Below are 109328 nucleotides of genomic sequence, written 5' to 3'. Positions count from 1 at the left end.
GGTGATCAAGCACGATGTGCGAGCCTTTGGTGCCGCCCATAAACGCGGTCTCAGTGCCGAGAGACTCGTTGGTGATGTCTGTCCAGGGGCCGGAGGCGTTTACGACGACGTCGGCTGCGACATGGAACGCGGTGCCGGTCTCGCGGTCGCGAAGGCGGACGCCCGTGTCGTCCATGCCGATCGCTTCGACATAGTTGAGCGCATGAGCACCGGCGTGAGCCGCTTCGCCATCGCGCAGCACGTCGAGCGCGAGTCGTTCGGGGTCGTGCACCGATGCGTCGTAGTACGTCGCGGTGTACTTGATGTTGGGGTCGAGCGCCGGCAGCTGCGCCAGCGACTTCTTACGCCCGACGAAACGGTGTCGCGGCACAGTTCCGCCATCGCGAGAGAAGGTGTCGTAGAGGGTGAGGCCGATCTTGATCAGGAAGGCTCCGCGCTCCTGGGGCTTGCCAGACTTGTGAGTGAGGAAGCGCAGGGGAGCGGTGAGGATGCCAGAGAACGTCGAGTAGATCGGAATCGTGGTCTCGAGTGGCTTCACATAGTGCGGAGCGATCTTCAGCAGCCCGTTGCGCTCCTGCACCGACTCCTTCACGAGACGGAACTCGCCGTTCTCGAGGTAGCGGATACCACCGTGGATCATGTGGCTGGATGCCGCGGTGGCGCCGGAGGCGAAGTCGTTGCGCTCGACGAGCAGCACGTCCACACCCTGCATCGCGAGATCGCGGAACGTGGAGATGCCGTTGATGCCGGCACCGATGACGACGACGGTGGTGCGGGCGCTTTCGCGCGCCTCGCGGACGTTACTTCGTTCGATCGGGTGGGTGCTGATAGCGGTCATCGTCTCTCCTTGCTGGGCGTACAGGTATATCCTGAGCCGAACGGCACAACTGCGCAAGCGGGATGCACGAATGTGCAAGGAGGAGTCATGGTCGACAGGGCACTGAGCGATCCGAAGGTGGCCACAGCATTGCGCGCCGCGCAGATGTACTACCTGCAGGACATGACAATGGATGCGATTTCGCGTGAGTTGGCAACCTCGCGTTCCTCGGTTTCGCGGTTGCTGAGCCAAGCCAGGGACAGTGGCTTGGTCGAGATCCGAATCCACCCGCCACAGGGTCAGGAACTGCGCCTGGAAGAGAGTATTCGCGCGCGTTTCGGTATCGCCGCACACGTCGTGCCTACACCGCAGGGCCTGTCGGATGTCGAGCGCTTCGAACGAGTAGCAATGAGTGCCGCACGCCAGCTACCGCTCTACTTCGATTCGAACATGACGCTCGGCATCGCCTGGGGATCGACGTTGGATGCGATCAGCAGGCACCTGCCGAAGAAGGAGACGCACAACTCCACCGTCGTGCAGCTCAACGGAGCAGGAAACACGTTCACCACGGGTGTGGACTACGCCAGTGAGATCCTGCACCGTTTCGGACAGGCGTTCGGTGCCGGAATCCAACAGTTTCCGGTACCCGCGTTCTTCGATGACGCGCGCACGAAAGAGGCGATGTGGCGCGAGCGAAGCACGCGTCGCGTCCTCGATTTACAGGCACGCGCTGACGTCATCCTGTTCGGACTCGGTTCGCCGTTCGCCGAGATTCCCAGCCGCGTGTACATCGGCGGATACCTCGACAAGGCGGATTACCGCAGTCTCCGTGAAGAGCAGATCGTGGGTGATATCGCTACGGTCTTCTATCGGCAAGACGGCAGCTCACAGGACATCGAACTGAACAACCGCGCCACTGGACCGGCGTTCCCCGTGCTCGCGCGCGCCTCGCGACGAATCTGCGTTGTCTCCGGCGTACAAAAGCTGCCGAGTCTGCGCGGTGCCATAGCCACCCGTTTGATCACCGACCTCATCCTGGACGAACATCTCGCAGAGCAACTCGTCGGATCTTGACCCGTCGGCGCGCTGCACGTTCGTGCAGTCGTGCTGAAGCATCCACCCAACGTCTTCTAGGCTGTTCAGCAGTGCGGACAACGCCGTCACCGGCTGGAGAGAACAACTATGCATATCGTCGCCATCGATCAGGGCACCACGAGCACACGCGCCATCGTCTTTGACGAGAAGGGCGCCATTGTCGCCTCCGGTCAGCGTGAGCATGAGCAGATTTTCCCGCAGGCGGGCTGGGTCGAGCACGATGCTGCCGAAATCTGGACGAATGTCCAGGCCGTTATCGACGTCGCTGTCGAACGTGCGCGCGTCTCGGCGTCCGACGTGGCAGCGATCGGCATCACCAACCAGCGTGAGACGGCGATCGTGTGGGATCGCACAACAGGTGAACCGATCTGCAACGCGATCGTCTGGCAGGACACCCGCACACAGCCGCTCATCGATGAGCTCGCCGCAGACGGTGGTGTGCGCCGGTTCGCAGACCTCACTGGGCTCCCGCTTGCCACCTACTTCTCCGCGTCCAAGATCGCCTGGATTCTCGACAATGTCGAGGGCGCACGCGAGCGGGCAGAACGCGGAGACCTGCTCTTCGGCACGGCGGACACCTGGGTGCTGTGGAACCTCACCGGTGGCACCGACGGCGGGGTCCACACCACGGATGTCACCAACGCCAGCCGCACGCTGCTGATGGACCTGCGCACGCTGGACTGGGACGATGATCTGCTGAAGGCCTTCGGTGTGCCGCGCGAAATGCTCCCCGTGATCCGCTCATCGTCGGAGGTGTACGGCACAGCCGTCGGCACCGCGCTGGATGGTGTGCCCATCGCTGGGATTCTCGGAGACCAGCAGGCGGCCACCTTCGGTCAAGTCGCGTTCGGGGTCGGAGAGTCGAAGAACACCTATGGGACGGGCAACTTCCTCATCGTGAACACGGGTGAGGAGATCGTCGAGAGCGAGAATGGGCTGATCACCACCGTCGCGTACCAGATCGGCGAGGACGCGCCTCGATACGCCCTGGAAGGATCGATCGCCGTCACCGGCTCGCTCGTCCAATGGCTGCGCGACAACCTCGGCATCATCTCCCAGGCACCCGAGATTGAAGAACTTGCCCTCACTGTGGAAGACAACGGCGGTGTGTACGTCGTCCCGGCATTCTCCGGGCTGTTCGCGCCCTACTGGAGGCCGGATGCGCGGGGCGCCATCCTCGGGCTCACACGATTCGCGAACAAGGGCCATATTGCACGTGCGGCGCTGGAAGCTGTCGCATTCCAGACCCGTGAGGTGCTGGATGCTGTCGTCGCCGATACCGGCGTGCCGCTGAAGGAATTGCGGGTGGACGGCGGCATGGTGGGCAATGCCACACTGATGCAGTTTCAAGCCGATGTGCTCGGCGTTCCCGTCATTCGTCCCGCTGTGATTGAGACGACTGCTCTGGGGGCCGCTTACGCTGCGGGGCTCGCAGTCGGCGTCTGGGCTGATCTCGATGAGCTTCGCGCCATGTGGCGTGAGGATGCACGTTGGGAGCCTGCCATCGACGAGGAAGAACGCGAGCGCCGTCTGGCGCGCTGGCGCAAGGCAGTCACTCGCACCTTCGACTGGGTTGACGAGGACTGAGCGAACCATCCCGCCCGGTCAGATCACCGGCACTCCCGGCCCGGAACGGAACTCGCGAATGAGGTGCTGCACCACTTCTCGGAGGTCGCCATCGGTGGCATCCGCGACAGCCAACTGGCGCTCATAGCTTGCGCCCTCATCGAGGATCGTTGCGATCGAGGCGAGCTCGTCGGCGCAGCCCAGATCCCGCGCGACGGGCGAAAGGGCAGAGATAGTCTCGGTCAGATGCTCTCGCACGCTGTGCTGTGTGCCGTCAGCATCCACAATCAGGCGAGCATCCAGACCGTAACGGGCGGCGCGCCATTTATTCTCACGGTGGAACCAGGCTGGCATCAGCGGCAGCGGCTCGCCTGCGTCGAGCATGCGCGAGAAATGCTCGACGAGCACCTGTACGAGTGCGGCGACCGATGCGAGTTCGGTCAGCGTTGACAGCCCGTCGCATGCTCGCACCTCGATCGTGCCCCAGCGCGGCGCAGGGCGGATGTCCCACCGCACCTCGGTTGCATCGGCCATGACGCCGGTGCGGACCATGTCATCGAGATAGCGCTCGAACTCGCCCCAGTTGTGCAACGCCCAGGGTAATCCGGCAGTGGGGAGCTGTTGGAAGACCAGGGCACGATTGGACGCGTAGCCCGTGCGCTCACCCGCCCAGAACGGACTCGACGCCGACAATGACTGCAAGTGCGGGAGATAGCAGGTCAGAGCGTTGATGATCGGGAAGACCTTGTCACGGTCTTCGACGCCGATATGCACGTGGATGCCCCAGATCATCATGTTGCGTCCCCACCACTGCGTGCGTTCGATCAGTTGGTGGTACCGAGTCTTGTCAGTGACGCGCTGATCGAACCACCTGGCGAACGGATGGCTGCCTGCGGAGAGCAGTTCGATCCCGGCGGGATCGGTTGCGGCGCGGACAGCGGTGATCGCTTCGCCGATATCGCTGACCGCATGTGCCACGCAATCGCCGATTCCGCTCGTCACTTCGATCGTGTTGGTGAGGAGTTCTCCGGTGACGGTATGCCGCTCCGATTCGCTCTCACCTTCCAACGCGTGCAGCAACTCTGGCGCGCGGTTGACGAGATCTCCGGTGTCCGGATCGGCCAGCATGATTTCCCACTCCAGGCCGACGGTGGACCGGGGTGAGACGGCGAATTCTTGCTTCACGAGCACAGTTTGACACGCAGCGAGCGCGACACGAATATCGAATCGGCCTCTCGTTTCGCTACTCGCTCTCGAATCTGGCAGAATGGAGGGTCGAACGATGTTCTCGACCCTCTATCCAGAACTCGTTCACTCATTTGAGCTTCCGCCGGGTGTGCACCCCACTCTCCAGGCGATCAGTTCGTTTCCTTCCACACAATTCAGGAGAATCGTGGCTGTAAAGATTCGTCTCAAGCGCATGGGCAAGATCCGCGCGCCTTTCTACCGCATCGTCGTCGCCGACTCGCGCACCAAGCGCGACGGTCGAGTGATCGAAGAGATCGGCAAGTACCACCCCACCGAGCAGCCCTCGTTCATCGAGGTCAACTCTGAGCGTGCACAGTACTGGCTCTCCGTCGGCGCACAGCCGTCTGAGCAGGTCACCGTACTGCTTAAGCTCACGGGCGACTGGGGCAAGTTCAAGGGCGACAAGGACGCAGTCTCGACCGTTCAGGTCAAGGCTCCCAAGGTGCCTTTCGAGATCGATGGCGCGAAGAAGTCTGTCGTGAAGCCGAAGGCAGAGAAGAAGGAGGCCCCCGCTGAGGAGGCGCCCGCCGCTGCCGACGCGGAGGCCGCTGCGGCTCCCGCCACCGACGCCGAGTAATCGCCGTGCTCGCTGCCGCGCTCGAACACATCGTCAAGGGGATCGTCGATCACCCTGAAGATGTTCGTATCACCGCTTCCTCTTCGCCGCGAGGCGACCTGCTCGAGGTGCGCGTGCACCCCGACGACCGGGGGCGCGTGATCGGGCGCGGCGGCCGCACAGCAAAGGCTCTGCGTACGCTCATCACCGCTCTGGCTGATGGGCAGCGTATTCGCGTTGACGTCGCGGACGACTGACGTGGAGTCGACAGAACGAAACCAGGGCAAGAACCAGCTGCGCGTCGGGCGCCTCGTCAAGGCCCACGGCCTTAAGGGTGCGCTCAAGCTGGAGTTGTACACCGACAATCCGGAGCGACGCTTCGTGGTCGGTGCGGAGTTCACGTTGCAGGTGCCTGAGGCATCTCCGTGGCATCGCAAAACAGTCATCGTCCGCGAGTACCGGGTCATGAACGGAAGTCCCGTTGTCTTCTTCGAGGGCATCGACGACCGTGAGGGCGCGGATGGACTCGTGCGCGCCATTCTCTGGATCGATCAGGATCTTGACGAAGTAGAAGAGAACGCCTGGTATGATCACCAGCTCGTCGGCCTCGATGTCGTCCGCGACGAGAAGGTCGTCGGCAAGGTCGTCCGTGTCGAGCACATGTCGGCGCAGGATCTACTCATCATTCGGCCTTCGACCGGCACGGGCAACGACGCGGATATCATGGTTCCCTTCGTGGAAGCCATTGTGCCCTTCGTCGATGTCGCAGGTGGTCGCGTCATTGTGACTCCGCCTGCAGGGCTCTTCGAAGAGCTCCCTGACACCGAGGCCGAGTGAGTGATCGTTACGATCAACGCATGCGCATAGACGTCGTCTCCATCTTTCCGTCGTACTTCGACGGCCTGACACTGTCGTTGCTCGGCAAAGCGCGTGCGACGGGCATTCTCGACCTTCGGATTCACGATCTGCGCGACTGGACCAGTGACCGTCATCGCACTGTGGACGACACCCCGTACGGCGGGGGAGCGGGAATGGTCATGAAACCGGAGCCCTGGGCTCTGGCGCTCGAGGACCTGGCCAAGGATTCATTGCAGCCCACCATCATCTTCCCTTCGCCGGCGGGCGAGGTTCTGCGACAGAAGACTGCTCGAGATTTCGCTCAGCGGGAGCACATCATTATCGGTTGTGGCCGCTACGAAGGCATCGACGAGCGGGTGTTTGAGTATGCAGCCGCGCTCGGCGAGGTGCGTCTGGTAAGCCTGGGCGACTACGTGCTCAACGGCGGCGAAGTGGCTGCGATGGCGATGATCGAAGCAGTCGGGCGACTGATTCCAGGAGTTGTTGGCAACCCGGAAAGCCTCGTCGAGGAATCGCACGAGGACGGCCTGCTCGAATACCCGTCGTACACGAAGCCCTCAACCTGGCGCGAGCGCGCCGTCCCGGATGTGCTACTCAGCGGCAACCACGGGGCGATCGCCACCTGGCGTCATGAGCAGCAGCTCGAGCGCACCCGACAGCGTCGCCCGGATCTGTTGGCCGACTGACCGACTGACAGCCTGAGTGGTTGGCCGACTGAGCGAGCTGCTCAGACGCGTGCTTCGACGTCGTTGAGCATCTCATCTTCGGCATCGGAGTCGCGATCGCGTCGTCGTGACTTCTTGACCACGGCGGGACGTCCCTCCGCTTCTTCACGGTGCTTCTGGACCTCAGTGCGAATCATGTAGCCGACGAAGATCAACCCCATCAGTGCGAACAGGATCCATTGGATCGCGTACGAGAGGTGGGGGCCTGGATCTTCCGTGGGGGAGTCGAATCCTCCGAGCGCGGTCTCGGCGGCCGGGTCTTCGCTCACCAGCAGTCCGTAGGCGCTCGTGATGACCTCGGCGTCGCTCGGCGCATCGATACTCGGCAGATGTATCGTGGGCAGCTGACCTTCGGGGGCGCTGCGACCAGAAGTGGGGAGCGGCTCACCCGGGCGCAACCTGACGATAACCTCGACCGTCCCGGTCGGTGGGGCCGGCACCGCATCGGGGAGGGCTCCCTCTCCCGGAGCGACCCACCCACGATTGACAATGAAGATGCGCCCATCGACGTCGCGGAACGGCACCAGTACCTCGAATGCGCTCGTGCCGCCGTGCGGGCGATTGCGCACGAGGATCTGCCTGTCGGTGAGGTACTCACCCTGCAGCAGCACGGGGTGCCATTCATCCGCAGGGTCGAATTCGCCATCAGCGCCGATCGCGTCGGCAAGAGGCGTTGGCACGGCGTCGTAGTTCTGCTCGACGAGTGCAATCTGTCCGGCGCGGCTTTCATTGCGATCGAACTGCCAGTTGGACAGGTACACGCACCCGGCAGCGAGGGCTGCGGACACAAGGAGATAAATACCCCACCGGACAAAGCGATTGTTCATTCAGGCAGTCCTTCGCGCACCGTCACCGGGAAATCCCGGGCCGCCAGGTAATCGTGTAGATAGTCGACATGCTCGTCACAGGCGAGCCAGATCTTTTCGCGATCTGCCGCGTGAATTCGGGGATTTCGCCAGACGATGTGTTGCGTTGCAGCATTTCGGCATGCCGCTCGCGAGCACTCCGGCGTCATTGTTCGCCATCCTTAGGATGCTCCTGGATGGTGATAATCGTCGGATCGGTGGGCTCCGCAGAGGCATCAGGATCGACCGACGGAGCAGACAGTTGCTGCGTCGGGGACTCTGGCGCTGTTTTGGCTGTCGGACTGACGGCGTTGGCGAAGACGACGGCAATATAAGGGAGAAAAGCGGCAGCGCACGCGAACACCCAGGTGTACCACCCGTATGGAGTGACCAGCACGGTGAGGGCGAAACACACGACGCGGATCAGCATCGTGAAGGCATACCGGCGCACACGAGCGCTCGCCTCATCCTGCGGGGCCTGTGGCAGGGAGGTGACTGCGGGTGCATGGCGAGAGTGCTTCACGATGCTTCCAGCCTACGCCGCGCAGAGTGCTGTGGATGGCGCTGCATGAGGCGAAAAGGTGGTTCTAGGAGAGGAAGAACGGCAGGAATCCTACGCTCCCGATCAAGAAGAGCGAGAAGACGCCGATAAGCACGGTGATCGCCAGGATCACGGCGCCGATGTAGCCGAGGATGAGACCCGTGATTGCGAGACCTCGCCCACCGAGCGCCGGGTTCTGTCGGAGCTGTTTGAGCGCCATATGCCCGGTGATCACCGCGACGATCGACGCCAACAGCGTGACGAACGCAAAGCTGAGGAGGATGCCGGCGATTCCGGTGACCAGCGAGGCCACTGCGAGACCACTGGTCGGGCGAGCCGTGGCGTATGGCTGACCAGCGGCGTAAGGCTGGGCGCCAGCGTATGGCTGCTGCTGCTGCTGCTGCGGTGGGTAGTAGTTCGGCGCAGCAGGCTGGGCAGGCGCAGCCGGATAGTTCGGCGCGCTTGGCTGGACGGCAGCGCCGGGATAGGGCTGCGGAGGAGCGTAGGGATTCGCCAGCGGGACGGGTGCAACTGTGGGCTCTACCCCGGGGAATCCATTGTTCTCGCTCATACCGCTGCCTTTCGTTGCACTCAGGCTCCCAGTTGCCCTGGGCAGTGTCAATTTTGCCTCGGTGATCCGGTGCCCGCACCCCGATATGATGGCTCCGGCCTGACTGAGCGCCATTGGGAGTGGAAACATGAATTCAGAACGCGTCGTCCTCATCACCGGAGGTAACCGCGGCATCGGTCGTGCGATTGCAGAGCGCTTCGTGCGCGATGGCTACCGCGTCGCTGTCACAGCTCGCAGCGGTGAGGGGCCAGAGGGCACGTTGACAGTTCGTGCGGATGTGACGGATGCTGCCGCCATCGACGCGGCATTCACCGAGGTGGAAGCGCAACTCGGCCCGGTCGAGATCGTCGTCGCGAACGCCGGAATCACCAAGGACACGCTTCTCATGCGCATGAGCGAGGATGATTTCGACAGTGTGGTCGCAACGAATCTCGGCGGAACGTTCAGGGTCGTAAAACGTGCATCCAAGGGGATGCTTCGGGCGCGCTTCGGACGAGTGATCCTGATCTCGAGTGTCGTCGGTCTGTATGGCTCGGCCGGGCAGGTCAACTACTCCGCTTCCAAGAGCGCGCTGGTCGGCTTCGCACGCTCGCTCACGCGTGAACTCGGCGCACGTGGCATCACCACGAACGTTGTTGCGCCCGGCTTCATTGAGACGGACATGACTGCCGAGCTGTCGGAGGAGACACAGAAGCAGTACAAGGCGAGCATCCCCGCCGGGCGCTTCGCGACGCCGGATGAGGTTGCCGGCGTCGTCACGTGGCTCGCCGGTGACGATGCCGGTTACATCTCAGGTGCGGTGATTCCGGTCGACGGTGGATTGGGAATGGGCCACTAACGTCCAGACTCGCCGAGTCATGGTAGCAGCGGGATCACTGCGCGGAGGTCCTGTGGGCCGATCACGAGGCTCGCAGCCTCGCGCACAGCCGGCTTCGCGTTGAATGCGAGTCCGAGCCCCGCGACCGCCATCATCTGCAGATCGTTTGCGCCGTCGCCGATCGCGATCGTCGCCTTCAACGGCACACCGAGCTCGGCAGCCCAGGTCTTCAGCGAATGCGCCTTGGCGGCAGCATCCACGATCTCGCCCTCGACAAACCCGGTCAGCGCGCCGTCGGCTACGGCCAGCCGATTCGCGCGCCAGCGATCAACGCCGAGATCCGGCGCGATGTGATCGAGAATCTCGTGAAATCCGCCGGATACGACGCCGACGACACCGCCACGCTCATGGACGGCGGCGGTCAGCGCACGAACGCCCGGTGTCGGCTTGACACGGGCACGTACGCGTGCGAAGGCATCGGTGGAGACGCCGGTCAGTGCGGACACTCGCGAGCGCAGGCTGGTTGCGAAGTCGACCTCGCCGCGCATGGCGGCCTCTGTAGCGGCCTGAACCTCTTCACGGCGGCCGGCTTCATCGGCAAGAAGTTCGATCACCTCATTGCGGATCAGAGTGGAATCGGCATCGAGGACGACGAGGAAGCGCGCAGCAGTCACGCGATCGAGCGTAGCGCGCCGATCAGCGCTCGACCTGCACGCCCTTGCCCACCACGGTGATTCCGGACTCGGTCACGGTGAATCCGCGCTCGAGATCGCGCTCGCGATCGACCCCGACTGTGGCGCCGTCGAACAGCACCACGTTCTTGTCGAGGACCGCCCGATGAACGCGGGCACCCTGGCCTACGCTCACCTGGTCGAACAGCACCGAGTCGGTGATCGTCGAGCCACCGGCCGCGAGTGTGCCGGGACCTACCACGCTGCGCTCCAGATGCGTGCCGGAGAGCACAGATCCCAGAGACACGATTGAGTCGATCGCGTTCCCGATGCGCCCCACAGCGTCGCGCACGAACTTTGCGGGCGGCGCGTTCACACTCTGGGTGCGGATCGGCCACAACGTGTTGTACAGGTTGAACACCGGAAGTGTCGAGATGAGATCCATGTGCGCGTCGAAGAACGAATCGATCGTCCCGACATCACGCCAGTACGCGCGATCGCGTACCGACGACCCCGGCACATCGTTCTCTTTCATGTCGTAGTACCCGGCCTCACCGCGCTCGACGAAATACGGCACGATGTCACCGCCCATGTCATGGCTCGAGTTGGGCAGTTCGCCGTCGGTCTGCACCGCTTCGATCAGCGCATCGGTGTCGAAGATGTAGTTACCCATGGACGCGAGTACCTCGTGCGGTGAATCGGCGAGGCCCTCGGCATCCACCGGCTTCTCCAAGAACGCGCGGATCCGCCCGCTGCCATCCGGTTCGGCATCGATGACGCCGAACTGATCTGCCATCGAAAGCGGCTGGCGGATGCCGGCCACGGTCGCTTTCGCGCCGGAAGCGATGTGCGCCTTGAGCATCTGTCGGAAATCCATCCGATAGACGTGGTCGGCGCCGATCACGATGACGATGTCCGGCTTCTCATCGTTGATGAGGTTCAGGCTCTGCAGAATGGCATCGGCCGAACCGGAAAACCAGCGCTTGCCGAGCCGCTGCTGTGCGGGCACAGAGGTCACGTACGAGTCGAGTAGCGAAGACATTCGCCACGTCTGCGAGATGTGGCGGTCGAGGCTGTGTGACTTGTACTGAGTCAAGACGACGACCTGCCGCAGCCCCGAGTTGATCAGATTGGATATCGCGAAATCGATCAGTCGATACTGTCCACCGAAAGGTACGGCCGGTTTCGCTCGATCCGCTGTCAGGGGCATAAGCCGCTTGCCCTCGCCGCCGGCGAGGATGATGCCGAAAATCTTCTTTGGGACCGCCATGGCTCAACCATAGATCCCGAAGGTCTCGCTGTACTAGCGTTCAGGCATGCGAGTTGACATGATCACCAAGGAGTACCCGCCGGAGATCTATGGCGGTGCTGGTGTGCACGTGGCCGAGCTCGTCACGGCGCTGAGGAAAACCATCGAGGTCCAGGTGCGCGCCTTCGGTGCGGACCGCGACGAACTGCAGGCCCAGTCGTATCGAACTCCGGCAGAGCTGGCAGGTGCAAACGCCGCAGTGCAGACGCTCGGCACAGACCTTGCGATGGTGGGGGATGTCGCCGGCGCCGACCTCGTGCACAGTCACACCTGGTACGCGAACTTTGCCGGTCACATCGCCTCGCAGCTGCACGGCATCCCGCACGTGTTGACCGCCCACAGCCTGGAGCCGCTGCGGCCCTGGAAAGCGGAGCAGCTCGGCGGCGGATACGCGGTGTCCAGCGGCATCGAAAAACTCGCCTATGAGAACGCGTCGGCGATCATCGCCGTCTCCGCGGGAATGCGCGCGGACATTCTGCGCAGCTACCCGCAGGTGAATCCAGACAGAGTTCGGGTAATCCACAACGGGATAGACGTCGAACGGTGGCGTCCAGTTCAGGATGCCGCTTTCCTGCAGAGCATGGGCATGGATCCGTCGCGGCCCTCGGTGGTCTTCGTCGGGCGAATCACCAGGCAGAAGGGGCTGCCGTATCTGCTGCGGGCCGCTGCGCAGCTGCCACCAGAGGTACAACTTGTGCTCTGTGCCGGGGCCCCGGACACTCCCGAGATTATGGCCGAGGTACAGGAGGGCGTGCGGCTGCTGCAGCAGAGCAGACGGGGCGTGATCTGGATCGAGCGGATGCTGCCGCGTGATGAGCTATCCGCGATTCTCACGGCGGCGACGACGTTTGTGTGCCCGTCCGTGTACGAGCCGCTCGGAATCGTGAATCTCGAAGCCATGGCATGCGGTGCGGCCGTCGTCGGCACAGCGACCGGTGGCATCCCTGAGGTCGTCGCCGATGGCGTCACTGGCCGGCTGGTGCCGATCGAGCAGGTACAGGATGGCACTGGCACGCCCGTAGACCCTGATCGATATGTCGCGGATCTCACGCGTGTGCTGACGGAAGTCGCGATGGATGCTGAGCGCGCAGCCGAGTACGGAGCCGCCGGACGCCAGCGCGCGGCCGCAGAGTTCAGCTGGGCGGCGATTGCCGACACCACGCGCGCGCTCTACGCAGACCTGACCCGGTGAGCCGATAGGCTGGAAACATGCCGAGCGCTCTTGAATTCACCGATGCCGTCGTGCGCCGTGACGGGCGCAACATCATCGATCATGTGACCTGGCAGGTCGCCCACGATCAGCGATGGGTGGTGCTCGGCCCGAACGGTGCCGGCAAGACCACCCTGCTGCAGTTGGCTGACACGCTGATGCACCCCACCGAGGGAACTGTCACCGTGCTCGGGGAGATGCTCGGGCGTACCGATGTCTTCGAGCTTCGGCCGCGGATCGGGTTCGCGTCCTCGGCGATGGCCAAGCGCATCCCGGGTGATGAGACCGTGCTCAATGTCGTGCTCACCGCCGCGTACTCGGTGATGGGGCGCTGGAACGAGCAGTACGAGAACATCGACGAACGACGTGCGCTGCGCGTACTCGGCGAGTGGAAGCTCGATCACCTCGCTGACCGCACCTTTGGAACGCTCAGCGATGGCGAGCAGAAGCGCGTCCAGATTGCCCGCGCGGTGATGACCGATCCCGAGCTGCTGCTGCTCGACGAGCCAACCGCCTCGCTTGACCTGGGGGCACGCGAAGAGCTGCTGAGTCTTCTCAGCGGCTACGCTTCTTCACCCACGACGCCGGCCATGGTCATGGTGACTCACCACGTCGAGGAGATTCCGGTCGGGTTCACGCACGTGCTTCTGATTCGCGACGGCAGCATCGTCGCGGCGGGGCCGATTGCGGAGACCTTGACGGCGGATGCTCTCACCGAGGCATTCGGCATGCCGATCCTGCTCACATCAGACGAGGGCCGGTACGCCGCGCGCGCCACTTCGTGAGCGCAGATCTGCTAAACTCAACCCCTGGTGCACCTGCACCCTCTGACTTTCATTTTGTACGCACCCCGCAAGCCAAGGAATCCGCATGAAGACTGACATTCACCCCACTTACAAGGACATCGTGTTCCGCGACCTCGGCTCGGGCGAGACGTTCCTCACCCGCTCCACCGTGGGCAGCAGCAAGACCATCGAGCTGGATGGCGTGGAGTACCCCGTCATCGACGTCGAGATCTCCTCTGCTTCGCACCCGTTCTACACGGGCAAGCAGCGCATCATGGACTCGGCCGGTCGCGTCGAGAAGTTCAACCAGCGCTTCAAGGGCTTCGGCGGCAGCAAGTAAGCAGCCTCCTGCAGTACGAAGGCCCCGCACTCCCTCTCGGAGTTCGGGGCCTTTGTCGTCTCGAGGGTATTCCCGGCTCAGGCACGTCCTAGCGTTGGCACTCAGCCAGCTGGCTGCCGCACCGGCCACGTGCCGTCGAGCGCGTCTTCAGCATCGAGGCGGCCGATACGGATGAAGTACTCGGTGAGGCTCTCCGCCTGGGTGCGAGCCCAGCTGATCTGCTGGGTGTGAAGTTCGTGCGCCGACGGCGCAAGATCGAAAGTGCGCCCGATCGCCTGGGCGACGCGGCCGGCCGCGATGGCATCTGCCGACGCTTCATGCGCGCCATCCAGCGTCACACCGTAGTGCTCGGCGACGACCTCGAGCGTGCGCTTTCCTTTGCGATAACGGTCGACCGCCTTGTCGATGACCAGCGGATCGATGATGGGGCCCGGCGCTTCGAGCGGCGGAATGCCGTGCCGCACGCACTCGTTGGTCAGCAGGGAGAAGTCGTAGGAGGCGTTATATGCCACAACAGGCATGCCCTGGGCGAAGAGCGCCCGCAACGACTCGGTGATCTCGGCGACGACCTCGCGTGCGATTCGCCCTTCACGCTGTGCCCGTTCCGTGCTGATTCCATGTACGGCCGCCGCACCATCCGGAATGGGGATGCCGGGGTCGGCAAGCCAGGACCGCGCCGCGATCTCTCGCCCTTTGGCATCGAGCACACCCACGTGAGCGCTGACGATGCGGTCGGTCATGACTTCGACGCCGGTGGTCTCCAGATCGAAGACGCCGATACGGCCGAGCCAGACGGGGAGTTCGAGATCGATTGCCATGACACCACGGTAGGGAGGGCCTCGGACATTACGGCGCAGGCTCGCCCGTAGACTGGATTCATGCCCGTTTTCTCGCCCTATGCCGAACGGCTCAGCCGCCTTCCCATTGAGCGTCATGAGGTTCTCGTGCGAGGCGGGACGACGGCGTACTGGGTGTACGGACCCTCACTCGATGTCGAGGGTGTCCCCACAGTAATCGCGGTGCACGGCTTCCGAGGCGAGCACCATGGGCTTGAGCCTGTGCTCGCGTATCTCCCAGAGCTCCGCGTAATTGCGCCTGATCTCCCTGGTTTCGGTGAGACTGCGCCGATTCCTGGCCGCACACATGACCTCGACGAGTACGCAGGCTGGCTGCAGGAGTTCGCCGCCGCTGTCGCACCCGGCGCCGTCATCCTCGGCCACTCCTTCGGATCCATAGTGGCTTCGGCTGCAGTCGCTGGCGGTTTGGAGACGCCCCGCCTCGTCCTCATTAACCCGATCGGCGCACCCGCACTGGAGGGGCCGAAGGGCGTGATGACACGGCTCGCGGTCTTCTACTACGACCTGGGCGCGAAGCTGCCAGCGAAGCTCGGAACCGCGCTGCTGCGCAGCAAGCTGATCGTACGAGTCATGAGCCTCACGATGGCCAAGACCAAGGACCCTGTGCTTCGCCGTTTCATCCACGATCAGCACGACACCTACTTCTCCGACTTCGCTGATCGAGACGTGCTGCGAGACGCCTTCGTCGCAAGTGTCTCCAACGACGTTCGCGCCTATGCCCCTCAGATCGACGTTCCGACACTGTTGGTCGCGGCGCAGCAGGATGACATCACCCCGATCGACGCAGAGCGGTACCTCGCGACGCTGTTCCCGAACGCGGAGCTCGTGGAGATCGCCGGCGTGGGACACCTGATCCACTACGAAACTCCGGCAGAAGCGGCCGGGGCGATCCGTCGTTTCCTTAGGGTTCCCGTCGCGCGAGGCCAATAAGCCCGGCAACGCGGAACGGAATCACTTCGCCCATCGCGAGTGATGTCTCGGTGCGCTCGACGCCGTCGATGGAAAGTATTCGGGCGTCCGTGTCGAACAGGTGCCGCGCATCTCTGCAGGCGACGCGTGCGAGGAGATCGATGGATCCGCTGAGCCCATGCACCTGGAGAATCTCGGGGATGCGGGCGAGCTCCGCAGTGATGCGTGGGAGATCTGTCTGTCGCAAGCCAATGCTCACGAATGCCTGGAGCGGGAAGCCGAGAACTTCGGGAGAGAAGGAGCGCTCGTAGGACAGGAAGACGCCGGTACTCTCCAGCCTTGCCATCCTGGCCTGAATCGTATTGCGTGACAGACCGAGTGCCTCAGCAAGCGCGACGACGGTTGTTCGGGGATCCTCAGCGAGCACGGCGAGCAGTTCGAGGTCAACGCGATCGAGAGCAGACATAGTGCCAAACGTTAGCAGGATGCCCGGGCAATAACTGGGCAACATGCTCAAGGTAGGGGGAGATGCTTGAGCGTGCTGATCAATGGACGTACGCTCGAAGCATCCGATGAAGACGTCGGAGCAGGCGTGCAACTCCTCACGAGGGAGACACACGACAGGAGGACGATGATGTCACCGCAGATCACCCCAATCGCAGACACCACGCAGGATCTCGAACTCACCGAGCGGCTTATCGCGCCGGACGGAACTCGACTCAGCAACCCTGAGCTCGAGCGATACGTCGCAGACGTCGATGCCGTGCAGTTGCGCGCACTTCATCGTGACATGGTCATCCTCCGTCGTATCGACGCCGAGGGATTCGCGCTCCAGCGACAGGGCCAGCTGGGTCTCTGGGCGCCCTGCCAGGGTCAGGAAGCAGCGCAGATCGGCACCGCCCGTGCCCTTGATCCGATCGACTTCGTCTTCCCGAGCTACCGGGAGACCGGTGTGATCTACGCCCGCGGCGCACAGCCGGGCGACTTCGTGCGCGTATGGCGTGGCGAAGAAGGCGCACCATTTGACCCAGCCCAGATACGTATGGCGCCATTGCAGATCATCATCGGCGCGCAGACGCTGCACGCGGTCGGCTACGCCATGGGCATCAAGTTTGAGAAGGCTCCGGAAGTTGCCGTCACCTATTTCGGTGACGGTGCAACCAGCCAGGGCGACGTCAACGAAGCGATGGTCTTTGCAGCCTCGTACCAGGCGCCGGTGGTGTTCGTCTGCCAGAACAATCACTGGGCGATCTCTGAGCCTGTCGCGCTGCAGTCGCAGTACCCGATCGCGGGCCGTGCGCCTGGGTTCGGCATCCCGAGCATGCGCGTCGACGGGAACGATGTGCTGGCCTGCATGGCCGCCATGCGGTGGGCACTGGCCCATGCCCGCGCAGGCAAGGGACCCGCATTTATCGAAGCGGTGACGTATCGGATGGGACCGCACACCACCTCTGACGACCCCACGCGCTACCGCGACCCGGCGGAACTGGAGGCATGGCGCACACGCGACCCGATCTCCCGGCTTGAGGCATACTTGCGCGCCACGGGCGAGATCGACGACGAGCAGATCGCCGCAGCGCACGCTGACGCTGACGTGATGGCACGCGAGATGCGCGCGGCATGTCTGAGCATGGTCACGCGCGAGCCGCTGGCCGTTTTCGACGGCGTATACGCTGAGCCGCACACAGGAATCTCGCGCCAGCGGGACGAGTACGCGGCGTACCTCGCATCGTTCGAGGAGGCCTGAGATGACTGAGATCACTCTGGGTAAGGCGCTCAACGCTGGGTTGCGTCAGGCAATGCGAGACAACGACAAAGTCGTGCTGCTCGGCGAGGACATCGGCAAGCTCGGCGGAGTGTTCCGCATCACCGATGGGCTGCTGGACGAGTTCGGCGCCTCTCGCGTCATCGACACACCACTCGCAGAATCAGGCATCGTTGGGACTGCTGTCGGTCTCGCCTATCGCGGATACCGCCCGGTCGTCGAGATCCAGTTCGATGGATTCGTCTACCCGGCGTTCGATCAGATCGTCTCGCAGGTCGCGAAGTTGCACTACCGCACGCAGGGTCGGGTGAAGATGCCCATCACCATCCGGATTCCCTGGGCGGGTGGCATCGGCGCGGCCGAGCATCATTCAGAATCGCCGGAAGCATACTTCGTGCACACCGCGGGGCTCCGCGTCATCGCGGTCTCCAACCCGCAGGACGCTTACCGCTGTCTGCAGCAGGCGATCGCCTCGGATGACCCGGTCATCTTCTTCGAACCCAAGCGCCTCTACCACCACAAGGGTGAGGTCGATCTGGATTCTTCGCTGGCGGATGCCCCGCCTATGGGCCTTGCTCGCGTGGTGCGCGCCGGATCGGATGCCACGGTCATCACCTACGGCGCCATGCTGTCAACCGCGCTGGATGCCGCAGCCGCAGCCGAGGACGAGGGTCTGTCGCTCGAGGTCATCGACCTGCGCTCGATCTCCCCGGTGGATTACGACACCGTCACCGCGTCAGTGCGTCGCACTGGACGCGTCGTCGTCGCCCATGAGGCGTCGCGTGAAGCCGGAGTCGCCGCCGAGGTGATCGCCAGCATCACCGAGCGATGCTTCGAGTATCTCGAGTCGGCACCGCTGCGTGTCACCGGGCACGATGTGCCGTACCCGCCCTCGAAACTCGAGAAGTTCCATCTGCCGGATTTGGATCGGATCCTTGACGCGGTCGACCGCGTGATGGACCGCCCGAACAGCCTGACGGGAGCCGACTCATGAACGAGGAATTCCATCTCCCTGACCTCGGCGAGGGTCTCACCGAGGCCGAAGTAGTGCAGTGGCTCGTCGCGCCAGGTGACACGGTCACACTGAACCAGACCCTCGCCGAGGTGGAGACAGCCAAGGCCATCGTCGAGCTGCCGTCGCCCTATGAGGGCACGGTGACGGCTCTGCACGCCCAAGCGGGGGAGACAGTCGCTGTCGGTTCGCTGTTGATCGCCTTCGAGGTTGAGAGCGCAGAGCCGGTCGAACGCGCAGAGCCGGTCGAAGGTGCGGAGCCCGCCGAAGAGAAGAGCGAGCCTGCCGAAGAGAAGACGCCGCCGAATCTCGTCGGCTACGGGGCAGCACCCTCGAGCAAGGCCCGACCGATGCGGCGTACGCGCCGTGCCAATGGCAATCCTGTGTCCGTCGACACCGCGGTATTGGAGGCCGCACCGCACGATGTGCTGCCCGAGATGCCGACTCCCGCCCGTGTGGGTGAGCGCCCCCGTTCGACGCCGCCGGTGCGCGCCTACGCCAAGAGGCTGGGTATCGACATCGTGCTGATCGCCGCGGAAATCGGCGACCGTGTCATCACCCGCGAGGATGTCGAGGCCTACGCAGAGCGCGTCGGTGGACGATCGGACGCGGTCCCGGCTGAGGCGCCGCTCACTGTGCCGCCGCTCATGACCGGGGAGCGTGAGACACGGATCCCTATCCGCGGGGTGCGCAAGCACACCGCTGCGGCCATGGTGCAGAGCGCCTTCACTGCGCCGCATGTCACAACGTTCCACACGGTCGACGTCACCGCGACGATGGACCTGATCGCAAGCCTGCGCCAGGATCGTTCGCTTGCCGAGCATCGCATCGGTCCGCTCGTCATCGTCGCCAAAGCGGTATGCCTTGCGCTCACCCGCACACCAGGGCTGAACTCCCGGTGGGATGGGGACGCAGGCGAGATCGTTCAGCCGCACTATGTGGATCTGGGGATCGCCGCAGCCACCGAGCGCGGCCTCATCGTGCCCAACATCCGGGGTGCCGACCAGATGACGGTGCCCGAGCTTGCTGACGCTCTGAGTGCGCTCACCGAAACGGCGCGCTCCGGCAAGACATCTCCGGCAGAGCTTGCCGGCGGCACGTTCTCGATCACCAACATCGGCGTCTTCGGCATCGATGCGGGTACTCCCATCCTGCCGCCAGGACAGTCGGGCATCCTTGCTGTCGGTGCGGTTCGCCGACGGCCTTGGGAGTTCCGGGGAGAGATCGCACTGCGACAGATCATGACGCTGAGTCTCTCCTTCGACCACCGGATTGTTGATGGTGCCGAGGGAGCACGGTTCGTCAAGGATGTCGCGGACATACTGGAAGAGCCAGGGCGAGCAATGCTGCTGCGCTGATCAGGCGAGCAGAGCTGCGTGGGCCATGGCGATCAGCGTTCTGGCTGTGACCTTCTTCGAACGCGAGGCGCTACGCGTGCTGTGCGGAGTGGAGTTGATGAGCCCGAAGCACGCCTGCACGCGGAGCCGCAGATCGTCCGCTGACGTCTCGTGTAGTGGTTCGAGCGCCGAGATCCACAGATCGATGTACGCGCGCTGCAGGCGACGCACCTCGGCACGGTCGGCATCCGAAAGGTGGGCAAGATCACGGTCCTGCACGCGGATGACATCAGCGTTGGAAAGCGCGAAATCGACGTGGAAGCTGACGAGAGCCAGCATCCGATCGTCGGCGCGCGATGCGGCGTCCGCAACTGTCGTTCCACCGCGCACGAGTTCTTCACTGACCTTGACCAGCACCGCACCAAGTAGCGCTTGCTTGCCGGCGAAGTGGCGATACACCGCGGGGCCGGAGACACCGACGGCGGAGCCGATGTCCTCCAAGCTGACCCCCGAATATCCGCGCGCAGCAAATAGGCGCGCAGCCTCCTGTAGGAGGGCGTCTGCGCGTTCAGCTTTGGCGCGATCACGCGCCGTGAGGGGGGTTGTCATCTCAGTTAATGCTCGCTAACCTAAATGCACTGGTTAGTGAACACTAACCGAAAGGCATGTTGTGTGCCACCACGTGAGTCGAGGAGGACATCACGATGCCCCCCACCCAGGAGATGTTGGCGGACGAATTGCGCGCGCGTTTGGCGACCGCCGCAGCGGGCGGTTCGGAGCGTTCAAGACAGCGCCATGTGGCGCGCGGCAAGCTGCTGCCCCGCGAGCGCATCACGCGACTGCTCGATGAGGGGAGTCCCTTTCTCGAGGTTGCGCCACTCGCGGCTGACGGCATGTACGACGGGGATGCACCAGGCGCCGGCGTGATCGCCGGAGTCGGACTCGTGCATGGTCGCCACGTGATGGTGCTCTGCAATGACGCGACTGTGAAGGGCGGCAGCTACCTGCCGATGACGGTCAAGAAGCATCTTCGAGCCCAGGAGATCGCACTGGAGAATCGGCTGCCCTGCCTGTACCTCGTGGATTCTGGCGGTGCTTTCCTGCCGAAGCAGGATGAGGTGTTCCCTGACCGTGATCACTTCGGACGCATCTTCTTCAATCAGGCACGGATGAGCGCAGCGCGCATCCCGCAGCTCGCGGCGGTGCTCGGTTCCTGTACGGCGGGTGGTGCCTACGTGCCGGCGATGAGCGATGAAACAGTGATCGTGCGCAACCAAGGAACGATCTTCCTCGGCGGGCCGCCACTTGTGAAGGCAGCGATCGGCGAGATTGTCAGCGCCGAAGATCTCGGTGGGGGTGAGCTGCATGCCCGACGCTCTGGCGTCGTCGACCACCTGGCGGAGGACGATGAGCACGCGCTGGAGATTCTGCGCGACATCGTCTCGACGCTGCCGCCACCGGCAGCCCCAGCGTGGGAAGTCGAGGCATCCCGTGCTCCCGCTGACTTGTCCAGCCTGTATGAGGTCGTCCCCGTTGATGTGAACGCGGCATATGACGTCCGAGAGGTGATCACCAGACTCATCGACGGAGATTCCTTCCGTGAGTTCAAGGCCGAGTACGGCACCACGTTGGTGACCGGCTTCGCCCGGCTGCATGGTCATCCCATCGGCATCGTTGCCAACAACGGGGTGCTGTTCAGTGAATCGGCACTCAAAGGTGCGCACTTCATCGAGCTGTGCGATCAGCGCGGTATTCCGCTGCTGTTTCTGCAGAACATCACCGGGTTCATGGTCGGCTCTGACGCAGAGGCCGGCGGCATCGCGAAGGACGGCGCCAAGATGGTGACAGCGGTGGCCACGACCCGGGTACCGAAGCTGACCGTCATCATTGGCGGCTCCTTCGGCGCGGGTAACTACTCGATGTGTGGGCGGGCATATTCGCCACGCTTCCTGTGGACGTGGCCAGCCAGTCGTATCTCGGTGATGGGTGGTACACAGGCAGCATCCGTGCTCGCCACGGTGAAGGAAGACCAGCTCACCGCACGCGGCGAGCGCTGGAGCGCCGAGGAACGCACGGCGTTCGAAGCACCGATCCGCGATCAGTACGAGACCCAGGGTGAGCCGTATTACGCGACCGCCCGGCTCTGGGACGACGGCATCGTCGATCCAGTCCAGACACGCGATCTGCTCGGACTCGCGCTGGATGTCGTCGCCCGCAGCCCGCTGCCAGAGTCGCGCTTCGGCGTTTTCAGGATGTGAATGCCATGGTCGAAGGATTCAATACTGTGCTCGTCGCCAACCGAGGTGAGATCGCGCGTCGCATCATCCGCACGCTGCGTGAGCGCGGAGTGCGTAGCGTCGCCGTCTACAGCGAGGCGGATGCCACGGCGCCACATGTGCGCGAAGCGGACGTCGCGGTCTTGATCGGTCCCGCGGAGTCCGCCGACTCGTACCTCAGCGTGGACGCCATCCTGCGTGCGGCGCATCAGACCGGCGCGCAGGCGATCCACCCTGGGTACGGCTTCCTCTCTGAGAGCGTTGCGCTGGCTGAGGCCTGCGCAGAGGCCGGAATCACCTTCATCGGCCCGTCGATCAGGGCTATTGAGATCATGGGCGATAAAGTCGCCGCTCGCGAGCAGGTCTCCGAACATGGCGTACCGGTCGTCCCTGGAATCGACGCCGCCGGTCTCACCGATGAACAAATATCCGAGCGCGCGGCCGAGATCGGATATCCGCTGCTCGTGAAGCCGAGCGCCGGAGGCGGCGGAAAGGGTATGGAGGTCGTCACCGAGGCTGCCGGTCTCCGCACTGCGCTGGCCTCGGCAAGGCGCATCGCCGCGGCGGCCTTCAACGACGACTCGCTCCTGCTGGAACGACTGATCTCCCGGCCGCGGCATATCGAGGTCCAGGTCTTCGGCGACAGTCATGGCACGGTGATCGCGCTCGGTGAGCGCGAGTGCACACTGCAGCGGCGGCATCAGAAAGTGGTCGAGGAAGCGCCGTCTGCAGGGTTGCCGGTTGGCGTGCGAGAACGTCTGTTCGACGCCGCCGTGCGCGCGGCATCCAGCGTCGACTACGTCGGGGCAGGGACAGTGGAGTTCCTCGTCGACGCCGACTCGCCGGAAGAGTTCTTCTTCATCGAGATGAATACGCGCCTGCAGGTGGAGCACCCGGTTACTGAGGCCGTCACTGGCCTGGATCTGGTGGCGCTTCAGCTGGCGGTCGCCGCCGGTGAGGCATTGCCCGCGCAGCCGGCGCTATCTGGCCACGCCGTCGAGGCACGCATCTACGCAGAATCTCCCGAGCGCGGCTTCCTGCCATCGACCGGCCGCATTCTGCGCTTCGATGCGCCGCGTGGTGTACGAGTGGATGCCGCGATCGAGACCGGCAGCGAAGTCACCGGATTCTACGATCCGATGATCGCGAAGGTCATCGCGCACGGTCCCGACCGTGAGACCGCGCTCCTGCGTCTCGACGAGGCTCTGGCGCGCACGATTATTCTCGGCGTCGACACGAACGTCGCATTTTTGCGGCAACTGGTCACGCACTCACGTGTGCTCAGCGGCGATCTGGATACCGGCCTCATCGAGACGATGCTGCCGCTGCCGGTCGAGCATCCGTCCTACGCCATGCTCACTGCGGCGAGACAGGAGTTCCTGCATGAGACAGGCCGTCCGGAGCCCGGTCTCATGCAGCAACACGTTTCTCGTCGAGCTGGCTCCACGTGGGCGCAGATGATGGACACATCCGCGCGTCAGGTCGGATTCCTCACGGACGATGGTGATGTGCTGGACGCAGACGATGGGGATGCCACGGCAGCGACAGCAGCGACAGACGCCGAAGGTGCGGTGTGGGTCACTGAGTCCGGGCACACAGCACGCCTGCGCCCGCTCGACCGCCGCGAGCGGATGCGGCACCGGCTGGCATCGCAGCATCCGGTTGCCTCGGAGACGAGTCCCGAAGCCCGCGCGCCCATGCCGGGCAGCGTCGTCGCCGTGCATGTCGAGGACGGATCCATCGTCGCAGCCGGCCAGCCCCTCCTGTCCATTGAGGCGATGAAAATGGAGCATCCGGTGCTCGCGCCGCACGATGGCACGGTGCACGTCCTGGTCGCGGCCGGCGACCAGGTGCGACGCGACCAGTCGGTCGCGACAGTGACATCCGACAACACCCTGACGGAGGAACAGCATGACTCATGATCTGACGGAAGAAGAGACCCAGCTCAGCGCCATGGTGCGCGACTTCGCCGATACGGTCGTCGCACCACAGGCGTACGAGGCTGACCGCACACACACCCTGTCGATGGACGTCGTGGCCCAGATGGGGGAGTTGGGGCTGTTCGGGCTCCCTTTCCCCGAAGAGCTCGGCGGGCAAGGTGGCGACTACTTTGCGCTGGGCCTCGCAATCGAGGCTCTTGGCCGCGTGGATCAGTCCATCGCCATCACGCTGGAAGCGGGCGTCAGTCTGGGCGCCATGCCAGTGTTCCGCTTCGGCACGGATGCCCAACGCGCCGAGTACCTGCCCGACCTTCTTGCCGGGCGCGCGCTGGCCGGGTTCGGACTCACCGAGCCGGAAGCAGGAAGTGACGCAGGGGCCACGCGCACGACCGCACGCCGCGAGGGCGACGAGTGGGTCATCAACGGTGCAAAGCAGTTCATCACGAACTCGGGCACACCCATCACCCGCTTCGTGACGGTCACCGCAGTCACCGGGGTGAGCGGAGACCGCAAACAGATTTCCACCATCATCGTGCCGAACGGCACGCCTGGGTTCACCGTCGAACCGCCCTACGACAAGGTCGGTTGGCACGCCTCCGACACTCACCCGCTCACGTTCGACGGCGCACGAGTGCCGGCGGAAAATCTTCTCGGCGAAGAGGGACGTGGATTCGCGAACTTCCTCAGCATCCTCGACGAAGGACGCATCGCTATCGCTGCGTTGTCCACTGGCGCCGCCGAGGGATGCCTGGAGGCCGCGGTCGAGTATGCGAAGAGCCGCACGATCTTCGGCAGTGCGTTGAGCACGCGGCAGAATGCGCAGTTCACCCTTGCACGCATGCGGGCACGGGTGCACACCGCTCGCTTGGCATGGCGCCACGCTGCGCGATTGAGGGACGCCGGAAAGCCGTTCGCCGAACCCGCCGCGATCGCGAAGCTGGTGGCGGGGGACGCCGCGATGGACAATGCACGCGACGCGACACAGATCTTCGGCGGCAACGGATTCATGAACGAGTTCTCGGTCGCGCGGCACTATCGTGACTCGAAGATCCTCGAGATCGGCGAAGGCACGACCGAGGTGCAACTGCTGGTGATCGCTCGTGGATTGGGGCTGACGTGATGGCTGACATCGTCCAGCGCGGGCTCTACTTCGAGGAGTTCGAAGTGGGGGCACGCTACCTTCATCGTCCGGGGCGCACCGCCACCGAGGCAGACAACGTGGTGTTTACGACGTTGACGATGAACACGCAGGCACTGCACCTGGACGCGGCATTCGCTGAAGCGCAGGAGTTCGGCCAGCGGCTGATGAACTCGATGTGGACGCTGTCGACGATGGTCGGAGCATCGGTCGCGCAACTCACCCAGGGCACGTTGGTCGCGCAGTTGGGGCTCGGCGACATCACATTCCCGCATCCGCTCTTCGCCGGTGACACGTTGTACACCGAAAGCGTCATCACAGAGAAGCGCCTGTCGTCGTCACGTCCGGGGCAGGGCATCTGCACGATCGCGCACACGGGGCGGAATCAGGACGCCATCGTGGTCGCCACCGCGACCAGAGTCGCGCTTGTGCATTGCCTGCCGAGTGCGACGGCGAAGGAGTGAGATGACGTTCGAATCGGGTCCTGCGCTGCTGTTCTGTCCGGCGGATCGGCCGGAACGCTTCGCGAAGGCGTACGAACGCGCCGACGCAGTAATCCTCGATCTGGAGGATGCTGTCGCGCCAGATGCAAAGGCGATCGCGCGCACTCATGTGCTCGCCTCAACACTGGATCCGGCCCGGGTGATCGTGCGCGTCAACGCCCCTGACACCGCCGAGTTCGCGCCCGACCTCGCCATGATCGAGCAGTCACCGTTTCGCACGGTGATGGTCGCGAAGACAGAGGATGCCGCGTCCCTCGACCTGTTCGACGACGCGTTCTCGCTGGTCGCCCTGTGCGAGACAGCCCGGGGGATCAGCCGTGCGGCGGAGATCGCGGCGCATCCACGTGTCATCGCGATGATGTGGGGTGCGGAGGATTTGGTTGCCTCGTTGGGCGGCACATCGAGTCGTGGAGCGGTCGGTACCTACCGTGACGTGGCGCGTTACGCGCGATCTCGAGTGTTGATCGAGGCGCGCGCACAGGGCAAGGCCGCGATAGATGCGGTTCATATCGATATCGAAGACATCGCTGGCCTCGCCGATGAAGCAACGGATGCGGCGGCCTCCGGCTTCGCGGCGACGGCGTGCATCCATCCGAGTCAGGTGTCGGTCATCCGTGAGGCTTATGCCCCGGATGCGGCCACGCGTGAGTGGGCGCACGATGTGCTGGCAGCAGCCGAGGGGGAGCGGGGTGTCTTCCGCTTTCGTGGGCAGATGATCGATGAGCCGTTGCTTCGGCAAGCGCGCGTTGCGGTGGCGCGGGCCGGTAATCGGTCAAACTAATTGCTCAGACGGCGATCGACTCCAATAGCCGCAGCACGCCGGGCGAAGCCTCAAATCGGTGCACGGAGCCGTTGCGGAGGATGTCGCCCTCCCGCGGGAGCGTTCCGCTGGAGACGTGATTCAGGAGCGATCGGATCACGCCACCGTGCGTGACGACGATCACCGACTCTGCGACAGGCGCCGAGCGAAGACGGGCATGACGTGCGATCGAATCCAGCGCGCTGAGCGCCCTCTCACACACGCCTGCGAGCGTCTCCGAGCCAGGCGGGGTCGCATGCCAATCGCCGTACTGCTCGAGATAATCGGCGACGAGGATGCCCTCACCTTCGCCGAAGGAACGCTCGCGCATGTCGGGCACGAGCCCGGGGCTGGCAAGGCCCAGTTCATCCGCAATGATCCGCGCTGTCTCATGCGCGCGCACCAACGGGCTCGCGTAGATCGCATGATGCGTACCATCTGCGAGAAGCGCTGCCGCTGCACGGGCATCGTCCTGGCCAGTGGCGTTCAGGGGGATGTCGGTCGAACCCTGGATTCGACGAGCGAGATTCCAATCGGTCTGGCCATGGCGCACGAGAGTCAATAGCGTCACTTCAGCAACTCCTGGAGAGCAGGGAGCACGTCGCCGGTGCCGCCGGGGAGCGTGACATGCGCCCAGGAGTCAGCCCGCGTCGGCTCGTGATTGATGATGATCAGGGGGATGCCGCGGCGGCGAGCGCGTTCGACGATGCGCACACCGGAGTTCACCACGAGGGATGAACCTGCGACGATCAGGGCATCGCTCGCGCGCAGCAGCGATTCAGCGGCGCGGAATCGGTCGGTGGGCACGAATTCGCCGAAGAAGACGACATCGGGTTTCAGCATCCCCGCACAGACCGTGCACGTCGGCACGATGAAGTTCTCGGTCGTCTCCGGCGCGACGTCCCCGTCAGGGTTGAGCTCGATGTTCTCCGGCAACATGATCCACGGATTCGACTGCTCGATCTGCATGGCGATGTCTCTGCGGTCGAACACCTGACCGCAGCGCAGACACGTCACACGCCGCATGGTGCCGTGCACTTCGATCACACGCGCGCTGCCCGCTCGCAGATGAAGACCGTCGACGTTCTGCGTGATCACACCTGAGACGAGGCCGTCACGCTCCATATCGGCGAGGGCGATGTGTCCGGCGTTCGGCTCTGCCGAGGCGAATGCGCGCCATCCGAGATGGCCACCCACCCAGTACCGGCGCCTGGCCGCTTCATCGGCGAGGTAGCGCTGTCCGGTCATGGGATCGGCCCGGACGCGGGCACCTTCTCCGCGATATGCGGGGATGCCGGAGTCTGTGGAAATTCCGGCGCCGGTGAGGAGTGCGATGCTGCGTCCGCGCAGCAGCTCGGCGGCTTTGGCGATGTCGGCAGCTAGGTCGACATGTGTCGTCACGGTCACGGAACCTCCCCGAACGAGTCTACGGCGTGCACACTTGCCGAGGGCGTGCGGCGGTTGGCGCGTGCAATGGCTCCGGTGTGAAATGGCAGAGTGGAACGCATGCACCTGGAGCACGTCACCGACGCAGCCGATCCTCGCCTCGCCGACTATCGAAATCTCACCGACACCGCGCTGCGCCGTGTGCAGGAGCCGCAGGGCGGCCTCTACATCGCAGAGTCCGCGAAGGTCATCGAACGGGCGATCGCTGCGGGCCATGTGCCGCGTTCTGTACTCGTCCAGCGCCGCTGGGTTACCGGCATCCAGGAGCTCCTCGCCGGAACTGACACCCCGGTGTTCGTCGTGCCTGACGACGTTGCCGAAGCTGTCACCGGCTACGCCGTGCATCGCGGTGCTCTCGCTTCGATGCATCGCCCAGAACTGCCGAGCCTCGCCGACGTCCTGGATGGTGCGCGGCTGGTGCTCATCCTGGAAGATCTGATCGAGCATACGAATGTCGGAGCCGCATTTCGTGCTGCGGCAGGGCTCGGCGCTGATGCGGTGCTCGTCTCGCCACGCTGCGCGGACCCGCTCTATCGCCGCAGCGTGAAGGTGAGCACTGGCACCGTATTCCAGGTGCCGTGGACCAGGTTCGGCGATTGGGCGGACGCCGTCACAGAACTGCATGCCGCGGGCTTCGAGATCGCAGCGCTGGCCTTGAGTGACGATGCTGTGTCGCTCGACACTTATGCGGCGTCACGACCGGACAAGATCGCGCTGGTGATGGGGACGGAAGGCGATGGGCTCTCCCGCACGGCACTCGATGCGGCAGACACGGTCGTCACGATTCCTATGCGCGGGGGAGTGGACTCGCTGAACGTCTCCTCTGCCGCAGCGGTCGCACTGTGGGCCCTCTCGAACTGACTACTGCGTGTCTGGCAGTTGCATCGGCGAGGCATCCGGCCGCTTCGCGGTGATCAAGTCGCCCGAGGACTGGTGGTGGATTCGCCGCAGCACCCATGGGACGAGGTGCTCGCGTGCCCAGCCAAGGTCTTCAGCGCGGGCCTCGCGCCACGTGCGCACGGGCGCGGGGTCCGGCTGCATCGGCTGTAGCACGTTCGACACGTTGAGCGCTCTGAGCGCCATGCGTGCGACTTCGTGGTGGCCGAGCGGATTAAAGTGCAGACGGTCATCGGCGAAGAACCGCGAGTCCTGCACAGATTTCAAGGCCCACTGATCGGCGACGACGCAGTCGTAGCGGTCAGCGATCGCGCGTACATTTTCGTTGTAAATCGCGACCTTGCCTCGGAAAGGGCGCAGCACTGGTGTGAACCCGGTGTCGATACCGGTGAAGATCAGGACAGCGGCCCCTGTCGAAGATAACCGCGACACCGCATCGTCGAGCTGGTCTGCGATCAGGTCGGGGTCTGATCCGGGACGGATCACATCGTTGCCGCCGGCGCAGATCGAGATGAGGTCAGGGCGAAGGGCCACAGCCGGCTCGATCTGGGTAGCAAGAATCTGCGCGATGAGCTTGCCGCGCACGGCGAGATTCGCATAGGCGAAGTCGGCCACCTGTTGAGACAGCACCTCTGCGACACGGTCTGCCCAGCCTCGGTGGCCGCCCGGAGATGCCGGATCCGGATCGCCGATGCCCTCGGTGAACGAATCGCCGATCGCGACGAAGCGGCGCCACGGGTGCGCGCCGCCGATCGGGACATACGGGGTGCGGGACGATTCCGGATCAGTCATCGTGCTCTCCTTCGCAGTATGTGCGTTTCGCAGCATGCGCGGCCATGGATCGCGGCCACGCAGAGAATGAGCCTACCCGCAGAGCCGGACGCCGCGTCAGGTGGGCATCCGATGTCACAGGTACCGATTACCCTTGATCTGATGCTCTCTCCGTCCTTCCCCCAGCGCGCCCCTTGGGGAACGGCTGACAAGCTCCGTGCTTGGCAGCGAGAGGCCCTCGAGGTCTACTTCGCCCGTGATCAGCGAGACTTCCTCGTCTCCGCCACCCCTGGCGCAGGAAAGACGACCTTCGCACTTACTCTCGCCGTCGAGCTGCTCCGCATCGGAGAGATCAACCGCGTGATCGTGGTCGCACCCACAGAGCACCTGAAGACGCAGTGGGCCGATGCGGCGGCGCGCGTGCACATCCGCCTAGATCCACGATTCCTCAACAGCCACTGGGCGCCGTCCCGGCAGTATCACGGCGTTGTGGTCACTTACGCCCAGGTGGCTGCGAAGTCGTCTCTTCACCGCCATCTGACCGAAGACGCCAAGACCCTCGTCATCCTCGACGAAGTGCACCACGGCGGTGACGCCCTCAGCTGGGGTGACGCGATCCGCGACGCCTACGGCCCGGCAAAGCGGCGGCTGTTGATGTCAGGAACGCCATTTCGCAGCGACACCGCTCCGATCCCATTCGTCACGTATGCGCCGGATGAGTCTGGTGCGCGCGTCTCCACCACTGACTTTGCCTACGGCTACGGACGTGCCCTCGCTGACGGCGTCGTGCGACCGGTCCTCTTCCACATGTACTCCGGCAAGATGCGTTGGCAAACGAGCGCGGGAGACGAGCTCGAAGCCCATCTCGGGCAAGACAACACCAAGGACGTCAACTCACAGGCCTGGCGCACAGCGCTGGATCCGGAGGGCGCGTGGATGCCTGCCGTGCTCTCTGCGGCAGATCGGCGCCTCACCGAGATCCGCAACCACATTCCGGATGCTGGTGGGCTGGTCCTCGCCACTGATCAGACGGTCGCTCGTGCCTACGCGAAGATCCTGCACAGCATCACCCGGGAACAACCCACCATCGTGCTGTCTGACGATGCGTCGGCATCCGAAGGCATTGAGAAGTTCGGCGCGAACACCAGCCGGTGGATGGTCGCGGTGCGCATGGTGTCCGAGGGCGTCGATGTTCCCCGACTCGCTGTCGGCGTGTACGCCACATCCTCCTCAACGCCGCTCTTCTTCGCCCAGGCAATCGGCCGATTCGTGCGGGCGCGGCGCCGCGGTGAGGCCGCGAGCATATTCTTGCCCAACGTTCCCGTGCTGATGACTCTCGCGAACGAACTCGAGAAACAGCGCGATCACGCACTCGATCGTCAGAGCAAAGACGATGATGGCCTCGATGACTCGCTGCTGGATAGTGCGAACCGCGAGGAGAAAACCTCTGACGCGCTGACCGAGGAATTCAGCTATAAAGCGATCTCGTCCCTCGCGCACTTCGACCGTGTTGTCTTCGAAGGACAGGACTTCGGCCAACTCGCGGAGCCGGGAACGGCTGAGGAAGAAGAATTCATCGGGATTCCTGGCCTGTTGGAGCCCGAGCACGTCCACGAACTTCTCATGCAGCGCCAATCGCGTCAGTCGAAGATTCGTGAGGCGCGCGAAGCTGCGGAAGGTCCGGAGACGGTCACGACGCTTCCTCAGCCGCTGCACCGCACACTTCGTGAGCAACGACAGTTGCTGAACAGTCTGGTGGGCATGTACGCCCGCCAGGCCGGCGAACCACATGGTGCCGTACACGCCGAACTGCGCCGAATCTGCGGGGGGCCCGCCGTCGCCCAAGCGACAGTGACTCAGCTTCAATCACGCATCGAGATACTGCGCAAACGCGTGCGCACCTGACGCCATTAGGAACCCCGAAATGCTGACAATCAGGGCATTCCGGCGTGTTCGGCTCCGCGGCCTCGATAGCGTTGAAGGTGCCCTCATCGAGGCATCTCACCCCCAGCATGGAGGATTCATGACCGCGCCTGCATCCGCAGAGCCGACCGCTGCCGACCGTCGACGCTGGGCACGATATCTCGTGGAGGAGCGCGCGGAGGCCTACGTCTATCAGGAGCTTGCGGCACGCAAGACTGGTGAGGAACGCGAGATTCTCCAGAGCCTCGCCGAGGCTGAGCATCGTCACGAGCAGCACTGGCTCGATCTGCTCGGTGGTGAGCCTGCCCGGCTTCCCCGTGCAGGTCTGCGCTCACGACTGCTGGGATGGATGGCCGGACGCTTCGGGTCGATCTTCGTGCTCGTGCTCGCGCAGAGCGCCGAGGCGCGCTCTCCCTACGACACCGAGAAGTACGCGACGCCGGCGATGCGCGCGGACGAGAAGATTCACTACGAGGTCGTTCGCGGCCTCGCCGCACGTGGCCGTCGTCGGCTGTCCGGCTCATTCCGCGCCGCGGTCTTCGGCGCCAACGACGGCCTGGTCAGCAACCTCGCGCTTGTGCTCGGCATCGGAGCAACCGGTGTGAGCTCCAGTCTCGTGCTCTTCAGCGGCATAGCGGGACTTCTCGCCGGGGCCCTCTCGATGGGTGCGGGGGAGTTCGTCTCAGTCAGATCGCAACGTGAGCTTCTCGCATCCACCGAGGCAAACGAGGATGCTGCGCTGTCGGCCGGCGATCTCGACATCGACGAGAACGAGCTGGCGCTTGTGTACCGAGCACGAGGGATCGACCAGGAGGATGCGTTGGCCCGCTCCCGTCGCATCATCACTGCGGCTCAAGAGGGTGTGCGCCGCACCGTCACTGGCCCGATTCGCGCGCACGACGCGACGAGTGATCACGAACTCATCGGAAGCGATTGGACGGCAGCGCTGTCGAGCTTCCTCCTGTTCGCCTCCGGGGCGATAATCCCGGTGCTGCCGTGGATCTTCGGACTTGAGGGATTGACGGCGGTTGTGGTGGCGCTGGTACTGGTCGGCGTCGCGCTGCTGGGTACCGGAGCGATGGTGGGGATTCTTTCGGGCGGCCCACCATTGCGCCGAGCGCTCCGCCAACTCGCCATCGGGTTCGGTGCGGCGGCGATCACCTATGCGCTGGGGCTGCTCTTCGGCGTCAGCGCCGTCTGACCAATGGCCACAGGCATCGCGAGCGCTCCGCAGATCGACTTCCGAGCTATGGTGGGCGCAAGCAGGCCGTCTGCTGGTGTGGGGGGAGTCGGTATGTATCGGGATGCTGCGCGGGCCAAAGCGAGACGGATCGCCGTGCTCTGCGGTGCTTTGGGAGTCATCGCCGTGATCGTCTGGATCGACATCGCGACGGGACTCTGGCAAGAGCTCGTGATCCTGTCGGGTCTGGCCGCAGGTCTAGTGACTTTTCTGCTCACAGCGCTTGTGCTCGGTCGGCTCATGGAGAAATCGACGTCACGTCGCTGGGCACCAGTTAATCGACTGGCGCTCTCCGAGTTCCTTCATGCGCTCGCTGATGAAGAACACAGCGAGTTATCACGTGGACACGTGATTCCGCGGAGCCTTTCTGCGCCGCGGGCATCGGCCGACAGTGCGGATCAGCTCGCTCAGCTACACGCCCTGCGTGGGCTCGTGGTCAAGGAACGGAAGCGATTGTCGGACGCGTTGAGCCGCTGGGCGCATTTCCTCGCTTCCAGCGGCGACAACGAGTTGATCATGCGGCATGTGGCGGATATCGCACTTCAGCTGGATCGGGTGCGGGACTCCGCATTGGAAGTCGAGATGTCACCTCAAACGCAGAAGTTCACTGTTCTCATCGGAGAGATCGATCGCTGCAACGCTCTGTTTATCGCGCTCGTGGCTGAGCTGGAGTTGCGGCTCCGTGTGCAGGAGCGACTGACGGACGTGTGAGCAGCATCCGTGTGAACAGCATGTGGGGAAACGAAGAAGGCCCCCTTTCGGGAGCCTTCTTCGATTTGTGCGCGGAGGGGGACTTGAACCCCCACGCCCTTACGGGCACTACGACCTCAACGTAGCGCGTCTACCATTCCGCCACCCGCGCAGGTGATGAAAAGTCGTTGCCGACCGAAGAGAAACATTACCAGATCTGATCAGGCGCTACGAACCGAGGTGCACCTCGGGCGTGCCGCGGGACTTCGGTAGCCTGAAGGCATGTCTCAGCAGCAGCATCCGGAGGTCGTGCGCATCGCGCGTGACCTCATCCGCTTCGATACGTCTAACTTCGGGGGAGGGAAAGCCGAGGGCGAAAGAGAAGCTGCCGAGTACGTCGGCGCCTATCTGGAGGGCCTCGGACTCGCACCCGAGTACTACGAGCCCATTCCACGGCGCACCAACGTTATGGCGCGCGTTCCCGGGCGTGATTCGAGTAAGCCGGCACTTGTCGTGCACGGACACCTTGACGTCGTGCCGGCAATGGCCGAGGACTGGAGCGTCGATCCGTTCGCCGGAGAGGTGCGCGATGGGATGCTGTGGGGCCGCGGCGCCGTCGACATGAAGAACATGGACGCCATGATCTTGACGTCCGTGGCTGACATTCTGCGCGCGGGAGAACAGCCTGAGCGCGATCTGGTGCTGGCATTCTTCGCTGACGAAGAAAACGGCGGTGTCGAAGGCTCGGCGCTGGTCGTCAAGGATCGACCTGATTGGTTCGCCGGTGCGACCGAAGCGATCAGCGAGGTGGGTGGATATTCGATCACGGTCGATGAACGTCGTGCGTACCTGCTGCAGGTGGGGGAGAAGGCCCTCATTTGGATCCGGCTCGTCGCAAAGGGGCGGGCCGGTCACGGCAGCCGCCTGCATGAGGACAATGCCGTCGTGAAACTCGCCGAGGCAGTCACTGCGATCGGGCGCACCCGGTGGCCGATCCGGCTCACTTCGACCACCAGGGCGCTACTGCAGGGGCTCAGCGACCTCACCGGACGTTCTATGGACGACCCGGATGCTCTTGCCGCGGCATCCGGCCCCGCAGAGGCGTTCCTGCGCTCCACTTTTCGCACGACCACCAACCCGACCGCGCTCACCGCCGGGTACAAGCACAACGTGATTCCCGAGCGCGCAGAAGCTCTCATCGATGTGCGCGTGCTGCCGGGTACCGAAGACGACGTGCTCGCGGAACTGCAGCAGATCGTCGGTGATGACATCATCATCGAAACCGTCGTCCGCGACATCGGCATGGAGACACCTTTCGAGGGAGACCTCGTTGACAGCATGGTGCAGGCGCTGGGGCGTCACGACCCCGGCGTTCCCGTCATTCCCTACCTGCTCGGTGCCGGAACCGACAACAAAGCGCTCTTGACCCTCGGCATCACCGGATATGGCTTCGCCCCGCTCCGACTCCCGGCAGATCTCGACTTCACGGGGATGTTTCACGGGGTTGACGAGCGGGTACCCGTAGAATCGCTTGTCTTCGGTCAACGGGTTTTGACCGACCTCTTGCGCACATACTGATCCAGCCTCGCACCATCCAGAAAGCCTCTCCATGCACCTGCTCGAAGCGCTGTTCCTCGGCATTATCCAGGGACTGACCGAGTTCCTCCCCATCTCCTCGAGCGCGCATCTGCGCATCGTTGGGACCTTCACCGGCTCAGGCGAGGATCCGGGAGCGGCATTCACCGCGATCACCCAGATCGGCACTGAGGCGGCTGTCGTGGTGTTCTTCTGGAAGGACATCACCCGCATCATCGGGCACTGGTTCCGATCGCTCGTCGGCAAACTACCGCGTAACGATCCTGATGCGCGGATGGGGTGGCTGATCATCATCGGCAGCATCCCGATCGTGGTGCTCGGCCTGCTCTTCCAAGATCAGATCGAGACGGTGCTGCGTTCGATGTGGATCGTGGCGATCATGCTGATCGCATTCGGAATTCTGCTGGGTGTCGCAGACTACGTCGGTGCGAAGCGACGAAAGCTCGACCAGATCACCTACCCGCACGGCGTTCTGTTCGGCGTCGCACAGGCGCTCGCCCTGGTTCCCGGCGTCTCCCGTTCCGGCGGAACGATCACGATGGGACTGTTCCTCGGCTACGAACGCGCGGCCGCCGCCCGCTACGCATTCCTGCTCGCAATCCCCGCGGTCTTCGGCAGCGGCTTCTACCAACTGTTCAAGAGCTGGGACGCGCCGGATCAGTACTTCACGATGGGGGAGACCGTCGCTGCGACCGGAATCGCCTTTGTCGTAGCACTCGGCGTGATCGCGTTCTTCATGAGTTGGATCTCGAAGCACAGCTTCCTGCCGTTCGTGATCTACCGCATCCTGCTCGGCGCCACGCTGCTGATCCTGCTGTCGACCGGAGTGATCGCCGGCTAACGCTTGTGGTCGCCCGGCGCGTCGCCGCGGCGACGCAGGTAGCGCTCGAACGCCTGCGCGATTGCGTCACCAGATGCCTCGGGGGAGTCCCAGGTGTCTCTCGTGCGCTCGAGTTGGTGAATGTACTCGGTCATGTCCTCATCATCGGCAGCAGCGGCGTCGATGGATGCTTCCCAGGTGGCCGCATCGGTGCGCAGGCGATCGCGGGGCATGTCGACACCGGTGAGTTCCTCCAGGCGGTCCAGCAATGCCAGCGTCGCCTTGGGCGACGGAGTCGCACTGGCCACGTAGTGCGGCACGCTCGCCCAGAGGCTGGCGGTGGGGATTCCGGCGCGCTCGGCGAAGTGCTCGATAACGCTGAGAATGCCGACGGGCCCTTCGTACAGCGAACGCTCGACCCCGAGCGTCTCGCGCACCTGTTCGTTCGAGCTGGAAGCGAAAATCGAGATGGGCCTCGTGTGCGGCACGTCCGACAACATCGCGCCGAGCGTGATGAAGCCGGTGACATCGTCGCGCAGCGCGACATCGATGAACTCGTTTGCGAACGCCTGCCAGGTGCGGGCGGGTTCGACGCCGGTGAGTAGCCAGAACTCAGGAGATCCGTCCGTCGAGCGCTCTGCCGGACGCCACAGGGCCGCTTCGGGCCAGCGGAGCTCGCGTCGTCCGGTGGCATCCATCTTCGACGACGGGCGCGTGTACTGATAGTCGAAGTACAGCTCTGGATCCACCGAGTGCACGAGTTCGTACTCAACGCTCTCGCGGAGCACTTCGATCGCGGCGCTCGCTGATTCACCGGCATCGTTCCAGCCGTCGAAGGCGACGACGACGACGCGGTCTCCCAGCGCATTCATCGATTTCTCCATCCAAGTTTGTAAATGAGTATCTTTCCAGGCTAGCTGGCGCTCGGCCAGTGTGGGACATGTGCCGGGCTAGCATGGTGAGGTGAGTCAAAAGCCCCGCGCGGTCCTCTGGGACATGGATGGAACACTGGTCGACACTGAGCCGTATTGGATGGCCGCAGAGACGACGCTGGTCGAATCGTTCGGTGGCACGTGGTCACACGAGCAGGCCCTGCAGCTGGTCGGAAACGGTCTGATGGATAGCGCAGCGGTGCTGCGTGCTGTAGGCGTAGACATGCCACCTGAGGCAATCGTCGAGAAGCTCACCGATGATGTGCGCCACTCTCTCGTCACTCAGGGTGTTCCTTTCCGCCCCGGAGCAAAGGAACTGCTGCGGGACCTCCACGCCGCCGGAATCCGGACTGCGCTGGTGACCATGTCGCTGCGGCGCATGGCGCTCAGCGTCGTCGATCTGATCGAGTTCGACGCTTTCGAGCACATCGTCGCAGGTGACGACGTCGAACATCCCAAACCTCACCCGGCCCCGTATCTGCAGGCAGCCGAACTTCTCAAAATCGACATCACGGATGCTCTGGTCATCGAAGACTCCATCACCGGTCTGCGTGCCGGAACCGCCTCGGGTGCGGTCACTCTCGGCGTGCCGCACATGATTCCACTCGATGGCTATGGCGCACACGCGCTGTGGCCAACGCTGGAAGGCCGTACGGCCGCCGACGTCATCGATCTGTACACCACGACAAAGGCTGCACAGGCCGAAGGAGCCCTTCGATGAGCGTCGCATCTGCACGGCCAAGCGGCCCATTCCGCGAGGGTGACCGCGTCCAGCTGACCGGCCCGAAGAATCGTCTGCACACGGTCACGCTGACCGAAGACGGTGAACTGCACACGCATCACGGGGTCCTCAAGCACCGTGACCTGATCGGCCTGCCCGATGGGTCTGTAGTGACGAACAGCTCCGAACACGAGTACCTCGCACTGCGCCCGCTGCTACGAGACTTCGCGATGTCGATGCCGCGCGGCGCGGCGATCATCTATCCGAAAGATGCCGCGCAGATCGTCATGCAGGCCGATATCTTCCCCGGTGCAACCGTGGTGGAAGCTGGCGTCGGCTCCGGCGCGCTTTCTCTGGCGCTGCTGCGTGCCATCGGGCATGACGGCACACTGGTGTCCTTTGAGCGACGTGACGACTTCGCTGAGGTTGCCAAGGCGAATGTCGACACCTTCTTCGGGGAGACGCCAGACACCTGGCGCGTCGTCGTCGGTGATCTGCTCGATGCACTCCCGGCAGAGTTGCCCGAAGGCACTGTGGATCGTGTCGTGCTGGACATGCTTGCGCCATGGGAAGTCATGGATGTCGTTGCGGACGCGCTCACACCGGGTGGTGTGGTGCTCTGCTACGTCGCGACCGCTACTCAGCTCTCGCGCGTTGCGGAATACATCCGCGGCACCGGCCAGTTCACCGATCCGGATGCATCCGAGACCATGGTGCGCGGCTGGCATGTGGAAGGCCTCGCTGTGCGGCCTGATCACCGTATGGTCGCGCACACCGGGTTCTTGCTGACCGCTCGACGACTCGCACCGGGAACGATTGCACCGGAAGTGAAGCGGCGTGCCTCGAAGTCGAGCTATGGCGATGAGGACGTCGAGGCCTGGACGCCAGGAGCGGTAGGAGATCGTGAGATCACCGACAAGAACCTGCGAAAGCGTGTCCGCGAGGCCACCAAGGCCGCAGACGGTGCACGCCAGGCCGCTGCGTCGCGCGATTCCGAGCAGCGTTCGCAATAGACTGGAACGCGTGCGTAAAACGTCTGCCGCTCTGGCCTCACTCAGTCTCGCTCTCGTTGCCCTGACCGGGTGCAGTGCAGCGCCCACTTTCAGCGGAGCCGCGTGCGATCGCGCCGCGTCCACGAGTGGGATCGAAGACATCGCGACGATCACCGGCGATGTCGGCACAGCGCCCGACGTTGAGGTGTTCACACCAATCGGAGCGGGCAAGAGCGCGTTCAACGATCTCGTCGTCGGCGATGGACCCGCGTTGACCAGCCCTACTCAGAGTGCGGTCATCGAGTTTTCGCTCTTTTCGGGAAACACCGGCGAACTGATCGCGGGTACTGCGTACGAGGATGACCAGGCGCAGCTTGTCAGCATCGACTACTGGGCCCAGCGCGTCCCCGCATTCGGTGCGGCGCTTGAGTGCGCCACGGGTGGCAGCCGCGTGCTTGCGGTCATCACCCCCGAAGATTTCGGTGCTGAGAACCTGGCTGGCTTCGAACTGGAAGAGGACGAGTCCGTCATCGCCGTGTTTGACGTGACCAAGACTTTCCCCTCGAGGGCCGATGGTGCGCCGCAGTACAACGACGCAGCCGGCATGCCGACCGTTGTGCGTGCGCCGGACGGACGCCCCGGCATCATCGTGCCCGCCAGCGCAGCGCCCACTGGACTCGAGGTCCAGACCCTTCTCAAGGGCGACGGCGCGAAGATCGCGGAGGACGACCAGGTTCTCGTCAACTACACCGGCGTCACCTGGGACGAGAAGACGGTCTTCGACTCTTCCTGGGATCGCTCGGCGGCCACGTTCGATCTTGCCGGGCTGATTCCCGGCTTCTCACAGGGCCTCGTCGGGCAGACGGTCGGCTCACAGGTGCTCCTCGTGATCCCGCCGGAGCTCGGTTACGGTGAAGCCGGCTCAGGCGCCGTTCCTGCCAATGCGACCCTCGTCTTCGTCGTCGACATCCTCGGCATCAATCCTCCCGCTTCGCCCCAGCAGTGATGGCCGCCCGGATCCCCCCTGAAGAGCGTCAGACGAACCTCGTCGTGGCGCTGATGGCGACGGAGATCGGGCTCACGAAACAGCAGATCCTCGACAACATCTCCGGGTATCGTCAGCGCGCCGAAGCAGGCACGCGTGCGGATGCCTTGGAGAAGATGTTCGAACGCGACAAGGACGAACTGCGCACGCTCGGCGTCCCGATCGAGACGATTGGCGATCCGGGCGACCCAAACGATCTTCGTGAGGCGAGGTATCGGATCCCGAAGGCTGAGTACGACTTGCCGGAGGACATCGAGTTCAGCGCGGCCGAACTCGCCGTGTTGCAGCTGGCAGGCAGCGTGTGGAGCGCGGGGTCTTCCTCCGCTGATGCGCAAGCGGGCGTTCGTAAAATCCGTGCGCTCGGCATCGACGGCGATGAGCCGATCATCGGTTTCGCGCCGCGCATCACAACGCGAGAAGCGAGTTTCAGCCCGCTGCAGGCCGCGATCGAGGACTGCAGAGTCGTCAGCTTCGACTACCTGAAGCCGGGCGAGCAGTCGCCCAGGCACAGGCGTGTGGAGCCGCTCGCTCTGCTTGACTATGAGGCTCGCTGGCATGTCTATGGCATCGACCTTGATGCAGATGATGAGCGCACGTTCCTGCTCAGCCGCATCGTCGGCGATGTTGTTGTGACGAAGAAGGCGTTTGACCCAGGGCTGCGTGATGGTGCCGGTGAACGCGCTTTGGCCGGACTCGACGCGGTGGCGGCGCGCAATTCCGCTCTGCTCGAGATCACCCCTGGCACCGAGGCTGCTCTTCGCCTCGGACGCCGCGCAACGCCGCAGGTGCAGGGCTTCAGCGTGCCGTTCGTCGACCTCCACATCTTTGCCGACGAGCTTGCCTCTTACGGGCCTGAGGTCCGCGTGGTGGAGCCTTCTTCTCTTAAAGACGCGGTGATCGCCCGCCTGACAGCGACGGTCGCCGCTCACCTCGACAGCGTGGGGTCATGATGGCGGAAAAGTCGAGGCTCCCACTGGCCGCGGATCGCGTGCGCGCCTACCTCACACTTGTGCCTTACCTGCTGGAACGTGGACAGGTCTCGCTTGACGAGGCAGCGCGCGAGTTTGACGTCACTGTTGCGGAGATGCGCGGCATGGTCGAAAAGCTTACGGTGATTGGCCTCCCCGGCGAGGGCGGCTACTGGCAGCAGCCCCAGGAGATGTTCGATATCAACTGGGATCTTCTCGATGAGGAAGGCGTCATCGAGATCACAAACGAAGTCGGCCTGCGTCGTGTGCCCCGATTCACCGCACGTGAGGCGGCCGCGCTGCTGGCCGGCCTGCAGATGGTAGCGGCCGTTCCGGCGGTGGCGGGTTCCGGACTTGTGGCTGGACTGCTCGCGAAACTCTCCAGCGCAGCGGCGGATGCACCGGCGGATGTCGTGATCGCGCCGAGCGCGGTCGATCATGTGCGTGACATCGTCTCTGCCGCAGTGAACAGTGGCGTCGCCGTCTCGTTCAGTTACCAGGCACCGGATGCGGCCACCACCACGCGTACGGTCGACCCGGTGCAGGTGCTGATCACGAACGGTCAGTGGTATCTGCAGGGCTGGTGCCATCTGCGCGAGGCGATGCGCACGTTCCATCTCGATCGTGTGAGCGAGCCGGAACTGACGGATATTCCGATCACTCATGCCGATGACCATCTCCCTGATCCTTTCCGCAGCATCGGTGATGACGACGAAGTGAACGTGCGACTTCCGGAGCGGCTCGTGCCGCTCTTGGGTGACTTCGTGCACGCAGACAACTCGGATTCGCATGATGGATATGTCACTGTGCGCATTCGCATGGCGGATCCGCGCGGGATCAAGCGCGTCGCCGGTCGCTTCGGCGGCCAGTTGGAAGTGCGTGATCCGCAGGTCGCGCGTGCGGCCACGCGCGATTGGGCAGCGGCCGGACTCGCGCTCTACGCACACGCTTAGGCAATGTTGCGCAGGTAGACTGCACGAAGACTTCAACCCCTGGAGGGAATCATGGCTGGATTGACCGGTTGGCACCTGCTCGTACTTGTCCTTGTCATCCTGCTGTTGTTCGGCGCTGCGAAGCTTCCGGCGCTTGCCAAGAGCATGGGACAGTCAGCCCGCGTCTTCAAAGGCGAGATGAAGGCCATGAAGGAAGACGACGGCGTAGCCGATCAGGTTGTTGCTGACCCGACGAGCGCCTCGACAACTTCAGACAAGAGCGCAGCGCCAAGCTCTGACGGCAACAAGACGACTTCCTGACGGCCGTGACCGCGATCGACAAGAAGTCGGACGCGAGTGACAAGCCACGCAAAGAACGCCGGATGTCGCTCGGCGCCCATCTCGTGGAGTTGCGTCGGCGGCTGATGATCTCCGCGGCGGCGCTTGTCGTCGCGATGATTCTGGCGTTCTTCATCACTGATCCCGTCATCGATTTCATCACCGCACCGATCGACCGGATAGCAGAGGCGCATCCCGAAGTGAACGTGGGGCTGACGTTCACCACGGTGACGGCGCCGTTCGACCTCCGAATGCGGATGGCCTTCTCGATCGGCATCTTCCTCGCTGCCCCCGTCTGGCTGTGGCAGATCTGGGCATTCATCATGCCGGGGCTGACCCGCAAGGAGATCAAGTACACAATCGGGTTCGTCGTCGCAGCAATCCCGCTCTTTTTCGCCGGATGCTACGTCGGTTCGATCGTTGTCCCGCACGTGATCGAGTTGATGGCGACCTTCACTCCTGAGGGAGCAAACAACCTTTACGAAGGCAAGCAGTATTATGACTTCGCCCTGAAACTGATGCTCGTCGTCGGTGTCTCCTTCGTGCTTCCGGTCTTCCTGGTGGCGCTCAACCTCGCCGGCGTCATGTCCGGGCGAGAGATCCTCAAGGGCTGGCGTGTTGCGATCCTGATCGCGACCGTGTTCGCGGCGATGGCGACGCCTGCTGCGGACGTCGTGAGCATGCTCCTTCTGGCCGGAATCCTCACGGTTCTTTTCTTCGCGGCTGCGGGACTCTCGATGCTGTTCGACCGGCGCAAGAACAAGCGGCTCAAATCCGAAGGCCTCCTCCCGGACGCCGACGTATGACCTCGCCGGCAGAGCGCTATGCCGCTGCGCGTGACAAGGCATCCCATCCCGAGACGGAAGCTTTTGCGGCACGGCAGAAGTTTGATCTCGACCCCTTCCAGATTGAAGGCTGCCACGCTCTGGAACGTGGGCACAGCGTTCTCGTGGCTGCCCCCACCGGCGCGGGCAAGACGATCGTTGGCGAGTTCTCGATCCACCTCGCCATGCAGACGCCGAGAGACAAGGCGTTCTACACCACGCCAATGAAGGCGCTGTCGAATCAGAAGTTCCGCGAGCTCGTGGAGGTGTATGGCGCCGATCAGGTGGGACTGCTCACCGGCGACACGAACATCAACGGCAACGCCAGAATCGTCGTGATGACGACCGAGGTGCTGCGGAACATGATTTACGCCGACTCCGCAGGTCTCGCCGATCTACGGTACGTGATCATGGACGAGGTGCACTACCTGGCCGACCGCTTCCGCGGCGCGGTGTGGGAAGAAGTGATCATCCACCTGCCCTCGGCCGTGCGCTTAGTCTCGCTGAGCGCAACCGTGTCTAATGCCGAGGAGTTCGGCGACTGGCTCGACACCGTGCGTGGCAACACTGAGGTCATCGTCTCGGAGATACGCCCCGTCCCGCTTGAACAGCATGTGCTTGTCCGCAACGACCTGCTGCCGCTGTTCGATGACCGTGCCGGTATCGCCACCGCGACCGTGAACCAGGAACTGATGCGCATCCGCTCGTCGACCGGTTCGCGCTACGACAGCAACAAGCGTGCGCAGTCCTACAACAGCAACCGGCATGCGGGCCGTCAGGGACCACGGCCGAAGCGCGGCGATGGCCGTCCGGCTCGCTCCGCCAACATCCAGCGCATCGAGCGGATGGACCGCCCAGATGTCATCCAGCTTCTCGAGCGCACCAACCTCCTGCCTGCGATCTTCTTCATCTTCAGTCGAGTCGGGTGCGATGCCGCCGTGCAGCAGGTTCGTCGGTCCGGCCTCCGACTGACGAACGCGGAGGAGCGCGCCGAGATCCGCGAGATCGTCGAAGAGCGCACTCGCAGTCTGCAGGATGAAGATCTCGGCGTCCTCGGATACTTCGACTGGCTCGAGAACCTCGAACGCGGCGTGGCCTCGCATCACGCGGGCCTGCTTCCAGCGTTCAAAGAGGTCGTGGAAGAGCTCTATCGTCGGAAGCTCGTCAAGGTCGTCTTCGCCACCGAGACGCTCGCGCTCGGCATCAACATGCCGGCACGCACCGTCGTGCTGGAGAAGATGGAGAAGTTCAACGGCGAGGCACGTGTTGCGATCACATCGGGGGAGTACACCCAGCTCACCGGGCGCGCCGGTCGTCGAGGCATCGACGTCGAGGGCCACGCGGTGGTGCAGTGGACCGAGGGGATGGATCCTCAGGCAGTTGCGGCACTGGCATCCCGGCGCACATACCCGCTGAATTCGAGTTTCCGGCCGACATACAACATGGCGGTCAATCTGATCGATATGTTCGGTCGCCCCAGAGCCCGTCAGGTGCTGGAGTCGTCGTTTGCCCAGTTCCAGGCGGACCGTGCAGTCGTCGGCCTTGCGCGTCAGGTACGCGAGGCCGAGGAGTCGCTGTCCGGATATGTCAAGGCGATGGAATGCGAACACGGGGACTTCCTCGACTACGCCGGCATCCGCCGCGAGCTCAGCGACCTAGAGAAGAAGAACAAACAGGATTCTCATGCGCCGCGCGTCGCACGAGATAAGCGTCTCAAACGGATGCAATCGCTGCGCACGCGGATGCAGCGCCACGGATGCCATGGCTGCCCAGACCGCGAATCTCACGCACGCTGGGCTGAGCGCTACTGGAAGCTCAAGCGCCAGACCGACCGCACTCGCAAGGAAATCGATACCCGCACTGGCACTGTCGCGCGGGTATTCGACCGCGTCGTCGAGGTGCTGGCAACTTTGGACTACGTCACTGGAACCGGAGACGAGATCGCACTGACAGACGCCGGCCGGACGATGCGTCGCATCTACGGAGAACGTGACCTGCTGGTGGCGGAATCGCTGCGACAGGGCCTCTGGAAGGGGCTGGATGCACCGTCGCTTGCCGCGATGGCCTGCTGTCTCGTGTACGAGCCGCGTCGTGATGAAGCCAACTCGGGAGAGCGCGGTCTGCCGCGTGGCGCCTTCCGAAGTGCGTACGAGAAGACCACTGACCTGTGGGCTGAACTGGATGATCTCGAGCAGCATTATCACCTGCCCGGTTCGGAGCCCCTCGCGGCCGGTCTTGCCGGTGCTATGCACGCCTGGGCGCGCGGTGCGCTCCTGGATCGCGTGCTGATCGACGCAGACATGGCGGCCGGCGACTTCGTACGCTGGGCAAAGCAGACGATCGACCTCCTTGACCAACTGTCGATCGTCGCCGAGGACATCACGATCGCCCGCACGGCACGTCAGGCATTGGATGGCGTGCGGCGCGGCATCGTCGCCTATTCGACGATGTGAGAATGAGACGGATGCCAATTCCCGCTGCCGACCCTGTCCATCGACTCCGACCGCGACCGCGACCGTTACTGCCGCTGTGGCTGGCTGTACTGGTGGCCGCGCTTGCGGGATTCCTGATGGATCTTGCCTATCCGGCGGCGAGCGTCTGGTGGCTGGCCTTCCCGGCCATCGCGCTGCTGCTGCTCACGCTGATCGGTCGAAGAGCAGGGGGCGCGCTCCTGGTCGGTCTCGTCTACGGCGGGGTGTTCTTCTTGCTTCTGGTCTCGTGGACGAGTCGCTACCTCGGCGTCATACCCTGGGCTGCACTCGCATCGGTCGAGGCAGGGCTGACCGCCGTGGCAGTGATTCCGATCGCGTTGGCGTATCGCTGGCTGCCTCGCGCCTTCCCTGGGGTCACAGGACGCCTTGTGGTGCTTCCTGCGGTCGTCGCAGCGCTGTGGGTGGGCAGAGAGCTGTTCCTCGGTTCCTGGCCCTACACAGGCTTCCCCTGGGCCAGGCTCGGAATGACGCAGTCGGAGAGCCCCTTGGCCGCGCTCTCCTCATGGGTAGGCGTGAGCGGGCTCAGTTTCCTGATGGTATTCGCCACGGCGATGCTGATCGAGAGTGTGCGTCTGCGGCTCTGGCAGCGACCGCTGCGTCTCATCGTGCCGGCCGCCCTGGTGCTCGTGCTGCTCGTGACGCCGGCTTTCCCGACGGCTACCGCGGGCACGATGCGCATCGGCGCGGTACAGGGAAATGGTCCCACCGGATATTTCGACGAGCGGGAACCGTACTCGGTGATCCAGGCGCAAGTGGATGCCACTGAGCCTCTGATCGGCCAGGACGTGGATCTGCTGGTGTGGCCAGAGGGCGGACTGGATTACGATCCGTTCCAGGATGCGTCGCTCGCGCGCAGGATGACGATGCTCACCACGCGTATCGACGCGCCTCTGCTGGCGAATGCGGCGACAGCGCGCGGGGATGAGTACTTCAACACCTCGATGCTGTGGACGCAGGACGGTACTGCCGAGCAGACGCACGACAAGCGATACCCGGTGCCGTTCGGTGAGTACGTGCCGGACCGCGAGTTCTACAACGCGATTGTGCCCGACCTGATCGGCCTGATCGGGCGGGAGTATTCCCACGGTACGAACCCGCCGTTGATCGATGTCGATGGGGTCCTGGTGGGGCTGGCGATCTGCTTCGACGTCATCTATGACGACGTCATCGCGGAAGGCGTGCACGGGGGCGCTCAAGTGCTGGTGTTCCAGACGAACAACGCCGACTTCCGCGGAACCGACGAGAATCTTCAACAGCTTGCATTCGCTCGCATGCGGGCGATCGAAACGGGCCGAAGCGTCGTCAACATCTCCACCGTCGGCACGAGTCAGATCATCCAACCGGATGGGACGACGGTTGCGTCCCTGAACGCCGATGAGGCCGGAGCCATGCTCGAGGATGTCGAGCTTCGCTCCGGCCTCACGGCGGGGGTTGTCCTTGGTCCCTGGCTGCAGCAACTGCTGCTGTGGGGAGGACTGGGCGCGCTCCTTTTCGGGTGGTGGCGCGCCCGTCGTCGACGCTAGACGCCGACCTTCGCTCCACCGGCTCCGCGACGCGCGCGGATAAACGCCAGGCGCTCTTCGAGGAGCTCCTCCAGTTCATCGCGGCTGCGACGCTCGAGGAGCATGTCCCAGTGGGTGCGTGGAATCTTCACGTCAGTGGCATCCGGAGTGATGGTCTTGCCATCGACAACGAGTACTGCCTCAGCGTTGCAAGTGCGGCATTCCCATTTCTGCGGCGGCTCAGCGTCGGCTGCGAACATCAGCGTGGTCACTTGACCACACTCGTCGCACTTATATGTGGTCTCGCGGCGTTCCATGAAAACGACGCCCTCTTCGCTCTGTAGGCTTTGGGCGCCGAGTCGGATGCCGCGCAGGCTGCGATCTGCCATTTTGTGGTCCTCTCGTCGCTGTCAGGTATACCGGTCTCGTCTGTGCGCCCGCTCAACGTGCGCGGATTCCCGGCGGTATTCACAGGCGAATCCCAGTCCTGCATGCTTTCGCGTCATAACAGTGCTTTCACGGCGATGTCCGCGCGGTCTGTGACGATGCCATCAACGCCCAACGCGATGAGTCTGCGCATGTCGTCGGACTCGTTGACTGTCCAGACATGAACCTCGACTTTGTGGTGGTGCGCAGCCTGCAGCAAACGAGGTGTCAGAACCTTCAGCCGCCCATACTGCTCGGGAATCTGCAGCGCGTCAATGCCTCGCAGCGCCCGAGCGGGGGAGAGGCGCAGGGCGGTAAGCATGCGTACCCAGGCGGTGCTCGATTGCCCCGCCGAGGTCGCCGGTCGAAGTACGGCGCCGGCGGCCATCACGGCCTCGACAGTGCGCGCACGACGGGCATCCGAGAAGCTGGTCAGAAGCACCCGATGCGAATGCGGGGCGATGATCGCGCCCAGAGGAGATACCGCGTCATCCGTCTTGACGTCGATGTTGAAGCGCGTCTCCGGGAACATGTCGAGCATTTCGGCGACGGTCAGTAGGCCGCCATGAGGGGCGAGGAGTTCGGCAAGCTCGGCGGAGCGCACACTGGAGACTGCGCGGTCATCATCGAGCAGACGGCTCAAGGTCTCGTCGTGAAACAGCACGACGTCGCCATCGGCCGTTACCCGGCAATCCGTCTCGACGTACTCGACGCCGCACGCATGCGCGGCAGCGAAGGCGCCTGCGGTGTTCTCCCACACGGTGGAGTCCCCGCCCACAGCGGGTGTTAGACCGCGATGAGCGAGGACTCGGGGATGCCGTGATCTGGAGAAATACGGGTGCGTCACGCGCCCGTATTGCCTGTGGGCGGCTGGCCTGCGCCGGGGCGAGGCGTGAACGCGCTGCCGATGCCCTTGAGCGCCTCGGTGAGTTCGCTCGGGATAATCCACAGCTTGCTCGATTCGCTGTCTGCGATCTTCGGAAGCATCTGCAGGTACTGGTAGGCGAGGAGCTTGTCGTCCGGTGCACCCTGGTGAATGGCGCTGAAGACGTTCTGGATGGCCTCGGCCTCACCCTGTGCACGGAGCACGGCGGCCTGCTTGTCACCTTCAGCGCGGAGGATCTCGGCCTGGCGAGCACCTTCGGCTTCGAGAATCGCGGACTGCTTGGTTCCCTCGGCGGTCAGGATCGCGGCCCGGCGGTCACGCTCAGCGCGCATCTGCTTCTCCATGGAGTCCTGGATCGACAGGGGCGGGTCGATCGCCTTCAACTCGACACGTCCGACACGGATGCCCCACTTGCCGGTTGCCTCATCGAGGACGACGCGGAGCTGCCCGTTGATGTTGTCGCGGCTGGTCAGCGCCTCTTCGAGGTTCAGCCCACCGACCACGTTACGAAGAGTGGTCGTGGTCAGCTGCTCGACAGCGCCCAGGTAGTTGGCGATCTCGTACGTCGCCGCGCGAGCGTCGGTCACCTGGAAATACACGACCGTGTCGATGGATACGACGAGGTTGTCCTCGGTGATCACCGGCTGTGGCGGGAACGACACAACCTGCTCGCGCATGTCGATGAGAGGACGGAGCCGGTCGATGAAGGGGACCAGGATGTTCAGACCAGGCATGAGGGTCTTGTGATAGCGGCCGAGTCGCTCAACGACTCCGGCTGAGGCCTGCGGAATGATCCGGATGGATCGCGCGACGGTCACCACCACGAAGATGATGACGGCGATCGCAAGGATCCATCCGATCGCGGTGGGGATGAACGAGGAGTCGTTCACTGATTCTCCTAGTCGTTAACGAGACGGACGATGGCGGTGGCGCCACTGATCGCGGAGATCGCGACCGGGGCGCCCTGAGGAATGGGGACTGGCGTCTCGGTTCGGGCGGTCCACGTGTCGCCGTTGCTGACCTTCACCTGACCCGAGACCTGAGTGATGTCAGCAAGAGCCGTGCCACGGAGCCCGATCAGTGCATCGACGTTTGATTTCGTCGGATCTTCACCGCGATGAAGGCGTCGAAGCAGCGGCGGACGGATGACGAGGATGAACAGCGCCGCAGCCGCGGCGGCCACGATGAGCTGACCCCAGGCGGGCAAGCCGACAAGCCCGGTCAGGAGGCCGACTGCGCTGCCGAGGCCGAGCATGAGGAACGTGAAATCGAGCGTGAGCATCTCAATCACCAGGAAAACGGCGATGAGAACAAGCCAACCGATCCACGCCCATTCGGTGACCAGTTCGAAGAAGACAGAAGCGTCGTCCATGGGCCCTCCTTTGCCGTCAACTTACCACGATGTGGTGGCGCAACCGGGGGAGTCAGAGGGCATTGCTAAAGTGATGGTGCCGCGCATTCCGTGGCGTTCCCCGCATCACAAGGAGTCACCGTGTCCGACGTTTTACCTGCAGGTTCTCTCGCCGGAAAGGTCGCTCTTGTGACCGGCTCCTCTCGCGGTATCGGTGCGGACACCGTCCGCTACCTCGCTGAGGCTGGTGCGGACGTCGTCATCAACTTCCGCAACAAGGCTCCGCGGGCACAAAAGCTGGCGACTCAGCTTCGCGAGCTCGGTGGTCGTGCTCTCGTCGTAGGCGCAGATCTGACCGATCCGGCCTCCGTTGCGGAGATGTTTGCACAGGTCAAGGCGGAGTACGGCCGGCTCGACGTACTCGTGCTCAATGCTTCCGGAGGCATGGAAGCCGGGATGGCAGAGGACTACGCCCTCACCCTCAACCGCGACGCGCAGCTCAGCGTTCTAGGCGCCGCAGTGCCACTGCTCGGCGAGGGCTCACGCGTCGTGTTCGTAACTAGCCACCAGGCGCACTTCATTCGCACCACACCGACGATGCCGGAGTACGAGCCCGTCGCGCTGTCGAAGCGTGCCGGTGAAGACGCACTGCGCGAGCTGATCCCTTCGCTCGCTGACAAGGGCATCGGATTCACTGTCGTCTCTGGCGACATGATCGAGGGCACGATCACCGCGACGCTGCTGGAGCGCGCGAACCCCGGTGCGATCGCCGGACGCCGCGAGTCCGCCGGCAAGCTCTACAACGTGTCGGAGTTTGCCGCAGAGATCGCGCACGCCGCGATCGATCCAGTGCCGGCCGACAACACCCGACTGGTCGGCGACACCAGCGACTTCATCGCTGAGTAGCGCGGACTCACAACAGAGGGCCCCACCGATCTATGAATTCAAGAGATCGGTGGGGCCCTCTGTCATGAACGGGACTACTCCGTAGGACTGACGTTCGCCGCGAGGAAGGTTTCGACCTGTTTCTCGTCGCGGCCGAGCGTGATGGCGCGGACGATTTGGATGAGACCGAGCACGATGAGGCTAATTCCGAGGACCCACCACAGTGCCACTGCCGCGAGGAGCGGCGAGAAGATCACGATGATGCCGGCAACGATGCCGATGATCGCGTAGATGATGGTCCAGGCTCGCGATCCGTCCTTGTTCAGGAGTGTGAGCGCAACGATGCCATCGATAATCCAACTGATTCCGATGAAGATCACCGTGATAAATGCCAGAGTGATCGTGGCAGACGTGAGATTCAAAAACGCGATGACGCCGGCCGCGATGTAAAGGAGACCGAGAACGATGTGACCGATTCGCGCCCAGCCTGACTTCTTGCCGGAGAAGATTCCCAGTCCCACGTAGACGATGCCCGCGATGATCAGGTAGGAAGCGATGATGGCGGTCACAATCACCGCAGTCTTCAGCGGCCATACCAACAGGACGATTCCTGCGATTAACGCAAGGACGCCTGCGAGGGCGAGAGCCAGTCGGATGGATTTGAAGACAGACTTTACCTCTGTGAGCGATTCAGACATGAGAACAGCCTCTCTGTGAAGGTCCTATGGCGGACGTGCTCAGCGTAGCGTCCGGGGGTTCGCGTTGTCGGAGGCTCGTGGCAGGATCGAAATGTGGCGAAACGAGCGGTCAATGAAGAACGCCTGCGCGAGCTGGTGGTGATGCGTCGCGTGCGCGATCGCATCGATCGCGATTATGCCAAGCCCCTCGACGTCGAAGCCCTCGCGCGAGGAGTGCATATGTCCGCAGGGCATTTAAGCCGTAAGTTCAAGGCAACCTACGGTGAATCGCCGTACTCCTACTTGATGACGCGGCGGGTGGAAAGAGCTATGGCACTGTTACGGCGTGGCGATCGGAGTGTGACTGAGATCTGCTTCGAAGTCGGCTCATCTTCGCTCGGTACGTTCAGCACGCGGTTTACTGAGCTCGTCGGCGTGCCGCCGAGTGTCTACCGCGAACGGGCGGCTGATGTTTCTGGCATCCCGAATTTTCAGATCAAGCAGGTCACCAGACCAATCAGGAATCAAGAAGCGTCTCGTACCGCTGCGAACCTAACCTGGGCATCATGAACATCACCATTCATTACGCGTTCCTCCCGCACACTGACGCTGAGGCGGCACTCGGCTTCTATCGCGACACTCTCGGTTTCGAGGTGCGCAAAGACGTCGGCTACGACGGTCTGCGCTGGCTGACGGTCGGACCCTCCGGTCAGCCGGGTACCTCGATCGTGCTGCATCCGCCGGCAACGGACCCTGGACTCAGCGACGACGAGCGACAGACGATTCTCGAGCTCATCGCGAAGGGGAGCTACGGCGCGCTCACGCTCGCGTGCGACGATCTCGATGCGCTGTTCGATCAGCTCGTCGCACGCGGCGCCGATGTTGTGCAAGAACCGATGGACCAGCCCTATGGAGAACGGGATTGCGCCGTGCGTGACCCGGCCGGCAATCTGCTTCGTATCAACCAAGCCGCTTAACAGATCAACACGAAGGACGACGATGGCCGACGCTTCGCATCTCCCAGACAATCACGACCTGATCCGTGTGCAGGGCGCACGGGAGAACAACCTCAAAGATGTCAGCGTAGAGATTCCGAAACGTCGGTTGACAGTTTTCACCGGTGTGTCCGGCTCTGGCAAGAGCTCACTGGTCTTCGACACGATCGCTGCGGAGTCGCGGCGCATGATCGATGAAACGTACAGCGCCTTCGTGCAGGGGTTCATGCCGTCGGTTCCGCGACCAGACGTCGACGTACTGGAAGGGCTAACGACCGCCATCATCGTGGACCAGGAGCGGCTCGGGGCGAATCCGCGTTCGACCGTTGGCACGGTGACGGATGCCAATGCGATGCTGCGGATACTCTTCAGTAAGTTGGGTGAGCCCTACATCGGAGGACCGACGGCGTTTTCCTTCAACATCCCGACGCAGAAGGCCAGCGGCGTGATGACAGGCCCCAGCGGCGAGAAGAAGATCGTGAAAGATGCGATCTATCTGGGCGGCATGTGTCCGCGCTGCGAGGGCAGGGGAGCGGTGTCCGATCTTGACCTGTCGCAGATCGTCGATGAGTCGAAGTCGCTCGATGAGGGCGCCATCATGGTGCCGGGGTACACGGCTGATGGCTGGATGGTGAAGGGGTTCTCACAGTCGGGGTTCTACCCGGCCGACAAACCGATCGCGGAGTTCACTGAGAAGCAGCGACACCTCTTCCTCTATGGGGAGGTCACCAAGGTCAAGATCAGCGGGATCAACATGACCTATGAGGGGTTGATTCCGAAGATCACGAAGTCGATGCTTTCGAAGGATCTTGATGCCTTGCAACCTCATATCCGGTCGTTCGTGGAACGTGCGGCGACGTTCGCAACGTGCCCCGAGTGTGATGGCAGTCGCCTCACGGAGGGAGCGCGTTCCTCGAAGATCAATGGGGTGAGCATTGCCGATGCCTGCCGTATGCAGGTCACTGATCTCGCCGCGTGGGTGCGTGGTCTGGAGCTACCGGGTGCGGCTCCGCTGCTTGATGCGCTCAGCTCGAATCTCAATGCTTTCGTCACCCTGGGACTCGGCTACCTCAGTCTGGAACGGCCGTCAGGGACGCTGTCCGGGGGAGAGGCCCAGCGCATCAAGATGCTGCGTCACCTCGGATCCTCGCTCACCGATGTGACCTATGTCTTTGATGAGCCGACGATCGGGCTGCACCCGCACGATATCCAGCGGATGAACGAGCTGTTGCTGCAGTTGCGAGACAAGGGCAACACTGTGCTCGTCGTCGAGCACAAGCCGGAGACGATCGTGATCGGTGACCACGTCGTGGATCTCGGTCCCGGCGCCGGCAGCGCGGGCGGAGAGATCTGCTTCGAGGGATCCGTGGAAGGCCTGAAAGCCAGCGGCACGCTGACTGGTGAACATCTGGACGACCGGGCAACGCTCAAATCTGAGGTGAGGCTGCGCAAGGGCGCGATCGAGGTCCGCGGCGCCAACGAGAACAATCTCCAGGACGTCGATGTTGACATTCCGACGGGTGTACTGACGGTCATCACGGGCGTGGCTGGCTCCGGCAAGAGCTCTCTTGTGCACGGATCGGTGACACGGCGCGAGGGTGTGGTAACAATCGATCAGGGCGCGATCAAAGGGTCTCGCCGCAGCAACCCGGCAACCTACACCGGGATGCTCGAGCCGATCCGTAAGGCGTTCGCGAAGGCGAATGGCGTCAAGCCGGCGTTGTTCAGCGCAAACTCTGAGGGCGCCTGCCCTTCGTGCAAGGGTTCCGGCGTGATCGTGACGCAGCTTGGATTCATGGACACGATCGAGACACCCTGCGAGGACTGCGGCGGCAAGCGGTTCCAAGCGAGCGTGCTCGAATACAAGCTCGCGGGCAAAGACATCACCGAGGTTCTGGATCTTTCAGTCAGTGCCGCTCGCGAATTCTTCGCCTCCGCTGAGTCGAAGATCCCGGCCGTCGTCGCGATTCTCGGGCGCCTGGACGATGTGGGTCTCGGTTATCTGTCACTCGGCCAGCCTCTCTCGACGCTGTCCGGCGGCGAACGTCAGCGCGTAAAGCTCGCGATCCAGATGGGGGAGAAAGGTGATGTCTACGTGCTGGACGAACCCACCACCGGTCTACACCTCGCGGACGTCGACAAGATCCTGGGGCTGCTCGATCGCCTGGTGGATGCAGGAAAGACCGTCATCGTGATCGAGCACCACCAGGCGGTCATGGCGCATGCAGATTGGATCATCGACATCGGTCCTGGCGCCGGCCACGATGGCGGCCGCGTGGTGTTTGAGGGTGCGCCGGCAGACTTGGTCGCGGCGAAGGCGACGGTGACGGGGGAGTACCTCGCTCGGTACGTCGGCGCGTGAGGTGAGCGAACCAACAGTGGCGCTTGTGCCGAGCCAGACGGTTGAATGGCTGCAGCGCTACGAATCGATGAAGGGCCGTCTGCAGGAGCTGTTGCCTGCTGCACGCATTGAACACATCGGGTCGACCGCCGTCGACGACATCGCGGCGAAAGCAGACGTCGTGCGCGAGATCCTCTCGAGATGGGGCTGAGCCTGCGATCTTTGCTTGCGTGATTTCCCTAATATGGCTATTATTTATGGAAGATTATCGCCACAAATGGGGGAGTAGTCATGAACGTGGGAGTGCGGGAACTGCGTGACGGGCTGAGTCGGCACCTTGCTGCGGTGCGCGATGGCCAGGAGATTACAGTCACCGACCACGGCAAGCCCATCGCCAGGATCGTGCCTATCGACCAGGAAAGCCCACTGGAGCGACTGATCGCCGAAGGCTTGGTGACGCCAGCGGCGAGGCCGAGCGGCGGTGTCCTTCCGGATCCGATCAAACTACGGCCAGGTGTGACGGTGAGCGATCTGATCGCCGAACAGCGTCGATGATCCTCTACGTGGATACGTCCGCTCTTGTTCCACTCCTGTTCGACGAGCCCACGAGTGCTCGTTGCCAACGACTGTGGGCTACGGCGAGCACACGGGTCACGGCGCGCACGACATTCGTTGAGGCTTCGGCGGCCGTCGCCGCCGCGGAACGCGGTGATCGAATTGATGCCGCCGAAGCAGAGAGCGCTCGCGCGGTGCTTGAGCAAGCATGGCGGGACATTGTTGTCGTCGAATTCGAAGAAGGCCTGATGCGCGCCGCCGCGGCGTGCGCGCGCGAGTATCGGCTGCGCAGGTACGACTCGATTCATTGCGCCAGCGCCATGCGGGTGGCTGGTATCGATGTGCTCGCTGCGAGCGGTGATCAAGCGTTACTGTCGGCGTGGCAGCAGGTCGGGCTCGCTGTCGCAGATACCGCTTCTGCTTGAATTCCACGTTAGCCGATAATGCACATTATGTCAGTATGCACCGACTCCGGCACTCTCCTGCCGCACGCACGTTGTCCGGTCTCACTAGACATGTCAGTTGTCTCATTCGACATGTCAGCCTCCGGAAAAGCGATCTAAATCTCATTCAACGTGTCAGTAATGGTCGCTTCGCTGGGCGGAGACCAATCTGCTCTTGCGCGTCGCTCTCCAGAGGCACATGATTCTCCCATCGACCTCGCAGCCGATCCGGACGGTGATAACGATGAGTTCAGTGGTGAACCTGATGACACAACCGCGCGTGGTGTGCCAATCACGAACGCATCGAGCCCGCGCAAATCTGTCCACCTCGGATTCAGATCACTCGTGGAACGCGATGTGCTCATGATGTTCGAATTTGGCGGGGCGCGGCAGCGATTGTGCGCGATCCTTGCGTCGTGCTACCGGTGCGCAATGCACCGGCACTCCCCCGCCCCTGGCTGTTGGTAGAACAGCAGGATCATTCACACCTTCTGCTCGTGAGAAAGGCTGAGCTCGCGCGCCGATACGGCGTCAACAGAGCGGCCATCGAGCCATGGTTGCGCGATGCGGAGGCATTTGATCGCCCCTTCGAAATGGTGCGCACATGCCTGGCAACGCCTCACCATGCCGACCAAGTCAATTCATTCATCTTGTGAAGAGAAGAATCACCAGGCCCATAATCATCGCGAAGATGGGGAAGAGCCAGTTGGTTACCATCACGAATGCCCGCATGCCGCGTGCACGACCCGATGGCACTTCGGCCATGGGGTCCGTGATGTCATCAATAGTGCCGCGTCGAAGTGTTCGGATCGTGTTCCAGATCGACAAGAGGATCATCGCCACCCCGCTACCCAGAAGCCAGGGAAGAGGGTCGAGAGCGAGCCAAGCTTCGGCTGGCGTTGCCGGTGCTACGGCAGCCCCGAGAAACCAGAGTGCTCCGCCCACAAATACCAGGAGGACGAGCAGCCATAGCCGCCGGATCGCGGCCCGAAAGTAGAGCGGTAAGAAGGCGATGAAGAGCACGGGAGTGGCCATGAGGGCTAGCTGGGCGGGAGAGGTCAGAATGGCTTCACCTTGCGCCCAAGCAGTTCCTGCTTGAATGAACAGCAAGAAGGCAATGAGCCCGAGTAGCGATGGCCCCAGCCCCCTAGATGCCCAGCTTTTTCCTGACTCTCGAGGTAACTCGAGTGCGGCGGCGTAGAGGCGCGCGGGGCCGAACGCTTCCGTTGCGCTTTGGCCTGAGTCCGCGAGAAGTTCACGGGCACTCGCTACCGCGTCGCCAATCGAGCTTCCGAGCACATCGCGCAAACGAAGCTCCACGATGAACTCATCGAACCATTTCTTGTCTGAAGTGGTGGTAGTCATGCGATGTTCTCCTTGCGGGGACGTGTGGCTCCCAGGTAGTTGTTGCTTATCTCGGTGAAGCGCGCCCAATCGTGGCGCAGCCGCTCAAGTTCAGTGCCACCGAGCTCGGTGAGCGCAAAGTACTTTCGACCCGGTCCCGCTTCGCCCGGACGCCATTCCGTGACGACCATCCCTGCGGCTTCGTATCGGGTGAGCAACGGGTAAAGAGTGCCGCCTTTGATCGTGCCAAGGCCGTGTTGCTCAAGTTGCCCAATGATCGCGTAACCATAAGACGGGCCTGCTTCCAGCGCCCGCAGTACAAAAAGTCCGAGTGTCGCCCGCAGCCAATCGCTCGGCCACTCACCGCCTGCCGGTTGAGAGGCGTCGTGATTCGTGGTGCTCATGACTATATTGTCTCTCGAAGTAGTTAGAGTGTCAATTTCAGTGGAGGAGAGCCTCCAGGCGTCGAACCAACACAAGTTGCCAGGGGCCGCGTTGTTTCAGTCGAGGGACGATCAGCGGGCACTCCGCTGCCATTTCGGCACTCGCCCCATCATCCAGCGTCGGTGTCGCAGCTGCCCCGCCCGGAATTAAGCCCGATGACCGGGCGCCAAACGCACGAGGTGAGGTACCAAAATGTGCTCACTCACCGTCAGATGTTCCGCCAGAGCGCCAAGGCGCGAGGTCTCTGCTCGATACAAATGACAGATCTAATGAGAGACTTTTCCGAGATTCTGTCTCATCGGACCTGTCACACCCGCGAATTGGCGCGGGTAGCGATGACAAATCGGATGAGAACGGACACACGCGAGTCCTAAGCTGGTTGGTCTCCCGGCTCGGTGGACGTCTGGTCTACACCGCACAGCTGCACGAGTTGTTCGAGCAGAGCGAAGAATACGTCGACGCGATCTCCATCGCGGTCGACCTGCACTTGACACGTCCGTGCATCCGATGCATGGACGCACCGATTGGACGAGGTCTACGAGGTCCATATCGTGCCAGCCGTAGCGATGGAAGTGCTCCGTCAGAAGAGGTTGACAGAATTGCGCTGGAGCAGGCCGTCGCTGCCATCGGGCATCATTGACGCATGGGTGCTGACTACCTCCGCGTGCAAGCGCGCTATCGCGGTCGACTCGGCGTAGAAGTGGGAATCTTCGTCGCGGTCGACCACCTCCGGCGAGCCGGCGTGCTGTCGGCCGAACAGGAGGCCCAGTACTTTGACATCGACGACTGGTTCCAGGCGCACCTGCCGAATCCCCCGTTCTATGCCGACGGAAACACGGTTGGAGCCGTAACGTGGTTCAAGACTCCGGTGCCGACGGAGATGTCGACGAGGATCGACACGCTACGAAGCATCCTCGTCGCACACGGTGTCGAGCATGATCTTGTCACCACCGTGGATCCAGGCGAGCAGATCTACGAAGACGAGTTCCAGATCGGCGTCGTTCCAGGCGTTCGGCACGAGCCGTCGGCCATACCGGAAGGGCTCGTGCTGGGAGCGACGAATGCCGGCTCGAAGAGGCAGTTCGCACAGCACGGATGAGTACTCTCCTCCCCCGCGTGTCTGGCGCTCGCGTGTCTGACCCTTGCGCCTGACACGCGGGGTGTGATCGTCTGTGGGCATGAACTTCTTTCCCCCTGATCCTGAGATGCCGGATGCCGAGGACGAGGCATCCGGACCGACGCAGCCGCCGTGGTGGGCGCCACCCGAGGACGAGTTGCCAGCGCTGCTCGCCGCGACCGAGATCATCGCAACGACTGCGCACATCGCCGTCGCACTCATAGGCGTCGGCGTCTACCGGGAGGGCGTCGAGTTCCGGCTCGAACGTCGTCTTCGGCGGAACGGTCTCACGAACAAAGAGTGGAACGAGTGGACTTCCACGTTCATGGAGAACTGGAGCCCGGCATCGAGCCCCGCGGACCGGATGCGCTTCGGGCTTGTCCTGGGCGACGGCGAACGGGTCTTCGCCGACTACACCTTCGCAGGCGGCACGGATCCACATGTGGAACCGGCCGGGCACACGTTGGCCCGGCGCGGTGGTGCGGGCGGCGGCGGTAGCGGCGTCTTCGCTGCCCAGGACAGCCTCTGGCTGTGGCCCGCACCACCAGAGGGTCCCATCGAGCTCGTGATGCAGTGGCCAGAGTTCGGCATCGACGAGCGCCGGATCTTCCTCGACGGTTCAGCAATCCGCGCGCTCGCGTCGCAGGCCCGGCCGCTCTGGGACTGAGAACGCGACACGGTGGCCAGACCCCGTCCGTCCTTGCTATGTTGTGCGGATGTCTCGACGCGCCGTACTGCCGCGCTCGACGCCGAGAGCTTCGGGAATCTCGTCTCAGGCCATCACTTTGTTGTTGGACCGGCTCGAAGAGAAGTCCATCGAGTGCCACTCGCTCATGATCGTGCGTCACGGCCACATTGTTGCCGAAGGATGGTGGGCGCCGTACACGGCTGAACGTCCGCACCTTCTCTACTCGTTGACGAAGTCGTTCACCTCGATCGCTGTGGGGTTGGCGATTGATGACGGGCTGCTCTCACTCGACGATCGAGTAGCGGATGTGCTGCCCGAGCATGTCCCGATTGATGTGTCAGAGCAAGCGCGGCTGATCAACGTCCACCATCTACTGTCCATGACGGCTGGACATCGCGCCGACACTCTTGCAGAAGCATGGCAGCTCGAGCCGAGTGATCTAGTGAAGGGTTTTCTGAGCCTGCCGTTGGCCGAGATTGCGGGAACAAGGCATACTTACGACAACTCGACGACCTTCATTCTCGCCCGGATGGTGGAACGCGTAAGCGGAGTCGGCCTTCCAGAGTTCCTCGGTAAGCGCATCTTCGAACCGATGGGGATCAACCATGCCGAATGGGATCGAGTAGGAAGCGGAGCAGCATTCGGATTCCACGGGCTTCATCTCCAAACTGAAGCGGTGCCCGCTTTTGGTGAATTGCTGTTGCGCGGCGGCGTATGGAACGACCAGCAGCTGGTGTCCCGCGAGTGGGTAGAGCTCGCTGCTCGCAAACAGGTCGACAGCAGTCACTATGCGGCGGGCGCGGATGGAGCCGACTTCCTGTGCGGTTACGGGTATCAGTTCTGGATGTCACGCCACGGGTTCCACGGTAACGGCGCATTCGGCCAGCACTGCGTCATCATCCCGGAACACAATCTCGTGGTGGTTGTGACGTCGGCGCAACGAGAGGTTCAACAAGCTCAAGACGTGCTCGACGCCATTTGGGATCTCCTGCTTCCCGGGATGGATCGCGCGGAAAGTGCAGTTGAGGACCAGGCGCTGTCCGACCGTCTGCAAAGCCTCTCGCTCCCTCTGCTGTCGGAGACAGTGGGATCGGACCATTCGGTTGTCGCCGTGCTCGATGCATCACCCGAAGGCTCGGCTTTGCCCCATGCCACTGTGGTGAGCATCGTTTCCGTCGATGGTGGATGGCGCGTGCATTTCGGATCGCTACTCGACGTCGAAGTTGGCTGCGGTCGATGGGCTGAAAGTGCCTGGCTCGGCCGCCCGGTATGCGCGATCGGCGCGTGGCGCAGCGGATTCTTCGTCGCCGATATCTATGTCATTACCGGCCCGCACCATTTAAGGCTGAATGTCGATGTAGAAGCGGGAACCGCCACTCTGACGTGGAACACGGTACCTCTCACCAGCTCTGACTTGCAGTTGCATCTGCGAGCACCGCTGATTACCCGACCAGACGTCGCGTAATCACCCCGGTTGGTCGAGTGGGTCCCGTCTGAAAAGCGTGCACGGAGCGGCGATAGAAATGATGAAAATTCTGGTGAGACCGGAATCCCACCTCGCTGGCCAGCCTGCTCCTGGAGCAGTGAGAGACTGAACTGTGCTTGAGCGACCTGAGATTGTCTGCATCTGCGGGTCCGCCCGGTTCGTTGAAGAGATGCGTAGGGCGAACCGTGATCTGACCTTCGCGGGTGTCATCGTCGTCGCACCGGGCGAGGCCGACGTGACGGGAGAATTGATCTCCAACGAGCAGAAGGCCGTCCTGGACGCGCCCCACTTGCGCAAGATCGACTTGGCTGATCGGGTTCTGATCGTCAACCCCGGCGGGTATATCGGCGAGTCCACGAGTAAGGAGATTGCGTATGCCCACGCCACTGGCAAACCAGTCTCGTTCACCGATCCCGTCTGATCGATCAGCGCTTCATCGCCACGATTAGCGGAAGATCGGATGCCGCATTTACTGGTACTTCCGCTCCGCGGTGAGCAGACGCCTCTCCCCTATCGGGTTACCCTCGGTGGCGCCAGCGGTTGATGCTGACCCCGATGAGCGTGGCCGTCACGCCGATGAGTAGAACGGGAGCCTGGAACACGAATGCCGCTGATGTACCGGCCAACGCTGAGAGTAACAGCGCGTCCAGAGCCCACGCCATTCGGATCGCCGCGCCGACATCGCCCATCGGCGTCGGAATCGGGGCAAGCAGGACAGGCGGGAGCGGGCCCTTCAGTGCGTTGCACACGCGGGCGACGAGCGCGAGCATCCCAAGTATAAGAGAGCTGAGGATCGGCGCGGCGGCTCCGATACCAGCGATGACCGCGCATACGACAACGGCAACGACCAACACGATGACGACGACAGACAATGGAAAGAGCAGGTGATTGGCAAGGAGGTGTTCGTCACTGATCCCGTAGAGGGGGAAGTCACTCGCCACGCTCGCAGCGTACCGGAGCCCGTCGGTGACGGGACCCAAACCGGCGAAGACGACCAAGCCAGCGGCGGCTGCGAGCAGCCAGCCAGGATTGCCCGGCGCGAACGCGAACGCGATCAACACCGCACCCGCGGTGAGAGAGAGAACACCGACGATGAGTCTGCCCGGCGTCCGAACCGCACCGATCGCGTCTCGGATAAAGAATGTCCCCGACAACCGTCTCATCGGTCGGACAGCGCGGATGCCGCGACCGCGGTGCGGCCTTCCCTGGTAGAGGGCGGCTGCTGTACTGAAATCCATGCCCGCGGCGTAGACAGTCGCTGAGTCCCAGCGCGCTGCCTGCGTGGCGAGCTCTGCATGGCCGAGTCGGTTCATTAACACTGGCGCCGCGGCGACGAGCGCGACGGTCACAGCGAGCAACTCGGCAAGGATATGCGGCGAACCGTTGCCAGGGTAGGCGATTCCGACCCAACCCCAGGGTGTGAACGGTTGCATGACCGGGACGAGCGCCGTGATCGTCCCGAGCACGATCACGCCGAGCGCGCCCGGAGCTGCAGCGCGAGGAAACACTTGACCGGCGAGCCAGGCCACGGTCGTGATGACGCCGACCATCGCACCGACCAGTGTGAAGGTCACGGCGCTGAACAGGTCAGCGAGGCCTTGGCTCATCAGACTGCCGGCGACCAGTCCAGCGACGATCGTGATCAACACTGTCACAAGTGCGCCGGCACGCAGCACAGGCCCGCGGAACGTGTCAGAGCGGGGCAGGTCGCTTGCAGCGAGGGCGTGGGTCAGGAACGGTGGGAGCAGCGCAGGGCCACGGTCACGGCCCAACACCAGAGCACCAGACCAGAGCCCCGCGACGACGAGGACCGTTACCCCCGGCGCAGCAGGAGACATGAACAGTGCGAGACCTTCCATGCTGGTTGCGCTGAGCCACACTGCACGAGCGACTGGTGCCACCGCCACCAGTGCAACCATTAGCACCATGTAGGCCAGGTACCCGCGGTCACCGACCGTGCGGGGGTTGCGTGCGCGCCAGACCCCGGACGCAGCTCCGGATCGGATGCTCATGCCACTGCATCCAAATGGAGGGTGCGATCAGCCAACCCGTCCGCGAGCACTGGACTGTGCGTAGCGACCACCAGCGTCGCCCCGTCATCGCGCCGAGAGCGTAGGACGCGGATCACTGACTCGACATGCTCCGGGTCGAGCCGCTGCTCCGGCTCATCGAGGATCAGAACCTCGAACGGGCGTGCAAGCACCAGCGCGAGACCAAACAACTGTGTCTGGCCAGACGACAGCTCATGCGGGAACCGCTCCCCCAACGCGTCCAGCTCTAACTCAGCGAGCACACTGCGCGCGAGCTCCGCTGCCGCGGCCGCGCCATTCATCCACGTCGTCGCGACCAGCAGGACATGATCGAAAACCGTGAGGTCAGGCGCCATCGGTGGCAGGCCGATCATCGCGGCGACCCGTCGCCGGAAATCACGGTTACGCTCGATCACGCCAACGCCACCGATCCGTACCGTCCCGCTCGACGGCTTCTGGGCACCGGCCAGTACTCGCAGAAGGGTGGACTTGCCCGTCCCGTTTCGACCGCGCACGATCAGCACCTCGCCCCGTTGCGCAGTCACCGAGACGGCGGCAAGGAGCGTCACGTCACCCGCGGTCACGCCAACCTCATCCACCTCGATCATGCGACCATCCTCCCAGATCGCGGAAGTCTCGCCGCCCCAACGGAGTCCCGGATGGTAGCCAGTTACGCCTGACGTAGCCTCGCCGTGCGTGGGAAGATCGGGTGTGCTTCCACCTACACATGAGCCAGATGGATACTCATGCCCGTTCTGCAGACTTCAGCAAGGCGTTTTGGACGAGAGGAACCTTCCATCCGACGTCATTGCCGTGACCGAGCACGCCTTCGCGCGCATTGCACCGAAATGGTGGCCAGGCAACCCCGGCTCAGTCCTCGTAATTCCACGTCTGCACGTGGAAAACATCTACGCCTTGTCACCGGCAGACGGGTTCGCGTTGTGGGAGCTTGTGCAGCGCGTTGCCGGGAGCATCCGTTCGTCATACGAATGCGAAGGTACATCGATCCGACAGCATAATGAGCCGGCCGGTGACCAGGACGTATGGCATCTTCATGTGCACGTGTTTCCTCGCTACGAGGACGATCGACTTTATCTGCGGCATGAAGAATCGCAGTGGGTCTCTCCTGCCGATCGGGAGCCGTATGCGTTGAAGCTGCGGCGCGCACTAGGTTTGCCGTTCACGTTCACCGGCTGACCAGTGCCGACCGAATACGCCGGTCACGACTAAGGCGGGTCACCGGTAGTAATCACTGGAACGCTCCGTGAGCAGGTGAGAAGTCAGGTACACCTGGCGCGTGAGGGAGTTCAAGGCACGCCGCAGCATGGGCCTCGCTCCCCTATTGCGCGAGCGTGGCACCCCGAATGATCTCACCAGCTGCACCGCGCTCAACACGAGGACGATACGCGCACGAGGGGCCCAACGGGAATCCCCTCGCACGCGTTGCGGAGTTCGGTGTCGGCTGCTTGCGTACGGGCGATACTCAGATCATCCGAGTGCGCCAAGCTGCTGCATCATCCCGAGCGAATCCATCTCTGCCCAGTGCTCGACAATCTTCCCGTCACGGAACCGAACGATCGTAATCTCGTCGTAGCTGAATGTCTTACCTGTCGGCGGCATCCCGAAGAAGCCACCGCGCGATGCGGCCATGCTGATTGCCCGCGCCGCATCCTCGATTCCTGGCATCCGAGATCAGAGTCCGCACCTGATCGCTATTGCCCAAAGTCCCGGACCCGCAGAATGACGGACCGTATCCGCGGGCGGACGATGCTGTCGAGCTAGTCAGATCTGGAGATGTTGAACTACGTGCTCGCGTCTTTGGCGACGCGTAGATCAGGCACTACTTGAACACTTGCCGATATGGGTATATGTTTGCTCGCATGGCACGAGCGGCGACCACCTCAGACGTCTTCAACGCCATCGCCGAGCCGCAGCGCCGCGACATCTTGGTACTGCTCCGGGCAGGTGAGCGGCCGGTGACGGAGGTTGCTGAAGCGCTGGGAATCACGCAGCCCGGGGCATCCAAACACCTGAGGGTGCTCCGCGAAGTCGGCCTCGTGCAGGACCATCGGGCAGGTAAGCAGCGCCTCTACGCTCTCGATGCCCGTGGGCTGCGGACGATTCACGCGTGGACAGGTGGATTCGAACAATTCTGGAACGAGAGTTTCGACCGGCTGGATGCGTACGTGCAGGACCTCAAGCAGGAAGACAGGAGCAATAGCTGATGAGCGAGATGAAACGAGACACAGTCGAGCGATCCTCGGCCGACCGCGAGATCGTGATCTCCCGGGTGATCGACGCCCGACGGGAGTTAGTGTTTGCGGCGTTCACCGAGGTACGGCACCTTTCGCAGTGGTGGGGACCGGAGGGGTTCACCACGACCACGCGGGCGTTCGAGTTCCGCGTCGGTGGCGCGTGGGAATTCGTGATGCACGGGCCTGACGGCACCGACTACAGCGATTGGATCACCTGGACTGAGATAGTCCCACCGGCGCGGATCACCATGCTCCATGGCGAGTACCGCGATGACCCAAATGCGTTCGAGTCTGTCCCCACCTTCGCGCCTGATGGGGAAACAACGCGGATCGAGATGCGCACGGTGTTTCCCACCAAGGAACTGCGCGACGAAGCGATCGAGAAGTTTGGCGCGATCGAGGGCGGTCAGCAGACCCTGGCAAGCCTCGCTGGCTACGTTACAGAGATGGCTTCGAAAGGCTCGGACAGCTGATGCCTCAGAAAGTGTTCTTCAGCGTGTCGATGTCGCTCGACGGATTCATCGCACCCGAGTCCCCCGATGAGCTGATGGGACAGCAATGGATGGAGCTGCAGCGGTGGGTTTTCCGACAGCGGTTCTTCCGAAAGAACTTGAAGCTCGGCGAGGGCGGCGAGGAAGGGCGCGACAACGAGATCGTGCGGCAGACGTTCGAGCGCACCGGCGCGAGCGTGCTGGGAAAACGTATGTTCGACGCCGGTGAAGGTGCGTGGCCAGAGGATCCGCCGTTCCACACCCCAGTATTCGTCGTGACACACGAGGAGCGCGCCCCGTGGGAGCGGCAGGGTGGAACCATATTTCACTTCGTGAACGACGGGATCGAGTCCGCGCTCGAGCGCGCCCGTGAGGCGGCAGGTGCGCGAGATGTCCGCATTGCCGGTGGCGGAGAGACGATCGTGCAGTATCTCAATGCCGGTTTGATCGACGAGTTCCATGTGGCGCTCTCCCCTGTGCTGTTCGGATCGGGAGTCCGCTTATTCGAGGGCGTGGATGCGAGCAGAGTGGCTCTGGCACTTGTCCGTGCAGAGCCTTCTCCGGAGACGACGCACCTCAGTTACACCGTGCATCCGCGGTAAGCACGCTCGCGAATCAGTCGTATCGTGAGGTCATGACGAGTCATATCGATATCGAGATCCGTCGCGGGCGTCGTGAAGAGTTCGAGCAGGTGGTTCGACTTCGTTGGGTCTGGACAATTGAACGAGGCGAAGCCCCAGCGATTGACGAGGAACCTTTCATCGTGGGCGCAGCGGATTGGGCGCGTGCGCACGCTGACACCCACATTCCGCATGTCGCAGTGACCCCGGATCGCAGCATCATTGGAATGGCGTGGCTCGCGCTGACACCGCGCGTCGCGACGACCCGCAGCCTCGACCGCTGGTCGGGCGATCTCCAGTCCTGCTATGTACTGCCCGAGTACCGGAGTCACGGGATCGGTGGACGTCTGGTGCGTGCGGTGCTCGACACCGCGGCCGAGCGAGGAGCCGAGCACGTCACGGTCCACACCTCGGCGGACTCTCGCAGCATGTACACACGCAACGGGTTCCGCTCCAACCCACGGCTGCTGTTCTCCGACTCAGCGATCGCGGAGGGCTGAGCGCAAAACGTAGCGAGCGGCTTCCGGGACTTCCCCAGTTCTACACTCGGTCGGAGACGGCTCGTGAGGGCCTATCGGCTGTCTGCCGCACGGTCAGCAGGCTCCGACCGTGGACGGTTTCAGGATTCTCTTTGCCTGAGTCGCGGAACCCGAGCTTCTCCAGCACCCTCCGAGACGCGATATTCCAGTCCCACACCGCTGCCCACAACCGTCGATACCCTGCCTCGCTAGCCCAGGTGATCACGGCCTGTGCCGCCTCGGTCGCGTAACCGCGGTTGTGAACTGCGCGTAGCAACTCAAAGGCCAGCTCGGGCTCGTCAGGCGCCCCGTTGCCGTGGAAGACCAGTCCGCAGTACCCGATTACATCAGCCGTCCCTTTCCGTTCCACCGCCAGGAGCCCCGGCCAGTCACTTCCCTGACCTTCACGGATATTGGTCACGATGTCTTCGACAGTGGGGTGCCCCTCAAGATCGATACGACGGTGTGGGGGCACGCGTTCATCGCGTTCCGTCCACAGCTGCCGATAGATCGCTGCGTCGTGCGCCATCTGGCGCCGCAGGATGAGGCGAACCGTCTCGAGCGTCTTCACTTCTGGCTCCGATGACATGCTGGCATTCTCTCAGCCGGTGCGTCCGTAAGGATTCGCTCAGATGGACAGATCGAAGATCCACTCATTCATGGAGAGCTCAGCCCTTCGAAACGTCTCGAATCTGTTCCCCACGAGAGCGAATCCGGCCTTGCGGCACACGGCGTTTGACGGCCCGTTTCGTTTGTCGGGGAGTGCGGTGAGCAGTCGGCGCCCCTCCGCACGGGCGCGGGCATCGTCGATCAGAAGTACAAGGGCAATGGATGCCACTCCTCTCCCCTGTGCCTCAGGAACCACGAACCAGCCGGCTTCGAAGGCGTCTTCCTCGTGCCATGTGGTCTTCCAGTAGCAGATCGCGCCCACGGAGTCCGCGCCGTCGACCATGACGAAGCTCCGTGCTTCGTCATTCTCCCAGAACCGCAGATACCGCTCATGACGTGCAATGACCTGCGCTTCCGTTTCGGGGCCACCCAGATGCGTGGTCATATCCGCCGTATTGCCGCGCCGCAGCAACTCAAGATCTCCACCGGACCATGGCCGCAAAAGAATCTCACTCATGCGCACAGCATCGCATGCACCACAGACCCCGATTACCCGGCCACCGCCACGCGCGGCACACCCGCGTAGGCAGGGCGCGTGAACCACGACGGCAGCGCCTGTCGGAGATGGCGCGGCCCGATCGTCGTGGCATCCCCAGTCAGTAAAAGCGTCGCCCATTCGATGTCACCCCGCCAGAATCGAGTCATCGCCCGCAGGGAACATTGCACCTCTACGGACACCTCGTATCCGGGATCCGCATCGCAGACATCCGCATCGCCATCCTGGATGACGAGCCACCACCGCCGTTGCGCCGGGTGTGCATCGGGGAAAAACAACGCAATGACGGTGCGCGCAGCGGGCACGGTCAGATGGTCAATGTTGCGGTGCATGTCCCAGAGCAGCAGCTTGGGATCGAGATCGGCGTCGCCGAGTTCACCGATCCACCGGATGCCCCACATGGAGAGCTGTTCGACGACCGGACGCAGCTCGAATCCTGCTTGCGTCAGCACATAACGAACGTCGGTTCCCTGGCGAACCCTGTCGATGAGACCGGCCCGCTGCAACTGGTCCAGCCGGTGCGAAAGTAACGTCGGCGACATCCGTGGGAGTCCGCGACGCAGATCGTTGAAGTGCTCGGTGCCGGCCAGCATCTCGCGCAACAGGAGCATCGTCCAGCGCTCGTCCAACAGCTCCATCGCCTTGGCGACGGGGCAAAACTGGTAATACGGGGCGCCCACGAAACAAACGATAGACCTGGTACAGATCGGATACTAGAGCTCGTTCAACGTCACTCGTAGCGTGAGCAGAGTCACAACAAGGAGGACATTATGGACATCACAACCACAAACCCTCAGGCCGAAGCAGATCGCGCGCTAAAGGCAAAGCACAGGGCGGTCTGGGCTCTCGGAGACTATGCCGCCGTGGCCCGAGAAGTGATCCCCGAGCTCGGGCGGCTGCTCGTGGCTGCGGCTCAGATCAAGTCCGGAGACCGCGTGCTCGACGTTGCCGCCGGAACGGGCAACGCAGCCATCCAGGCCGCGCGCACGGGCGCATCCGTCGTGGCCAGTGACCTGACACCCGAGCTACTCGAGAACGCCCGTCGCGACGCTGCGGCCCACGGCATCTATCTCGAGTTCGACGAGGCGGATGCCGAAGCCCTCCCCTATGCCGACGACTCTTTCGACGTCGTGCTCTCCTGCGTGGGAGTCATGTTCGCTCCGCACCATGATCAGGCGGCACATGAGCTGACACGCGTGCTTCGGCCGTCTGGACGGCTGGCTCTGATCAATTGGACGCCTGAGGGTTTCGTCGGCGAGCTCTTCGCGACCATGAGGCCGTTCATGCCCGCTCCCCCTGCAGGAGTCCAGCCTCCCCCTCTGTGGGGCGACGAAGCACACGTACGAGATCTGTTGAACGACACAGTGACAGACCTCGCGATGGAGCGGCGGCCGCTGGAAGTCGATCGATTCGCCACGGGCGAGGAATTCCGTGACTTCTTCCGGGACTTCTATGGTCCGACCGCCGCGGCCTACCGGTCCGTTGCAGAAGACACGGCACAGCTCGCAGCCCTTGATGCCGCGATCGTCGCCCTCGCCGAGCGCCATCTCAACGACGGAGTGATGATCTGGGAGTACCTGCTGATCACCGCGCGTGCAGTCTGACCGCATTCGAATCATCCACTGCGCGATGATGGGTCGATGCCGTCTTTTCATAACCCGGACCTCATTCTGACGCCCGGTGTGCGTCTCACTTCCCTCGCCTCATCCGATGCGGATGCACTGGTCGAGTGCTTCCGCGACTCGGAGGTCAGACGGTGGCTACCGCTCCCCGATCCCTATACGAAGGAGATCGCAGAGGACTGGTGCACCCACACGTCGGAGGAGCTGCGCGCATCCGGTCGCGGTCTTGTGGTCGCCGTTCGCCGCGATACCGATCTGCTCGGGAGCCTCGACGCAAAACGGGTCGACTGGCGCGCGCAAACACTGGAGCTCAGCTATTGGACGGCGCCGGCACATCGAGGTCAAGGGATCATGACCGCCGCCGTTCGGACCCTTGCGACGTGGTTGCTCAGCACCCTGGAGTTTCAGCGCATCGAGTTGCGAATCTCCCCCGACAACACTGCATCGCAGAGGGTTGCGGAACGCGCAGGCTTCACCCGCGAAGGAACCGCACGCAACGCCGGTTTCACAGATGCGGGCCGCACCGACCTCGTGATTCATTCGCTCGTTCCCCAGGATCTCTCGTGACCGGCCCACGACACATCCGCTGACCACCGCGGCGGCGGGTGGGGCCGCTGGCCAGGAGTAGCGTAGAGACGTGACCACCGTTTCCCACCCTCCCCTCTCTACGCCGGGATGGCGGGCATGGCTGATCTGGTCAGTCGGCGTCGCTGCATACGTACTTGCAATCACCAACCGCACCTCGCTCGGCGCCGTCGGTGTGGATGCTGCGGAGCGCTTTCACGCAGATGCTTCAACGCTGTCGTTGTTCGCCGTCGTCCAGCTCGCCGTCTACGGCGGAATGCAGATCCCGATCGGCGTATTCCTGGACAAATACGGTGCACGCCCGATCATCACGATCGGTATGGTTCTGATGGCCGCAGGACAGCTCGTCATGGCGATCTCCCCCAGCATCGGCGTCGCAATTCTCGCCCGCATTCTTCTCGGTGCAGGTGACGCCGCCGTCTTCCCTGCTGTGTTGCGTCTCGTGGCGACCTGGTTCCCCGCCCAACGAGGGCCCGTCATGGTGCAGTTCACCGGGATCATCGGGCAGACCGGCCAGCTGATCGCGCTGATTCCGCTCGCCGCGCTCTTGTACGCGACAAGCTGGACGATCACATTCGGGAGCATCGCCGGGCTCGGGATCCTTTTTGCGATTCTCGTATTCCTGATCATCCGAAACCACCCACCAGAGCGCACCGCGGATGTCTCTGTGAACACAGACACTGGTGTCGTACGTGTCGTGACTTCCGCAATCGACACCGGCGTCGGCATCCGCGCAGCCTGGGCGCACCCCGGTACCCGGCTGGCGTTCTGGTCGCACTTCACCACCCCGTTCGCGGGAACCGCTTTCGTGCTGCTCTGGGGGATGCCGTTCCTCACCGCAGGCCAGGGACTCTCAACCGCGCATGCTGCGGCGCTCGTATCTGTATATGTCGTTGCAGGCATGATTCTCGGCCCGATCACCGGAACACTGTCGCAGCGCAATCCGAATCAGCGAACTACCGCGCTCGTTCTCCCCGCAATCGCCATCCAGTTCGTCGCCTGGTTGGTCATCATCGCCCTGCCCGGTCCCGCGCCGACATGGCTTCTGTATGTGCTCGCAATCGCTCTCGCTACAGGAGGCCCGGCTTCCATGATCGCGTTCGACCATGCCCGCACCCACAACCCATCGCACCGTCTGAGCACCGCGACCGGCGTGACGAATGCCGGCGGGTTCATCGCCGCCCTTATCGCCATCTTCCTCATCGGTCTCATGCTTGACCTTCAGGGAGCAGGGACACCCGACACCTACTCGCTGGATGCCTTCCGCATGGCCTTCCTCACGCAGGTTCCACTGTGGCTGATCGGAGCGACGTTCATCATCATCGAACGGAAGCGCACGCGCATCCGTATTGGCATGGATCCGGAGCGGCGGAAGCGATGACCGACATAATCCTCGTGCATGGGCTCTGGCATCAGGGTACGCACATGGGCCGACTTGCGGGCGTGCTTCGCGAGCGCGGACATCGTGTTCATACGCCAGATCTGCATCGAGGCTCGCTGGCGGCCGACACCGCGTACGTGCAGCTGATCGTTGATCAATGCGCCACACCCCCGCTCGTCCTCGGACACAGCTACGGCGGTGCGGTGATCACCGGTCTCAGCGGCGTCGGCACACTCATCTATCTCGCGGCGTACGTTCCCGATGAGGGCGAGAGCTGTGCGTCCCTCGGCGGAGCACTGATTAACGAGATGCTTCAGCGTCACCCGGACGGCGGTACATTCATGTCGCCTGCAGCCGCGCGCGACGCGCTCTATTCCGACAGTGATGCAGACACTGCGGCGTGGGCCACCGCACTTCTCGTGCGTCAAGCGTCCGGACACGGCCGCGACATACCGCAGAAGGTCGCGTGGCACCATGTCCCCAGTATGTATGTCGTCTGCGGCATGGATCGAGCAGTGGATCCTGAAGTTCAGCGGTCGATGTCGCGCCGCTGCACGCGAAGCGTCGAGATCGCCACAGATCACTCGCCCTATGTATCGGATTCGGCGATGATCGCGAACATCGTCGAGGGATCTCTGAAAGAACTCAGAAGCTCGCTGCCCTGACTCTGCCTGGTCAGAGCCCGGCGGCGTCGTCCGTCGAGGACGTCGTGCCCCGCGTCGTCTGCTGTCCGGAGTTCGGGTCGACCGACGTATGTGTGACGGTATTCGTCTTCCGACGGCGCGCTAGCAAGATCAGCCCGATCACGAAGACGAGCGCCCCTGCCCCCATGAAGATGTAGCCGACGAGATCAAGATTCACCCAGTCGATTTCCACATTCACGGCGAAGGCGAGGATGGCGCCGATGACAAACAGGGCTATTCCGGTACCGATGCTCATAGGAATTCCTCCCGGTGCCGACAGTCGACACCCTCCAGCGGTTATTGTCCGATGATTCTCCGATCATGACAGTCCGAGCGCATCTGGACAACGGGTTGACATTCACCGTCCGCGAGGTGTCCATCCTGATGGCAACGACCCATCCACGAATGCCCGATCGAGATCCGCCGCAGCCGACCACCCCTGTGCAGCATCCACGGCGTCGAACCCACCGCGGGCGAGCCGTAGCCCCACGTCCTCATGGTGCATGCGCGGCGCTCCCCCGCGCCTGACCGATGCGCGCACACTCCACGCATCATCCGCATACCCGCCGCCGCGGAACACGCGATACTCGTCATACCGCGCGGGGTCCAGCAAATCCCAGCACCACTCCCAGACGTTGCCGAGTGTGTCGAACATCCCGTTCAGATTCGGAAGTTTACCGCCGACATTCTGCGGTGACCGTACGCCGTCCGCGGCAGTCCAGGCGATATCGGCGAGCAGCCCATAGTGTGGCGTGGTCGAGCCGGCACGGCACGCGTACTCCCACTCGGCCTCGGTAGGCAGGCGGTAGCCGTCGCTGTCGACGTGCCAGGTGACGACTTCGCCGTCGAATGTGTAGGCCGGGTCCAGCCCTTCCCATTCGGATGCCGCATTGCAGAACCGCACTGCACGCAGCCAGCTCAGGTCAATCGCCGGACGGCGCTGATGCCGAGAAGTGATGCCCAGCACTTCTGCCATCTGCTCCTCCGTAACGGCGAACGAACCGATCTCGAAGGATTCCAGCGCTACCGTCCGATGTGTCTTCCGCCGTGCATCGTGCAGCGTGACCGAACCGGCAGGGATACGCGACATCTCAAAGTCGTTCACGCTGCGACATCCTCCTGCGGACGCTCCTCGATGCGTACAGCGAAGATTCGCATGAAGTATTGACAGAGCGGACCGACGAGCACCGCAAACGCCAGCGTGCCGATGCCGACATTGCCACCGAGTGACCAGCCGATGACCACGACGATGATCTCAAGCCCGGTGCGCACGATCCAGATCGGCCAGCCGGTGCGATTGTGTAGACCGGTCATCAGCCCGTCGCGCGGCCCCGGACCAAAGTGCGCGCCGATGTAGAGACCTGTTGCGGCGGCAAGCACCAGCAGCCCGATCACAAAAAAGCCGACACGCAACCACAGCGCCTGCCCAGCCGGAATGAGAAAGAGCCCGATGTCTGCGGATGGCCCTACGAGCAAAGCGTTCAGCAGCGTGCCGATGCCGTATCGCTGACGCAGCGGCAACCAGAACAGGAGCACGACGATACTCGTCAGAATAGTGATCACGCCGAAGCTCAGCGGTACGTGGCGTGCGATTCCCTGTGACAGCACATCCCATGGCGCCGCCCCGATCTCGCCGCGCACCATGAACGCGATACCCATTCCGTAGAGGAACAGCCCGACCATTAGCTGAGCGGAACGCCGTGGAATGCGCCGCGCCCGCCACCGGCTCACTGTGGCACTCGCTCTGCCCACGTCGGATACTTTGCCATGCGGCCGTCACCGGATGAAGTGCGCGTCAGACGGCGCTTGACCCATGGTCCGACGTGCTGCCGGTAATAGGCCATTCCGGACGGTCCGCCGAGCGCGCTCTCCTGGGGCGCCCACCACTCCACTGGCGGTTCAAAGCCCAAACCGTGCAGCACACGAGCGGCGACACGGTGGTGTCCTGCAGTGTTCATGTGCAACCGATCCTCTGACCAATACGCACTCGACGACAGCTCGCGATCGGGCCAATTGAGCGCGCGGATGACGTCGGGACGGTTCGCGACTCGTCGCAGCACTGCGGCCGACAGCTCATCGCCGCGCCGCTGGATGAGGGAGCCCAACGGCAGTTGGCTGGCAGGATTCGCCCCCGACAGCATGATGAGTGTGACGCCCTGCTCATCGCACCGTCTCAGTACACGCGAAAACGTATCCGCAATGTGCTCCATATCGGTCCGCGGGCGCAGCATGTCGTTGCCACCCCCGTTGAACGAAAGGTGCGTGGGGTTCAGGGCGAGCGCAGGCTCGAGCTGTTCTTGGATGATGGGCCATGCCAACTTTCCACGAATTGCAAAGTTCGCATACTGAATCGGATGCCCGGCAGCATTCGCCCACCCCTGGGCGGCGATGTCGGCCCACCCACGCACTCGACCGTCTGGCAGCTCATCGCCGACGCCCTCAGTGAACGAGTCGCCAATAGCTACGAATCTCACACCTGTCACTGCCCCAGCCTATGCCCGTCCCAGCTCGAGAAGCTCATCGGTCGTCGAGTGCCTGACCACGTCTATCCACGAGTCCCCAGGCGGCAGCAGCAGCGACCACGAAGAAGACCGCAAATATGACGAACAGCAGGGGCGCTCCCCCTGCTGCGAGCAGCACCGGAACCAGTAACGGAGCGATGATTGACGCGATTCGGCCGACACCAGCCGCCCACCCAGACCCGGTACCGCGCAGCGAGGTGGGGTAGATCTCGGGCGTCACCGCATACAGCGCGCCCCACGCTCCGAGATTGAAGAATGACAGCGCCATACCGGAACCGATGATCGCGGCGTCGCCGCTGGCAGTGCCGAACAGGACCGCGGATACTGCCGATCCCACCAGGAAGACCGAGAGGGTCAACCGTCTGCCCCACACTTCGATGAGCCAGGCAGCAACGGCATACCCGGGAAGCTGGGCGAGCGTGATCACCAGTGTGAAGCCGAAAGACCGCACCAGGTCGTAGCCGGCATCGACCAGAATGCTCGGAATCCAGATGAATGCGCCGTAGTAGGCGAAGTTCACGCAGAACCAGACCACCCAGATACACAGCGTGCGCACTCGAAACTCAGGCGACCAGAGCGCTTTCATTCGTGCGGCCGTTGTGACTGCGATCGCGCGAGATGCCGGCTCCTTTCGGATCGCTCGACCGCTGACGATCCCTGCGTCCGCTTCGAACTTGCCGACGATCCGCTCGGCTTCCGCGATGCGACCGCGAGAAGCGAGCCAACGCGGTGACTCCGGCAATCCCCAGCGCACGATGAGTGCGTAAACCGCGGGCACGGCGCCGAGAGCGAATGCCCACCGCCAGCCGTCATCGGATGCGGGGATCACGAAGTATCCGATGAGCGCCGCGGCCGTCCATCCGACAGCCCAGAAGGCTTCGAGAATGACGATGAGGCGACCGCGAATGCGTGCCGGCGCGAACTCGCTCACATAGGTCGATGCGACCGGAAGCTCTGCACCCAGCCCGAGGCCGACGAAGAATCGCAGCACCAACAGGATCGCGACACCGCCAGCCAGGGCGCTCGCACCCGTGGCGAGCCCGTAAATCAAAAGGGTCAACGCGAAAACCTGACGCCTGCCGAAACGGTCGGCGAGCAATCCACCGAGACTTGCTCCGAGCGCCATCCCGATGAACCCTACCGAGGCAATCCACCCGCTCTCCGTCTTCGTCAGATCCCACTGCTGTGCCAGCGCCGCGAGGATGAACGAGATTAGCCCGACATCCATCGCATCCAGAGCCCAGCCGAGCCCCGATCCGGTGAGCAAACGTGCGTGCCTGCGTGTGAACGGCAGATCATCGAGGCGTGCAGCCAACGAAGATCGGCTCGGGATGGCATCGGTCATGCGAGCAGCGCCCTCACCCTCGGAATGACCTCGGTGCCGTACAGCTCAATGCTGCGCATCATTTGTTCATGCCCCAGCGTTCCGGTTGCGTACTTCAGATCGAATCGGCCGATACCCAGCACGCGCACGGTGTCAGCGATCTTCTGTGCTACGCGCTCTGGAGACCCGGAGTAGATTGCGCCGGCGGGACCGACATCGTTTTGGAATCGCGCGCGACTGTATACAGGCCAGCCACGCTCTTTCCCGATTGTGTTGTTCATCGCTTCGAATCCGGAGTATGCGGCGTCCCAGGCTTCCTCATCGGTGGAGGCGATATGGCCCGGTGAGTGCACGGCGATCGGATGCTCCGCAGTCCCGAACGTCGCGATCGAGCGGTGATAGAGCTCCACGAAAGGCTTGAATCGTGCAGCCGGACCACCGATAATCGCCAGCATGAGCCCGAGCCCGTGCCGAGCCACGCGCACGACAGACTCGGGGCTGCCGCCGACGCCGACCCAGGTACGCAGCCCGTTCTCCGTCTTCGGGAACACGTCAGCGTCCGCCAGTGCGGGCCGCATCGTGCCCGACCAGGTCACGGGCTTCTCCTTGAGCAGCTCGACGAACAGCTCCAGCTTCTCCTCGAAAAGCGCTTCGTAGTCGCGCAGGTCGTAGCCGAACAGCGGGAATGACTCCGTGAAGGATCCGCGGCCGAGTACGACCTCGGCGCGACCGCGGGACACAGCATCCAAGGTTGCGAAGCGCTCGTATACGCGCACCGGATCATCCGACGAAAGCACCGTGACCGCGGTACCGAGCCGGATGCGATTGGTGCGTGACGCGATCGCTGCCAGCACCATCTCGGGCGCGGACACAGCGAACTCGACGCGGTGATGTTCCCCGACTCCAAAGAAGTCGATCCCCACACTGTCGGCGAGCTCTGCTTGCTCGACGATGTTGCGAATCGTCTGGGACGCCGTGATCAAATCGCCGGCGGCATCCCTGGTGATGTCTCCGAAGGTGTCGAGTCCGAACTCGATATTCATGTGTCCTACTTCGTCAGGAGGGCTGTGCGCAGGGTGTCGAGTCCGACCCCGCCGAGGTCGAGTGCGCGCTTGTGGAACTGCTTGATGTCGAAGGTGTCGCCCTGCTGCGCCTGATACGAGTCACGCACTTGCTCCCAGATGCGCTGTCCTACTTTGTAGGAGGGCGCCTGCCCAGGCCAGCCGAGATAGCGATTGACCTCGAACTGTACGAACTCATCCGACATGTTGACGTTCTGACGCATGAATTCAAGCGCATAGTCGGCATCCCAGACGCCGGTGCCGTCGAGACGGGGCTTTCCGAGGTGCACCCCGATGTCGAGTACGACTCGAGCGGCTCGCATGCGCTGGCCATCAAGCATGCCGAGGCGGTCGGCCGGATCATCGAGGTAGCCAAGCTGCTGCATGAGACGCTCGGCATAGAGGGCCCAGCCCTCGGCGTGACCGGAAGTACCGGCGAGCAGACGGCGCCAGGAGTTCAGCTCGGCACGGTTGTACACCGCCTGACCAATCTGCAGGTGATGACCGGGAATGCCCTCGTGGTAGACGGTGGTGAGCTCGCGCCAGGTGTCGAACTCCGTGACGCCCTCTGGCACCGACCACCACATGCGTCCAGGACGCGAGAAGTCATCGGTCGGGCCGGTGTAGTAGATCCCACCCTCCTGCGTGGGTGCGATCATGCATTCCAGCGTGCGAATCTGCTCGGGAATGTCGAAGTGCGTGGCGCCGAGTTCAGCGACCGCACGGTCACTGGTCTCCTGCATCCAGCGTTGAAGTTCTGCGGTGCCGTGCAACTTGCGTGAAGGGTCAGCCTCGAGGTGTGCGACCGCCTCTTCGACGGTGGAGCCGGGAAGGATCTCATTCGCGATCGAGGTTTGCTCAGCGACCATGCGCGCGAGCTCTTCGCGACCCCACTCGTACGTCTCATCGAGGTCGATCTCAGCGCCGAGGAATCGTCGGGAGTTCAGGGCGTAAAGTTCACGGCCGACAGCGTCGACATCGGATGCTGCCGGTGCGAGCGTTCCGGTGAGGAAGTTGCGCAACTCGTCATAGGCGACCCTGGCAGCGTTCGAGTTGTCGGCCAGATCACGTGCGAGGGATGCCGGAAGCTCACCCTCCTCGAGCGCCGCTCCCGCGACGAAAGAGGCAAAAAACCCGTCGTCTGCGGTGTACCGGACGATCTGGTCGGCGACCTCAGCGACCTGGCGCCGCGCAGGCACAACGCCCCGGTTGATGCCCTCCCTCAACGTCGCGGTGTAGCCACGCAGCGCATCGGGGACGGCGGAGAGTCGCTTCGCGATCACTGACCAGTCGTCAACCGTCGAGGTCGGCATGAGGTCGTACACCTGCCGGCTGTCTTGCACGGCAGATTCAATGACGTTGATGTCACGCAGATGCCACCGCGCCTCATGGAACTCAAGATCCAGCTTCAGCTCACTGCCCAGATCTGCCTTGGTGACTTCGTCTGTAGCGTCGACCGGGGCCGCTGCCTGCAGAGACGTGAGAGTCTTCTGCACCTCGTCGGCATAGTGCTGCTGTCCGTCCGGGCTGAGATCGCCGTAGCGATCATTGACCTCGTTGCGGCCGATGTATGTACCAAGCGTCGGAGCGAGAACCGAGAGCGTGTCGACCCACTCTTCTGCGATCTTGTCGATCGCGGTGGGCGTGCGAGGGGTAGTCGTCATGCCCTTCAGCGTAGCGTCGCTCGCGCCCCGCGTGCCCTTAGTGCGCTGCCTCGTTCCAGTCGCGTCCGCGGCCGACCTGCACGTCAAGCGGCACCGACAGCTCGGCGGCATCCGCCATGCGAGTGCGAACGATCTGTTCGGTCTGATCCCACTCCCCTGGTGCGACTTCGACGACGAGCTCGTCGTGGATCTGAAGCAGCACACGGGAGCGTAGCTCGGCATCGCGCAGATCGCGGTGGATGCGGAACAGCGCGATCTTCATAATGTCGGCGGCGCTGCCTTGAATCGGCGCGTTCAGCGCCGCGCGCTCGGCATTTTCACGCAGAACACGGTTCGGGCTGCTGAGGTCGGGGAACGGGCGTCGGCGTCCGAAGATCGTTTCGGTGTAGCCGTCCTCCTTCGCCTTCACGACAGAAGCGCGCAGATAGTCGCGCACGGCACCGAACCGCGCGAAGTACTCCAGCATCAGCCGCTTGGCTTCGGACTGTTCGATACGCAGTTGCTTCGACAAGCCGAATGCGCTGAGGCCGTAGACGAGACCGTACGACATCGCCTTGACCTTGGTACGCATCGCGGAGGTGACCTCGGCTGGCTCAACGCCGAACACCTTGGCGCCGACGAACCGGTGGAGGTCTTCTCCGGAGTTGAAGGCCTCGATCAAGCCTTCGTCGCCGGAGAGGTGCGCCATGATCCGCATCTCGATCTGCGAGTAGTCCGCGGTGAGTAGCGTCTCGTAGCCTTCGCCCATTTGGAAAGCGCTACGGATACGACGCGATTCTTCAGTGCGAACCGGAATATTCTGCAGGTTCGGGTCGGTGCTGGAAAGACGCCCGGTCTGGCTGCCCGTCTGCACGTAGGTCGTGTGGACGCGGTCATCATCGCGGATCGCACTATCGAGCGACTCGATGATCTGTCGCAGCTTTGTCGCTTCGCGGTGTTGCAGCAGCAGGTCGAGGAAGGGATGCGGGTTCGTTTCCTGCAGATCAGCGAGCACTGCGGCATCCGTTGAGTAGCCGGTCTTGGTCTTGCGCGTCTTGGGCAGCTGCAAATCTTCGAACAGCACCTCTTGCAGTTGTTTCGGCGAGCCAAGGTTGAACTCGCGGCCGACGAGCGTGAACGCCTCGGTCGCGACACTCTCGGTGCGGCTGGCGAGCTCACCAGAGAAGGACGAGAGCACTTCGTGCGAAACGGCGACGCCCGACTCTTCCATGTCGGCGAGGGCGAGGAGCGTCGGCAACTCGATGTCAGTAAGCACAGTCGCCACGGGATCCGGTAGATCGTCGCGCAATGCCGCCGCCGTGCGCAGCGTGAACCACGCCTCCTGCGATGGTGTTGCGCCGTCGGTCTCGGGTACTAGCTGAGAAGGATCAGCCTCGGGGAGCTTCTCACCGAGGTAGCGATCGACGAGATGAGCGAGGGTCTTGTCGGGGAAACTCGGGCGCAACAGCCACCCGGCAAGAAGCGTGTCGTAGGTCAGGCCACCGAGTCGGATGCCAGTGCGAAGCAGCGCCTTCACCTGGGGCTTCGCCTCGTTGAGGACCTTTGATTTATCGGATTCGAACCATGAACGCAACGCGTCGGCTGTGCCGTCGTTCCAGTCGCTCTCACGGAGTTCCGTCAGACTCGCTACACCGATTCGAGAAATCACACCCGCGCTCGTGACGAGTGTGATGCCCAGCTCCTCGTTTTGCGTCTCAAGCCATTGCGCCAAGCCTGTCGCGTCTGTTTCGATCGGCGCAGGCATCTCAACTGAGGGCTCGTCGTGTACGGCCTCATCACCGGTGCCGACCGCGTCGAACACACGCGGCAGCAGGGTGCGAAACTCCAGGCGCGCAAAAATGTCGCGGACGGCCTGCGCATCGATGGGGGCGACCGCGAGGTCAGCCGGTGCGAGTGGGAGTTCGACGTCGGTGAGCAGGCGGTTCAGTCTGCGGTTTCGGCGCACATCGTCCATGTGCTCGCGCAGGTTGCCGCCGACCACGCCCTTGATCTCTTCGGCGCGCTCCAGCAACTCATCGAGACTGCCGAACTGGTTGAGCCACTTGACGGCAGTCTTTTCCCCCACCTTCGGCACTCCGGGAAGGTTATCGCTGGTCTCGCCAACGAGGGCTGCGATGTCGGGGTACTGCTCGGGGCGCACGCCGTAACGTTCCTGCACGGTTAGCGGGTCGTAGCGCTTAAGCTGCGAGACGCCCTGTACCGACGGGTAGAGGAGGGTGACCTTGTCATTGACGAGCTGGATCGTGTCACGGTCGCCAGAGACGACGAGAACGTCGTAGCCCTGCTCAGCGCCCTGCACGGAGAGCGTGGCGAGGATGTCATCGGCTTCGATGCCCTCTTTAGTCAGCACCGGGATCGACATCGCTGCAAGGACGTCCTGCAGGATCGGAACCTGCCCACGGAACTCCTGGGGTGACTCGGAGCGAGTCGCCTTGTACTCGGGATACTCATCGGTGCGGAACGAGTGCCGTGACGTGTCGAATGCGATCGCCATGTGGGTGGGCTGCTCGGCCTTGATCAGGTTCACGAGCATCGACAGGAAGCCATAGATGGCGTTGGTGTGTTGGTTGTCCTTCGTGGTGAAGTTCTCGACCGGCAGTGCGAAGAAGGCACGGTAGGCGAGCGAGTGGCCGTCAACGACCATGAGGGTAGGCTTTGCGGAGTCCGTCACACTGCCAGCCTAACGAGGACGACGGACACCCGCTGAGGAGGATGCGTGAACGAGACGGTCGAGACCCCTGGGATGCAGTGGGCAATGCAGCGCGGTATCGGCGCATTGGCCGAGAAGATGGGGATGGTCTTCACCGAGTTCACCATTGATCGGTCGGTCGCAACGATGCCAGTCGAGGGCAACACGCAACCAGTGGGGCTTCTACACGGCGGCGCCTATGTGGTGCTCGGTGAGTCGTTGGGATCGATGGCGGCTAACCTGCATGCCGGTCCTGGTCGACTCGCGGTGGGCGTCGACATCAATGCCACGCACACGCGTTCCGCGACGTCAGGACTCGTCACCGGTGTCTGCACGCCGATTCATTTAGGTCGCAGCGTTGCAGTGCACGAGATCGTCGTCTCAGATGATCAGGGGCGTCGCTGCTCGACGATCCGCATCACGAACATGATCAAGGATCTGCCCGCCTGATCAGTGCTTCGTGTAGTCCTCGCTATCGGCCATCAACGCTCCGTCAGGATGTCAATGACGGTGTCTAGCTTGACCACGATGCCATCGAGACGCTCGTCTACGCCGTCGAAGCGTTTGTCGATGCCGTCGAGGCGTGTGTCGATGCCGTCGAACCGCAACGTATGCGCCTTGAGAATGTCGTAGATCTCCACCGTGTCGTTCGTGTTCTGCTCGACACGACGCTGAAGTTCCGCGTTGCTCATCACCATGTATTCGAGATTACGCCGCCAGCTACGCCGGCGTCACCGCGGAAACAGGAACTGTGGACAACCACCGTCGCGGCGCGATCGGTGCAGAAGAAGTGGCTAATCAGAGAATCCGCTGGAACAGCAGATGGTCCTGCCACTCCCCCGCAATCCGCAGGTATTTGGGCGCCATCCCGATCGGCTCGAACCCGTTGCGTTCGAGCACGCGCTGCGACGCCGCATTGTCGAGCAATGTGCTGGCTTGCAAGCGGTGAAGACCGAGCTCGGTCTGGGCATAAGAAATCAGTGCCGCGACCGTCTTGCTCATGAGTCCCCGACCGGCGAGTGAGGCATCGATCCAGTAGCCGAGATCGGCGCTCTCGAACGCGCCATGCACGACATTGAAGATGTTTGCGACGCCCATCACGCGACCGTCATCGTGGCACAACACGAAACGCGCTGCACGGCCGTCCGTACGATCGCGAACGGCATGTGCGACAAGACCCTCTTGCCACTCAGCCGTGTAGAACACCGGCTCGCGGAGTGGATCCCAGCGTGCGAGGTGCGCGCGGTTCGCGTCATACGCTGCCGCTAGCGCGGCGCCGTCGCCTGATTCCAGGGCTCGGAGATGTATGCCGTCTCCGAGGCCGATCACGCCTTCTTGGGCGCGAGCTGCTCGATGATCGCCTTGGCGACATCCTGCATCGTCAGACGACGATCCATTGATGCCTTCTGGATCCAGCGGAACGCCTCCGGCTCGCTGAGGCCCATCTTCTCGTTGAGCAGGCCCTTGGCCCGATCGACGAGCTTGCGGGTCTCGAAGCGCTCGACCATATCGGCGACCTCAGCCTCAAGCGTGATGATCTGCTCGTGGCGTGCCAGAGCAATCTCGATCGCGGGAAGAAGGTCGTTCGGCGTGAACGGCTTCACGACGTACGCCAACGCGCCAGCCTCGCTCGCGCGTTCGACGAGTTCCTTCTGGCTGAATGCCGTAAGAAGCACGACCGGGGCGATGTTGGCCTTGTGCAGACGCTCTGCGGCGCTAATGCCATCGAGTAGCGGCATCTTGACGTCCATGATGACCAGGTCGGGGCGCAGTTCAGTGGCCAGGGCCACTGCAGTTTCACCGTCACCAGCTTCACCGACGACATCGAAGCCGTTGTCGCGGAGGATTTCGACGATGTCGAGTCGGATCAGCGATTCGTCCTCGGCAACGACGACGCGTCGCGGGGCGGATACGGTGGGCTGCTCAGACAATTCTTGCTCGGTCACGGTTCTATTCTAGTGGGCAGTGGGTGTGCGCCTGCCCCAGGAACCCGCCGAACGCGCAAGACCTACCTTCAGTCTGCGCTAAAGTCGTAGACGCAACACGCTCGCCGGCGTGGCGGAATGGTAGACGCGGAGCACTCAAAATGCTTTGTTCGAAAGGACGTGTGGGTTCGAGTCCCACCGCCGGCACTCCAAACGTATCCAACTGCACTGAATCGTAACCGTTCAGAGCAGTTGGATACGGCTTGATAGATCGCTTCTGTGTCTTCGTGTACCCGGGTGTGGGGTCCGAACACGGTTCAATTGACCACGCCCTGTCCACGGCGCGCATAGGGCTCCTGTGGAGTGTCGGGCCTGGTGCATGGCGTTCCGTTCGCGTGCTGATGCGCACGCGCGGGAGATGGCACCCAGTGCCATCTCCCGCGTACCGGCGGCAACGGGGCAATCAACGCCCACTGCGCGTCCGTCAACCGACGAGTGCGAGTCGAGAACAGAAGTCACCCATCCAGAATCGCGCGCCAATCACCAGCCATATGGGAACACCCTAGACGCGACGAGTTCGTCTTGCAGCGACCAAGAGTCCAAGCCCGAGCAAGAGCACCGCGCCGCCGCCAGCGAGAAGGCCGGCGACGCTGGAAGCACCGGTCGTGGCGAGCTTGTCATCGGCCGGAATATCCGTTTCACTCGGTGTGACGACCTTCGTGACAGGAACATCGGCAGCTGGCGCCTCCGGAGCAGTTGGCGCCTCCGGAGCAACGGGGGCTTCCGGAGCAACGGGGGCTTCCGGAGCAACCGGGGTCTCGGGAACAATCGGGGTCTCGGGAACTACAGGTACCTCAGGTGCCACCGGAACCTCAGGGACTTCGGGAACTTCGGGGACCTCTGGAACCTCGGGGACCTCAGGAACTTTCGGGACCTCAGGAACTTCCGGGACCTCAGGAACCTCGGGGACCTCAGGAACTTCCGGGACCTCAGGAACTTCCGGGACCTCAGGAACTTCCGGGACCTCGGGAACCTCAGGGACCTCAGGAATTTCGGGAACCTCAGGAACAACCGCACAGGAGGTGCCCGCTACGGTGATCTGCACTTCAGCGCTGTTTCCCGTGTCGCCGTCCACCAGGGCGAGTGAGATCGTACCAGCGGCGGTGGACGCGGGAATAGTCGCCGTGTACAACACCATGCCGGTTGCGCTTGCTGTAACTCGATCGAGGAGTAGGTCGCCAAGCGTGACGGCGATCGCACCCGACGGTGTGAACTTCGTACCAATGATTGTCACCTGACCACAGGTGGCGACGGTGGTCACTGACACTACGGCGGTCGGCATTTCCGGAACAATCACACAAGACGAACCAGCAACAGTGACTTCAACATTGGCAGTGTTGCCCGTTGATCCAAGTTCCATGAGGGTCAACGTATAGGTGCCCTCTGCCGTTCCAGCGGGGATCGTTGCAGTGAACGTCAACACACCGGCCGCGGACGCTGTGGACGACCCCAAAGGCATGGCCGGGCTCAACGAGACGTTCACCTGTGCGCCCGGGGTGAAGTTCACACCGGTCACCGTGAACGCATCACAGGTGGCGGTCGTTGTCGCTGACACCGTCACCGACGGCGGATCTGGAATAACAGCACAGGATGAACCGGCGACAGTGACCGAGACATCGACAGAGTTTCCCGTGACCTGCTCCCTGAGGATGAGCCTGTGGACGCCCTCAGTCGTTCCGGTGGGGATTGATGTCGTGAACGTGACTACGCCGAGCTCGTTTGCCGTTGCCCGTGCCGTTGCCGGATCCAACGAGGTCGTCCCGCTCAAAGAGAGGGTCACGGTAGCGTTCGCGATGAAGTTCGTACCGGTCACCGTGAACTCACCGCAGGTAGCGACTGTTGAGGCTGACAGCGTCGCCGACAGAGCGGGGGGTGTCACAAAGTGGATGGTTTTGGCATTCGTTGTAATCCGGCCAACTTGGGATGCAGATATTGCCGGGGTGGAGACGTTGTAGCTCCAGAGATGCGTGCTGGATCCGTCCTCATACGTGTTTATCCACAGCTCACCATTGCTGTCGAAGTCTGCAGTCAATACGACATTGTCGCGAGTCGTGAAGAGGTCGCCGACCTTGTCCGCGCGCATTCCCCCCGCAGAGGCCGTGATCGTGTAGATGCTGTATGAATCTGTCACATACAGTGCACCAGTGCGGCTGGATGCCAATGCGGCGAGACTGCCATCAAAGCCGCTGTCGACAGGAGCCGAGATCACGCCGATCGGGGTGACCTCACCGGTTGTCAGGTTGACCGTCGCAATGGATTCGACGGCCGAATCACGGTCACGGATGAGCACCCGGGCGACGCCAGAAGCGTCTATGTCTAGGTCAGAGTAGATGGGTTCAGAAGTCCAGCCCGCTGGCCATTCCAGCGGTGTGGTCGATTGAATCGCTTCGCTCAGCGCATCCAACACCACGATCTCAGACGACTCTTGGTTGTCCTCATTGGTGGTGATGAGGTGCTCAAGCCGCAACGTTGAATCAAAGTCGCTTCCCGTGACGTCTCGTAAACTGAGTGCGGGAAGAGTGACGGGATTGATCGCTTGCCCGGTGGACGGGTTGATGTCCATCCGAGATTCCGTCGGACCGCCATATTGGTTAGTCGTCATGCGAAGCACCTCCCCCGCCGCCGGTGCTGCCGTGGCGGGTGTCGCCGCGACAATAGGAACGGTCAACGCAAGGGCAAGTATGCCCACCAGTGTTGCTGATCTCTTTTTGAGGGTCAAGATTCTTCTCCAGAACAGGCAGCGGCAGTCGACGAGACGACAAAACTGAGAGAGGCAACGAGCACGAAAAATGCCGCCAAATATTAGCGGCATCAACACATTAGGGTTTGTGCGTCCGCGCACACAGTGGACTTAGGTCCCCAGTTCGGACTTTCTCAGCGTGGTGATGTCGCCGGCTGCATGGTCCATTCCGACCGCGGGTCGCGGTTCCGCACTCGGAAGTTCCTGCGTGCCCTGGCCCGACACTGTCTGGTCGGATGCATGGGCCGAGTGGCGTCGTACGGAGACGACGCAGCGATGGAGATGCTTCTTCATCCGGTTGCAGAAGAACGTCCTCGGCCGCCGCTCTTGGGCAACGCGTGAGCGGTCATTCATCTACGCTGCTCGAGACCGCGTCACTCCCCGGCTGACGGCGAGGATGCGGGCGACCCGCCCGCATCAGACACGAAGGTTCCGCTGCCGTGCACGCGCAGGACGCGCCCGTGGCGCTCGAGCACAGCCAGCGCCCGTCGGACCGTCGTGCGACTCACTCGATACGCGTTCATGAGGTCGTGTTCGGAGGGGAGGCGCCCGCCCGGTGTGAGGCAAGCCGCTTCGGCTTCCAGACACCGGGCGAGCTGCACGTACATCGGCACCGGCCAGTTGGGGATGATCTGCGAGTTCATGTGCTCAATTGCCGCCGGAAGCTCATCACGCCCGGCAACTTCCGCGCACATACAGTCAGTACGCCACCGTCGCGTGCTGCGCACCGGAGATTCCGAGCGCCGCCGCGATATCGCGGGCGGCCCCCGACACCAGGGCGGCATCGTTGATGACGGAGATCAGCCTGACCCCCCAGTCGAGCCAGCGCTGCGTGGACTCAACGTCGATGGCGTGCGCGCCGAAGACTATGCCGGCGTCATCGCACACCGTCTTGAGCATCGCGAACTGGTCCCGCAGCTGCGTAGACGTGAACCCGGGCATCGGATCGAGACCGAGCGTGATCGAGAGGTCGCCGGGGCCCACATATATTCCGGTCAGCCCCGGAGTAGCAGCGATCGCGCGAGCGTTCTCGAGGGCGAGGGCAGTCTCGATCTGCACGTAGCAGCGCCCACGCTCGTCTAGCTCGGGCACACTCAGATCGCCAAGGTCACCACGAATTGGTCCGAAGCTGCGCGACCCGCGCGGTGCGAATCTGCTCGCGGCCACCGCAGCTTCAGCTTGCTCGGGCGTGTCGACCATGGGCACGATTACGCCCGAGGCGCCGAGATCGAATGCTTTGCCGATCTGTGCATAGTCATTCTGCGGAACCCGCACGATCGCCGGAAAGTCGGAATCACGAAGCCCCGCGAGCAGCTGTCGTGTGTCTTCGAGGGTCGCGCTGCCGTGCTGCATGTCGATTCCGACGTAATCGAAGCCAGCGTCGCGGAAGGCCTGGAGCGACTGTGGTGACGGTGTAGCGAGCCATCCACCGAGGGCGGGACGGTCGTGCGTGTGATCGAGAACGGATCGGCTGTTCATTGCGGTCAACTCCATCTGCTCGTCGGTACGAGCGTGATTGCGCGGGATGGCGTTGGTGCGACCCCGGCGGCGTACAGCACGAACATAGGACGTCCGTCATCCGATTGCAAGAATTGGACTTTAATAAAATGAAATCGGATTCTTGACAGGATCCCGATCATGGCTAAGACTGGCGATCGTGGTTCGCCACTACCCGAGCACGCGGCTCGTAGCCGCGGCAACTCACTCGAAGGAGAGTCAGGATGAAGACAATCAGCCGCACACCACGCCGAAAGGTCGCAGCCCGAGCTTTGGCCGGAGGCGCTGCGATCGCCCTCACCGTCGGGATGACCGCATGTTCCGGAACGAGCGGCGATGCAGGCTCCGAAGAGGTCTTCGACCTCACATGGACGTCGTACAACCCACCGGAGAGCTTCCTCAGCCAAGCCGAGCAGGAGTGGATCGCCATTGTCGAAGAAGAGACCGAAGGCCGGGTCACCGTTGAGGAGTTCTACCTCGGCTCTCTCTGCCCGACCCTCGAGAGCCTCGCCTGCGCACAGGACGGCCGCGCCGACATCGCCTACACATCCTCCGGCTTCTACCCCGCGGAGTTTCCGTTGCTTAACGTGACCACAGTTCCGTTCGTGACCGAGAATCCAGCGGCCCAGGCGACGGCGATCACCTCGCTTCACCAGACCAATGAAGATTTGCAGGCCGAGTTCGCTGCTCAGGGGGTGGCCCCGCTATATTTCGCGCCCGTCGATGGCGCCGTTCTCGGCACGAAAGAACCCGTCTCCGCGGCGGGCGAACTCGAGGGCCTCTCGGTTCGCGGCACTGCTCGGGTGCTCAACGCCCTCGACATCGCTGGCTCGAATGCGGTCGCCATCCCGATCAACGAGATCTACGAGTCCGTCGAGCGTGGCGTCATCGACGGCTGGTCGGCGACGAGCCTCAGCGGCGGCGTCATCGACTACAGCCTCGGCGAAGTCACCCCCTACATCGCAGACCCCGGCGTCGGTCCCTTCCTGATCAACCTGGCCGTCATCAACGCCGATGTCTGGGAGAGCCTCCCCGCCGACGTCCAGGAAATCATGAACTCCGCGAGCGAGCGCGTCTTCGCAAAGATGCTCGGTGAGTATTCGCAAGAGAGCAACGATCGCACGTGTGATGCCGTAGACGAGGAAGGCATCACGCTATCGGTCTGGTCGGACGCGAACAAGAAAAAGCTGCGAGACCTCGTGAGCGATCCGCTGCGCGAGGGATGGGCGACCGACGCCGCCGGCTCCGGAGTCGAAGACCCAGAAGCGTTCTACGCGAGCTACGTCGAAGCCATCGGCGAGGCGGAGGGAATCGAGTACATCAACCCCGTCGAATACTGCCTCGACCGATGATCACCGCATTACGCAGGTTCGATAGCCTAACGGGCCGCTGGTCGCGGGGAGTCGCTGAACTCTCCGCGATCGGCGGGGGCATCCTCGCCCTCCTAATCAGCGCCGAGGTCGTGTCACGTTCGGCCACCGGAACGTCCATCCGAGGTTTGGTCGAGATCGCGGAACTCGTGCTCGTGGTCGTGGTTTTCCTCGGTATGGCGCAGGCGGAGCGCATCGAGACACACGTGCGTGTCACGCTGCTCACCGACAAGATGCCTGACCGGGCCCGACGCATCGTACGTGCCACAGCCCTGCTCATCGCCGCAATCTTCATCATCTGGATGGCCACGGCGATGGCGGGCAAAGCGCTCAACTCGTTCGAGTCGGGCGAGTTTCGGATTGGACTCCTCCACATTCCCCTTTGGCCCTCCCGGGCGATCGCGGCGATCGGCACGATCCTCCTCGCGGTCGTCCTCACCCTGAAAGGCCTGCTCCTCATGGTCGGATCGAAATCCACGAGCGAGGAAGAGGTGATTTTGCTGTGAGTAACGAGGTCATCGTCATCGGAGCGATCGTTGTCTTCCTTATTCTGCTCTTCGCAGAGATGCCCGTAGCCTTCGCTCTCGGGTTCACCGGTGCGCTCGGCATAGTCGCGCTCAACTCATTCGGTGTCGCGAGCAATGTGCTCGCCTCGCTCCCCTTTGCCACCGCATCGCAGTACACGCTGATCGTCTTACCGATGTACATGCTGCTTGGCGCCTTCGTCATGCACGCAGGTCTCGCCGAACGACTGTATGCCTTCGCGCACATTCTTACCAGGCGATTCCCCGGGGGCCTTGGTGTCGCGACCGTCGCCGCGTGCGCTGGCTTTGCGGCGGTGTCGGGCTCGAGCGTCGCCACTGCGGCGACGATCGGCAAGGTCGCCGTGACAGAGATGACACGCCACGGCTATAAGGAGCGGTTCGCTGCCGGGATCGTCGCGATCGCCGCCACCCTCGGCATTCTCATCCCACCCAGCATCATCCTTGTGATCTATGCGGTCCTCACCGGCGAATCCGTCGGTCGTCTGTACGCCGCCGGCATTATTCCCGGCATCCTGTCGGCCGCCGTGTACGCCATCACGATCGTGATCCTGGCTCGCAGTGCGAAGTTCGTGACGAAGGAGCGGGTGAAGGTGATGGCCGGCGCGGCGACCAGCGGGGACGGAACGACCGTCATCGACGGCGGTCGGGCTGAGCCCGATGCCGGCTCCTCGACAGCCCCCGTGCGATTGAGCGCGGCCATGATCCGGAGCGCGTTGTGGGTCGCGCTGATCTTCCTCGTTGTCGTAGTCGGCCTGTTCGCCGGAATCATGACTGCGACGGAGTCTGCCGCGGTCGCTGCCCTCGTGGCGGTTGCAATCCTGGTCATCGAGCGCGGCCGCGAGGGTCTCCGCAGCGTCATGGGGTCTATCCGCGCGGCGCTTTCCGAGTCGGCAGCTGTGACGAGCATGTCGTTCGCCATCATGATCGGCGCGGCGATCTTCACCTACTTCCTTGTCGCCGCGCGAATCCCGTCGCAGATCTCCGTTGCGCTGACTTCACTCGACGTCGCACCGATCATCATCGTGCTGCTCATCCTGGTGGCGCTCGTGCCGCTGGGAATGTTCCTGGATTCGCTGGCCATCCTGGTCGTGGTGGTTCCACTCGTCTATCCGACGATCATCGACCTCGGGTTCGACGGCGTATGGTTCGCGATCCTCATGGTGAAGATGATCGAGCTGAGCCTCATCACTCCCCCGGTCGGCGTCAACTGCTTCGTCATCTCCGCGGTTGCCAAGGTGAAGCTCGAGGCGGTCTTCCGAGGTGTCCTGCCCTTCTACGTCTCCGAGCTCATTATCATCGGGTTGCTCGTCGCGTTCCCCGAGATCGTCCTGTTCCTTCCCAACCTGATCCCGTGATCATGACCACCAAAATAGGAGCGCACACCGTGTCCGACGACGCCACCATTCTCACAAACCGTGGAATCCGCATGCCTCGGACCAGTTTCGGAGTCTTCCGCGTACCGAATGACACGACCACCCAGGCCGTGAGTTCCGCGTTGGACGTCGGGTACCGCGGCATCGACACCGCCTCGATTTACGGCAACGAAGAAGGCACCGGTCGCGGCATCGATAGATTCGGGCTCGGCCGCGATGACGTCTTCGTCACGAGCAAGGTCTGGAACACCGACCAGGGCTATGACGCAACACTTCGCGCGTACGATGCGTCCCTGAAACGCCTGCGGCTCTCGCATCTCGACCTGTACTTGATCCACTGGCCGGCTCCGTCCCAGAACCTCTATGTGGAAACGTGGCGTGCCCTCACGCACCTTCTCGAGGAGGGCCGCGTGAGAGAGATCGGGGTGTCCAACTTCACGATCGAGCAGCTGGAGATGCTTCGCTCCTCCAGCGACACTGTACCTGCGGTCAACCAGGTAGAACTCCATCCGCGGCTGCAGCAGCCTGAGCTCCTCGCCTACCATGCGGAGCACGGCATCATTACGCAAGCATGGAGCCCCCTGGCCAACGGATCCAGCCTGCAGCTCGAGACAGTTCGAACGATCGCGGCGCGCCACGGTCGAAGTCCGGCGCAGGTAATCCTCCGGTGGCATCTGCAGATGGGCCGAGCGATCATTCCGAAATCGGTCACACCGTCACGAATGCGTGAGAACCTATCCACTGACGGCTTCGAACTGAACGAGGATGATATGGCAGCGATCGAAGAATTGGATTCCGAAGAGAGGACGGGGCCAGACCCCCGCGAATTCGTCTCATGAACACTCCTCGCATACCCCTCGGCGAAGACGCCGCCGCCGATCCCGAAGGGGCGCTCACGGACGTAACACAGGCGGAGTACCTGCCGCTCGACGCTATCGCCGGACTCGAGGCCGCATCCACCGCCCAGAAGGCTCGATACCTGCGTACCCTCAACGCCTCTCTTGCGCTTATCGACGAGGTCGGTGTGCAAGGAGTCACAATGGAGGGAGTGTGCGCCTCGTCCGGCGTTGCCCTGGCCACGATCTACCGGTACTTTCAGTCGCGCGACAAGCTGCTGTACGTCGCAAGTAACACGTGGGTGCGATACGTCGCAGGTCGGGTCCGGCGCAATACGCCTGTCACCGAGCCGCTTAGCCACCTACTCGCGGCGATGCGCGCCGGACGTGACGAGTACCGCACGCACCTTCCCGTCATCAAAGCATGGGCGTTGCTGCGACTATCGGTCGACGAGCACGCGCGCGGGGTCATCCGGCACGAGTCGTTCTACAACGACCTCAACTCCTACAGCCTCGCCGGTGCCGGATCGCCCGAGCTCCTCGCCGACCTGACTCTCATCATGGAGAACATGTGGCTGGCGCTCCTCACACGCTGGGCTCTGGGTGAGGGCACGTACGACGACGTTGCGGATGACATGGAACGCAGCGTCGTGCTTGTCTTCCGCGCACACGGGTGGGAGTCGATGGACCGGACAGCATGATGTCACTGCGCAGTTACAACCCTGAGTTCCTGGCAACGCCGCTCCCTCTCCCCCGACCCGCACGCGATGTTCAGACACTCCCCTACCCGCGGTTCTCCGTGCTGCTGGATTCGGAGCGCAAGCTCGCGGGAGTCACGGCCGTGAACATCGACGGCGCGACCCTGCGCGAAGTCCCCCGCACGGGCCAGTGGCGCCTCGATCCCCGAGTCGACAATGACGCACAAGCCGGCCCTGATGTCTACGCACGAAATGATCTTGACCGTGGCCATCTCGTGCGCAGACGCGACCCCGGCTGGGGTACCGCCAACGAAGCACGCGAGGCGACAGAGGCAACCTTCTTCTACCCGAATGCTGCGCCCCAAGCGGCCGGGTTCAATCAATCAAAGAAACTGTGGCTCGGCCTCGAAGACCATGTCCTCGCCTACGCAGAGGCAACCGACCAACGCCTCTCTGTCTTCACCGCCCCGGTACTCCAGGACGAGGATCCGGCCTATCGCGGCATCCGGATACCCCGTCTCTTTTGGAAGATCGCGGCTTGGCAGGGGTCAAGTGGTCTCGAAGCGGCGGGATTCCTTCTCGATCAATCCGAACTCATTGACATCCGCGACGAAGTACGCACAATCCCACCATTAGCGGCGTTCCGCACCTTCCAGGTATCGGTCGCTGTCATTGCCGACATCACCGGCATCGAGTTCGGTCCCTTGCCAGATGCAGACGTGTTCCCCGAGCAAAAAGTGAGCGCGCGAACCTGGAGCGCACTGCAGACAACTCGGGACATCGTCCTCTGAAAGTGTGGAATCTGACGCACCGTGCCGGTGAAGTCATCGAGATCCGCGGCTCCGAGGAACACCAGCTGCTGGTAATTCGCTACGACGACGGACAGGAAACGATCCTCTCCCCTGGCAGCGACACCGAGATCCGGCATTCCGACTGAGCGAACGGAAGGCGCTACCCAACGGGATGTCAAAGATGGACCACGACTTGTCCAGCGTGCCCCGGGTACAACGATGGGGCGGAGCCGAAGCCCCGCCCCATCGAATGACTGCTGTTAGGCGCCAGCCTTGTAGATCGGCGCTGCACCGTTCACGGCATCCCCGACCTTGTGGACGCGGATGTCGTTCGTGGAGCCGACAATTCCGGGAGGGGAACCGGAGATCACGACGACCTTGTCCCCTTCCTTAGCCAGGCCGTTCTTGAGTAGGTGGTCATCCACCTGCAGGAACATCAGGTCGGTGTGCGCAACGACATCCACCAGGTACGGGCGGATGCCCCAGGTGAGCGCCATACGGCGACGGATGCCCGGCTCCGGCGTGAACGCGATCATCGGGATGCGCGAGCGAAGCCGCGACAGGCGACGAGCGGAGTCACCGGACTGAGTGAAGACGCAGAGGAACTTCGCGTCGACGAACTCGGCGACCTCGAGAGCAGCAAGAGTGATTGCTCCACCCTGGGTGCGCGGCTTGTTCGTGAGCGGCGCGATGCGCTCCAGACCGTGCTCTTCCGTCGACTCGATGATGCGTGCCATCGTCTCGACGACGACGACCGGGTATTCGCCCACGCTCGTCTCGCCCGAGAGCATGACTGCATCCGCACCGTCGAGCACCGCGTTCGCGACGTCCGACGTCTCGGCGCGCGTCGGGACCGGGCTGGAGATCATCGATTCGAGCATTTGCGTCGCCACGATCACCGGCTTGGCGTTCTGGCGCGCAAGCTCCACAGCACGCTTCTGGACGATCGGAACCGCCTCCAGAGGCAGCTCGACGCCGAGGTCGCCGCGGGCGACCATGATGGCGTCGAAAGCGGCGACGATGCCTTCCAGCGCTTCGACAGCCTGGGGCTTCTCGATCTTGGCGATGACGGGAACCTTGACGCCCTCTTCCGCCATGATCTCGTGCACGCGAGTGATGTCCGACGCGTCACGCACGAACGACAGCGCGATGAGGTCAGCACCAATGCGCAGCCCCCAACGGAGGTCGTCTTCGTCCTTCTGGCTCAGCGCCGGGACGTTGACTGCGACGCCGGGCAGGTTGATGCCCTTGTTGTTCGAGACGGCACCGGCGACGATCACACGGGTGGTGACGACAGTGCCATCAGTCTCGACGACCTCGACGCGAACCTTGCCGTCATCGATGAGGAGGAAATCACCCGGGTTCACGTCCTGGGGCAGGCCCTTGAAGGTCGTGCCGCAGATCTCGCGGTTTCCGATGATGTCTTCCGTGGTGATCTTGAAGATGTCACCTTCGGCGAGCTCGTAGGGGCCGTCCTCGAACTTGCCGAGACGGATCTTCGGTCCCTGCAAGTCGACGAGCACGGCGACGGCCTTGCCCGCGTCATCCGCGGCACGGCGTACGTTGGCGTAGTTCGCGTCGTGAACCGTGTAGTCACCGTGGCTGAGGTTCAGCCGGGCGACATCGACGCCCGCTTCGATGATGGCTCGAACGTTCTCGTAACTCGAAGTGGCCGGGCCCAGCGTGGCGACAATTTTCGCGCGTCTCAACTAATTCTCCAGGGTAAGAGTGGGGGAAACAGAACTGGCGACATTGCCGCTTCCAGCCTACGCGGGCAACAGGCCGATCGCGACATCGTTGGGGCGAACTGGTGCAGGAAGCACCGATTCGCCCATCAGGAAGCGGTCGACGCTCGCTGCAGCCGCACGGCCTTCCGCGATCGCCCACACAATCAGCGACTGTCCACGACCCGCGTCACCCGCCACGAAAACGCCCGAGATCGTCGACTCGTATGCGTCATCGCGCTGGAAAGCACCACGGTCGGTCACCTGCGGAAGCGTGTCAGCCGTGAAACCGTCTTGCTCAGGCCCGGTGAAGCCCATCGCGATAAGAATCAGATCGGCCGGGATCTCGCGTTCTGTACCGCTCTTTGGCACACGGCGTCCATCGACGTACTCGGTCTCGGCGACACGCAATGCACGCACCTCGCCCGCGTCGTTGGAGAGGAACTCGACAGTGGATGCCAGGTAGTGACGCTCCCCGCCCTCTTCATGAGCAGATGACACCTCAAACAGCGTCGGCATCATCGGCCACGGCTGGTGGTCTGGCCGGTCGGTACCCGGCTGCGTGCCGATCGCGAGGTTCGTCACACTCAGAGCACCCTGACGGTGTGCGGTGCCGATGCAGTCGGCGCCGGTGTCGCCACCACCGATGACGATCACATGCTTGCCCTCAGCGGTGATTTGGTTGTGCACGGCGTCGCCGGCAACAGCATGGTTCGATTCGACGAGGTACTCCATGGCGAAGTGCACGCCGTCCAGGTCACGCCCGGGGATCGCCAGGTCACGAGGCACCGTGGAACCAGTGGCGATCACGACGGCGTCATATCGCGCGCGCAAGTCCGCCCAACTGATGTCCTTGCCGATCTCGACTCCGGCACGGAAACGCGTGCCTTCCTCCTGCATCTGGCGCAACCGCGACTCCACGTGCGTCTTTTCCATCTTGAAGTCCGGGATGCCGTAGCGAAGCAGTCCACCGATGCGGTCGTCGCGCTCGAAGACAGCGACGGTGTGCCCTGCCCGCGTGAGCTGCTGAGCGGCGGCGAGCCCGGCGGGGCCGGAGCCGACGACGGCAACGGTCTTGCCGGTGAGCCGCTCGGGCGGTTGCGGTTCGACCCAGCCCTTCGAGAATGCCTCGTCGATGATCGAGACCTCGACCTGCTTGATTGTCACAGCCGGCTGGTTGATGCCCAGCACACAGGCACTCTCACACGGTGCCGGGCACAGCCGTCCGGTGAACTCCGGGAAGTTGTTCGTCGCATGCAGACGCTCGATCGCAGAGCGATCCTCGCCGCGCCAGGTCAGATCATTCCATTCCGGAATCAGGTTTCCGAGCGGGCAGCCAGACTGGCAGAACGGCACGCCACAGTCCATGCACCGGCCGGCCTGACGGCGCAGCACTGCCTTGTCGCCCGGCTCGTAGACCTCTTTCCAGTCCATGATGCGAACCGGCACCGGACGGCGAGCGGGGAGCTCACGCTCCGTCACCTTCAGAAAGCCCTTGGGATCAGCCACCGGTAACCTCCAGGATTCGGTTCCAGACGACATCGCCATCCGGGTCGATGCCGGCTGCCTCTGCCTCCTGACGCATTGCCTGCACTGCCGCGAAATCACGCGGCAGTATCTTTACGAATTCGGATGCCACGGTGTCGAAGTCCGCCAGCATCCGGGTGGCCAACGGAGAATCGGTGCGCTCCGCATGCTCGATGAGCAGGCTGCGCAGCACCTCGAGATCCGCGCGATCCAAAGTCTCCAGTCGCAGCTCACCGCTCTCGCGGGACTGCAGGTTGACCTTCTCGGTTGACAGAGCGTGCACGTACGCGACGCCCCCGGACATCCCGGCGCCGACGTTGCGGCCGGTCGCTCCGAGAATGACCGCCACGCCGCCCGTCATGTACTCCAGGGCGTGGTCTCCCACGCCTTCCACAACTGCCGTGGCCCCGGAGTTGCGCACCAGGAATCGTTCGCCGACGACGCCGGAGATGAACATCGAGCCCGATGTCGCACCGTACCCGATGACGTTGCCTGCGATGACGTTCTCGTGCGGAGCGATGAGTGCGCCGCGTGATGGGCGCACGACTATGTCGCCGCCGGACAACCCCTTGCCGACATAGTCGTTGGCGTCGCCCTCGAGCCGCAGCGAGATCCCCGACGGCATAAACGCACCGAGGGATTGCCCCGCCGTGCCGTGAAGCGTCACATCGATCGTTCCGCGAGCGAGTCCCTCCGCGCCGAAGCGCACGGTGACCTCGTGGCCGAGCATGGTGCCCACCGCACGCTCCGTATTGCGGATCGGCAGTTCGATGACAGTGGGGGCTCCGTCGGTCAGCGACTCCTGGGCCATCTCGATGAGCTGCACATCGAAATGCTTGTCGAGTTCGTGTTCCTGGGCGCGGCCGCTCCGACGAGGCTCAGATGCGGGGAACACCGGCCCTTCGAGCACGGGTGACAGGTCCAGCCCGTCAGCCTTCCAATGTTCGATCGCGGCGTTCGCCTCGATGAGGTCGGTACGACCGATGATCTCATCGAGCGTCCGGAACCCGAGCTCGGCGAGGATCTCACGTACCTCCTCCGCGATGAACTCCATGAAGTTGACGACGAACTCAGGCTTCCCGGTGAAACGCTCGCGCAGCGCCGGATTCTGCGTGGCTACGCCGACTGGACAGGTGTCCAGATGACACACGCGCATCATGATGCAACCACTGACAACGAGCGGAGCGGTGGCGAAACCGAACTCCTCCGCACCGAGCAGGGCGCCGATGATCACGTCACGGCCGGTCTTGAGCTGCCCGTCGACCTGCACTACGACGCGATCGCGCATGCCATTGAGCATGAGCGTCTGCTGCGTCTCAGCAAGTCCGAGCTCCCACGGCGTTCCCGCGTGCTTGAGCGAGTTCAGCGGGCTGGCGCCGGTGCCACCATCGTGGCCGGAAACCAGGATGACGTCGCTGAGCGCCTTCGCGACTCCTGCGGACACTGCACCGATACCGGACTGGCTCACCAGCTTCGTGTGAATGCGAGCCTGCGGGTTGGCCCGCTTCAGATCGAAGATGAGCTGCTTGAGGTCTTCGATCGAGTAGATGTCGTGGTGTGGGGGCGGCGAGATGAGCCCCACGCCGGCAGTCGCGTGGCGCGTGCGCGCCACCCATGGATACACCTTGGTCGGCGGCAGCTGGCCGCCCTCGCCGGGTTTGGCTCCCTGGGCGAGCTTGATCTGGATGTCATCAGACTGGGTGAGATAAAGGCTCGTGACGCCGAAACGACCGGATGCCACCTGCTTGATCGAGCTGCGACGCTCGGGATCCAGCAGACGATCGACATCCTCGCCGCCCTCCCCCGTATTCGACTTGCCGCCGATCCGGTTCATCGCGATCGCCAGAGTCTCGTGCGCCTCACGGGAGATCGAGCCATAGCTCATTGCCCCGGTCGAGAAGCGCTTCACGATCGAGCTCACCGATTCGACCTCGCCCAATGGCACCGGCGGTCGATCCTGCGTACGGAATTTGAACAGCCCGCGCAGCGTCTTCAACTCGGATGCCTGATCATCGACGAGCTTGGTGTACTCGCGGAAGATGTCATAGCGACGGTTGCGCGTCGAATGCTGCAGCTTGAACACCGTCTCGGGGTTGAACAGGTGCGGCGCACTGTCACGTCGCCACTGGTACTCGCCACCGGTCCACAGCCGCTCGTGTGCGCGCGCTGCAGAATCTTCTGGGTAGGCGTAGTCGTGACGCGCCTGGTTCTCGGCGAACACGTGTTCAATGCCGATGCCGCCGAGCTTGGTCTCGGTGCCAGTGAAATAAGTGTCGATAAGTTCTTGGCTGAGACCGACAGCCTCGAACACCTGGGCTCCCGCATACGAGGACACCGTCGAGATCCCCATCTTCGACATGATCTTCAGCACGCCCTTACCCAGCGCGTAGATCAGGTTGCGGACGGCTGTCTCCGGTGAGATATCGGTGATGAATCCGGTGCGCACCAGATGCTCCACCGTTTCCATCGCGAGATAGGGGTTCACCGCGGACGCACCGTAACCGATGAGCGTGGCGACGTGGTGGACCTCGCGCACGTCGCCGGCCTCGATGATCAGACCGACCTTCAACCGGTTCTCACGACGGATCAGATGGTGATGGATCGCAGAGACCATGAGTAGCGACGGAATCGGCACCAGGTCTTTGTTGGAGTCGCGATCCGACAGGATGATGAACTCGGCGCCGTTCTCGATCGCCTCGTCCACCTCAATGCACATCTCATCCAGGCGTTCCTGCATCGTATGCGCACCGGCATCGAAGTGATACAGGCCGCCGATCGTCACCGCAGAGCGTCCAGCCAACGCGCGGTCGATGTAGCGGATCTTTGCCAGCTCATCGTTGTCGATCACCGGGAAATCGAGAGTGACGGTGCGCGTGTGCTCCGGTCCCCAGCTGAGCAGGTTCCGCTCTGGCCCGAGGCCCAGCCTCATGCTCGTGACGACTTCTTCGCGGATCGAATCCAGCGGAGGGTTCGTCACCTGGGCGAACTGCTGCGTGAAGTAGTCGAACAGCAGGCGCGGACGTTTGCTGAGCACCGCGATCGGTGTGTCAGAGCCCATGGCGCCCAGCGGTTCGACGCCGTTCTGTCCCATCGGCGTCAGAAGAATGCGCACCTCTTCTTCGGTGTAGCCGAAGGTGCGCTGACGGCGCGTGATGGATGCCGGCGGATGCACAATGTGCTCGCGCTCTGGTAGATCGGCCAGACGCACTGCGCCCTCGTCGAGCCACTGCTGCCACGGGTGCATAGTGGCGAGGTCCTGCTTGATCTCATCGTCTTCGACGATGCGGCCAGCCGCTGTGTCGACCAGGAACATCTTGCCAGGCTGCAGCCGTCCACGACGCTTGATACGTTCAGCGTCAAACTCCAACACGCCGGTCTCAGACCCGATGACAACCAGACCGTCGGTGGTCTCCGTCCAACGTCCGGGGCGCAGACCATTGCGGTCGAGAGTGGCGCCGACGAGAGTTCCGTCGGTGAAGATGAGAGCGGCAGGGCCGTCCCACGGCTCCATGTGGTTCGAGTGGTACTCGTAGAACGCGCGAAGCTCCGTCGAAATGTCGGTCTGCTTCTCGTATGCCTCAGGAACCATCATCATGATGGCGTGCGGCAGGCTGCGACCGGTGAGCGTCAACAACTCGAGCACCTCATCGAACGATGCGGAGTCACTCGCGCCCGGCGTGCAGATCGGCAGCAGCGGGCGCACATCGCCCAGCAGTTCTGACTCGAGCTGCGACTGACGTGCCCGCATCCAGTTGCGGTTGCCGCCGACGGTGTTGATCTCGCCGTTATGCGCCAGCATGCGCAGCGGCTGCGCCAGCGGCCACGACGGGAAGGTGTTGGTGGAGTAGCGCGAGTGCACGACCGCGAGTTCAGATGTGAAGCGCTCATCCTGCAGATCAGGGTAGAACGGCTCCAGCTGAAGAGTCGTGACCATGCCCTTGTACCCGAGCGTGCGGCTGGAGAGCGAAACGAAGTAGGCACCGAGCTCGTGACCTGCGCGCTTGCGCAGGCGGTACGCCACGCGATCCAAGGCGATGCCGGACACACGCGCATTGTCGCCCGGAACAGGAGCTGGAGCGGATGCCACGAAGATCTGCTCGAACGCGGGTCGTGCTTCATCGGCGAGCTTGCCGAGATTCTGGTTAGCGGTGGGGACCACTCGCCAACCGAGGACTGTCAGGCCCTCTTCGCGTGCGATCTTCTCAACGCCTGCCTTCTGGGCGCGCCGTTCACCGGCCTGCAACGGCAGGAAGGCGAGTCCGGCGGCGTATTCGCCAGCAGCGGGAAGATCGAAGTCAGTGACTTCGCGGAGGAATTCGTCTGGCATCTGAGTGAGGATGCCTGCACCGTCGCCCGTTCCGGAGTCGGAACCGATAGCGCCTCGGTGCTCGAGGTTGCGCAGCGCTTGCAGGGCAAGCTGGATGATGTCGTGCCCCGCGGTGCCGCGGAGCGTTGCGACCATCGCGAGGCCGCAGGCATCCTTTTCGAATGCCGGGTTATACATTCCCTGCTTCGGGGGGTAAGCGCCGGATGCGCCGTAGGGAGGTTGGAAGTACACGAGTACCGTCCTCAGATAATCAAGTGACACCGGGGACGACGTCGGCCCGCTCGTTCAGTGCAATGGTTTCCTTACTCGGCGAGTGAGGCTTTTACCGGGGGCTGTCTTCGCCCGTGGGAGCGGTGCTTTTGGCGGTAGCTCCAGCGATGACGTCGACCGGAGGCTCGCTCACGTCGACGAAATCATCGAGATTGTCCTGCGATTCTACAACAGCGTCGGTATCTTTCCGCGCGCGCCCGGGAGCGTACGGTGTCGCTTCGCGGCCAGTGTGACGGCGTGTCTGCACGACGAGGATCACGATGCCGACAACAACGCCGATGATCGCGGCCCACACGTTGCTGCGCAGGCCAAGAATGATCTCGCTGGGATCGATGCGGATCGACTCCCAGACGATGCGGCCCGCGCTGTACCAGATCAGGTAGATCGCGAAGACCTTGCCCCACTGCAGGCTCAGGCGATGCCCGATCCAGAGCAGGAAGAAAACGCCGAGCACGTTCCAGACGACCTCATAGAGGAAGGTGGGGTGAAAGAGGGTGCCTTCGGCAAGCCCTGGGGGGAACGCGACGTTGTCGGATTCGATCTCCAGGCCCCACGGCAGGTCTGTCGGCAGGCCGAAGAGTTCGTGGTTGAACCAGTTGCCGAACCGGCCCATCGCCTGTGCGAGCAGGAGACCGGGGGCGAGAGCGTCAGCGAAGGTCCAGAATCGGATGCCGGTCCACTTGCATCCAAGATATGCACCGACTGCACCACCGAGAAGTGCGCCGAAGATCGCAATGCCACCCTCCCAGATTGCCCAGACGGATCCGGGTTCAAAGGGGTTCCAGGTGTTCTTGCCCTCGCCGAAATAGAAGTTCGGGTGCGTCAGAACGTGGAAGATGCGTGCGCCGATGATGGCGAGCGGCACCGCGAGAATGGCGATGTCGATGACAACCCACGGCTCGGCTCCGCGCTTCGTGAGACGACTGTTCGTCATCAGCGTGGCGACGATGATCCCCGCGATGATGCAGAGCGCGTAGAAGTGGATACGCAGCGGTCCGAGGTCGATGTAGCTGACCTCGGGACTCGGGATGCTGGTGAGCACGCCAGTGAGGGCAGTGTGGAACGCGAGTGACATGAGTGCGATTCTAGTTCTCGTGTGAGGTGACTGCGGACGGTGTGCCCGCAGCAAGGGATTTGGTGACGTCCGCGAGAGCCTCAAGGCCGCCATCGCGGAGGGCTCGTACCAGTGCGGTGCCGACGATGGCGCCGTCAGCGTATTCGACGACACCGGCGATCTGTTCGGCAGTTGAGATGCCGATACCGACGCAGGCGCGGGTGGCGCCGTGTGCGCGAAGGCGTGCAACCAGCGTGCGCGCTGCCTGGTCGAGTTCGGCGCGCTCGCCCGTAATGCCCATGGTCGACACCGTGTAGATGAAACCGGTGGACGATTTCACGACGAGATCGAGACGCTCATCGGTCGAGGTCGGTGCGGCGAGGAAGATGCGATCGAGGCCGGTGCGCTCGCTTGCGGCGATCCACTCCCCTGCGGCTTCCGGTGTGATGTCAGGGGTGATGAGACCTGCTCCGCCGGCGGCAAGCAGATCGTCGGCGTAACGATCGACGCCATACTGCAGCACCGGGTTCCAGTAGCTCATCACGACAACGGGAACGTCGGTCTCTGCGCTGATCGCAGCGATCGCGGTGAAGAGATCCCGTGTCTTGAAGCCGGCTGCGAGAGCGGTCTGTGTGGCTTCCTGGATGACCAGACCGTCCATCACCGGGTCACTGTATGGCGGCCCGAGTTCGATGACGTCAACACCATTGCGCGCAAGCGTGAGTGCAGCCTGGATGCTGGTGTCCAAATCAGGAAATCCGACCGGAAGGTATCCGATGAAGGCACCCCGCCCGGCATCGTGAGCCTTCTGAATGGCTGCTTCGACGCGGCTCATCGCGAAGTCTCCTCATCCGCGGCTGCCGCGTCGGCAGCGTCCTTGTCGTACAGCTCGAAGTAGCGTGCCGCGGTGTCCATATCCTTGTCACCACGGCCGGACAGGCAGACAGCGATGATGGCATCTGAACCCAGTTCCTGGCCGATGCGCAATGCGCCAGCCAGGGCGTGCGCGGACTCGATCGCGGGGATGATGCCTTCGGTGCGACTCAGCAGGCGCAGTGCCTGCATCGCCTCGTCATCGGTGGCGGGGATGTATTCTGCACGACCGATGTCAGCGAGCCAGGAGTGCTCCGGACCCACGCCCGGGTAGTCGAGGCCGGCAGAGATCGAGTGCGACTCGACAGTCTGGCCGTCTTCGTCCTGCAGCACATACGTGCGTGCGCCGTGCAGCACACCGGGGCGTCCTCGTTCGATGGATGCCGCGTGCTTGTCCGTGTCGACGCCGTCGCCGGCCGCCTCCACACCGTAGAGCTTGACGCCTGGGTCATCGAGGAAGGCATCGAACATGCCGATCGCGTTGGAGCCGCCACCGACACATGCCACGACGGAATCCGGCAGGCGCCCGGTTTCGTCGAGCAGCTGCTGGCGTGCCTCTTCGCCGATGATCTTCTGGAAGTCGCGGACCATCGCCGGGAACGGATGCGGGCCTGCCGCGGTTCCGAAGATGTAGTTGGTCGTCTCTACCGTGGCGACCCAGTCGCGATACGCCTCGTTGATCGCATCCTTCAGGGTGCGGGAGCCAGTGGTGACCGGAATCACCTCGGCACCCAGCAGACGCATGCGAGCGACGTTGAGTGCCTGCCGCTCGGTGTCGACCTCGCCCATGTAGATGGTGCAGTCCAAGCCGAACAGCGCGGCCGCCGTCGCCGTGGCGACGCCATGCTGACCGGCGCCGGTCTCCGCGATCACGCGGGTCTTTCCGAGTCGCTGTGTGAGCAGCGCCTGGCCGAGGACGTTGTTGATCTTGTGGCTGCCGGTGTGGTTGAGGTCCTCGCGCTTGAGGAATATGCGGGCTCCCCCCGCGTGCGCCGCGAATCGCTTCACTTCGGTGAGCGCAGACGGACGCCCGGCGTAGGAACTGAGCAGGCGTGCGAGTTCAGCGCGGAATGCGGGATCAACGATGGCCTGTTCGTAGGCCTCGGTAAGCTCGTCGATCGCCGCGATCAACGACTCCGGCATGAATCTTCCGCCGAATTCGCCGAAGAACGGCCCCGGTTGGTCGCGCAGGCTCATCCCACCTCCAAGAAGCTCTTCAGCGTGGCGACCGGATCACCGGTGACCAGCGCTTCGCCGATCAACACGACATCTGCACCCGCCGAGCGGTAGCGCGCGACGTCGGCTGATGTGAGCACAGCGGACTCCGCGATCTTCACGGCATCCGCGGGAATCCGATCAACCAGTGTGCTGAACAGATCGCGATCAAGCTCAAGGGTCTTCAGGTTGCGCGCGTTGACACCGATGAGAGACGCTCCGAGATCGATTGCGGCTTCCAGCTCGTCGGCCGAGTGTGTCTCGACCAACGGCGTCATACCCAGATCGGTGATCAGCGCGAAGAGATCGTGCAGAACCTTCGGCTCAAGCCCCGCGACGATCAGCAGTGCGAGGTCGGCGCCAGCGGCGCGCGCCTCTAACACCTGATACGGCGTGGCGATGAAGTCCTTGCGCAGCACGGGCAGAGACACACGTGCAGTAACCGCCTCGAGATCGGCCAGGCTGCCGCCGAATCGCCGCTCCTCGGTCAGCACGCTGATCGCGGATGCGCCGCCGGTCTCATAAAGCGACGCCTGGTACGCGGGATCGGGAATATCAGCGAGCGCGCCGCGAGATGGACTGGCACGCTTCACTTCGGCGATGATCTTCACCTGTGCGGCAGGCGCCAGTGCTGCGCGTGCGTCTTTGGCTGCCGGGCGCGCGAGGGCTGCCTGTTCGACCGCTGCGAGCGGACGAGTGAGCGCGCGACGCTCGGCATCCGCGACTGCGCCGGCCGTCAGGTCGGCGAGGACCACTAGTGCCCCTTAGGGGAATACTTGTGGCCGTTCACTCCCCAACCAGCTTTGGCCAGGATCACGCCCAGAAGCATGCCGACGACAACGATGCCGACGGAGATCCAGACGAAAAGAGGCTGGTCAAGGCAGTAGGCGACCGTGCCGGCCGCTACGCCAATGAGCATGACCACCACAGCGGTCCATGCCGCCGGCGAGTGTCCGTGGCCGGGGTCAGCGATCGGGTTGGTCATGTTCTCCTCCGAGGCGGTCGTGCGGGTATTACGTTCAGTCTATCCGGGTCACCGAGTGGGGTCAGTGCCACGCGACAGGTCATCCCAAGAATCGATCGCGTCGACGGTGCTGTCGGCATCTTCATGGGAGTGAGTATCGGTGCGGAAACGCTTGCCACCGGTCTTCCATCGACTCGCAGTGACGAGCACGAACACCGACGTCACAATCAGCAGGACCCAGCCGATCAGGGCGAGCAATGGCCAGGACGAGGGCGTGATCGACGCGATCAGGTCAGAGACGGCTGTCCCTCCGGCAAGCCCCGTCGTCTCGGTCACAGTCGGCGCCACCGCTGTCTCCGGGGCGCTGAAGAGGATCTCGGCCGTCCACCAGGAAAGCAAGACCCCGGCGAGAAGCGCAAGGGTCGCAAAGACGTAGCGCAACGCCGGGCCGACGATCGCGATCGCGGCGCCGAGTGCGAGCACCGCGAGGCTCAGCGGGGCCAGCAGTGCGACAGCATCTGCACCGGGGACGAGGATCGACTCACCGGCATCCGCTCGATCTACCGTCAACCAGGTCTGCGTGGACGAGATGATGCCGATCCCGCCGGCGAGCAGAAGCCCGATGACGGAGGTGCTGCGGCCGCGGCGGACGAAACTCATTCGGCGTCGCCTGATTCCGTCCGCTCGGCAGACAATCCGTCGACGGCTTCGAGATCGGCCGCGTCAAAGCACGTACGCGTGCCGGTGTGACATGCAGGACCACTCTGATCGACGAGCAGCAGGATGGCGTCACCGTCGCAGTCGAGTCGCGCCTCGTGAATGTGCTGCACGTTGCCCGAGGTGTCGCCCTTCCGCCAGTACTCCTGGCGCGAGCGCGACCAGTAGGTGACGCGGCCGCTGGTCAGTGTGCGGCGCAGCGCCTCCGCATCCACCCAGGCGAGCATCAGCACCTCACGGGTGTCCCACTGCTGCACGATCGCCGGAACAAGCCCATCGGCGTTCCAATCGACCTGAGCGATCCGAGCTTCGAGGTCGCTCATCGAACCAGTATCCCTTCGGCGCGCATGGCGTCCTTCACGTCTCCCACCGTCAACGCACCGGAGTGGAACACGCTCGCGGCGAGCACGGCATCCGCTCCGGCCTTGATCGCGGGTGCGAAGTCGGTGGCTGCGCCCGCGCCGCCGGAGGCGATCACTGGCACAGATGACACCTCGCGCATGAGGCGAACCAGTTCCAGATCGAAACCGTCACGAGTGCCATCCGCGTCAATCGAGTTGACCAGGAGCTCTCCAGCGCCGCGCTCGATTGCTTCGCGTGCCCACGACAGCGCGTCCAGAGTGGTCGCCGTGCGGCCGCCGTGCGTGGTCACCATGAAGCCGGATGGCGTCGTGGATGCGCGCTTGATATCCAGAGAGAGGACGAGGACCTGTGCACCGAAGCGGTCGGCGATTTCGCCGATCAGATCAGGACGAGCGATTGCGGCCGAGTTCACTCCGACCTTGTCCGCGCCAACGCCCTGCAATCGTGCGACGTCTTCGACACTGCGCACGCCTCCGCCGACGGTGAGCGGCACGAATACCTGTTCGGCGGTGCGCTGCACGACGTCGTAGGTGGTGGCACGTTCGTCGACCGTGGCGGTGACGTCGAGGAAAGTGATCTCGTCGGCACCCTGCGCGGCGTAGTGTGCGGCCAGCTCGACGGGGTCGCCCATATCGCGCAGATTCTCAAAGTTCACGCCCTTGACGACGCGACCAGCGGCCACATCAAGGCACGGGATGACGCGACTGGTGAGCGTCATCAGAGTCTCGCAGCGTGGATGGCCGTAACCAGCAGCGCCCGAGCGCCGAGCGCGTAGAGGTCATCCATCACCTGGTTGATTCCCTTGCGCGGCAGCATCACGCGCACGGCGATCCACTTCGGGTCCTGCAACGGTGAAACAGTCGGCGACTCACGACCGGAGGCGATTGCCGCAGCCTGGTCGAGCAGCTCGGCTGGCAGATCGTAGTCGAGCAACACATAGCGACGCGCAACGATCACTCCGCGCAGGCGCCGCAGCAGCCTCTCGGTGCCCTCAGCATCGCCGGGACGGCTGATGAGCACGGCCTCTGACTCGATGATGACGGGGCCGAAGATCTCCAAGCCCGCCTGACGGAGCGTGGTTCCGGTTTCGACGACATCTGCGATCGCATCGGCGACGCCGAGCTGCACAGCCGATTCGACCGCGCCGTCGAGCGGCACGAGGGTTGCCTCGACGCCGTGCTCACGCAGGAATGTGTCGACGAGGCCGGGGTAAGCGGATGCGATGCGCACGCCAGCCAGATCCTCAATCGAGGAGAACTTTCCGGCCGGGGCGGCAAAGCGGAACGTGGAGTGCGCGAAACCGAGCGCCTGAATCTCACGGGCCTGCTGAGGAACATCACGCAGCAGGTCACGCCCCGTGATGCCGACGTCAAGCGCGCCGGATTCCACGTAAGTGGCGATGTCGCGTGGCCGAAGGAAGAAGAACTCGACGTCGTTCGGCGCGTCGACGACGTGCAGGGTCTTGGAGTCTCGACGACCGGAGTAACCGGCTTCGGCGAGCATCTCGGCGGCGGTCTCGGCGAGCGAGCCCTTGTTAGGAACAGCAATACGCAGCATGGGGAGAACTTTCAGATCAGAGGAAGGGGGCGGCACACATCAGAGATGTCGGTAGACATCTTCGAGGCTCAGCCCCTTCGCGATCATCATCACCTGCACGTGATACAGCAGCTGAGAGATCTCTTCAGCAGCCTCGGCGTCAGATTCGTACTCGGATGCCATCCATACCTCGGCGGCTTCCTCGACGATCTTCTTGCCGATCGTGTGCACTCCGCCGTCGAGTTCGGCGACGGTGCCGGAACCGGCAGGGCGGGTCTCGGCCTTGACGCTGAGCTCAGCGAACAGCTCGTCGAAAGTCTTCACGCTTCAAGGCTAGCGGCTCGCGCGCGCTCTCGGAGCCCGCTGATGGCCGCTTCGATGTTCACAGCACCGTATACGGCAGATCCGGCGACAAATGTGTCGGCGCCCGCCTCGGCGGCCTGAGCGATCGTGTCGTCGGAGATACCGCCATCCACCTGGAACCAGACACTGGATCCACGCCGTCGTGCCTCGGCGACCAGCGCGCTCAACTTCGGCATCGCCTGGGTCATGAATCCCTGGCCCCCGAAGCCGGGTTCCACCGTCATCACGAGGATCTGGTCGAACTCGTCGAGGATCTCGTACAGGCTGTCGCCGGACGTGCCTGGCTTGATCGCGATACCGGCACGGGAACCGATATCGCGGAGTCGCCGTGCGAGCGTGACGGGTTCGGCTGCGGCTTCGAGGTGGAATGTGACGCTGGCCGCGCCCAGCTCCGCGTAACCGGGCGCCCAGCGATCTGGATCAGAGATCATCAGATGCACATCGAGAGGTACGGGACTTGTGGCCTGGATGCGTTCCACCATCTGCGGGCCAAACGTCAGGTTCGGCACGAAGTGGTTGTCCATCACGTCGACATGCACAAAGTCGGCGGTGGCGATGCGGGCGAGATCTGCCTGCACGTTGACGAAGTCAGCGGAGAGGATGCTGGGATTGATACGCGGAGCGCTGGGAAGGCTCATCTGGTCATTCTCCGTTCTCGGTGTTCTTTGACTGATCTGTTCTCGGCTGTTCAGTGCGTTGCAGCAGCGCGAGGAACATCGCGTCGGTGTTGTGTCGGTGCGGCCACAGCTGTACCTGACCGGATTCGTTCGTGCCCAGATCGATGGGGCTCTGTGCGAGCTGGGTCAGTACCGCCCTGGCATCCAACTCAACGATGTCGTTGCGGGTGCGCAGCACTTCAGCGACGACGCCTGAAGTCTCAGCGAGGTGGGGCGAGCACGTCACATAGGCGACGATGCCACCCGGAGCGAGGGCGTCGAGGGCGCCAGCCAGCAGCTGTTCCTGCAGCGGCACAAGCGCTGCGACATCGGCCGGGGTCTTGCGCCATCGCGCCTCGGGTCGCCGACGGAGGGCGCCGAGGCCAGTGCACGGCGCGTCCACGAGGATACGGTCGTATCGACCAGGGTTCGCCGCGGTGAGCTCACGCCCATCCTGTTCATGGACGACGACATCGCCCGGCACAGCCTTCAACGCTCTGCGCACGAGTCCGGCGCGGGCATGGATGACCTCATTGGCCTCGAGCGTCACTTCGTGCTGGCGCGCGATCGCGGCCAGCAGTGCGGTCTTGCCGCCGGGGCCCGCGCAGAGATCCAGCCACTGCTCCCCCGCCGCGATCGGCTTGGCCGAAGTGAGCGCCAGCGCGACCAGTTGGGATCCCTCATCCTGAACGCGTACCGTGCCACCCGCAGCGGCCATAATCTTCTGCGGATCCCCACCTGGCGAGCCGAAGGCGGTCACCGCGTAGGGCTTGGCCGGTTCGCCACGCTCGGCGAGGCCGGGAAGCGCGACCAGCGTGACCTCTGGCGAGACGTTGTCGGCGTCCAGCAGAGACTCCAGCTCATCGGCGCGACCCTGCGCGGCGAGGGCACGGCGCAGTGCACGGATGATCCATACCGGATGCGCAGTGCGCAGCCCTAGTCGCTCATCGTCCGAGCGGGCCTCTTGTTCGATGCGCTCTTCCCACTGCTCTGGTGTGTCGCGGGAGATCTTCCTCAGTACCGCATTCGTAAAGCT

Annotated in this window: 119 protein-coding genes, 2 tRNA genes and 1 pseudogene (2 of these 122 running past the window's edge); 64 read left to right on the top strand and 58 right to left on the bottom strand. The window is 63.3% G+C overall.

Translation table 11 applies throughout. From position 1 onward, the window contains the following. Positions 1-838 carry the start of an FAD-dependent oxidoreductase gene (locus ACSU04_RS02865; protein WP_439288374.1) on the bottom strand. It extends 875 nt beyond the left edge of the window, so the window shows 838 of its 1713 coding nt (coding positions 1-838); its start codon is at positions 836-838; its stop codon lies beyond the left edge, outside the window. A gap of 87 nt (positions 839-925) precedes the next feature. On the opposite strand from ACSU04_RS02865, the gene ACSU04_RS02860 reads away from it, so the two are divergent. Together ACSU04_RS02860 and glpK are read left to right on the top strand one after the other, a co-directional pair. Further along, a complete protein-coding gene (locus ACSU04_RS02860; RefSeq protein ID WP_439278684.1) occupies positions 926-1891 on the top strand; it encodes a sugar-binding transcriptional regulator in 966 nt (321 codons plus the stop codon). Positions 1892-1999: 108 nt separating this feature from the next. Further along, the gene (gene glpK, locus ACSU04_RS02855) at positions 2000-3499 is read left to right on the top strand and encodes a glycerol kinase GlpK (protein ID WP_439288373.1); all 1500 of its coding nucleotides are present in this window, start codon (positions 2000-2002) and stop codon (positions 3497-3499) included. Positions 3500-3517: 18 nt separating this feature from the next. Here glpK and ACSU04_RS02850 read toward each other — a convergent pair whose 3' ends face one another. Further along, on the bottom strand, positions 3518-4663 hold the full coding sequence (locus ACSU04_RS02850) for a glutamate--cysteine ligase (RefSeq protein ID WP_439288372.1): 1146 nt from the start codon (positions 4661-4663) through the stop codon (positions 3518-3520). 208 nt (positions 4664-4871) lie between these two features. Between ACSU04_RS02850 and rpsP the strand changes: the two genes are divergently transcribed. The 4 genes from rpsP to trmD are packed head-to-tail and all read left to right on the top strand — an operon-like array spanning position 4872 to position 6826. After that, positions 4872-5303, top strand: a complete 432-nt coding sequence (rpsP, locus tag ACSU04_RS02845) for a 30S ribosomal protein S16 (RefSeq protein ID WP_439278308.1) — start codon at positions 4872-4874, stop codon at positions 5301-5303. Positions 5304-5308: 5 nt separating this feature from the next. Next, positions 5309-5539, top strand: coding sequence for an RNA-binding protein (locus ACSU04_RS02840; protein ID WP_439278307.1), 231 nt, complete (start codon positions 5309-5311; stop codon positions 5537-5539). Beyond that, the gene (rimM, locus tag ACSU04_RS02835) at positions 5502-6119 is read left to right on the top strand and encodes a ribosome maturation factor RimM (RefSeq protein WP_439278306.1); all 618 of its coding nucleotides are present in this window, start codon (positions 5502-5504) and stop codon (positions 6117-6119) included. Before ACSU04_RS02840 ends, rimM begins: the two co-directional genes overlap by 38 nt. A 20-nt stretch (positions 6120-6139) precedes the next feature. Then, positions 6140-6826 (top strand): tRNA (guanosine(37)-N1)-methyltransferase TrmD, encoded by a 687-nt coding sequence (gene trmD / locus ACSU04_RS02830; RefSeq protein ID WP_439278683.1) that lies wholly within the window; start codon positions 6140-6142, stop codon positions 6824-6826. 41 nt (positions 6827-6867) lie between these two features. Here the strand turns inward: trmD and ACSU04_RS02825 are convergent, their stop codons facing one another. From ACSU04_RS02825 to ACSU04_RS02810, 4 genes are all read right to left on the bottom strand, one after another. Then, a complete protein-coding gene (locus ACSU04_RS02825) occupies positions 6868-7692 on the bottom strand; it encodes an SURF1 family cytochrome oxidase biogenesis protein (RefSeq protein ID WP_439288371.1) in 825 nt (274 codons plus the stop codon). Next, positions 7689-7880: a hypothetical protein gene (locus tag ACSU04_RS02820; RefSeq protein WP_439278304.1), complete on the bottom strand. Its 192-nt coding sequence runs from the start codon at positions 7878-7880 to the stop codon at positions 7689-7691. The genes ACSU04_RS02825 and ACSU04_RS02820 overlap by 4 nt, the downstream gene beginning before the upstream one ends. Then, complete coding sequence (locus ACSU04_RS02815; RefSeq protein ID WP_439288370.1) at positions 7877-8233, bottom strand: DUF3099 domain-containing protein; 357 nt, start codon at positions 8231-8233, stop codon at positions 7877-7879. Before ACSU04_RS02815 ends, ACSU04_RS02820 begins: the two co-directional genes overlap by 4 nt. 64 nt (positions 8234-8297) lie before the next feature. Continuing rightward, positions 8298-8822, bottom strand: coding sequence for a DUF4190 domain-containing protein (locus ACSU04_RS02810; protein WP_439288369.1), 525 nt, complete (start codon positions 8820-8822; stop codon positions 8298-8300). A gap of 127 nt (positions 8823-8949) precedes the next feature. On the opposite strand from ACSU04_RS02810, the gene ACSU04_RS02805 reads away from it, so the two are divergent. Then, the gene (locus ACSU04_RS02805) at positions 8950-9660 is read left to right on the top strand and encodes a beta-ketoacyl-ACP reductase (protein WP_439288368.1); all 711 of its coding nucleotides are present in this window, start codon (positions 8950-8952) and stop codon (positions 9658-9660) included. 17 nt (positions 9661-9677) lie between these two features. Here ACSU04_RS02805 and serB read toward each other — a convergent pair whose 3' ends face one another. After that, positions 9678-10313: a phosphoserine phosphatase SerB gene (gene serB, locus ACSU04_RS02800; RefSeq protein WP_439288367.1), complete on the bottom strand. Its 636-nt coding sequence runs from the start codon at positions 10311-10313 to the stop codon at positions 9678-9680. Between the two features lie 22 nt (positions 10314-10335). Next, the gene (locus tag ACSU04_RS02795; protein ID WP_439288366.1) at positions 10336-11580 is read right to left on the bottom strand and encodes a glucose-1-phosphate adenylyltransferase; all 1245 of its coding nucleotides are present in this window, start codon (positions 11578-11580) and stop codon (positions 10336-10338) included. 46 nt (positions 11581-11626) lie between these two features. Between ACSU04_RS02795 and glgA the strand changes: the two genes are divergently transcribed. The 3 genes from glgA to ACSU04_RS02780 all read left to right on the top strand — a co-directional run bounded on the left by glgA (position 11627) and on the right by ACSU04_RS02780 (position 13954). Beyond that, positions 11627-12811, top strand: coding sequence for a glycogen synthase (gene glgA, locus ACSU04_RS02790; protein WP_439288365.1), 1185 nt, complete (start codon positions 11627-11629; stop codon positions 12809-12811). A gap of 17 nt (positions 12812-12828) precedes the next feature. Beyond that, positions 12829-13614 carry an ABC transporter ATP-binding protein gene (locus ACSU04_RS02785; RefSeq protein WP_439288364.1) on the top strand — a complete coding sequence of 262 codons (786 nt, stop codon included), beginning with the start codon at positions 12829-12831 and terminating at the stop codon, positions 13612-13614. 85 nt (positions 13615-13699) lie between these two features. Further along, entirely contained in the window at positions 13700-13954 is a 255-nt protein-coding gene (locus tag ACSU04_RS02780; RefSeq protein WP_439278297.1) for a type B 50S ribosomal protein L31, read from the top strand. A gap of 101 nt (positions 13955-14055) precedes the next feature. Here ACSU04_RS02780 and ACSU04_RS02775 read toward each other — a convergent pair whose 3' ends face one another. After that, positions 14056-14772, bottom strand: coding sequence for a 3'-5' exonuclease (locus tag ACSU04_RS02775; protein ID WP_439278296.1), 717 nt, complete (start codon positions 14770-14772; stop codon positions 14056-14058). 60 nt (positions 14773-14832) lie between these two features. On the opposite strand from ACSU04_RS02775, the gene ACSU04_RS02770 reads away from it, so the two are divergent. Continuing rightward, complete coding sequence (locus ACSU04_RS02770; RefSeq protein ID WP_439288363.1) at positions 14833-15741, top strand: alpha/beta fold hydrolase; 909 nt, start codon at positions 14833-14835, stop codon at positions 15739-15741. Here ACSU04_RS02770 and ACSU04_RS02765 read toward each other — a convergent pair. Then, positions 15713-16186, bottom strand: coding sequence for an Lrp/AsnC family transcriptional regulator (locus ACSU04_RS02765; protein ID WP_439278294.1), 474 nt, complete (start codon positions 16184-16186; stop codon positions 15713-15715). The two genes, ACSU04_RS02770 and ACSU04_RS02765, sit on opposite strands and share 29 nt — an antisense overlap. Before the next feature lie 168 nt (positions 16187-16354). Here ACSU04_RS02765 and pdhA point away from each other — a divergent pair, with 168 nt between their 5' ends. The 3 genes from pdhA to ACSU04_RS02750 are packed head-to-tail and all read left to right on the top strand — an operon-like array spanning position 16355 to position 19855. After that, complete coding sequence (pdhA, locus tag ACSU04_RS02760) at positions 16355-17467, top strand: pyruvate dehydrogenase (acetyl-transferring) E1 component subunit alpha (protein ID WP_439289413.1); 1113 nt, start codon at positions 16355-16357, stop codon at positions 17465-17467. 1 nt (position 17468) lies between these two features. After that, positions 17469-18479 carry an alpha-ketoacid dehydrogenase subunit beta gene (locus ACSU04_RS02755; RefSeq protein ID WP_439278293.1) on the top strand — a complete coding sequence of 337 codons (1011 nt, stop codon included), beginning with the start codon at positions 17469-17471 and terminating at the stop codon, positions 18477-18479. Then, on the top strand, positions 18476-19855 hold the full coding sequence (locus tag ACSU04_RS02750) for a dihydrolipoamide acetyltransferase family protein (protein WP_439288362.1): 1380 nt from the start codon (positions 18476-18478) through the stop codon (positions 19853-19855). Before ACSU04_RS02755 ends, ACSU04_RS02750 begins: the two co-directional genes overlap by 4 nt. Here ACSU04_RS02750 and ACSU04_RS02745 read toward each other — a convergent pair whose 3' ends face one another. Next, the gene (locus ACSU04_RS02745; protein WP_439278291.1) at positions 19856-20443 is read right to left on the bottom strand and encodes a TetR/AcrR family transcriptional regulator; all 588 of its coding nucleotides are present in this window, start codon (positions 20441-20443) and stop codon (positions 19856-19858) included. A gap of 95 nt (positions 20444-20538) precedes the next feature. Between ACSU04_RS02745 and ACSU04_RS02740 the strand changes: the two genes are divergently transcribed. The 5 genes from ACSU04_RS02740 to ACSU04_RS02720 are packed head-to-tail and all read left to right on the top strand — an operon-like array spanning position 20539 to position 26472. Further along, positions 20539-22092: a carboxyl transferase domain-containing protein gene (locus tag ACSU04_RS02740; protein ID WP_439288361.1), complete on the top strand. Its 1554-nt coding sequence runs from the start codon at positions 20539-20541 to the stop codon at positions 22090-22092. A 5-nt stretch (positions 22093-22097) separates the two neighbouring features. After that, positions 22098-24032: an acetyl/propionyl/methylcrotonyl-CoA carboxylase subunit alpha gene (locus ACSU04_RS02735; protein WP_439288360.1), complete on the top strand. Its 1935-nt coding sequence runs from the start codon at positions 22098-22100 to the stop codon at positions 24030-24032. Further along, the gene (locus ACSU04_RS02730) at positions 24022-25170 is read left to right on the top strand and encodes an acyl-CoA dehydrogenase family protein (RefSeq protein ID WP_439288359.1); all 1149 of its coding nucleotides are present in this window, start codon (positions 24022-24024) and stop codon (positions 25168-25170) included. Before ACSU04_RS02735 ends, ACSU04_RS02730 begins: the two co-directional genes overlap by 11 nt. Then, on the top strand, positions 25170-25652 hold the full coding sequence (locus tag ACSU04_RS02725) for a MaoC family dehydratase (RefSeq protein ID WP_439288358.1): 483 nt from the start codon (positions 25170-25172) through the stop codon (positions 25650-25652). Before ACSU04_RS02730 ends, ACSU04_RS02725 begins: the two co-directional genes overlap by 1 nt. A 1-nt stretch (position 25653) precedes the next feature. Continuing rightward, positions 25654-26472, top strand: a complete 819-nt coding sequence (locus ACSU04_RS02720) for an HpcH/HpaI aldolase/citrate lyase family protein (RefSeq protein ID WP_439288357.1) — start codon at positions 25654-25656, stop codon at positions 26470-26472. Positions 26473-26476: 4 nt separating this feature from the next. Here ACSU04_RS02720 and ACSU04_RS02715 read toward each other — a convergent pair whose 3' ends face one another. Together ACSU04_RS02715 and ACSU04_RS02710 are read right to left on the bottom strand one after the other, a co-directional pair. Beyond that, positions 26477-27061, bottom strand: a complete 585-nt coding sequence (locus tag ACSU04_RS02715; protein WP_439288356.1) for a histidine phosphatase family protein — start codon at positions 27059-27061, stop codon at positions 26477-26479. Then, on the bottom strand, positions 27058-27897 hold the full coding sequence (locus tag ACSU04_RS02710; RefSeq protein ID WP_439278284.1) for a Sir2 family NAD-dependent protein deacetylase: 840 nt from the start codon (positions 27895-27897) through the stop codon (positions 27058-27060). Before ACSU04_RS02710 ends, ACSU04_RS02715 begins: the two co-directional genes overlap by 4 nt. 99 nt (positions 27898-27996) lie before the next feature. On the opposite strand from ACSU04_RS02710, the gene ACSU04_RS02705 reads away from it, so the two are divergent. Beyond that, a complete protein-coding gene (locus ACSU04_RS02705) occupies positions 27997-28797 on the top strand; it encodes a TrmH family RNA methyltransferase (protein WP_439288355.1) in 801 nt (266 codons plus the stop codon). Here the strand turns inward: ACSU04_RS02705 and ACSU04_RS02700 are convergent, their stop codons facing one another. After that, positions 28798-29625, bottom strand: a complete 828-nt coding sequence (locus ACSU04_RS02700; RefSeq protein WP_439288354.1) for an SGNH/GDSL hydrolase family protein — start codon at positions 29623-29625, stop codon at positions 28798-28800. 141 nt (positions 29626-29766) lie between these two features. On the opposite strand from ACSU04_RS02700, the gene ACSU04_RS02695 reads away from it, so the two are divergent. From ACSU04_RS02695 to ACSU04_RS02685, 3 genes are all read left to right on the top strand, one after another. After that, positions 29767-31509, top strand: a complete 1743-nt coding sequence (locus tag ACSU04_RS02695) for a DEAD/DEAH box helicase (RefSeq protein WP_439278282.1) — start codon at positions 29767-29769, stop codon at positions 31507-31509. Positions 31510-31627: 118 nt separating this feature from the next. Then, positions 31628-32728, top strand: a complete 1101-nt coding sequence (locus ACSU04_RS02690; RefSeq protein WP_439288353.1) for a VIT1/CCC1 transporter family protein — start codon at positions 31628-31630, stop codon at positions 32726-32728. Positions 32729-32821: 93 nt separating this feature from the next. After that, positions 32822-33478, top strand: coding sequence for a hypothetical protein (locus tag ACSU04_RS02685; protein WP_439288352.1), 657 nt, complete (start codon positions 32822-32824; stop codon positions 33476-33478). Between the two features lie 68 nt (positions 33479-33546). Here ACSU04_RS02685 and ACSU04_RS02680 read toward each other — a convergent pair. Beyond that, positions 33547-33629, bottom strand: a tRNA-Leu gene (locus ACSU04_RS02680). A 110-nt stretch (positions 33630-33739) separates the two neighbouring features. Here ACSU04_RS02680 and ACSU04_RS02675 point away from each other — a divergent pair. Then, the gene (locus ACSU04_RS02675; protein WP_439288351.1) at positions 33740-35035 is read left to right on the top strand and encodes a M20/M25/M40 family metallo-hydrolase; all 1296 of its coding nucleotides are present in this window, start codon (positions 33740-33742) and stop codon (positions 35033-35035) included. A 31-nt stretch (positions 35036-35066) separates the two neighbouring features. Then, positions 35067-35894: an undecaprenyl-diphosphate phosphatase gene (locus tag ACSU04_RS02670; RefSeq protein WP_439288350.1), complete on the top strand. Its 828-nt coding sequence runs from the start codon at positions 35067-35069 to the stop codon at positions 35892-35894. Here ACSU04_RS02670 and ACSU04_RS02665 read toward each other — a convergent pair. Beyond that, complete coding sequence (locus ACSU04_RS02665; protein ID WP_439278277.1) at positions 35891-36745, bottom strand: PAC2 family protein; 855 nt, start codon at positions 36743-36745, stop codon at positions 35891-35893. The genes ACSU04_RS02670 and ACSU04_RS02665 overlap by 4 nt on opposite strands. 91 nt (positions 36746-36836) lie before the next feature. Between ACSU04_RS02665 and ACSU04_RS02660 the strand changes: the two genes are divergently transcribed. The 9 genes from ACSU04_RS02660 to lnt all read left to right on the top strand — a co-directional run bounded on the left by ACSU04_RS02660 (position 36837) and on the right by lnt (position 46641). After that, a complete protein-coding gene (locus ACSU04_RS02660; RefSeq protein WP_439288349.1) occupies positions 36837-37526 on the top strand; it encodes an HAD family hydrolase in 690 nt (229 codons plus the stop codon). After that, positions 37523-38539 (top strand): tRNA (adenine-N1)-methyltransferase, encoded by a 1017-nt coding sequence (locus ACSU04_RS02655; RefSeq protein WP_439278275.1) that lies wholly within the window; start codon positions 37523-37525, stop codon positions 38537-38539. Before ACSU04_RS02660 ends, ACSU04_RS02655 begins: the two co-directional genes overlap by 4 nt. Positions 38540-38549: 10 nt before the next feature. Beyond that, positions 38550-39524 carry an FKBP-type peptidyl-prolyl cis-trans isomerase gene (locus ACSU04_RS02650; protein WP_439288348.1) on the top strand — a complete coding sequence of 325 codons (975 nt, stop codon included), beginning with the start codon at positions 38550-38552 and terminating at the stop codon, positions 39522-39524. Beyond that, complete coding sequence (locus ACSU04_RS02645) at positions 39524-40513, top strand: helix-turn-helix transcriptional regulator (RefSeq protein WP_439288347.1); 990 nt, start codon at positions 39524-39526, stop codon at positions 40511-40513. Before ACSU04_RS02650 ends, ACSU04_RS02645 begins: the two co-directional genes overlap by 1 nt. Then, the gene (locus ACSU04_RS02640) at positions 40510-41484 is read left to right on the top strand and encodes a helix-turn-helix transcriptional regulator (protein ID WP_439288346.1); all 975 of its coding nucleotides are present in this window, start codon (positions 40510-40512) and stop codon (positions 41482-41484) included. Before ACSU04_RS02645 ends, ACSU04_RS02640 begins: the two co-directional genes overlap by 4 nt. A gap of 48 nt (positions 41485-41532) precedes the next feature. Further along, a complete protein-coding gene (tatA, locus tag ACSU04_RS02635) occupies positions 41533-41784 on the top strand; it encodes a twin-arginine translocase TatA/TatE family subunit (protein WP_439289412.1) in 252 nt (83 codons plus the stop codon). Positions 41785-41846: 62 nt separating this feature from the next. After that, positions 41847-42608: a twin-arginine translocase subunit TatC gene (gene tatC, locus ACSU04_RS02630; protein WP_439289411.1), complete on the top strand. Its 762-nt coding sequence runs from the start codon at positions 41847-41849 to the stop codon at positions 42606-42608. Next, positions 42605-45079: a DEAD/DEAH box helicase gene (locus tag ACSU04_RS02625; RefSeq protein WP_439288345.1), complete on the top strand. Its 2475-nt coding sequence runs from the start codon at positions 42605-42607 to the stop codon at positions 45077-45079. Before tatC ends, ACSU04_RS02625 begins: the two co-directional genes overlap by 4 nt. Positions 45080-45081: 2 nt before the next feature. Continuing rightward, positions 45082-46641 (top strand): apolipoprotein N-acyltransferase, encoded by a 1560-nt coding sequence (gene lnt, locus ACSU04_RS02620; protein ID WP_439288344.1) that lies wholly within the window; start codon positions 45082-45084, stop codon positions 46639-46641. On the opposite strand, the gene ACSU04_RS02615 is transcribed toward lnt, so the two are convergent. The 4 genes from ACSU04_RS02615 to ACSU04_RS02600 all read right to left on the bottom strand — a co-directional run bounded on the left by ACSU04_RS02615 (position 46638) and on the right by ACSU04_RS02600 (position 49304). Next, positions 46638-47009: an RNA polymerase-binding protein RbpA gene (locus ACSU04_RS02615; protein WP_439278268.1), complete on the bottom strand. Its 372-nt coding sequence runs from the start codon at positions 47007-47009 to the stop codon at positions 46638-46640. The genes lnt and ACSU04_RS02615 overlap by 4 nt on opposite strands. A gap of 113 nt (positions 47010-47122) precedes the next feature. Further along, on the bottom strand, positions 47123-47893 hold the full coding sequence (locus tag ACSU04_RS02610) for a glycerophosphodiester phosphodiesterase family protein (RefSeq protein WP_439288343.1): 771 nt from the start codon (positions 47891-47893) through the stop codon (positions 47123-47125). Next, positions 47890-48822 carry an SPFH domain-containing protein gene (locus ACSU04_RS02605; RefSeq protein ID WP_439288342.1) on the bottom strand — a complete coding sequence of 311 codons (933 nt, stop codon included), beginning with the start codon at positions 48820-48822 and terminating at the stop codon, positions 47890-47892. The genes ACSU04_RS02610 and ACSU04_RS02605 overlap by 4 nt, the downstream gene beginning before the upstream one ends. A gap of 8 nt (positions 48823-48830) precedes the next feature. Continuing rightward, positions 48831-49304 (bottom strand): NfeD family protein, encoded by a 474-nt coding sequence (locus ACSU04_RS02600; RefSeq protein ID WP_439288341.1) that lies wholly within the window; start codon positions 49302-49304, stop codon positions 48831-48833. 120 nt (positions 49305-49424) lie between these two features. Here ACSU04_RS02600 and ACSU04_RS02595 point away from each other — a divergent pair, with 120 nt between their 5' ends. Further along, the gene (locus tag ACSU04_RS02595; RefSeq protein ID WP_439278264.1) at positions 49425-50189 is read left to right on the top strand and encodes an SDR family oxidoreductase; all 765 of its coding nucleotides are present in this window, start codon (positions 49425-49427) and stop codon (positions 50187-50189) included. 74 nt (positions 50190-50263) lie between these two features. Here the strand turns inward: ACSU04_RS02595 and ACSU04_RS02590 are convergent, their stop codons facing one another. Beyond that, positions 50264-50866, bottom strand: a complete 603-nt coding sequence (locus ACSU04_RS02590; protein ID WP_439278263.1) for an HdeD family acid-resistance protein — start codon at positions 50864-50866, stop codon at positions 50264-50266. A gap of 141 nt (positions 50867-51007) precedes the next feature. On the opposite strand from ACSU04_RS02590, the gene ACSU04_RS02585 reads away from it, so the two are divergent. The 6 genes from ACSU04_RS02585 (at position 51008) to ACSU04_RS02560 (ending at position 55161) form a co-directional block, all read left to right on the top strand. Further along, complete coding sequence (locus ACSU04_RS02585; protein WP_439289410.1) at positions 51008-51415, top strand: helix-turn-helix transcriptional regulator; 408 nt, start codon at positions 51008-51010, stop codon at positions 51413-51415. Next, positions 51412-51822, top strand: a complete 411-nt coding sequence (locus ACSU04_RS02580) for a VOC family protein (protein WP_439288340.1) — start codon at positions 51412-51414, stop codon at positions 51820-51822. The genes ACSU04_RS02585 and ACSU04_RS02580 overlap by 4 nt, the downstream gene beginning before the upstream one ends. Before the next feature lie 22 nt (positions 51823-51844). Further along, positions 51845-54202 carry an ATP-binding cassette domain-containing protein gene (locus tag ACSU04_RS02575; RefSeq protein WP_439288339.1) on the top strand — a complete coding sequence of 786 codons (2358 nt, stop codon included), beginning with the start codon at positions 51845-51847 and terminating at the stop codon, positions 54200-54202. Between the two features lies 1 nt (position 54203). Continuing rightward, positions 54204-54392, top strand: coding sequence for a GrpB family protein (locus ACSU04_RS02570; protein ID WP_439288338.1), 189 nt, complete (start codon positions 54204-54206; stop codon positions 54390-54392). Positions 54393-54472: 80 nt separating this feature from the next. Continuing rightward, positions 54473-54736: a type II toxin-antitoxin system Phd/YefM family antitoxin gene (locus ACSU04_RS02565; protein WP_439288337.1), complete on the top strand. Its 264-nt coding sequence runs from the start codon at positions 54473-54475 to the stop codon at positions 54734-54736. 8 nt (positions 54737-54744) lie between these two features. Next, on the top strand, positions 54745-55161 hold the full coding sequence (locus ACSU04_RS02560) for a type II toxin-antitoxin system VapC family toxin (RefSeq protein WP_439288336.1): 417 nt from the start codon (positions 54745-54747) through the stop codon (positions 55159-55161). Positions 55162-55824: 663 nt separating this feature from the next. Here the strand turns inward: ACSU04_RS02560 and ACSU04_RS02555 are convergent. Both ACSU04_RS02555 and ACSU04_RS02550 read right to left on the bottom strand, forming a co-directional pair. Next, entirely contained in the window at positions 55825-56544 is a 720-nt protein-coding gene (locus ACSU04_RS02555; protein ID WP_439288335.1) for a hypothetical protein, read from the bottom strand. Continuing rightward, positions 56541-56927: a PadR family transcriptional regulator gene (locus ACSU04_RS02550; RefSeq protein ID WP_439288334.1), complete on the bottom strand. Its 387-nt coding sequence runs from the start codon at positions 56925-56927 to the stop codon at positions 56541-56543. Before ACSU04_RS02550 ends, ACSU04_RS02555 begins: the two co-directional genes overlap by 4 nt. 683 nt (positions 56928-57610) lie before the next feature. On the opposite strand from ACSU04_RS02550, the gene ACSU04_RS02545 reads away from it, so the two are divergent. From ACSU04_RS02545 to ACSU04_RS02530, 4 genes are all read left to right on the top strand, one after another. Next, positions 57611-58066 (top strand): hypothetical protein, encoded by a 456-nt coding sequence (locus ACSU04_RS02545; RefSeq protein WP_439288333.1) that lies wholly within the window; start codon positions 57611-57613, stop codon positions 58064-58066. Between the two features lie 79 nt (positions 58067-58145). Continuing rightward, on the top strand, positions 58146-58751 hold the full coding sequence (locus ACSU04_RS02540; RefSeq protein WP_439288332.1) for a hypothetical protein: 606 nt from the start codon (positions 58146-58148) through the stop codon (positions 58749-58751). A gap of 49 nt (positions 58752-58800) precedes the next feature. Further along, positions 58801-60237: a serine hydrolase domain-containing protein gene (locus tag ACSU04_RS02535; protein WP_439288331.1), complete on the top strand. Its 1437-nt coding sequence runs from the start codon at positions 58801-58803 to the stop codon at positions 60235-60237. A gap of 190 nt (positions 60238-60427) precedes the next feature. Further along, the gene (locus tag ACSU04_RS02530) at positions 60428-60679 is read left to right on the top strand and encodes a hypothetical protein (RefSeq protein WP_439288330.1); all 252 of its coding nucleotides are present in this window, start codon (positions 60428-60430) and stop codon (positions 60677-60679) included. A 97-nt stretch (positions 60680-60776) separates the two neighbouring features. On the opposite strand, the gene ACSU04_RS02525 is transcribed toward ACSU04_RS02530, so the two are convergent. Continuing rightward, positions 60777-62270 carry a hypothetical protein gene (locus tag ACSU04_RS02525; protein WP_439288329.1) on the bottom strand — a complete coding sequence of 498 codons (1494 nt, stop codon included), beginning with the start codon at positions 62268-62270 and terminating at the stop codon, positions 60777-60779. Then, positions 62267-62896 carry an ABC transporter ATP-binding protein gene (locus tag ACSU04_RS02520; RefSeq protein WP_439288328.1) on the bottom strand — a complete coding sequence of 210 codons (630 nt, stop codon included), beginning with the start codon at positions 62894-62896 and terminating at the stop codon, positions 62267-62269. Before ACSU04_RS02520 ends, ACSU04_RS02525 begins: the two co-directional genes overlap by 4 nt. 169 nt (positions 62897-63065) lie before the next feature. Here ACSU04_RS02520 and ACSU04_RS02515 point away from each other — a divergent pair, with 169 nt between their 5' ends. Next, positions 63066-63485 (top strand): HIT family protein, encoded by a 420-nt coding sequence (locus ACSU04_RS02515; RefSeq protein ID WP_439288327.1) that lies wholly within the window; start codon positions 63066-63068, stop codon positions 63483-63485. Positions 63486-63776: 291 nt separating this feature from the next. On the opposite strand, the gene ACSU04_RS02510 is transcribed toward ACSU04_RS02515, so the two are convergent. After that, the gene (locus ACSU04_RS02510; RefSeq protein WP_439288326.1) at positions 63777-63974 is read right to left on the bottom strand and encodes an ester cyclase; all 198 of its coding nucleotides are present in this window, start codon (positions 63972-63974) and stop codon (positions 63777-63779) included. Between the two features lie 194 nt (positions 63975-64168). Between ACSU04_RS02510 and ACSU04_RS02505 the strand changes: the two genes are divergently transcribed. From ACSU04_RS02505 to ACSU04_RS02490, 4 genes are read left to right on the top strand one after another with little or no spacing between them, the layout of a single operon-like run. Next, positions 64169-64513, top strand: coding sequence for an ArsR/SmtB family transcription factor (locus ACSU04_RS02505; RefSeq protein ID WP_439278247.1), 345 nt, complete (start codon positions 64169-64171; stop codon positions 64511-64513). Then, complete coding sequence (locus ACSU04_RS02500; RefSeq protein WP_439288325.1) at positions 64513-65016, top strand: SRPBCC family protein; 504 nt, start codon at positions 64513-64515, stop codon at positions 65014-65016. The genes ACSU04_RS02505 and ACSU04_RS02500 overlap by 1 nt, the downstream gene beginning before the upstream one ends. Beyond that, complete coding sequence (locus tag ACSU04_RS02495) at positions 65016-65636, top strand: dihydrofolate reductase family protein (protein ID WP_439288324.1); 621 nt, start codon at positions 65016-65018, stop codon at positions 65634-65636. The genes ACSU04_RS02500 and ACSU04_RS02495 overlap by 1 nt, the downstream gene beginning before the upstream one ends. Before the next feature lie 32 nt (positions 65637-65668). Next, positions 65669-66154: a GNAT family N-acetyltransferase gene (locus ACSU04_RS02490; RefSeq protein WP_439288323.1), complete on the top strand. Its 486-nt coding sequence runs from the start codon at positions 65669-65671 to the stop codon at positions 66152-66154. A 40-nt stretch (positions 66155-66194) separates the two neighbouring features. Here ACSU04_RS02490 and ACSU04_RS02485 read toward each other — a convergent pair whose 3' ends face one another. From ACSU04_RS02485 to ACSU04_RS02475, 3 genes are read right to left on the bottom strand one after another with little or no spacing between them, the layout of a single operon-like run. Further along, a complete protein-coding gene (locus tag ACSU04_RS02485; protein WP_439288322.1) occupies positions 66195-66761 on the bottom strand; it encodes a GNAT family N-acetyltransferase in 567 nt (188 codons plus the stop codon). 39 nt (positions 66762-66800) lie between these two features. Beyond that, positions 66801-67298, bottom strand: coding sequence for a GNAT family N-acetyltransferase (locus ACSU04_RS02480; protein ID WP_439288321.1), 498 nt, complete (start codon positions 67296-67298; stop codon positions 66801-66803). A 32-nt stretch (positions 67299-67330) separates the two neighbouring features. Further along, positions 67331-68017: a winged helix-turn-helix transcriptional regulator gene (locus ACSU04_RS02475; RefSeq protein ID WP_439288320.1), complete on the bottom strand. Its 687-nt coding sequence runs from the start codon at positions 68015-68017 to the stop codon at positions 67331-67333. Positions 68018-68107: 90 nt separating this feature from the next. Here ACSU04_RS02475 and ACSU04_RS02470 point away from each other — a divergent pair, with 90 nt between their 5' ends. The 4 genes from ACSU04_RS02470 to ACSU04_RS02455 all read left to right on the top strand — a co-directional run bounded on the left by ACSU04_RS02470 (position 68108) and on the right by ACSU04_RS02455 (position 71590). After that, entirely contained in the window at positions 68108-68941 is an 834-nt protein-coding gene (locus tag ACSU04_RS02470; protein ID WP_439288319.1) for a class I SAM-dependent methyltransferase, read from the top strand. 36 nt (positions 68942-68977) lie between these two features. Further along, the gene (locus ACSU04_RS02465; RefSeq protein ID WP_439288318.1) at positions 68978-69526 is read left to right on the top strand and encodes a GNAT family N-acetyltransferase; all 549 of its coding nucleotides are present in this window, start codon (positions 68978-68980) and stop codon (positions 69524-69526) included. Positions 69527-69596: 70 nt separating this feature from the next. Continuing rightward, positions 69597-70925 (top strand): MFS transporter, encoded by a 1329-nt coding sequence (locus tag ACSU04_RS02460; RefSeq protein ID WP_439288317.1) that lies wholly within the window; start codon positions 69597-69599, stop codon positions 70923-70925. Then, positions 70922-71590, top strand: coding sequence for an alpha/beta hydrolase (locus ACSU04_RS02455; RefSeq protein ID WP_439288316.1), 669 nt, complete (start codon positions 70922-70924; stop codon positions 71588-71590). The genes ACSU04_RS02460 and ACSU04_RS02455 overlap by 4 nt, the downstream gene beginning before the upstream one ends. Before the next feature lie 10 nt (positions 71591-71600). On the opposite strand, the gene ACSU04_RS02450 is transcribed toward ACSU04_RS02455, so the two are convergent. From ACSU04_RS02450 to polA, 8 genes are all read right to left on the bottom strand, one after another. Next, positions 71601-71864, bottom strand: coding sequence for a DUF6458 family protein (locus tag ACSU04_RS02450; RefSeq protein ID WP_439288315.1), 264 nt, complete (start codon positions 71862-71864; stop codon positions 71601-71603). Positions 71865-71966: 102 nt separating this feature from the next. Next, positions 71967-72698, bottom strand: a complete 732-nt coding sequence (locus ACSU04_RS02445; RefSeq protein WP_439289409.1) for a formylglycine-generating enzyme family protein — start codon at positions 72696-72698, stop codon at positions 71967-71969. Positions 72699-72709: 11 nt separating this feature from the next. Continuing rightward, positions 72710-73291 carry a YczE/YyaS/YitT family protein gene (locus ACSU04_RS02440; protein WP_439288314.1) on the bottom strand — a complete coding sequence of 194 codons (582 nt, stop codon included), beginning with the start codon at positions 73289-73291 and terminating at the stop codon, positions 72710-72712. A gap of 44 nt (positions 73292-73335) precedes the next feature. Further along, positions 73336-74082 (bottom strand): SGNH/GDSL hydrolase family protein, encoded by a 747-nt coding sequence (locus ACSU04_RS02435; protein ID WP_439289408.1) that lies wholly within the window; start codon positions 74080-74082, stop codon positions 73336-73338. Between the two features lie 43 nt (positions 74083-74125). Then, positions 74126-75475, bottom strand: coding sequence for an MFS transporter (locus tag ACSU04_RS02430; RefSeq protein WP_439278234.1), 1350 nt, complete (start codon positions 75473-75475; stop codon positions 74126-74128). Further along, positions 75472-76497, bottom strand: a complete 1026-nt coding sequence (locus ACSU04_RS02425) for an LLM class flavin-dependent oxidoreductase (RefSeq protein ID WP_439278233.1) — start codon at positions 76495-76497, stop codon at positions 75472-75474. Before ACSU04_RS02425 ends, ACSU04_RS02430 begins: the two co-directional genes overlap by 4 nt. Positions 76498-76502: 5 nt before the next feature. Then, positions 76503-78179: a DUF885 domain-containing protein gene (locus tag ACSU04_RS02420; protein ID WP_439288313.1), complete on the bottom strand. Its 1677-nt coding sequence runs from the start codon at positions 78177-78179 to the stop codon at positions 76503-76505. Between the two features lie 37 nt (positions 78180-78216). Continuing rightward, positions 78217-80850, bottom strand: coding sequence for a DNA polymerase I (gene polA, locus ACSU04_RS02415; protein WP_439288312.1), 2634 nt, complete (start codon positions 80848-80850; stop codon positions 78217-78219). Positions 80851-80922: 72 nt separating this feature from the next. On the opposite strand from polA, the gene ACSU04_RS02410 reads away from it, so the two are divergent. After that, positions 80923-81318 (top strand): hotdog fold thioesterase, encoded by a 396-nt coding sequence (locus ACSU04_RS02410; protein WP_439278674.1) that lies wholly within the window; start codon positions 80923-80925, stop codon positions 81316-81318. Positions 81319-81350: 32 nt separating this feature from the next. Here ACSU04_RS02410 and ACSU04_RS02405 read toward each other — a convergent pair whose 3' ends face one another. The 3 genes from ACSU04_RS02405 to ACSU04_RS02395 all read right to left on the bottom strand — a co-directional run bounded on the left by ACSU04_RS02405 (position 81351) and on the right by ACSU04_RS02395 (position 82814). After that, positions 81351-81566, bottom strand: coding sequence for a hypothetical protein (locus ACSU04_RS02405; protein WP_439288311.1), 216 nt, complete (start codon positions 81564-81566; stop codon positions 81351-81353). A gap of 100 nt (positions 81567-81666) precedes the next feature. Next, positions 81667-82197: a GNAT family N-acetyltransferase gene (locus ACSU04_RS02400; protein ID WP_439288310.1), complete on the bottom strand. Its 531-nt coding sequence runs from the start codon at positions 82195-82197 to the stop codon at positions 81667-81669. Beyond that, positions 82194-82814: an ANTAR domain-containing response regulator gene (locus ACSU04_RS02395; protein WP_439278228.1), complete on the bottom strand. Its 621-nt coding sequence runs from the start codon at positions 82812-82814 to the stop codon at positions 82194-82196. Before ACSU04_RS02395 ends, ACSU04_RS02400 begins: the two co-directional genes overlap by 4 nt. Positions 82815-82917: 103 nt before the next feature. On the opposite strand from ACSU04_RS02395, the gene ACSU04_RS02390 reads away from it, so the two are divergent. Further along, positions 82918-83000 (top strand) — tRNA-Leu (locus tag ACSU04_RS02390). A 355-nt stretch (positions 83001-83355) separates the two neighbouring features. Here ACSU04_RS02390 and ACSU04_RS02385 read toward each other — a convergent pair. Further along, on the bottom strand, positions 83356-85455 hold the full coding sequence (locus ACSU04_RS02385) for a hypothetical protein (protein ID WP_439288309.1): 2100 nt from the start codon (positions 85453-85455) through the stop codon (positions 83356-83358). A gap of 297 nt (positions 85456-85752) precedes the next feature. On the opposite strand from ACSU04_RS02385, the pseudogene ACSU04_RS02380 reads away from it, so the two are divergent. Further along, positions 85753-85936 (top strand): annotated as a pseudogene (locus tag ACSU04_RS02380) (IS3-like element ISAar45 family transposase); the annotation flags it as partial. A gap of 31 nt (positions 85937-85967) precedes the next feature. Here ACSU04_RS02380 and ACSU04_RS02375 read toward each other — a convergent pair. Then, positions 85968-86237 (bottom strand): GntR family transcriptional regulator, encoded by a 270-nt coding sequence (locus ACSU04_RS02375; RefSeq protein ID WP_439288308.1) that lies wholly within the window; start codon positions 86235-86237, stop codon positions 85968-85970. Between the two features lie 55 nt (positions 86238-86292). Further along, positions 86293-87072 (bottom strand): HpcH/HpaI aldolase family protein, encoded by a 780-nt coding sequence (locus tag ACSU04_RS02370; RefSeq protein WP_439288307.1) that lies wholly within the window; start codon positions 87070-87072, stop codon positions 86293-86295. Between the two features lie 242 nt (positions 87073-87314). Here ACSU04_RS02370 and dctP point away from each other — a divergent pair, with 242 nt between their 5' ends. From dctP to ACSU04_RS02335, 7 genes are all read left to right on the top strand, one after another. Further along, positions 87315-88442, top strand: coding sequence for a TRAP transporter substrate-binding protein DctP (gene dctP, locus ACSU04_RS02365; protein WP_439288306.1), 1128 nt, complete (start codon positions 87315-87317; stop codon positions 88440-88442). Then, positions 88439-88966: a TRAP transporter small permease gene (locus ACSU04_RS02360; RefSeq protein WP_439288305.1), complete on the top strand. Its 528-nt coding sequence runs from the start codon at positions 88439-88441 to the stop codon at positions 88964-88966. The genes dctP and ACSU04_RS02360 overlap by 4 nt, the downstream gene beginning before the upstream one ends. Beyond that, entirely contained in the window at positions 88963-90360 is a 1398-nt protein-coding gene (locus ACSU04_RS02355) for a TRAP transporter large permease (RefSeq protein ID WP_439288304.1), read from the top strand. Before ACSU04_RS02360 ends, ACSU04_RS02355 begins: the two co-directional genes overlap by 4 nt. Before the next feature lie 71 nt (positions 90361-90431). Beyond that, positions 90432-91217: an aldo/keto reductase gene (locus ACSU04_RS02350; protein WP_439288303.1), complete on the top strand. Its 786-nt coding sequence runs from the start codon at positions 90432-90434 to the stop codon at positions 91215-91217. Further along, the gene (locus tag ACSU04_RS02345; RefSeq protein ID WP_439288302.1) at positions 91214-91915 is read left to right on the top strand and encodes a TetR family transcriptional regulator; all 702 of its coding nucleotides are present in this window, start codon (positions 91214-91216) and stop codon (positions 91913-91915) included. The genes ACSU04_RS02350 and ACSU04_RS02345 overlap by 4 nt, the downstream gene beginning before the upstream one ends. After that, positions 91912-92703: a DNA/RNA non-specific endonuclease gene (locus ACSU04_RS02340; RefSeq protein WP_439288301.1), complete on the top strand. Its 792-nt coding sequence runs from the start codon at positions 91912-91914 to the stop codon at positions 92701-92703. Before ACSU04_RS02345 ends, ACSU04_RS02340 begins: the two co-directional genes overlap by 4 nt. A gap of 2 nt (positions 92704-92705) precedes the next feature. Then, the gene (locus ACSU04_RS02335; protein WP_439288300.1) at positions 92706-92849 is read left to right on the top strand and encodes a DUF1918 domain-containing protein; all 144 of its coding nucleotides are present in this window, start codon (positions 92706-92708) and stop codon (positions 92847-92849) included. Between the two features lie 114 nt (positions 92850-92963). On the opposite strand, the gene pyk is transcribed toward ACSU04_RS02335, so the two are convergent. The 15 genes from pyk to ACSU04_RS02260 form a co-directional block, all read right to left on the bottom strand. Continuing rightward, the gene (gene pyk, locus ACSU04_RS02330) at positions 92964-94412 is read right to left on the bottom strand and encodes a pyruvate kinase (protein WP_439278224.1); all 1449 of its coding nucleotides are present in this window, start codon (positions 94410-94412) and stop codon (positions 92964-92966) included. A 57-nt stretch (positions 94413-94469) separates the two neighbouring features. Beyond that, positions 94470-95936, bottom strand: a complete 1467-nt coding sequence (locus ACSU04_RS02325) for a glutamate synthase subunit beta (RefSeq protein ID WP_439288299.1) — start codon at positions 95934-95936, stop codon at positions 94470-94472. Beyond that, the gene (gltB, locus tag ACSU04_RS02320) at positions 95929-100458 is read right to left on the bottom strand and encodes a glutamate synthase large subunit (protein ID WP_439289407.1); all 4530 of its coding nucleotides are present in this window, start codon (positions 100456-100458) and stop codon (positions 95929-95931) included. Before gltB ends, ACSU04_RS02325 begins: the two co-directional genes overlap by 8 nt. Positions 100459-100603: 145 nt before the next feature. Next, entirely contained in the window at positions 100604-101626 is a 1023-nt protein-coding gene (lgt, locus tag ACSU04_RS02315; RefSeq protein WP_439278222.1) for a prolipoprotein diacylglyceryl transferase, read from the bottom strand. Positions 101627-101636: 10 nt separating this feature from the next. Beyond that, complete coding sequence (trpA, locus tag ACSU04_RS02310; RefSeq protein ID WP_439278221.1) at positions 101637-102440, bottom strand: tryptophan synthase subunit alpha; 804 nt, start codon at positions 102438-102440, stop codon at positions 101637-101639. Then, positions 102437-103675, bottom strand: a complete 1239-nt coding sequence (gene trpB / locus ACSU04_RS02305; protein WP_439278220.1) for a tryptophan synthase subunit beta — start codon at positions 103673-103675, stop codon at positions 102437-102439. Before trpB ends, trpA begins: the two co-directional genes overlap by 4 nt. Continuing rightward, positions 103672-104448: an indole-3-glycerol phosphate synthase TrpC gene (gene trpC, locus ACSU04_RS02300; protein ID WP_439278219.1), complete on the bottom strand. Its 777-nt coding sequence runs from the start codon at positions 104446-104448 to the stop codon at positions 103672-103674. The genes trpB and trpC overlap by 4 nt, the downstream gene beginning before the upstream one ends. After that, a complete protein-coding gene (locus tag ACSU04_RS02295) occupies positions 104448-104678 on the bottom strand; it encodes an HGxxPAAW family protein (RefSeq protein ID WP_439278218.1) in 231 nt (76 codons plus the stop codon). Before ACSU04_RS02295 ends, trpC begins: the two co-directional genes overlap by 1 nt. 48 nt (positions 104679-104726) lie before the next feature. After that, on the bottom strand, positions 104727-105317 hold the full coding sequence (locus ACSU04_RS02290; RefSeq protein WP_439278217.1) for a Trp biosynthesis-associated membrane protein: 591 nt from the start codon (positions 105315-105317) through the stop codon (positions 104727-104729). Next, on the bottom strand, positions 105314-105697 hold the full coding sequence (gene hisI / locus ACSU04_RS02285; protein WP_439278216.1) for a phosphoribosyl-AMP cyclohydrolase: 384 nt from the start codon (positions 105695-105697) through the stop codon (positions 105314-105316). The genes ACSU04_RS02290 and hisI overlap by 4 nt, the downstream gene beginning before the upstream one ends. Further along, the gene (hisF, locus tag ACSU04_RS02280; protein ID WP_439278215.1) at positions 105694-106455 is read right to left on the bottom strand and encodes an imidazole glycerol phosphate synthase subunit HisF; all 762 of its coding nucleotides are present in this window, start codon (positions 106453-106455) and stop codon (positions 105694-105696) included. Before hisF ends, hisI begins: the two co-directional genes overlap by 4 nt. Continuing rightward, positions 106455-107294, bottom strand: coding sequence for an ATP phosphoribosyltransferase (gene hisG, locus ACSU04_RS02275; protein WP_439278214.1), 840 nt, complete (start codon positions 107292-107294; stop codon positions 106455-106457). The genes hisF and hisG overlap by 1 nt, the downstream gene beginning before the upstream one ends. Before the next feature lie 39 nt (positions 107295-107333). Continuing rightward, positions 107334-107597 carry a phosphoribosyl-ATP diphosphatase gene (locus ACSU04_RS02270; RefSeq protein ID WP_439278213.1) on the bottom strand — a complete coding sequence of 88 codons (264 nt, stop codon included), beginning with the start codon at positions 107595-107597 and terminating at the stop codon, positions 107334-107336. Further along, on the bottom strand, positions 107594-108274 hold the full coding sequence (rpe, locus tag ACSU04_RS02265) for a ribulose-phosphate 3-epimerase (RefSeq protein ID WP_439288298.1): 681 nt from the start codon (positions 108272-108274) through the stop codon (positions 107594-107596). Before rpe ends, ACSU04_RS02270 begins: the two co-directional genes overlap by 4 nt. Positions 108275-108278: 4 nt before the next feature. Beyond that, positions 108279-109328, bottom strand: partial view of an RsmB/NOP family class I SAM-dependent RNA methyltransferase gene (locus tag ACSU04_RS02260; RefSeq protein ID WP_439278211.1) — the 3' portion only. It continues 342 nt past the right edge of the window; the window shows 1050 of its 1392 coding nt (coding positions 343-1392); its start codon lies beyond the right edge, outside the window; its stop codon occupies positions 108279-108281.

The organism is Microbacterium sp. A84, assembly GCF_051842815.1.
Lineage (GTDB): Bacteria > Actinomycetota > Actinomycetes > Actinomycetales > Microbacteriaceae > Microbacterium.
Note: the sequence above shows the minus strand (reverse complement) of the source record. Positions and strands in the feature narration are given on the sequence as shown.

What these genes read in the sequence shown, in the direction of transcription:
- ACSU04_RS02295 (WP_439278218.1), bottom strand. Translation starts at nt 104,678, where the DNA reads ATGACCAACCCGATCGCTGACCCCGGCCACGGACACTCGCCGGCGGCA.
- ACSU04_RS02675 (WP_439288351.1), top strand. Translation starts at nt 33,740, where the DNA reads ATGTCTCAGCAGCAGCATCCGGAGGTCGTGCGCATCGCGCGTGACCTC.
- ACSU04_RS02430 (WP_439278234.1), bottom strand. Translation starts at nt 75,475, where the DNA reads ATGACCGATGCCATCCCGAGCCGATCTTCGTTGGCTGCACGCCTCGAT.
- ACSU04_RS02525 (WP_439288329.1), bottom strand. Translation starts at nt 62,270, where the DNA reads ATGAGCATCCGATCCGGAGCTGCGTCCGGGGTCTGGCGCGCACGCAAC.
- ACSU04_RS02770 (WP_439288363.1), top strand. Translation starts at nt 14,833, where the DNA reads ATGCCCGTTTTCTCGCCCTATGCCGAACGGCTCAGCCGCCTTCCCATT.
- ACSU04_RS02825 (WP_439288371.1), bottom strand. Translation starts at nt 7,692, where the DNA reads ATGAACAATCGCTTTGTCCGGTGGGGTATTTATCTCCTTGTGTCCGCA.
- glgA (WP_439288365.1), top strand. Translation starts at nt 11,627, where the DNA reads ATGCGAGTTGACATGATCACCAAGGAGTACCCGCCGGAGATCTATGGC.
- ACSU04_RS02700 (WP_439288354.1), bottom strand. Translation starts at nt 29,625, where the DNA reads ATGACTGATCCGGAATCGTCCCGCACCCCGTATGTCCCGATCGGCGGC.
- ACSU04_RS02665 (WP_439278277.1), bottom strand. Translation starts at nt 36,745, where the DNA reads ATGAATGCGCTGGGAGACCGCGTCGTCGTCGTCGCCTTCGACGGCTGG.
- ACSU04_RS02785 (WP_439288364.1), top strand. Translation starts at nt 12,829, where the DNA reads ATGCCGAGCGCTCTTGAATTCACCGATGCCGTCGTGCGCCGTGACGGG.
- ACSU04_RS02480 (WP_439288321.1), bottom strand. Translation starts at nt 67,298, where the DNA reads ATGAGTGAGATTCTTTTGCGGCCATGGTCCGGTGGAGATCTTGAGTTG.
- ACSU04_RS02750 (WP_439288362.1), top strand. Translation starts at nt 18,476, where the DNA reads ATGAACGAGGAATTCCATCTCCCTGACCTCGGCGAGGGTCTCACCGAG.
- trpA (WP_439278221.1), bottom strand. Translation starts at nt 102,440, where the DNA reads ATGAGCCGCGTCGAAGCAGCCATTCAGAAGGCTCACGATGCCGGGCGG.
- ACSU04_RS02360 (WP_439288305.1), top strand. Translation starts at nt 88,439, where the DNA reads ATGATCACCGCATTACGCAGGTTCGATAGCCTAACGGGCCGCTGGTCG.
- ACSU04_RS02410 (WP_439278674.1), top strand. Translation starts at nt 80,923, where the DNA reads ATGCAGTGGGCAATGCAGCGCGGTATCGGCGCATTGGCCGAGAAGATG.
- ACSU04_RS02425 (WP_439278233.1), bottom strand. Translation starts at nt 76,497, where the DNA reads ATGAATATCGAGTTCGGACTCGACACCTTCGGAGACATCACCAGGGAT.
- ACSU04_RS02575 (WP_439288339.1), top strand. Translation starts at nt 51,845, where the DNA reads ATGGCCGACGCTTCGCATCTCCCAGACAATCACGACCTGATCCGTGTG.
- ACSU04_RS02350 (WP_439288303.1), top strand. Translation starts at nt 90,432, where the DNA reads ATGCCTCGGACCAGTTTCGGAGTCTTCCGCGTACCGAATGACACGACC.
- lgt (WP_439278222.1), bottom strand. Translation starts at nt 101,626, where the DNA reads ATGTCACTCGCGTTCCACACTGCCCTCACTGGCGTGCTCACCAGCATC.
- ACSU04_RS02655 (WP_439278275.1), top strand. Translation starts at nt 37,523, where the DNA reads ATGAGCGTCGCATCTGCACGGCCAAGCGGCCCATTCCGCGAGGGTGAC.
- rpe (WP_439288298.1), bottom strand. Translation starts at nt 108,274, where the DNA reads ATGAGCCTTCCCAGCGCTCCGCGTATCAATCCCAGCATCCTCTCCGCT.
- ACSU04_RS02340 (WP_439288301.1), top strand. Translation starts at nt 91,912, where the DNA reads ATGATGTCACTGCGCAGTTACAACCCTGAGTTCCTGGCAACGCCGCTC.
- ACSU04_RS02670 (WP_439288350.1), top strand. Translation starts at nt 35,067, where the DNA reads ATGCACCTGCTCGAAGCGCTGTTCCTCGGCATTATCCAGGGACTGACC.
- ACSU04_RS02705 (WP_439288355.1), top strand. Translation starts at nt 27,997, where the DNA reads ATGCACCTGGAGCACGTCACCGACGCAGCCGATCCTCGCCTCGCCGAC.
- ACSU04_RS02695 (WP_439278282.1), top strand. Translation starts at nt 29,767, where the DNA reads ATGCTCTCTCCGTCCTTCCCCCAGCGCGCCCCTTGGGGAACGGCTGAC.
- ACSU04_RS02735 (WP_439288360.1), top strand. Translation starts at nt 22,098, where the DNA reads ATGGTCGAAGGATTCAATACTGTGCTCGTCGCCAACCGAGGTGAGATC.
- ACSU04_RS02555 (WP_439288335.1), bottom strand. Translation starts at nt 56,544, where the DNA reads ATGACTACCACCACTTCAGACAAGAAATGGTTCGATGAGTTCATCGTG.
- ACSU04_RS02600 (WP_439288341.1), bottom strand. Translation starts at nt 49,304, where the DNA reads ATGGACGACGCTTCTGTCTTCTTCGAACTGGTCACCGAATGGGCGTGG.
- ACSU04_RS02405 (WP_439288311.1), bottom strand. Translation starts at nt 81,566, where the DNA reads ATGGTGATGAGCAACGCGGAACTTCAGCGTCGTGTCGAGCAGAACACG.
- tatC (WP_439289411.1), top strand. Translation starts at nt 41,847, where the DNA reads ATGTCGCTCGGCGCCCATCTCGTGGAGTTGCGTCGGCGGCTGATGATC.
- ACSU04_RS02495 (WP_439288324.1), top strand. Translation starts at nt 65,016, where the DNA reads ATGCCTCAGAAAGTGTTCTTCAGCGTGTCGATGTCGCTCGACGGATTC.
- ACSU04_RS02580 (WP_439288340.1), top strand. Translation starts at nt 51,412, where the DNA reads ATGAACATCACCATTCATTACGCGTTCCTCCCGCACACTGACGCTGAG.
- ACSU04_RS02805 (WP_439288368.1), top strand. Translation starts at nt 8,950, where the DNA reads ATGAATTCAGAACGCGTCGTCCTCATCACCGGAGGTAACCGCGGCATC.
- ACSU04_RS02690 (WP_439288353.1), top strand. Translation starts at nt 31,628, where the DNA reads ATGACCGCGCCTGCATCCGCAGAGCCGACCGCTGCCGACCGTCGACGC.
- ACSU04_RS02860 (WP_439278684.1), top strand. Translation starts at nt 926, where the DNA reads ATGGTCGACAGGGCACTGAGCGATCCGAAGGTGGCCACAGCATTGCGC.
- ACSU04_RS02780 (WP_439278297.1), top strand. Translation starts at nt 13,700, where the DNA reads ATGAAGACTGACATTCACCCCACTTACAAGGACATCGTGTTCCGCGAC.
- ACSU04_RS02505 (WP_439278247.1), top strand. Translation starts at nt 64,169, where the DNA reads ATGGCACGAGCGGCGACCACCTCAGACGTCTTCAACGCCATCGCCGAG.
- ACSU04_RS02535 (WP_439288331.1), top strand. Translation starts at nt 58,801, where the DNA reads ATGTCTCGACGCGCCGTACTGCCGCGCTCGACGCCGAGAGCTTCGGGA.
- ACSU04_RS02465 (WP_439288318.1), top strand. Translation starts at nt 68,978, where the DNA reads ATGCCGTCTTTTCATAACCCGGACCTCATTCTGACGCCCGGTGTGCGT.
- trpB (WP_439278220.1), bottom strand. Translation starts at nt 103,675, where the DNA reads ATGAGCCTGCGCGACCAACCGGGGCCGTTCTTCGGCGAATTCGGCGGA.
- ACSU04_RS02625 (WP_439288345.1), top strand. Translation starts at nt 42,605, where the DNA reads ATGACCTCGCCGGCAGAGCGCTATGCCGCTGCGCGTGACAAGGCATCC.
- ACSU04_RS02765 (WP_439278294.1), bottom strand. Translation starts at nt 16,186, where the DNA reads ATGTCTGCTCTCGATCGCGTTGACCTCGAACTGCTCGCCGTGCTCGCT.
- ACSU04_RS02345 (WP_439288302.1), top strand. Translation starts at nt 91,214, where the DNA reads ATGAACACTCCTCGCATACCCCTCGGCGAAGACGCCGCCGCCGATCCC.
- ACSU04_RS02530 (WP_439288330.1), top strand. Translation starts at nt 60,428, where the DNA reads ATGCGTAGGGCGAACCGTGATCTGACCTTCGCGGGTGTCATCGTCGTC.
- ACSU04_RS02490 (WP_439288323.1), top strand. Translation starts at nt 65,669, where the DNA reads ATGACGAGTCATATCGATATCGAGATCCGTCGCGGGCGTCGTGAAGAG.
- ACSU04_RS02375 (WP_439288308.1), bottom strand. Translation starts at nt 86,237, where the DNA reads ATGAACTCGCAGATCATCCCCAACTGGCCGGTGCCGATGTACGTGCAG.
- ACSU04_RS02725 (WP_439288358.1), top strand. Translation starts at nt 25,170, where the DNA reads ATGGCTGACATCGTCCAGCGCGGGCTCTACTTCGAGGAGTTCGAAGTG.
- ACSU04_RS02755 (WP_439278293.1), top strand. Translation starts at nt 17,469, where the DNA reads ATGACTGAGATCACTCTGGGTAAGGCGCTCAACGCTGGGTTGCGTCAG.
- lnt (WP_439288344.1), top strand. Translation starts at nt 45,082, where the DNA reads ATGAGACGGATGCCAATTCCCGCTGCCGACCCTGTCCATCGACTCCGA.
- ACSU04_RS02820 (WP_439278304.1), bottom strand. Translation starts at nt 7,880, where the DNA reads ATGACGCCGGAGTGCTCGCGAGCGGCATGCCGAAATGCTGCAACGCAA.
- ACSU04_RS02450 (WP_439288315.1), bottom strand. Translation starts at nt 71,864, where the DNA reads ATGAGCATCGGTACCGGAATAGCCCTGTTTGTCATCGGCGCCATCCTC.
- ACSU04_RS02440 (WP_439288314.1), bottom strand. Translation starts at nt 73,291, where the DNA reads ATGGTCGGGCTGTTCCTCTACGGAATGGGTATCGCGTTCATGGTGCGC.
- hisI (WP_439278216.1), bottom strand. Translation starts at nt 105,697, where the DNA reads ATGAGCGACCTCGAAGCTCGGATCGCTCAGGTCGATTGGAACGCCGAT.
- ACSU04_RS02720 (WP_439288357.1), top strand. Translation starts at nt 25,654, where the DNA reads ATGACGTTCGAATCGGGTCCTGCGCTGCTGTTCTGTCCGGCGGATCGG.
- hisF (WP_439278215.1), bottom strand. Translation starts at nt 106,455, where the DNA reads ATGACGCTCACCAGTCGCGTCATCCCGTGCCTTGATGTGGCCGCTGGT.
- ACSU04_RS02640 (WP_439288346.1), top strand. Translation starts at nt 40,510, where the DNA reads ATGATGGCGGAAAAGTCGAGGCTCCCACTGGCCGCGGATCGCGTGCGC.
- ACSU04_RS02740 (WP_439288361.1), top strand. Translation starts at nt 20,539, where the DNA reads ATGCCCCCCACCCAGGAGATGTTGGCGGACGAATTGCGCGCGCGTTTG.
- ACSU04_RS02485 (WP_439288322.1), bottom strand. Translation starts at nt 66,761, where the DNA reads ATGTCATCGGAGCCAGAAGTGAAGACGCTCGAGACGGTTCGCCTCATC.
- ACSU04_RS02455 (WP_439288316.1), top strand. Translation starts at nt 70,922, where the DNA reads ATGACCGACATAATCCTCGTGCATGGGCTCTGGCATCAGGGTACGCAC.
- ACSU04_RS02500 (WP_439288325.1), top strand. Translation starts at nt 64,513, where the DNA reads ATGAGCGAGATGAAACGAGACACAGTCGAGCGATCCTCGGCCGACCGC.
- ACSU04_RS02445 (WP_439289409.1), bottom strand. Translation starts at nt 72,698, where the DNA reads ATGTCGCGTATCCCTGCCGGTTCGGTCACGCTGCACGATGCACGGCGG.
- ACSU04_RS02510 (WP_439288326.1), bottom strand. Translation starts at nt 63,974, where the DNA reads ATGCCAGGAATCGAGGATGCGGCGCGGGCAATCAGCATGGCCGCATCG.
- dctP (WP_439288306.1), top strand. Translation starts at nt 87,315, where the DNA reads ATGAAGACAATCAGCCGCACACCACGCCGAAAGGTCGCAGCCCGAGCT.
- ACSU04_RS02775 (WP_439278296.1), bottom strand. Translation starts at nt 14,772, where the DNA reads ATGGCAATCGATCTCGAACTCCCCGTCTGGCTCGGCCGTATCGGCGTC.
- ACSU04_RS02540 (WP_439288332.1), top strand. Translation starts at nt 58,146, where the DNA reads ATGAACTTCTTTCCCCCTGATCCTGAGATGCCGGATGCCGAGGACGAG.
- ACSU04_RS02470 (WP_439288319.1), top strand. Translation starts at nt 68,108, where the DNA reads ATGGACATCACAACCACAAACCCTCAGGCCGAAGCAGATCGCGCGCTA.
- ACSU04_RS02745 (WP_439278291.1), bottom strand. Translation starts at nt 20,443, where the DNA reads ATGACAACCCCCCTCACGGCGCGTGATCGCGCCAAAGCTGAACGCGCA.
- gltB (WP_439289407.1), bottom strand. Translation starts at nt 100,458, where the DNA reads ATGTATAACCCGGCATTCGAAAAGGATGCCTGCGGCCTCGCGATGGTC.
- ACSU04_RS02385 (WP_439288309.1), bottom strand. Translation starts at nt 85,455, where the DNA reads ATGACGACTAACCAATATGGCGGTCCGACGGAATCTCGGATGGACATC.
- ACSU04_RS02290 (WP_439278217.1), bottom strand. Translation starts at nt 105,317, where the DNA reads ATGAGTTTCGTCCGCCGCGGCCGCAGCACCTCCGTCATCGGGCTTCTG.
- trmD (WP_439278683.1), top strand. Translation starts at nt 6,140, where the DNA reads ATGCGCATAGACGTCGTCTCCATCTTTCCGTCGTACTTCGACGGCCTG.
- ACSU04_RS02585 (WP_439289410.1), top strand. Translation starts at nt 51,008, where the DNA reads ATGCGTCGCGTGCGCGATCGCATCGATCGCGATTATGCCAAGCCCCTC.
- ACSU04_RS02685 (WP_439288352.1), top strand. Translation starts at nt 32,822, where the DNA reads ATGTATCGGGATGCTGCGCGGGCCAAAGCGAGACGGATCGCCGTGCTC.
- ACSU04_RS02645 (WP_439288347.1), top strand. Translation starts at nt 39,524, where the DNA reads ATGGCCGCCCGGATCCCCCCTGAAGAGCGTCAGACGAACCTCGTCGTG.
- ACSU04_RS02795 (WP_439288366.1), bottom strand. Translation starts at nt 11,580, where the DNA reads ATGGCGGTCCCAAAGAAGATTTTCGGCATCATCCTCGCCGGCGGCGAG.
- hisG (WP_439278214.1), bottom strand. Translation starts at nt 107,294, where the DNA reads ATGCTGCGTATTGCTGTTCCTAACAAGGGCTCGCTCGCCGAGACCGCC.
- glpK (WP_439288373.1), top strand. Translation starts at nt 2,000, where the DNA reads ATGCATATCGTCGCCATCGATCAGGGCACCACGAGCACACGCGCCATC.
- ACSU04_RS02520 (WP_439288328.1), bottom strand. Translation starts at nt 62,896, where the DNA reads ATGATCGAGGTGGATGAGGTTGGCGTGACCGCGGGTGACGTGACGCTC.
- rimM (WP_439278306.1), top strand. Translation starts at nt 5,502, where the DNA reads ATGGGCAGCGTATTCGCGTTGACGTCGCGGACGACTGACGTGGAGTCG.
- ACSU04_RS02550 (WP_439288334.1), bottom strand. Translation starts at nt 56,927, where the DNA reads ATGAGCACCACGAATCACGACGCCTCTCAACCGGCAGGCGGTGAGTGG.
- ACSU04_RS02590 (WP_439278263.1), bottom strand. Translation starts at nt 50,866, where the DNA reads ATGTCTGAATCGCTCACAGAGGTAAAGTCTGTCTTCAAATCCATCCGA.
- ACSU04_RS02615 (WP_439278268.1), bottom strand. Translation starts at nt 47,009, where the DNA reads ATGGCAGATCGCAGCCTGCGCGGCATCCGACTCGGCGCCCAAAGCCTA.
- ACSU04_RS02420 (WP_439288313.1), bottom strand. Translation starts at nt 78,179, where the DNA reads ATGACGACTACCCCTCGCACGCCCACCGCGATCGACAAGATCGCAGAA.
- ACSU04_RS02565 (WP_439288337.1), top strand. Translation starts at nt 54,473, where the DNA reads ATGAACGTGGGAGTGCGGGAACTGCGTGACGGGCTGAGTCGGCACCTT.
- ACSU04_RS02370 (WP_439288307.1), bottom strand. Translation starts at nt 87,072, where the DNA reads ATGAACAGCCGATCCGTTCTCGATCACACGCACGACCGTCCCGCCCTC.
- ACSU04_RS02545 (WP_439288333.1), top strand. Translation starts at nt 57,611, where the DNA reads ATGGGTGCTGACTACCTCCGCGTGCAAGCGCGCTATCGCGGTCGACTC.
- ACSU04_RS02810 (WP_439288369.1), bottom strand. Translation starts at nt 8,822, where the DNA reads ATGAGCGAGAACAATGGATTCCCCGGGGTAGAGCCCACAGTTGCACCC.
- ACSU04_RS02730 (WP_439288359.1), top strand. Translation starts at nt 24,022, where the DNA reads ATGACTCATGATCTGACGGAAGAAGAGACCCAGCTCAGCGCCATGGTG.
- pdhA (WP_439289413.1), top strand. Translation starts at nt 16,355, where the DNA reads ATGTCACCGCAGATCACCCCAATCGCAGACACCACGCAGGATCTCGAA.